The sequence below is a fragment of the Corynebacterium sp. HMSC055A01 genome (genome assembly GCF_001809405.1).
GTDB lineage: Bacteria > Actinomycetota > Actinomycetes > Mycobacteriales > Mycobacteriaceae > Corynebacterium > Corynebacterium hesseae.
This window is the reverse complement of the sequence record NZ_KV797588.1, coordinates 1,319-101,168: the sequence shown is the minus strand read 5'-3', so window position 1 is coordinate 101,168 and position 99,850 is coordinate 1,319. Positions and strand designations below refer to the sequence as shown.

The following is a 99,850-nucleotide window of genomic DNA, read 5'->3' as shown; positions in this document are numbered from 1 at the left end:
CTGTGTCTTCGTCGACCACGGCCTGCTGCGCGCGGGCGAGCGTGAGCAGGTGGAGAAGGATTTCGTGGCGTCGACTGGCGCGAAGCTCATCACCGCTGATGAGCGCGAGGCTTTCCTTTCCAAGCTGGCTGGTGTGACCGAGCCGGAGGCTAAGCGTAAGGCCATCGGTGCGGAGTTCATCCGCTCCTTTGAGCGCGTCGTCGACCAAGCCCTGGACGGCCAGGATGCCGCGTTCCTGGTGCAGGGCACGCTTTACCCGGACGTGGTGGAGTCCGGCGGCGGTGATGGTACCGCGAACATTAAGTCCCACCACAACGTGGGCGGCCTGCCTGACGACGTCGAGTTCGAGCTCGTCGAGCCGCTGCGCCTGCTCTTCAAGGACGAGGTCCGTGCGGTTGGCCGCGAACTGGGCCTGCCGGAAGAAATCGTGGCACGCCAGCCGTTCCCGGGCCCGGGCCTGGGCATCCGCATTATTGGTGAGGTCACCGAGGAGCGCCTGGAGACCCTGCGCCAGGCAGACCTCATCGCGCGTACTGAGCTGACCAACGCTGGCCTGGATGGCGAGATTTGGCAGTGCCCGGTGGTGCTGCTTGCCGACGTCCGCTCGGTCGGCGTCCAAGGCGATGGCCGCACCTACGGACACCCGATCGTCCTGCGCCCGGTATCCTCCGAAGACGCCATGACTGCGGACTGGACCCGCCTGCCGTACGACGTGTTGGAGAAGATTTCCACCCGCATCACCAACGAGGTCAAGGAAGTTAACCGAGTAGTGCTCGACGTGACGTCGAAGCCGCCGGGAACCATTGAGTGGGAGTAAAGCGAAGCAAACTCCCAGACGCTGCGTAGCGCGGCCGTGCCTTGAATTAACAGGGCGCGGCTGCGCTCCCGTTTTCGGCCCCTGGTACCAAGCCCGCGTGGCTTGTCGTTGGCACCGTCTTTGTCGCCACAAGCTCCGACCGAGGCGCGGAGTAGAGCGTTTGTGTTGCCTCGTTGCTGTACAGCTCCGCGAATCGGGCGAGAGCTCTCGCATACCTCTTTAACGCGCGCGCGAGTAGCCGCACGCCGAGCGAAAATTCTCAGCGGGCGGCTGGTGAAAGCGGCTGTTTGTTGCTAAGGCGTCGCAGGCCGGTGAGCCGGCGTCCTACGACCCATCGATCCTGTTGATCCGGCGACCGGTTGGACTTCGACCTGGGGACTCGGGCGACGATTCACGGGCTGGTTGAACTCATGAACTCGGTGGCGGGGTCCGGAGGTTCGCCGGAGTTATGCGGCGGCGCCCCAGGGCTGGAGCCGTCAGCCGGACCGGAACGCGGATCAGGCGGGCCGGATGTTGGCGGATCTGAGGATGCGCGAGCAGTGCCTGGTGCTCGCCCCGGCGCGGAACGCGGCGGGTGGGCCGGGCTTTCGATGGGAATCGGCGGGCCGGCCCACGGCGGCAGGTAGTACACGCGGCCATCGATGCGGTCGAGGTGCCCGCGGCCGGTGGGCTTTTCCGGATCATCGTCGTTGACCGCGTTGTGATACGCGCACAGCGGCACCATATTGGCCATGTTTGTCGGCCCGCCATCTTGGAAGCGGGTGAGGTGATGAATCTGCGAGTCGTCGGCAGGCGCGTTGCACCCGGGCCAGGCGCACGTCGGGTGCTCTGCAGACAGTGCGAGGCGCTGCTTGATGTTGGCGAAACGGCTCGCCATGTAGAGGTTCACGGGGCCGTGGTGGGGGTGGACGAGGGTGATGAGGCCGACGTCGGCAAGCTTTTCGCGCACGAACTCCGCACCGGTCATCGTCGCCCCATTGGTCAACTGCAGCTCAATCTCCTCACCATCGCCATCCACGATGCGGTCCAGCTCATCCAAGCGCACGATGACGTTGGACTGCAGCTTCTGGCCCGAGCCGCCCCCGCCGCGGAACACGGTATGCGCCGCGGTGAGCAAGTCCTTGTCGGTGGTCTTCAACACGGCCAGCAGCTTCGAGATGTTGAGCGAGGAATCCGTAATGCTCAGCGTGTGGTTGCGGCCCGCGCGCCGCGTCACCCGCACGCCTGGGGCGGGGTCCTTGGGCGGGTGCCACTCTTTGAGTTTTGCCTTCGCCACCATGGGGATTTTCTCCCGCGGGGTAGCGGCCAGCAGTTGGCGCAGCTCCCACGCCTTGCGGGCCTTGAGCTTGGAACAATAGCGCTCGATATCGAGGAGCGTGAACACGTCGTGGCCCGTGCGGCGCGCTTTGCGCTGCCGGGAGCGGAACATCGTGTCCCCGAAATACACCGCGTGCAGCCCCAGGAGCTTCTCCGCGAAATCCGGCCGCGCACCCATCTCAATTAGCTGCGCGCGCGTGACACCGGCGCATTGCTCGACCACGTCGAGCCCGCGCGCTAGTGCTTGAATGTAACCCCCCAGTTGCATAGCTCACAGCCTAAACCAGGTTGGGGAACCTCGCTACTTGAGCGCAGAAATCGCAGAGCAGAGCTTATCGACGTCCCCCTCCTCCGTCGACCACGCCGTACAGAACCGCACCACGCGCAGGCCTTCGTGTTCTTCGAAGAACTGGCACACGAAGTCCTGCGCGAGCTTCTCTTCCTGTTCGCGTGTCAACAGCGCGAATTGCTGGTTGGTAGGGGAGTCAAAGAGCATGTCGATGCCTGCGGCGCGGAATGCCTCGGCGATGCGCTGGGCCTGGGCGTTGGCGCGGGCGCAGATGTGTTCGTAGAGGGTGGTTGCTGCTGCGCTATGTGCCTTAGCGTCTGGGGTAGTTGCGCTAGCGTCTGCGTAGGAAGCGTTGGTTCCGGGGAGCACATCGGCGGATTCAGGAGCGGGGGCGCTGAAGAGCGCGGCGAATTGCGCGCCGAGCAACCAGCCCTTGGCCAGCAGGCCGCCGTTTTGCTTCATTGCATTGCGAAAACGCGGCGCGCCCGCAGGGAAGACGATGGCCTCGCCGAAGAGGGCGCCGCATTTGGTGCCGCCGATGGTGAAGACGTCGACAAGCGCGGCCAGGTCCGGCAGCGTGATATCTGAGGCGGAGAGGCCATAGCCGAGGCGGGCGCCGTCGACAAACAGGCCCAGCTCGTACTCATCGCAGACCTCGCGCAGGGCCACGAGTTCGGCGCGGGAGTAGGCGGTGCCGAACTCGGTGGGCTGCGTGATGTAGACCAGTGCGGGTTCTGGCATGTGTTCCTCCACCCCGGAGGCGCGGTATTCCTCCATGCAGGCGCGCACCTGCGCGGCGGTGATCTTTCCCAGCTGGTTCGGCAGCGTGATGACCTTGTGCCCGGTGTGCTCGATAGCTCCCGTCTCATGGGTGGCGATGTGCCCGCTATCCGCCGCGATAACGCCCTCCCAGGGGCGCAGGCGATGGGCGATGATCGTGGCGTTGGCCTGCGTGCCACCGACCATGAAATGCACCTCGGCGTTCGGCGCCTGGCAGGCAGTGCGGATGCGCTCAGCGGCCGTGGCACAGAGCTCGTCGGCGCCATAACCGGTATAAGCCCCGCCCGCCCCTGCGATGGCATCAAGGACGCGGGGGTGGGCGGAGCGATGGTAGTCGTTGCCGAAGTGAATCATGGGTGGCCAGTTTAGCCGGTGACGGTGACTTCGCCGATGCCAGCGTCGATGTGAATGTTCAGCAGCGCGTCAGGGTCCTGGCGTTCGGTGCAGTTGCTCTCACCCAGGCCGTCATCACAGGTCAGCGCGACGGGGATGTCCTTCGGGAGGATGACCTCGACGGCGCCGATGCCGGCGTCGACGGTGACGTCGTGCTTGGTTGTGAGGTCGTGGAGCTGGCTGAAGTCCACCGTCGATTCGCCGATTCCCAGGTCGTAATAGTCCTCGAGTTCATCTTCATGGGTGGGCGCGATGTCTTGCTCACCGACGTTGAAGCGGGCGCTGAAGCCGGACTCGTCGGCCTCGGAGACGAAGGTGACTCCAAGGAAGGCAATCGTCAGGGCGGCGCCCACGGCACCGAGAGCAATCGCGCCCTCAACCCACTGCGAGCCGCGCTTCTTTGTCGGTTCCTCCCGCGGGCCCGGCTCCGGCAGGTCCCAGGCATCGGGCACCACACCGAGCGGATCCCAGGACGGCGGGGTCGTGCGCCCTGGCGGGAAGGGGTGGCCGTCTGCCGGGGTATAAGGGTTGAGGTTGACAGGTTCCTCGCGCACCGGCTGCTCGGCAGCTAGTAGCCCGCTGGGTGGTAGCGGCTCGCGTTGGTGAAGGGCGTACCACGCCAGCGCTAACAGGCCGAAGGTCAGTGCAGCGGGCGGAAGGCCGGCGAGGAATTGTCCGCTCAAGAACAGTGGGCCGGAGCTAAACGTCAGAAGGACGCCGACAATCAGGATCCAGCCGAGCTCTTGCTCCTCCTTGACGCCATCCTTGCCCAAGGCCGCATCGAGCGGGCAGTAGGGCGATCCGTAGCGCGGCATGAGCGCCCACGCGGCGAGGTAGGCGGCGATGCCCCCGCCGAAAGCGAGTGCTGCGACCACGAAGGCCACGCGCACAATCGTAGGATCGAGCTGGTAGCGCACCGCGATGCCTTCGCAGACACCGGCGAGCTGGGCGTCGCCGCCCTGCTTCTTGGGAAGGCGGACGGGGCGGGTTGTCCACATCTGGTTGAAAGTGCTGTTCTTCGTCATACTTTTATGGTGCCGCGCGGGGCTTCGCGGCGGTATCGGTAATCGCCCTGATTTTTAGACCTCAGGGTTGTCCCCGATGTGCCGGAGGGATGGTGCGTGGGACTATGTCTAGTATGACTTCGCCCTATGTCCCCGCCGAGAACGCGGCGCCTTATCCCGTGATGTCACGCCCCCAATCTGGCCGCGTGGTGGCCGGCGTGGCAGCGGGGTTGGCACAGAATCTGGGGGTTTCGGCGCTCTCCGCGCGCATCGCCTTGACCGCGTTGACCCTGCTGGGCGGGGTGGGGGCGATGGCCTATGCCGGGCTGTGGATCTTCACGCCCGCGCTTGACGACGCCCCCTCCACCCGCCGCAGCCCCCTCTCCCTCGTGCTGGTGTTCCTGGCGCTGGCGGGTAGTGCGGTGGGTGTGTTGGGGGTTTCGGGGGCGTCGCTAAGCGTGGCGGTGCCGTTAGCGGTGGTGGCCATCGGCGCGGTGCTGGCGTGGTTGGCGTATGACCGCGGGCTGAACACGCCGGTGGGCCTGGTTGCTGTGGCGGCTGGTGCCGTCCTGGTCATCGGTGGCGTCGTGGTGGCGGCGGTGACGTGGGAGAGCGGATCCGGCTCGGCGATCCTGGCCACGGCGCTGACGCTGGTGGGCTTTGGCGCGTTGGTGGTGCCGCTGGTGCTGAAGCTCTGGCGCTCGCTGTCGCAGGAGCAGGCGGCCAAGGCGGTCTCGGAGGAGCGCGCCGAGATTGCCGCCCGCCTGCACGATTCGGTGCTGCAGACGCTGGCGCTGATTCAGAAGCGGGCGGGGGATTCGCGTGAGGTGACGCGTTTGGCGCGCGCCCAAGAACGCGAGCTGCGCGCCTGGCTTTTCGACGCCCCCTCCGCCGCCCCCACCACCTGCTTCGGCGCCCTCGAAGCGGCGTGCGGGGAGGTGGAAGACCTCTTCGACATGCGGGTATCCGCTGTGACGGTGGGTGAGGATGCGGAGCTGACGGAGGCTGCGAAGTTGCTTATTCAGGCGGCGCGCGAGGCTATGGTCAATGCCGGCAAGCACGCGGGCGTGGACGCGGTGGATGTCTACGCGGAGTTGTTGGCGGGCGAGCTGAGTATCTTTGTGCGTGATCGCGGGGTGGGTTTCGACGTGGATGCTATTCCCGCTGATAGGCACGGGATTCGTGACAGTATTCGCGCGCGCGTAGAGGGAACTGGTGGGCGCGTGCGGATTTCCTCGACCCCGGGGGAGGGCACCGAGGTAGAGCTGGCGGTAGCGTTATGAGCATGGTGAAGGTCTTTTTGGTTGATGATCATTCCGTCTTCCGCGCGGGCGTGCGCGCCGAGCTGGCGGCGGCCCCGGAGATTGAGATCGTGGGCGATGCGGGCACCGTCGCGGAGGCGTTGGAGGGCATTGCGCGTACCTCCCCGGACGTGGTGCTTCTCGATGTCCACATGCCCGACGGCGGTGGCCTCGCCGTTATTAACGCGACGGCTAACCAGCCGTCGAGACCGGTGTTTTTGGCGCTGAGCGTGTCGGATGCGGCGGAGGATGTGATTGCGCTGATTCGGGCGGGCGCGCGCGGCTACGTGACGAAGAATATTTCCGGCCCGGACCTGGCCGAGGCGGTGGTGCAGGTGCATAGCGGGGACGCATACTTTTCGCCGCGCCTGGCGGGCTTTGTCCTTGACGCTTTTGCCTCCGGATCGCCCGCACCGGAGCCGGAGGAGGGGCAAGACCCGGCGGTGGATGCGCTCACGCGCCGCGAGTTGGAGGTCTTGAGGCTGCTCGCGCGCGGCTATACGTACCGCGAGATTGGCAAGCAGCTGTTCATTTCGGTGAAGACGGTCGAGACTCACGCCTCCAATATTTTGCGCAAGACCCAGCAGTCCAACCGTCACCAGCTCACGCGCTGGGCCACCTCGCGCGACCTGGCTTAAGTCGCAGCCTAGGCAGGGGGAGCGTAGGCGAGCTTGCGGGAGCCGTCGACGTGGGGAAAGAGCAGGGAGGCCGCGCCCGCGACGAGCACCCACACCAGCGCGCTGCCCCAGGCAGGGAGCGCGAGGAGCGGGGAGAGCATAACCATCAACCACAGCACCATGAGGGGAATAAGCTGTGCGGCGTTGGGCAGCATGGTGACGTTGTGGCGCTGGGCATAATCGCGCAGGTCCGCGCGGTAGGGGTGCAGGAATACGAGCGCGCAGGCGGCGATGAGGAGAAGCAGGCTGAGCCCCATGGCGAGCCCGAAGTGGATGCGGCTGGTGCCTGCCGCCACGGCGGCACCAGCCAGCAGCGAGGCGCCGAGGCGTACCCACGGCGGAGTGGGGATTGGGGTGGTGTGCGCGCGGAGGGGATTCATGGCGCCTAACGCTACCAGCTCAATTGCGCGTGTCCGGGGAGAGGTTCATAATAGGAGCCATGAATCAAACAGGTGTTCGCGTAGCGGGCGGCTCACGGGCCGACCAGATTGCGGTTCTACGCGCCCAGATTCAACGCCTGGAAACCCCGGATGATTCGGTGCAGGTGCAGCCGGACGCGGAACTTCTTGGCGTCCCTGAAAAGTTATCTGAGCTGCTCCCGGGCGGTGGCCTGCCGCGCAAGCGGGCAACCGCCTGCGCGGAATGTGCCGCGCTCGTGGTGGAGCTGATATCTCATGTTAGCGCGGTGGGCGGACACGTCGGGGTAGTGGGCTGGCCGGATCTCTCACTCGCACAAGTGGCCGAGGATGGTGATGTCTCCCGGGTCATCACGGTGCCCGACCCGGGCGCGGAGCCCTGGGCGGTAACTAGCGTGCTGTGTGAGGGGCTGGACCTCGTCGTGCACAAGGGGGCAGGTGCGCTGAGCCCCACCCGGGCGCGCCCCGTGCTGGCGAAGGTGTGGGCAGGGCAGGCGGCCCTGCTTACCGTGGGAACTCGGCTGCCGGGCACGGCCGTGGAGATCGGCGCGGAGGTCGTCGCGGTGCATGGCTTGGGCCGGGGCAGCGGGCGGATTCGGGGGGTTGATATAGGGGTGCGGGTGGCGTCGGCAAGCATGCGCCCGCGGCGTGGAGTGCTCACGTGCGGGCAGCGACCGGACACGCGCCCGCACTTGGAGGCAGTGTGAGGGTCGCGGCGCTGTGGTTCCCGGATTGGCCCATCCAGGCGCTGCAGGATGCCGAGAGGGCGGCGTGTGTCATCGCCGCCCAGCACCGCGTGGCGGTGTGCAACGCGGCGGCGCGCCGGGCGGGAGTGCGCCGCGGGATGCGCGTGCGCCAAGCCCAAGCCGTCCTGCCGGAGCTGCGCGTGGAGGAGGCCAACCCGGACCGGGACGGGGTGGTGTTCGCGGAGATTGCCGCGGGCCTGGACGCGGTGGCTTCGTCGGTGGAGGTGCTGCGCCCTGGGCTGGTCATCGTGGACGCGGGCGCGGCCGGGCGTTTCCACGGCAGTGAGGCAAAGGCGGTGGAGATGCTTGTCGACGCCACCTCCAGATCCCACCTCGACGCCACCGTCGGCGTCGCGGACGAGATTGCTACCGCGCTGATTGCCGCCCGCCACCGCAACCTGGGCGCGGTGGTGCCGGTAGGAGGGTCGCGCGACTTTCTGGCTAAGCAGCCGGTAGGAGTATTGGCCGCGGAAGTGGCGCTGGGCTGTGCGGCGGACGTGGTTCATTCTTTAGAGCAGCTGGGTGTGCGCACCTTAGGGGAGTTGGCGGGCCTGCCGCTGCGCCAAGTCACCACCCGTTTCGGTGAGGCCGGGCGGCGGTGCCACGCGGTGGCCGCGGCTGCGCCGGATCGGCGCGTGGCACCGGAACTCGCGCGCCCTGACCTGGGCGTGGAGCAGGGCTTCGAGGAGCCCTTGGAGCGCGTGGATGCCGCGGCCTTCGCCGCGCGTCAGCTGGCGGCTCGCCTCCACGCGGCTCTCGAGGAGGCCGGCGTGGTGTGCCTGCGCCTGCGCGTTGCCGCGGAGTTTGAGGGCGGTGAGCGCCTGGAGCGGATCTGGCGTACCCAGGAAGCGCTCAGCGAGGCCGCCACGGCGGATCGTGTGCGCTGGCAGCTCGACGGCTGGCTGAGTACTGCGCGGGCTGGGAGTGCGCCGGGTGAGGGAGGGGGCATCGCCAAGCTGGCGTTGGAACCGGTGGAGGTCGCCCCGCCGGGGGACGGGCTTTTGTGGGGCGCGGGTGAATCCGCCGAGCAGGCTAAGCGTGTCATCGCGCGCGTGCAATCCCAGCTGGGGGTGGATCGCGTGCTGCAACCCCGCCCGGCGGGCGGGCGTGGGGTGGCCGAGCGCATCGAGTATGTCCCCTACGGCGAGCAGCGTGATCCGCAGCCGGAGGGCGCGTGGCCGGGGCGTATCCCGGCGCCGCTTCCGGCGAGCCTGGCGCACCCGGCTGCGCGGATTCGGCTTATCGATATCTCCTCGAAGGACATCATCGTCACCGCCGAGGCCCTCCTTTCCGGGGAGCCAGCAGGTCTGGGGTGGGGCCAGCACCGCTACCGGGTGACTGGGTGGGCCGGCCCGTGGCCTGTGGATACCGGGTGGTGGGAGGCGGGTGCGGCGCAACGCTGCGCGCGCCTGCAAGTCGTCGGGGAAAACGACAAAGGCCAGCGCGCCTGGTTGCTGGTGTGGGCAGGCGGGCGCTGGTCGGTGGAGGCAACCTATGCCTGAACGGCTTAATTCAAGATGTCGATGACCAGGCGCGTCGGCCCCCTGAGCACCTGGACCGAGTATGGGTGGCGCTCATCAAGCCCGATAACGAACTGCGAGCGAGCCTCGAAGGTACCGCCGCTGACCACCTGGGTAACTAGGCCGCCGGCGCCATTTACGGTGCCGATATTCGGGTCTTCCATGTTGAGCTGGAAGGGGTAGGCGGTGCCGTCGATGCTGACGTCGAGCGCGGTGGAGCCTTCATAAGCAATCGGGTTGCCGGATCCTTGCTGGGCCGGGGAATCGGTGTAATCGATGAACCAGCCCGGCGAACCATCCCCGACGAACTCGAAGACCACGCGGTCAAATCCTTCATGCTTGCCCACGCGGACATCGGTTACCACCAGCTCCGAGGGGGCCGGTGGGCGGAGGGTTTTCATCTCCATGTTGGCGTCGCCCAGCGGGGTCAGCCCAGCCGGTGCGGCGGGGGAGGGGGCAGTGGGAGTAACGGTAGCCGTGGAGGTGGAGGCGCCGGACAGGGTGGCGTCGAGAGTCTTCGTGGGGCCGTCGGAGCTGCCGTCCGGGGAGGAAGACGGAGCGCATCCCTGAAGCGCGAGCGCACCCGAGACAACGAGTGCGGCCACTGGAGCGGCTGTGCGCAAGAGGTTATGTTTCGGCATGACTTCGAGCGTAGTGGCACTTCGGGGAATTATATGCATCGAGCTAAGCATCGTAACCACATTGTTGTGAAGCAAGTGATGCCAGTTAAGATGGCGCCATGACCTTCTGCTCCGACGTCCAGGTCGAGCCCCTGGCTGGTACCGCTAAACAAGAATCTGTGTACGTCCTTTTTGAGTGGCCCACGGCGTGGTCTCGCGACGTGCTTGACGGACGTACCTTTGACCCCGGCTTGACTGCGAAGCTCAAGGCCAAGCTCAAAGGCGTGGCGGGCCTGCAACTCATTCGCCGCCCCGGGCGCGCCGGGCATGAACGGGGGGCGGGGCACTTCCGCTGTTTCGTCGTGTGGGCACGCGAGGGGTTGGTACAGGATTACACCCTGAACGGCCCGGAGGACATTCTTGACCTGGATCTTGAGCATCCCACCGGCACGTGTCTGCCGCTGGTGCTCGTGTGCACGCACGCCAAGCGCGATGCCTGCTGTGCAATCAAGGGCCGCCCGCTTGCCGCCTCCCTGGCGTGCGAATTTGAGGAGACCGTGTGGGAAACCTCTCACACCAAGGGGCACCGTTTCGCGCCGTCAGTGCTGCTGATGCCGTGGGGCTATTCCTTTGGCCGCCTCAACGTGGAGGCCGGCCGTGAACTCGTGGGCAAGGCGCTGCACGGCGAGTATTTCTACCCCGCCAACCGTGGTTCCGGCCTCACCACGCCCCGGGGCCAGGTAGCGGAGCTCGCGGTGGCACGCCAGCTTCTCGACGCCTCCGAGACCCTCCACTACGGCGATCTCACCGTCGACGCGACAGATACCGCAGCGGCAGGTACTGCCGCTGTGCGACACCGCGACGGCCGCGCATGGGACGTGGAGCTGGAAGAAAAAGAGGCCTCCGGTGTTGTCTCCTCCTGCGGAGACAAACCGAAGACCTCTCGAATCTACGTCGCGCGTCGCGTCCGTATCCTACGCGCCGCGTCGCAGGACGCGGCGCGCGGCTAGCGGCGCATAATCTTGGCCGAAAGCCAGTTGCCGAAGAACTGCGCTGCCTGCACCAGCACGATGATGATGAGGGTAGCCACCACGGTGACCTCCCACTCGAAGGCGCGGTAACCGTAGACGATGGCGAAGTCACCCAGACCGCCGCCGCCGACGTAGCCGGCCATCGCGGACATATCGACGATGCCGATGAACAGGAAGGTGTAGCCCAGCACCAGCGGGCCCAGTGCCTCCGGAATGATGACCGTGGTGATGATCTTCCACGGCGAAGCGCCCATCGCGCGGGCCGCCTCAATCACGCCCGGATCCAGCGCTACGAGGTTCTGCTCCACGATGCGTGCCACCGCGAAGGTAGCCGCAATGACCATGACGAACGTGGCCGGTTCACGGCCGATGGAGCTTCCCAGCACCGCCACCGTCAGCGGCTGGACAAAGGCCAGCAGGATGATGAACGGGATCGGGCGAATGAAGTTCACCAGAATGTTGATGACGAAGTGAATGGGCTTGTTCTGCAGGATGCCGCCCGGGCGCGTGGTGTAGAGCAGGATGCCCAGCACGAGGCCGATGATGCCCGCAAGCACCAGGGTCGTGGCGACCATGATGAGGGTGTCCTTGATGGCGTCGACAAGCGTACTGCCCAGTCGGTCCCAATTGGCCTGCGCGAGGTAGGTGACGTTCATCGTTGGATCTCCTCAATCTCGGTGGTGCGTTGCATGTGTGCGTAGAAGTCTTCGATGGCTGCGTCCGGGCCGTTGAGGCGGACGGTTATCTTGCCAAAGGAGTGCTTTTGCAAGGTGGTGATACCGCCGTGGACCACGGCGATGGACACGCCCTCGTCCGCGAGTTTGCCCGCGGCATCGAAGAAGCCGGACTTCTCCGTCAGGTTGATGGTGAACAGGCGGCCCTCGTGGGCCAAGAGGTCATCGGCCTCGACGACGTCCGGGGTGTTGCGCAGCGAGGTGGCCACGAATTTCTCCGCCACCTTGGTTCGGGGATTGGAGAAGACCTCATAGACGCTGCCGGACTCAATAACGTGGCCGCCTTCCATGACGGCGACCTTGTCTGCGATGGAGCGCACGACGTCCATCTCGTGGGTAATGACCACGATGGTAATGCCGAGATCGCGGTTGACCTTGCGCAGCAGGTCAAGAACCTCATGGGTGGTGGTGGGGTCGAGCGCTGAGGTGGCTTCATCCGCCAGCAGCAGGGAAGGGTTATTCGCCAGGGCGCGGGCGATACCGACACGCTGCTTCTGGCCGCCGGAGAGCTGCTCCGGGTAGTTATCGCCCTTGTCCGCCAGGCCGACGAATTCCAGCAGTTCCTGGACGCGCTGCTTACGCTCTTGCTTCTCGACGCCCTGCAGCTTCAGCGGGTACTCAATGTTGCCCGCCGCGGTGCGGGAGGACATGAGGTTGAACTGCTGGAAGATCATGCCGATGTTGCGGCGGATGCCGCGTAGCTTGGACTCGGGCAGGGGGACGACATCGGTGCCGTCGAGAAGCAGCTGCCCTGAGGTCGGCTTATCGAGGCCGTTGATCATGCGCACCAGCGTGGACTTGCCCGCGCCGGAGAAGCCGATGATGCCGATGATCTCGCCGGGCTCGACGGTCAGGGAGACATTATCGAGTGCGGTGGTGGTGGTTTTCTTGTTTTTAAAGACTTTGGTGATGTTGCGGAATTCAATCCGGGTGCCCTGGCGGGCGCCAGTGTGTTCAGTCACGTGAATGTCCTTGTGGAAGTTTGCGGGAAGGTTGGGCGAGGGGCGGAGAAACTAAACGGCCAAATCCCCCGGCCACGCAATGTCGCGTGAACGCGGGGGACAAATGGAACCAGAATAGGTTCTAGACCTGCTCCTCGAGGCGGTCCAGAATCTCCTGGAGCTCCTCCTGGGAGCGGTCCACGGCCACGGCGGTGTCGCCGGAGGACTTCAGAACGGCGTCGGTGACCTTCTGGTCCTTCCACAGCTTGGCCAGCTCGTGGAGGGTTTCGTTATCGGCGTCGTCGGCACGCACGGCCCAGACGTTGATGTAAGGCTCGGCCTCGGTGGAGTCCGGGTCATCCTGAGCGACGGCAGACTGCGGGTCAATGCCGGCGCGCTCGAGGAAGGAGTTGTTGATAACGGCAGGCTTGCCCTCGCCGTAGGCGGCCGGGGTCTGGGCAGCGTCCACCGGGGTGACCTTGACCTTGGACTTCTTCTCATCGATGTCCAGCGGGGTCGGGGTCAGCGGGCTGCCCTCCTTGAGGGTGACCAGGCCTTCCTGGACCAGCAGGCCGATGGCGCGGCCCTGGTTGGTGGAGTCGTTCGGGATGGCGACTTCCTGGCCCTCGACGTCAGCGAGGTCCTTGTGGTCCTTCCAGTAGATGGCCAGCGGGTAGATCTCGGTAGCTGCCAGCGGGACGAGGTCGGTGCCGTTGCCCTTGTTGTATTCAGCCAGGAACTTCAGGTGCTGGAACTTGTTGGTCGTCAGCTTGCCCTGGTCCAGAGCCTGGTTCGGGGTGTTGTAGTCGGCGAAGTTTTCCAGCTTGACATCGAAGCCGGCCTCCTTGGCCAGGTCCTGGAATACGGCCCACTCTTCCATGTTGGCGTCGGTGGTGCCGATGGTGATGGTGGAGTCCTTGGTAATGGCCTCACCGGAGTTCTCGGACTCGGCGGAGTCCGAGGAGCAAGCAACCAGGCCAGTTGCAGCGATGACGGCTGCCGAGGTGGCAGCAAGTACGCGACGGATGCTCATAGTGGGTTCCTAGTGTCCCTTCTTGGTTTGTGCGGCAAGTCGTATCACCGCAGGAGTATGCACTGCACGAAAAACTAGCAACGATTGAACCGCTTTGTCTATCCGAGTATTTGTTCAATGAAAACCTTGACTGGAATACATGTTCGAATATAGTGTGTGGGGCTATGAGATTCAATGGGGGTGAGGCACTGCCGTGGTCCCGGGTGGAGAGGATTCTCTCTGGCCGCCCAGGGCCCGTCCCGGTGCCGGTGGACCACCTTCCGGGGGCGGCAGAGGAGCCGAAGGCTGGGCATTCCGCCGTGCCCTTCGCGGAGCTGCATGCGGTGAGCTCATATAGCTTCCTTCATGGCGCCTCCGAGCCGGAGGAGCTCGTGGCGCGCGCCGTCGAGCTGGGCCTGCGGGGGATTGCGCTGGTAGATAGGGATGGATTCTATGGCCTCATGAAATTTGCGGAGGCTGCTGCCAAGGTGGGTCTGCCCGCCGTCTTTGGTGCGGAGCTTAGTCTCGCCCCGGCCCCGCTGACGGTCTTGGCGCGCACCCCGGAGGGCTATCGGCGCCTATCTCGGCTCATCGCCCGCGCCCACATGGAGGCGGGGGAGAAGGGGGCCGTGTCTTATCCTCCCCTGGTGGAGATTGCCGCGCAGCTACAGGATGAATGCCTGTTCTTGGTGGGCTGGGAGTGGGCGGAGCATTTCGATCTTCTGGTCGATGGAATAAAAATAGACAGCATGGTTCTGGAGTATGCCTGTACCCAGCTTCCGGAGGACGCGGACCACCACCTACTGCTGGATTCCTTGCCGGTTCCGCGCGCCATCGCTTCTACCCGCCCAGCTGCCGCCACGCGGCAACACGCGCGGCTGGCCGGCGCGAAAGAAGCCTTGTCTAGACGCCTCGCGCTTGTCGACGCCTCCCCCAACTCCCACCCCATGGGCTCGTCCTGGCTGCGCTCCGGGGAACAGATGGCGCGCTTGCTGCCTGAGCGCCCCGAGCTCATCGCGGAAACCGTCCGCGTCCTTGAGGAATGCAGCTTCACCTGGGAGGCGCTGGCCCCAAACCTGCCTGATTTCGACGTGCCGGAAGGCCATACCGAGATGTCTTGGCTAGAACACCTCACCTTCGAGCGCGCGGCAGCGCGCTATGCCACGCGCCCCGAGGAGCTTCGGGAGCGGGCGTGGGAGCAGATGCGGTATGAGCTGGGCGTCGTTAAGCAGCTAGGCTTTCCCGGTTACTTCCTCATCGTGTGTGATCTCGTGGACTTTTGTAAACGGGAGAACATCCTGTGCCAGGGGCGCGGCTCGGCGGCGAATTCGGCGGTGTGCTTCGCGCTGGGGATTACGAATGCGGAGCCGATTTCCGCGGGCCTGCTCTTTGAGCGCTTCCTCTCCCCGGACCGCGATGGCCCGCCGGATATCGACATCGATATTGAATCGGGGCGGCGCGAGGAGGTCATTCAGTACGTCTACGCCAAGCACGGCCGCGAGCGCGCCGCGCAGGTGGCGAACGTGATTACGTATCGGCGCAAAGGTGCGCTGCGGGATGCTGCCCGCGCGTTGGGCTACCCGCAGGGTTCGGCCGATGCCTGGTCGAAGGGGATCGCGCCCGCGCCTTCGGACGTCGAATCCTTGGCCGAGCAGTTTATAGGGCAGCCGCGCCACCTGGGCATTCACTCCGGCGGCATGGTGCTGTGCGACCGGCCAATTGCGGATGTCGTGCCCGTGGAATGGGCGCGCATGGAAAACCGCTCGGTGCTGCAGTGGGATAAGGATGATTGTGCCGCGGCCGGGCTGGTGAAGTTCGACCTGCTGGGCCTGGGCATGCTCGAAGCCCTGCACCACATGATGGACTTGGTGGAGGAAAGCACCGGCAGGGTGGTCAACCTGTGGGAGCTGGACCTGGCTGACCCGGAAGTCTATGACATGCTCTGCCGCGCGGATGCGGTGGGCGTGTTCCAGGTGGAATCGCGCGCGCAGCTGAGCACGCTGCCGAGGCTCAAGCCGCGGGTCTTCTTCGACCTCGTGGTGGAGGTCGCGCTCATCCGCCCGGGCCCCATTCAGGGTGGGTCGGTGCACCCCTACCTGCGTCGCCGCGATGGCAAGGAGCCGGTGACCTATGACCACCCGGTGCTGGAGAAGTCCCTGGGCAAGACGCTGGGAATTCCGCTCTTTCAGGAGCAGCTCATGCAGATTGCGGTCGATGCCGCCGGGTTCAGCGGCGCGGAGGCTGATGACTTGCGGCGTGCGATGGGCTCGAAGCGCTCGCCAGCCAAGATGGCGGCGCTCAAACAGCGCTTTTATGAGGGGTTGGAGGAAACCAACGGGATCGTCGGGGAAGTGGCGGACAAGTTGTGGGCCAAGATCGTGGCCTTCGCCGCCTACGGCTTCCCGGAGTCCCACTCGCAGTCTTTTGCCTCCTTGGTGTACTTTTCGGCGTGGTTTAAGCGCTATTGCCCGGCGCAGTTTTGCGTGGGCCTGTTGCGCGCGCAGCCGATGGGTTTCTACTCGCCGCAGTCGCTTATTCAGGATGCCCGCCGCCACGGGGTGGAGGTGCTGCCGGTTAGCGTTAACGAGTCGGGCCGCGAGGCGCGCGTGGTGGTGGGCTCGGACGGTCAAGCGCGCATCCGCCTGGGGCTTAACCTCATCAAGGGATTGGGGAACAAGGCCGCCGATCGCATTGAGGCGGCCGCGCCGTTTGGCGACGTCCCCGATCTCTCCCGCCGCGCCGACCTCACCGTCGATCACGTGGAGGCCCTCGCTGTGGCGGGGGCCTTGGATGTCTTTGGGGTGGATCGCCGCCAGGCACTGTGGCAGGCGGGCGTGGCCGCAACAGAACGGGCAGGGATGCTGCCGGGGCTGTCTGCGATTGAGGCGCCGTCTTTGCCGGGGATGAGCGCTTTTGAGCTCATGGCGGCGGACGTGGCGAGCACCGGCGTGACCCACAACCAGCAGCCGATGGAGCAGGTCCGCGGGGAGTTGCAGGCCCGCGGCATCCTATCGGCGGCGGATTTGCCGGGCGTGGAGGATGGCACCCGCGTGCGCATCGCCGGGGTGGTCACGCACCGCCAGCGTCCGCAGACTGCGGCCGGTGTGGTCTTCTTCGGCCTGGAGGATGAGACCGGGTTGATGAACGTGATGGTCTCGCCCGGCCTGTGGGCCCGGGATAAAGTCACCGCGCGGACAGCGTCCGCGCTCATCGTGCGTGGCATCGTGCAGAATGCCTCCGGGGCGGTCACGGTTGCTGCGGACCAGCTGGAGCCGCTGGCCTTCGGCGAGGCCCTTTCGCGCGGCTCGCGGGATTTCCGCTAAGAGGTTTATTCCTTTGAGATGAGCTCGTCGCGGTTCATCTTTCCCGCCAGGGAACGGGCCACCGAGAATGGCACCCACACCATGAGCAGCAGGATGATCTTGAGGTAGAGCTGGGACACGAACACGCCGTCCATGATGGGCATGGTTCGGGCACCCCAGGCGATAAGGCCAGTCACTGGCAGCAAGATGACGAGTGCTGCGAGGGAGAACTTGAGGCCGTCGTCGCGGGCTTCGACGTGCTGCTGCATTTGGTACTCATCGAGCTCCGTCGTGGGCAGGTCTGCGGCACCTATCGCTCCGCGCAGGCGGGCGGTCAGCAGCGCGGTGAGCAGCGTTCCGAGGCAGGCCACCATGAGTGAGGTAAAGGAGTCCCAGAACTGCAGGGGGAGGGACAGGATGATGAGGCAGGAGGAGAGATCGGCCAGGGTGATGTAGCGCTTGCGGGTCTTAACGGAATCGGGAATGGTGACGGCGGACATGAGCGAGTTAGTCCTTTCGGTAGATTTCGGAGGACATGGGGGTGAATTCGGTCCGGGAGAATACGGCTTCCACGGGCAAGTCAAAGACCTCGCAGATATTGAAGGCGAGATCCAGGCTGGGGGAGTGGTCGCCACGCTCGAGGGCGCCAATGGTTTGGGGGTTGACCCCGATGGCGGCGGCAAGCTGTGCGCGCGTCATGTCCCGTTCAACGCGGAGCACGCGGACCCGGTTAAATAGTGGGCGGGTTGGCTTTTTCTTTGGGGACATGCACCACAGTGTTGTATAAACCCAACGACTTGTCAAGGGTTCGTGTTAGTGTGTTGGCATGAACCCCGTATCCCCGTCACTCACGAAAGCCCGCTACATCACGAATTTGAGCTGGGACATTATCCTCGCCGTCCTGGCGGCCGCGGCGGCATATTTCTGGTGGGATTGGCTCTATTGGGTAGCCGGCGCGCTCGTTGCGTGGGCACTCTACGAACTGTGGCTCATCCCCGCGCAGGTGAAAAACCTGGGCTGGCAGGAAACCGCCGATGAATTACTGGTCACCCGCGGAAAAATCTGGCACACCTTCACCGTCGTGCCCTACGGCCGCATCCAGTTCGTCGACGTCACCGCCGGCCCCGTCGAGCGGGCGATGGGGCTGAAAAAGGTGAAGCTGCACACGGCGTCGCCCAGCAGCGACGCCACCATCCCCGGCCTCCTTGCTGCCGACGCCGACGCCCTGCGCGAGCGCCTCGCCGTCAAGGCCCGCGAGAGGATGAGTGGGCTGTGAAGGACCGCGCGCTTATCGACGCCGACGGCTACACCCGCGTCCACCGCCTCACCCCGCTGCTGCGTTTTTGGTCGCTGATTCTGGCGCTGGTGGCCGTTCTCGCGGTGAACGTCAACGCCTCCATGGTGTCGGATGTCCTGTCCTACGTGCAGGGTGGGCACTTGGGTGAGGTCGGCCGCGGCACCCTGCTGGGCATCGGTGCCTTCGTGCTGGTGTGTGCGATGATTTGGCTGGTCTCCGGAATTTGGTGGCGCAAGCTGGGCTACAAGCTCACCGAGGATGAAATCGCGCTGCGCCACGGCGTCATCTCAACGTCCTTCCGCTCCGCGCGCTACGAGCGTATCCAGGCGGTGGATGTCGTGGAATCCATCATCGCGCGCCTATTGGGCTTGGCCGCAGTCCGTGTGGAGACCGCGGGCGGCACCTCCTCCGTCATCAAAATCGAGTACCTGACCAAGGCGACAGCGGAGGAGCTGCGCGCGGAGCTGCTGCGGCGCACAAATAAGGGGCCTGCCAGTGAGCCAGCGCCGGAAACCCCCGCCGCCTTGATCCCGGAGATTCCCATCCTGCGCACGATTGCCGCTGAGGCTTTGCGCCTGCCCACGTTGGTTACCGCACTCGTCATCGGCGGCCTGCTCTTCCTCCCCGGGATGTGGACCGCGCTGCTGCCCATCATCGTGGGCTTCGTGGGGCGGGTGTGGGGGCTGGTAGATTCCTCCTGGAAATTCACCGCGCTTCACGACGCCCCCGCCAACGCCCTCAACGTCTCCTACGGTCTTGCCGACCGCCGCCGCCAAACCATCCGCATCAGTCGCATCCACGGCGTGCGGGTGAGCCAGCCTTTCCTGTGGAGGCGCTTCGGCTGGTACGAGGTGCACGTCTCGGTGGCCGGGTATGGCGCGAAGGGCGGCGGCAAGCAATCTGGTTCTACGCGCATCCTGCCGGTGGGCACCCGGGAGCAGGCGCTGGAGTTGCTAGCCCTCATCTCCGATCTAGACCGCGCGCAGATTGAGGACTATGCGCGCCCCGAAGGCCACACCCAGCCCACCTATACCTCCCCGCGCCGGGCCACCTGGGTCAGCCCCATCGACCGCAAGCAGCAGTCGGTGACGCTGGTGGAATCGCCTCAGCCGGTGACCATCGTGCATCGCGGCCGCATCAACCGCCGCGTCATGGTGATTGGCACCCCGCACATCCAGGAGCTCACTCTCAAGGTGGGGCCGTTGGGTCACCTCGCGGGCGTGCGCACCGTGCGCTTCGACCTTGTGGCGGGCCCAGTCAAGATGGCCGGCCAGGACCTCACGCCTGCCGACGCCTCCGAACTCCTTACCCGCTTGCGCTCCCGCCGCCTCCCCGCCCTAGAGTCTGCGCCTGCTCCTAGCAGCGGCGACGAAGCTTAAGCCCGGCGACGAAGCTTAAGCAGCACCGGTCCGCGGGTGCTGCTGGGGCCGGCACACGTTGAGGCCGCCGAACAAGACCCGCATCCGCCCGCGGGGCAGGAGCCGAGCGGCTCCATATCGAGCACCCCGCTGGCGGTGAGGTGGTCCAGGATGACATCGACCGTGCCGGGTTCCAGCCCGGTCTGCGCCGCGATGGCTACGCGCGAGCGCACTCCGGACTCAATGGCTTGCTGTACGGCGTGAATGGGCGAAGCGGACACTAGATAAACACCCTCAGAATCTGGAAGGCCGCCACTGCCAGCACCCACGCGGTGGCCAGCTGAATGCCGAAGCCAAAGAGCGTCCAGCGCCAGCCAATCTCGCGGCGCTGCGCGGCAATCGTGGCCACGCACGGAGTGTAGGCCAGCAGGAAGAGCATGTAGGCCCACACCGCGGCGAGGGGATGGCCACCGGAGGCGCGGTCGAAATCTTGACGCACGTGGTCACTGAGCGCGCTGTGGGATTGTTCCTCCGCGGAGGCGTCGGTGACGTCGTCGACGGCATAGGTCTGCGCCCACGTCGAAATCAGCGCCTCCTTGGCCACAAAGCCCGTCACCAGCGGGCCCGCCAGGGACCACGAGTCGAAACCAGCCGGGGCAAAGGCCGGGGCGATGGTGCGCGAGACCGCGCCATAGGCGGAATCCTCCGGCGCTGGTGGCTCGCCCAAGGTGGTCTCGTGCACCGCGGCCCCAACCGGGATGGCCATGAGCAGCCACACCACGACCACGGTAGTCACGATGATGCCGCCGGCGGTCTGCAGGAAGCCCTTCAATCGCGTCCACATCACGCTCAGCGCCAGACGCACGGTGGGCAGCTGGTACGTCGGCAAGTCAATAACCAGCGCTTCCTCAGGCACCGCGCGCCACAGCGTCTTGCGCAGCGCCAAACCCACCAGCACGAGCAGCGCGATGGAAATGACGTACATGATGAACACCACGCTGCCGGCGTGCTCTGGGAAGAACGTGGCCGAAAGCATGACGAAGACCACCAAGCGCGCCGAGCACGAGGTAAACGGGATGAGCAGCGCCGTCATAATGCGATGCCGCGGGCTTCCCAGCACGCGCGTGGCCGAGATCGCCGGCACGTTACAGCCAAAGCCCACCACGATGGGGATAAAGGCCTTGCCCGGCAAGCCTATGGCCCGCATAAGGCGGTCGGTCACCACCGCCGCGCGCGCCATGTAGCCGGAATCCTCCAGCACCGCCAAGCACAAGAACATCAGCGCCATGAGCGGGGCAAAGGTGAGGACCATGCCGACGCCGCCGATGAGGCCGTCGACAAGCAAGCCCGTAACGAGGGGATGACCTAAGCCGATGGCTTCAAGCCCCGCCCGTGCCCAATCGCTCAAGGGGCCGGAGACCAACGCCTCCAGGCCATCCTGGAGGGGAGCGGCCACCGTGGTGGTGATCTGGAAGACCAGCCACATCACGGCCAAGAACAGCAGTGGCCCCACGACCGGGTGAAGGGCTACCGCATCGAGGCGGTGGGAGAGTGGCGTGGCATGCTCGACCTCGCTCACCGAGGCCTTCGCCGCCGCATCCAGCTCCGCGAAGCGGCCCTCCAGGCCGGTGTCCTCGCGCAGCTGCACCGGGTGGTGCGCCAAAGACTCCACGACGACCTCGCGCAGCTTCTCAACGCCCTCTCGCTTACGCCCATCAACCTCCACCACCGGGATGGAGGTGGCCTCGGTGAGTGCAGCAGCGTCAACCACTTGACCCTGGTTGAGCGCCACGTCGGTCTTCGTCAGCGCGATGATGAGGCGATAGGGCTGCTCCGCCAACTGGAGGGCCACGTTGAGGCCGCGCGCGACGGCGCTGGCATCGACGACCACGACGACGGCGTCGGGGCGCTCATCATCGGGGCAATCGATGAGCATGGCGCGGGTGAGCGCCTCATCGGGGCTGAGCGGATCGAGCGAGTAGGTGCCGGGGAAGTCGATGAGATCGGCGGTGGATTCACCCAGCTTCCACGCACCGCGGCTGACCTCAACGGTGGTTCCCGGCCAATTGCCGGTCTGCGCCTTCGCGCCGGTCAGGGCATTAAAGAGTGTGGACTTGCCGGAATTCGGGGAGCCGACGAGCGCGATGATGGGTGCTCCGGCAGGGGCTAGCGCGCCGCCCGGATCGCCGTGGCAGCTGGGTTTCGTGGTGGCCATGGTTTAGACCTCGATGGCTTGCAGTGTTGCCTTGTCGATGGCGTAGCGGCAGCTGCCCACCGAGACAACGCGGGCGCCGCCGGCCACGCGCGGGCCCATGGTCAGCGTGGCGCCGGGGCGGATGCCCAGCTCGCCGAGGCGCACCGCTAAAGCGGCGTCGCAGGTGCAGGAAATGCACTCGTTTCCCAAGGTGATGGTGCATCCCATGGGGATGGCGTCGGCGGTTTGCCGTGGGCACCCAGACAACTTCACGGTGAGCTCTCTTCCTCTAAAGCATTACCGTTATAGGTTAACCTAAGTAAATATAGGTCTGTCTAGTTTTCGCCGCTTTCGGTTAGGTGATCCTCACCACGCGGCGCTCGGGGCGCCGCGTTTCCTACATGTTGCCTGAATTAGTTGGTCCAGCTGCTCACCTGGCGCAGCTTTTGGCGGTTCTTCAGCCGCGACTGGCCCAGCTTGCGGGACATGCGGTCCAGAATCTGGATGGCCTCCGTGATGTGAGGGCCTTTGTTGAGCATGACGCACTCCGCGCGCAGCGCATAGCCCGCGTCCGTGATTTCCGCGCGGGAGGGAAGCCCCGTCTTGGCCAGGGTCTCCAGCACCTGCGTGGCCATGATGACCGGGATGTGTGCCGCCTCCGCGACCTTCATGATCCGCCCCGGTACCTGGACCATCTCCTCGAATCCCAACTCCACGGCCAAGTCGCCGCGCGCAATCATGATGCCGAACTTGGCATGTCGCATGCCCTCCAGCAATACGCTTCCCAGCTGCTCATAGGCCGGCACCGTCTCAATCTTGAGCACGATGCCCAGGTCACGCACGCGCTGCGCCATCTCCTCGGACTCCTGCTCGGCGGCAATCTCCTCGAGCGTGTCATAGAGGAAGGCCACATCAGCTGGAGTGCGGATGAAGGAAACCGCTGCGATATCGCAGTGCGTGGCCACAAAACGCAGCGCTTCGATGTCTTCCTCGGTGAGGCTGGGCAGCGGGACGTCAGTATCCGGCAGGTTGATTCCCTTATAGGCGGCCAGGTTGGTGCCGGTGGGCCCGGCGTGCTCCACGGTGATGACAGCCTCGCGCTCAGCGCCGTTGTCCCGCACCTCGTGGACGCGGCCGGAGATTGCGCCATCATCGAAAATCACCCGGTGGCCCACCTCCAGCGCACCGACCACCTCCGGCAGCGTGCACCCAATGGTGGTCACCTCGCCCTCAACGATGCGCGCCGGCTCCTGCGAAGTGCTCAGCACCAACTCCTCGCCGCGGTGCAGGCGAATCTTCTGCTCCAGTGCCGGAACCCCATGCACCTGCGTGGTGTCCCCGCCGTGGCTCAACACCGTTCCCTCGGCGAGGTAGCAGTTGCGATCACCGTGCAGCACCGCCACGCCTGCTTCCGCGCTCTCCACGGTGAACACACGCGAGCGCCCGCGCGCTTCCGTGAAGCGCACCTCGCTGCCGGGGTGCAGGCGCGCCAACCACTCGCCATCCACCTCCAGCGCTACCGCCGGGCGTGCCGCGCTTGGCGACGCCTCCCCCGCCACCCCGTGGGCGCGGGTAGAGGAGGGGGCATCGTGAAGCACGAGCGTTGCCGGGCTCAGCAGCTCACCTGCCGCGGTGCGCTCGCCGCGCACGCGAATGACCTGCGGACCCGGCTCGATGCTGCCGGTGCGGACCTTGGGGCCCGCAATATCGCAGGAAATCAGGATCTCGCGCCTCACCTCCTCGGCGGCGCGGTGGACGTGTGCCACCATTTTCTGCCAGGCATCCTGGCCATCGTGGGCGCAGTTGATGCGGGCGAGTTCCATGCCCGCGCGGGCGAAACCGAGGACCAGCTCATAGTCATCTGCGGCCTCGGTGGGAAGGGTCACCATGATGCGCGCGTGGGTGTCCTCCTGAGTGGGGCCGAGGAGGGCTTCGGTGTTGGCGTCGAGGATATCGTCCGCGTCCGCATAGGCCGTGGCAATCGGCTGCACGGGGTAGGTCGGTGCGTGGCCATCGAAGGCGTCGAGCACGTTGCGCGCGGCGTGGAGGCGCTCAAGCACCGCGGGCTCTGGATGGCTAAGGCTCGTGGCGCCCAATGCCGTGAGGCCTTCCTGGATTTCGACGGCGTCCTGGGAGCGCAATTCCATGTAGCGCACGAGGTTAACCGCGCCGGGGCGGTGGACGGGATCCACGCGCGCGATCTGCGCGGCGTGCGCGGCAGACGAAGCTTCGATGCGGGTAGTGAGGGAATCAAGAAGTGGGCGCAGGCTAGGCAAGGTTTCTCCTTCGTTGTGAAAGTCCACCCACATTGTGCCGCGACTTGTTAGACCGCGCCACGGAAGCCGAGCTGGCGCCAGGCCTCGTACACGGCCGTCGACGCCGCGTTGGATAGATTCATCGAGCGCCTAGCCGGCATCATGGGGATGCGCACGCGTTCGGTGACACGCGGATGGAAGGCGTGCTCTTCCGGCAGGCCAGTGGGCTCGGTGCCGAAGAGGAGGACGTCCCCCTCCTGGTAGTCGATGTCCGTGAACCACTTATCTGTGTGGGTGGTGAAGGCGAAGACCCGCGCACCGGGCAGGGCTTCCATGCAGGCGTCGAAGTCTTTGTGGATTTTGAGATCCGCCAGGTCGTGGTAGTCCAGGCCCGCGCGCTTGAGGTGTTTGTCCTCGAAGTTGAAGCCGAGCGGCTCGATGAGGTGCAGGCTCGCGCCCGTGACGGCGGCGGTGCGGATGGCGTTGCCGGTGTTGGTGGGGATCACGGGGTTGTCGAAGACGATGTGCAAGCTGCTCATAGGCATCAGTCTAGGATGGTGGGCATGAGCGCTACCAAACTAGATGGCAACTTGTACCGCGACGAGATTTTTGAGGACCTGGCCCAGCGCGTGGCCGCCCTCAAGGAGAAGGGGATTACCCCGGGACTGGCCACGGTCCTGGTGGGCGATGATCCGGGTTCGCATTCCTACGTGAAGATGAAGCACCGCGATTGCGAGAAGCTCGGAATCAATTCGATTCGCAAGGACCTGCCTGGCGACGTTACCCAGGAAGAACTCGAGCGCGTCATCGAAGAGCTCAACAATGACGATGCCTGCACCGGCTACATCGTGCAGCTACCGCTGCCGAAGCACCTGGATGAAAACCGCGTGCTCGAGCTCATCGACCCGGCCAAGGACGCCGATGGCCTGCACCCGATCAACCTGGGCAAGCTGGTGCTCAACGAGGACGCCCCGCTGCCGTGCACGCCGAACGGTTGCATCCACCTGCTGCGCCGCTTCGGCGTGGAGCTCGATGGTGCCAAGGTCGTGGTCATCGGTCGCGGCGTGACCGTGGGCCGCCCAATTGGCCTGATGCTGACTCGCCGCAGCGAGAATTCCACGGTGACGCTGTGCCACACCGGCACCAAGGACTTGGCCGCGGAGACCCGTGAGGCCGATGTCATCATCGCGGCCGCTGGCAAGGCACACATGCTCACCGCCGACATGGTCAAGGAAGGTGCTGCGGTTCTCGACGTCGGCGTGTCCCGCGTTGACGGCAAACTCGCCGGCGACGTGGCTGAGGACGTGTGGGAGAAGGCCGGCTACGTTTCCCCGAACCCGGGCGGCGTGGGCCCGCTGACGCGCGCGTTCCTGGTGAGCAACATCGTCGAGCGCGCCGAAAAGCTCGCCGCTCAGTAGTGCGTGAAGTCGAGCGCTCGAGTAGTGAGTATGTCTGACCAACCAGCACAGCCGCGCGGGAAAACTGCGCCGCCGGTGTCTTTATCGAACCCGCACGATGCGCACCTGAAGCCCTCGGCGCTGCCGCCGGCTCTTCAGTGGTTGGCCATCGGCTTGTTCGTGGCGGCGGTTGTGGTGTCGGGCTTCTATGCCGTGTTCGAGCACTGGCGCCGCGCCACGCTGCTGCTGGGCGGGGCGCTGGTGTGGCTGACGGTGGTCCGCCTGACCTGCGATTCCTCGCGGGTCGGCGTGCTCGCGGTGCGCTCCCGGCGCTTCGACGCCTGCTTTACAGGCATCTTGGGCGCGGCGATGGTGTTCATGGCCTTTTCCATCGACGCGCTTGGATCGTAACGCGTTTGGCTCCCGGAAAGAGCCAAACGGCTTCTTAAATGTAATACTCGTCGCCCACGTACGCAGGGCCCACGTCTAAGCCATTTGGCGCCGAGAGCAGCAGGAAGTTGCGCAGGATACGGTTCATCTGCCGGGTCTCCGTCAGAAAAGCATCGTGGCCCACGGGTGAGACAATCTTGGCCATCGCCAGCAGCTGGTTGACGTTGCGGGAGATGTGCTCCTGCTGGTGATAGGGGTAGAGGATATCCGTGTCCACGCCCACCACCATCGTTGGTACCTGGGAGGCCGCCAACGCCTTGATGAGCCCGCCGCGCCCGCGGCCGACGTCATGCCGGTTCAGCGCCTCCGTGAGAACCACGTAGGAACCCGCATCGAAGCGCTCGGTGAGTTTCGCCCCCTGGTAATCCAGGTAGGAGTTCACCGCGAAACGCTGGTTCAGCTGGCGGTGCGGCCCCAAGGGATTCTCGCCTTGCTGTGCGGTAGCGCCGAAGCGCTCGTCGATTTCCTGCTCGCCGCGATACGTCAAGTGCGCGATACGGCGCGCCGCCGCCAGGCCATCCCGCGGAGTCTTGTCCGTGAGGTAGTAATTGCCGCCATGCCAAAACGGGTCGCGCTCAATGGCGGAAATCTGCGCGGATTGGATGCCAATCTGCCAGCCCGAAGCCCGGGCCGACACCGCAATCACACATACCGCCGACACGCTTTCCGGGTGCAGCAAGCTCCACTCCAGAGTCCGCGCCCCGCCCATCGAGCCGCCGAGCACCGCGTGCACGCGGGAAATGCCCAGTTGCGTCAAGCAGTCGTATTCGGCCTCCACCAAGTCCCGAATCGACAGCGCCGGGAAGCGCCCGCCCCACGGCTTTCCATCCGGGTGCAGCGACTTTGGCCCCGTCGAGCCGTTGCAGCCACCCAGCGCATTGGTCGCGATAACGCACCAGCGCGTGGTGTCCAGGGCCTTGCCCGGGCCCACCAGGTCGGACCACCAGTCCGCCACGTTGGAATCCCCGGTCAGCGCGTGCTCGACCACCAAGACATTGTTGACGCCGTCCGGGTCGCCGGCGAAAGCGCCCCAGCGTTGGTAGGCCAGGGAGGCGTCGGCAAGCACGGCGCCTGCTTCGGTGGTGAAGTCACCGATGGGGACGACGGCGAGCTCGCCTTCGGGCGCGAGCTCCGGGATGGCGCTAACCAATGGCCGCGAACCCACGCTCGAGGTCGGCGATGATGTCGTTGACGTCCTCAATACCGACGGACAGGCGCACCGTGGCCTGCGTAATGCCCGCGGCCTTGAGCGCTGCCTCGTCGGACTGGGAGTGCGTGGTGGTCGCCGGGTGCACCACCAGGGAGCGGGTATCGCCGATGTTGGCCAGGTTCGAGTGCAGCTTCAGCGCATCGATAAACACCCACGCCTCATCGCGGCCGCCGTCGATGTCGAAGGAGAGCACGGAGCCGGTGTAGTCATAGCCCAGCTTCTCCTTGGTGGCCTTGTAAGGCGAGGACTCCAGGCCGGCGTAGTTGACCTTCGTGACCTTGGCGTGGGACTCCAGGTACTCGGCCACGGCCTGGGCGTTGGCATTGTGCTTCTCGACGCGCAACTGCAACGTCTCAATGCCATTCAGCGTCAGCCAGGCGTTGAATGGGGAGATGGCGGCACCCGTATCGCGCAGCAGGCCCGCACGCGCCTTGACGGCGAAGGCCGGTGCGCCCAGGTCGGCGTACTTGAGGCCGTGGTAGGCCTCGTCCGGGGTGACGAAGTAGGGGAAGACGGGCTCGCCGTCGCGCTCGACGGTCCAGTCGAAGGAGCCACCGTCGATGATGGCACCACCGATGGCGGAGCCGTTGCCGCTGTAGAACTTGGTGGTGGAGACCACGACGATGTCTGCGCCCAGCTCCAGCGGGCGGGCGAGCGCGCCGGTGGCGATGGTGTTATCCACGATGAGCGGGACCTGGTTCTTGTGGGCTACCTCGGCGATGGCGGGGATGTCGAGGACATCGGCGACTGGGTTGCCGAAGGTCTCGCCGTAAAAAGCCTTGGTGTTGGGCTGGACGGCGTCCTGCCAGGAGGCCGGGTCGTCGGGGTTCTCGACGAGGGTGACGTCAATGCCGAGGCGCTTCAAGGTCACGGTAAAGAGGGTGGAGGTGCCACCGTAGAGGCGCGGGGAGGTGACGATGTGGTCGCCGGCGGAGGCCAGGTTCAGGATGGCAGCGGTCTCGGCGGCCTGGCCGGAGGCGAAAGCCACGGCGGCCACGCCACCTTCGAGGGAAGCGAGGCGCTCCTCCAGCGCGTCCTGCGTGGGGTTGGTCAGGCGGGTATAAATCGGGCCGGCATCCGAGAGGTTGAAGCGGTTGGCGGCGTGCTCGGCGTCGTTGAAGACATACGAGGTGGTTTGGTAAATCGGCACGTTGCGTGCGTTGGTGGAGCCGTCCAGGTTCTGGCCGGCGTGGAGGGCGCGGGTGGCAAAGGACCACTCGTTGACTTTGGAATTATCGTATTTGGTGCTCATGTCAGGAAAGGCTAGACCAAGCGGTTCAGTGCCGTTAGTGGTTTTCTAGAAACCGCAGGCAAGCCCGAGAATAAAAATAGACCGAGCGGTTGGTTCGGCTTAGATTTCGATGCTTTCACCAACCCGCAGGCGCCGATAGCCGCTCACCCCGGCGCGTTGGAGCATGCCGTCGGTGATCTGCTTGCCGGCGTCGGAAAGCACGGCGTCATGGATGGGAACCGTAAGCCGCGCACCGATGCGCATGGCGTAATCCGCGGCATCCGCCCCGCGCACCCACGGGCCGGCGATGGGGAGCAGGAGCACGTCTACCGTGAGTCCTTCCGAGACAACCCACTGGTCGCCGGGGTGCAGCACGCCGCCGAAGAAATAACCCAGGTTCTCCGGGCGCGGGATATTGGGGTGGATCTCCTCGTGGAGGCCGCCCACCGCGTGAATCTCAAGGCCCAGAACTGTAAACGTCTCTCCAGCATGCACGATGGTGCCGGAGCCGAGGGCGTCGATAGCCTCCCGCGTTCCCCACACCGGCAGGCCGCTCCCGCGCACGGCATCGACGTCGAGGTGGTCACCGTGTGCGTGCGTGAGCAGCACCGCTTTTGCGCCTTCGAGGCAGCTCAGGTCAGAGAGGGGACCGGGGTCGATAACGATGCGACCCTGGGGCGCCTCGACGGCCACGGCGGATTGTCCATGGAGAGATAGCTTCATGAACTCCACGCTAGCCAAAAGTAAAAGAATACAGCGAGAGGCCTTCGCTTATTTCCAACTCGATTGTTTCGGTGTGATTGTCAGGTTCCCGGACGAGATCCACCGTGCCGTCCTCGGTGATGTCGAAGGTGCGGACCGAACCATCGGCGCGATGCACGCGAACCGTTCCTTGCCCTGATGCCACGAGCTGTACCCAGGCGGCGCGGTAGTTCAGTCGCAGGCGCGCGTGAGGTCCGGCGGTGATGGGCTGGGCGGCCAGCGTCCACGTCCCGCCCAGCGAATATTGACCTAACGGCGGCTCGTTCATGGTGAACTGGCGCGTGCCGTCGCGGTAATCGGGGTTGGTGAAATACTGTGCGCGTGCGGTGCCGAGGTACGTCTCCGGCGAGCGCGGCGCGATGTTCGCATCGGCGGTCTCGATTGGTTCGGGTAGCTCTATGCTGGGGTCGCGCTCGAGGAGAAGCTCACGAATGAGGCGCTCGGTCTCGGCGTAGTCGCCCTCGCCATGGTGGGATTGGCGCAGCATGCCGTGCTTGTCGACGACATAGTGCGCCGGCCAGTACCGATTCCCAAAGTTCTTCCACGTGGCGAAGTCATTGTCTTGCGCCACCGGGTATTCGATTCCTTGCTCGCGGGCCGCGCGGCGCACGTTGGCTGCCTCGTGCTCGAAAGCGTATTCCGGCGCGTGGATGCCGACGATGTCGAGGCCGTAGTCCTTGTAGTGCGCATAGAGCTTGGTCAGGTGCGTGTTGTTGCGCTGGCAGTTGATGCAGGCATAGGCCCAGAAATCGATGAGGGTGACCTTGCCAGAGGTACGCGGATCGACCGGCAGATCCGTGTTGAACCAGCCGGTCAACCCCGCGAACGCGGGCACTGGGGTTCCTTCGGCTGTTCGGGCGGCCTGCTCAACTGGGGTGGCGTCGGCGTTGATGCTGGGGAGCTTCTGCTGCAGCCAGGCGGGCGCGCCGAGTGAAATCGCACCAGCCATGGCGATAACTACCACTCCCGCGGTGATGCGCACCCCGCGCTGGTGAGAGCGGAAGGCATCGACGCGTTTTTCCATCTCGTTGCCACCCAAAGCGAAAGCCAGCAGGGGGATGGCCACGCCGAGGGCGAAGGAGAGGCAGAGGGCGAGGATGTGGGCGTCGACAGTCCCAGTGGCGCCCGCCACGGAGATGGCGGCGAGTACAGGGCCGGCGCAGGGGACGAAGACAACGCCCATGGCCAAGCCGACGACGAACCCGCCTTTGCCGCGGGCCTTGGATTGCAAGCTGCCAGCTTTCGGGAGTTTCTGGAAAGGCCACTCAAGGATTTCTTGCACGCGGGGAAACACCATTCCCAGGCCCACGAGAACGAGCAGCACGATTCCCACCTTCCACAGGATGTCGGCGGGCAGTCCTAGGGAATTGAGCAGCGTTGTCGCAAACAGCGTGACGAGGCTGAAACTTGTGACGAGTCCGCCTACGACCTGCCATGGCCGCCACCGTGAGCCGCCGCTAACGGCGAGGACCAGCGGCAAGACCGGCAAGATGCAGGGCGAGATGCCCGTGATAAGGCCACCGGTAAACCCGATGAACAGCGTTGATAGCATGCTGTACTCCTTCGCTTGGTGTGCGGTGTGGGTATGCAACTAGTTCGGAGCACGAGTGAAAAACGGATTGGTTTTAAATCCATCCAATCCGCATCGCGGGGCGGCTCCGAATAGTCAGATACAGGGCCCGGAAAAGCCGAGCCCCGATTGCTTGAAGAAGGAGCACCGAAATGAAGAAGCTTGTTACTGTCGCCGCTGCACTTGCTGTTGCCGCCAGCGGGTTGGTTGCCTGCAACGACAAGAAGGAAGACATGGACATGATGCCCAGCTCGGAGATGATGGCCCCGAGCGAGGAAATGACTAAGTAAAACTGCCATGTCCACCCCGCTGCTGGAGGTAAGCTCAACACCCGTGCCTGCGATGTCCCCCAATGAACACGAGCGGCTGAACCGCCTTTTGGTTCAGACCGCTTCCGCAGACAAGCATGCCTTCAGCGCGCTTTACGACGCCCTCGCGCCCACCGTGTACAGCGTTTGCCTGAGCGTTCTGCGCAATCCCGCCTTAGCAGAGGAAGTTGCTCAAGATGTCTTCGTTGAGGTCTGGACCTCCGCTGCGAAGTTTGACCCGCAGCGAGGAAACGCGCGGTCGTGGGTGGGCAGGTTGGCGCATGGGAGGGCCGTCGATAAGCTGCGCAGCCATGTGGCCGCAGTACAGCGCGATGACCGCGACTCGAAGCTTGAGCACGCCACTTTTGCTGAGCCGATCGAAGACGAAGCCCTGAACAATGTGGAGGCTCACCTCCTGCGCCGGGCAGTCGACGAGATTGGGGAGCCGCATTCCACCGCGGTGGCGCTCGCTTTTTTCGATGGTTTGACGCATGCTGAGCTGGCAGAATCAACGGGAGTACCGCTGGGTACGGCGAAGACGCGTGTGCGCGATGGCATAAAGAAGCTAAAAGCGGTTCTCGGAAAGGAGGGAAGATGAGCAACACGCATGAGTTTTCTGATGAGACTTTCGATGACTTCCTCGATTCCCTCCCCGAGGTCGAGCCACCGGCGCGAATGAAAGATGCCGTCTTTGCGGAAATTAACGGTGGCGAAGCTGCCGAGGTCATCGAGCTTCCGCGCCGCCGTTGGCGGACCTTCGTGGCGGTGCCGGCTGCCGCGGCGGTCCTCGTAGTAGGCATGGTTGCCGTGCCGCCCTTGTTGCAGTCCGATGACTCGCAGAATCAGACGAGCGATAGCGCGCGGGTAGAAGCTGAATCGCCCGGCGAGAAGTCGATGCACGCCATCATGGGGGCAGAGGATCTCATGCAGGGCAACGCCGATGCATCGGGCGCACAGCTGGATATCGTGTCTTCGGCGTCGATGGCGAAATCCGGCGCGATGGTGGATGGCCAGCCGCAGCTCGCCGATGGCATGGGCGCCCAGGTATGGGCAGTCAGCGCCGATGGCGGCATGGCTTCGGCGGGGGTCATCGGCCAGGACCCACACGATGGGGTATGGATGCCCTTCGACGGCGCGGCAGTCAAAGTCATGGTCACCGAGGAACCCGCAGGCGGCAGCGAGCAACCGACAGGCCGCACCCTCGCCACCGTTACTTTGGCCAGCGCTAGCTAGCCTTGTATGCGATAGGGCAGCTACGCGCCAGGCCAGCTACGTGTCAGCTAGTTAAAGCCTGCTTGACCAGCTCCAGCGCGGCGGCGAGTTCGACGTCGCTCAAATGCCCAAAGCCCAAGACCACGCCTTCCTCGGCGGGCGCGCCGCCCCAATAATCGCGCAGCGGGGTCAGCGTGAGGCCCAGATCGGCCGCGCGCTGGACGACGCCCTCCTCACACAACAACACCGCGTGGAGCCCGCCGTGGATGGGCAGAAGGGTAGCTGGGGTGTCTTCCAGCGCGGCTTGGACGAGGTCGCGGCGACGCTTGTAAGCACGGCGCATCCGCCCGGTATGCCGCCGCAGCGCCCCGCTGGCCAGGTAGTTCGCCAGCGCCGCCTGGGGAATAGAGCCGACGGGCTGGCCGAAGACCTCCCGCACGCGGTCCACGCCCGCGCGCAGGTTCGGCGGCACGACCAGATAGCCACACGCAATCGACGGCGAAATCACCGAGGAAAACGTGCCCAGCAACACCGTGTGTTCCGGGGCGAGCGCGGTGAGCGCGGGCAAGGGCTGGCCGACGTAGCGCAGCTCGGAATCGAAATCATCCTCGATGATGAGCACGTCATTGCCGCGCGCCCACTCGACGAGCTCCGCGCGCCGGGCAGCCGGCAGCGAACCGCCATAGGGGTGCTGGTGGGAGGGGGTGACGATGAGAACGTCGAGGTCAACGGTGGGGACGGTGACGCCGTGGGCGTCAGTGGGGACGTCGACAAGCGTGTGCCCCAAGGCCTGGGGGATGCGGCGCAGGCTGGGGTAGCCGGGGGATTCCACGCCCACGCGCAAATGGCCGCCCAGCGCGCGCAGCAGCACCGACAGCCCGTCGCGGGCGCCGGCGGTGATGACGACATAAGCCGGGTCGACGGTCAGCCCGCGCATGTGGCGCAGGTGCGCGGCCACCTCGCGGGGGAGATCGCCGGAAGGATCCACCGCGGCCTTGCGCCACGCCGCCCTCCATTCGGGGGTGATGATTCCGGCTGTATCGGGCAAACCGGGGGTCAACTCCACGCGCGGTGGGGCAGGGGAGGGCCGTGGCGCAGGATGAGGCTGCGGGGCGCGCCCGTGGGGCAGGTGCGGGTTGATGACGGTGCCCGATCCAACCGCCGCGGTCAGGTAGCCCTCGGCGGTGAGCTGTTCATAGGCGGTGACCACACTGCCTCGGGAAACGCCCAAATCGCGGGCTAGCGATCGCGTCGACGGAACTTGCTCGCCGGGCAGCAGAATGCCCGCCGCGACTTGGGTGCGGAGGGCTTCGGCGATCTGCACCGGCAGCGCGCGCGTATCAGATGGGTCGAGACGGAAAGACACGGCCCCATCATAAGTGGTCTAATTCAACACTCGGGAAATGGCTCTTGTCTTGGACCAATTTCCTGCGCCACTATGTGAGCCATGACTGAACAGAAGAATGAACAGGGACGCGCCACGACGCGCGTCAAGCGTGGACTGGCTGACATGCTCAAGGGTGGCGTCATCATGGACGTCGTTACCCCGGAGCAGGCACGAATTGCTGAAGACGCGGGTGCTTCCGCCGTCATGGCGCTGGAGCGCGTGCCGGCCGATATCCGCGCCCAGGGCGGCGTGGCCCGCATGTCCGATCCGGACCTCATCGAGGGCATCGTCAACGCCGTGTCCATCCCGGTGATGGCGAAGGCCCGCATCGGCCACTTCGTGGAGGCGCAGATTCTCGGCGAGCTGGGCGTGGACTTCATCGACGAGTCCGAGGTGCTCAGCCCCGCCGATTACGTCAACCACATCAACAAGTGGGATTTCGACGTGCCCTTCGTCTGCGGTGCTACCAACCTGGGCGAGGCCCTGCGCCGCATCACCGAGGGCGCGGCCATGATCCGCTCCAAGGGTGAGGCCGGCACTGGCGACGTCTCCGAGGCCGTCAAGCACCTGCGCACCATCAAGGGCGAAATCGCGCGCCTCCAGAACCTCGACCGCGACGAACTCTACGTGGCGGCCAAGGAGTTGCAGGCACCGTACGACCTGGTTGCTGAGGTTGCGGAGACCGGCAAGCTGCCGGTCGTGCTGTTCGTTGCTGGTGGTGTGGCTACGCCTGCCGACGCCGCCCTCGTCCGCCAAATGGGCGCCGAAGGCGTCTTCGTCGGCTCCGGCATCTTCAAGTCCGGCGAGCCCGCGAAGCGTGCGGAGGCCATCGTGAAGGCGGCGACCCTCTACGACCAACCGGCAGAGCTGGCTAAGATCAGCCGCGGCCTGGGCGAGGCCATGGTGGGCATCAACGTCAACGACATCCCCGCCCCGCACCGCCTGGCTGAGCGCGGCTGGTAGGACCTGTGCGCGCAAAGAACATAGAGTGCGCACAGGGCACGATGACGGCGGCGGACACGACGCGACCGCTCGTTGGCGTGCTCGCGCTGCAAGGCGGAGTGGAAGAGCACATCGCTGTGCTGGAGAGCCTCGGCGCTGCAACGCGCCGGGTGCGCCTGCCGCAGGATCTCGACGGGCTGGACGGAATCATTCTGCCGGGCGGCGAGTCGAGCACCATCGATAAGCTGGCGCGCTCTTTTGGCGTCGCTGAGCCGCTGCGCCGCGCCGTCGAAAATGGGCTGCCGGTCTTGGCCACCTGCGCGGGGCTCATCTACAGCGCCCGCGAGCTGGAAAACCCCGCCCCGGGCCAGCAGACGCTGGGGCTTATCGACGTCACCGTGCGCCGCAACGCCTTCGGAAACCAGCGCTTCTCCGAGGAGCGCACCGTGCCCGTCGCGATGCAAAGCCAGTGGTCCGGTGTAGGAGCCTCAGGAGTCGGCGAGCCTCTAGCCATCGAGGCGAGCTTCATTCGCGCGCCCATCGTTACCCGCGCGGGTGAGGGCGTCGAGGTCATCGCCACCGTGCCCCTCCCTGCACCTGACATTGTTTCCGGTGGCGAGGGAAGTGGTGTCGGGGCGCGAACTCGTCCTGCCGCAGGGCGCGAGGTGATTGTGGGCGTGCGCCAAGGATGCGTCACGGCGTTGAGCTTCCATCCGGAAGAAAACGGCGACTCGCGCCTCCACGCCGCGTGGCTCGCTTCCCTCGTTCGCTAACTAATTCTGCCCGGAAGCTCTTTCCTTAAATAACTATCGCCCAATAGTGATCTGGGCTACATTGAGATGTGCTAGCTGAACACATCACGCCCAGAAAGGCACTTTGCCGTGAGCACACCCGCCCCTGAACAAGTCCGCGAAGATATCCGCTTCCTCGGCCGGGTGCTCGGCCGGGTCATCGCGCAGCAGGAAGGCGAGGACGTCTTCGAGCTCGTCGAATCGACCCGCCGCATGGCCTTCGACGTGGCGCACGGCGATGCAAAGCCCGAAGACCTCGTCGCCATCTTCCGCGATCTCGACATCACTAAGGTCAACCTCGTGGCACGCGCATTCAGCTATTTCGCGCTCATCGCCAACCTCGTAGAGGATCTGGATGACGAGTCCGTTGAAGCGCCCGTCTCCCTGCGCAAGACATTCGCCAAGCTCAAGGAAGAAGGAGTCACGCCAACCGACGCCTCCTCCGTCATCCGCGGCGCGCACGTCGCCCCCGTTCTCACCGCGCACCCCACCGAAACCCGCCGCCGCACCGTCTTTGATACGCAAACCCGCATCAAGACTCTCCTCAAAGAATCACACCGCGGCGGCGACATGGCGGCAATCGAGAAGGAAATGTATCTGCGCATGACGCTGCTCTGGCAGACCGCGCTGATTCGCATCGCCCGCCCCACCCTCGAAGACGAGATTGACGTCGGCCTGCGCTACTACAAGCTGTCGCTGCTCGACCAGGTCCCTGCCCTCAACCGCGCCATTCGCCACGCCATGCGTGAGACCTTTGGCCAGCAGCTTCCCGATTCCCCCGTTGTCCGCCCCGGCTCCTGGATTGGCGGCGACCATGACGGCAACCCGTACGTCGACGAGCACACCCTGACCTATGCCACCCGCAAGGCCGCGGCGACGGTGCTGCAGTACTACGCCGACGAGCTCGGCGAGCTGGAGCGCGAGCTCTCCCTATCAGACCGCTATTCCTCCAGCTCCAAAGAGCTGGGCGCGCTTGCCGACGCCTCCCACAACGACGAAAAATCCCGCGTCGACGAACCCTACCGCCGGGCCATCTTCGGCATCCGGAAGAAGGTGCTGGCGAGGTTGGAAGGGGAGGCGTCGCCAAGCGCCTATGCGTCGCCGGAGGAACTCAAACGTGACCTGGACGTGATCGACCGCTCGCTGCGCCAGTTCAATGACGACATCATCGCCGATGACCGCTTGGCTCGATTGCGCTCGGCGGTAACCACGTTTGGATTCCATCTTTCGACGCTGGACATGCGCCAGAATTCGGAGTCCTTCGAGAACGTCCTCACCGAGATTTTCGCCGCGGCTACCATCACCCCGGACTACCGCGCGCTGGGGGAGGAGGAGAAGGTCGCGCTGCTCGTGCGCGAGCTGCAGACCAATCGGCCGCTGCTTTTCCCCGGTGCTGAGAAGGAATTCACCGAGGATACCGCGAAGGAGCTGGGCATCTTCCGTGCGGCGGCGCGCGCTGTGCGGGACTTTGGGCCGGAGTCGGTGTCGCATTGCATCATCTCCATGACGGGAACGGTCTCCGACATTCTGGAGCCGATGGTGCTACTCAAGGAGGTGGGACTGAGCGAGGTCGATGTGGTGCCGCTGTTTGAAACCATCGAGGATCTGAAGGCCGGCGCCGGCATCCTGGAGAAGCTGTGGCAGGTGCCCGTGTACCGCGAGCATCTGCGCTCGCGCGGGGATGTCCAAGAGGTGATGTTGGGGTATTCGGATTCCAACAAGGACGGCGGTTATTTGCAGGCGAACTGGGCGCTGTACGACGCCGAACTGGCCCTCGTTGAGCTCTGCGCGCGCCACGGCGTGGAGTTGCGGCTGGCGCATGGTCGCGGCGGGGCGGTGGGCCGCGGTGGTGGCCCGACGTATGACGCGATTTTGGCGCAGCCGAAGGGCGCGGTGTCGGGTTCGGTGCGTATCACCGAGCAGGGAGAGGTGATTTCTGCGAAGTATGGTGCGCCGGAGACTGCGCGCCGCCACTTGGAGGCGTTTGTTTCCGGAGCGCTGGAGGCATCGTTGTTGGATACCGAGCCCATTACGGATCCGGAGCGCGCCTACGAGATCATGCGCGAGCTGGCGGCGTTGAGTGGCGTGGCCTACCGCCAGCTTGTCGACGACCCCGGGTTCATCACCTACTTCACCCAGTCCACCCCGCTGCACGAGATTGGCGAGCTCAACCTGGGCTCGCGCCCGACCTCGCGCAAGCAGACCACCGCGATTACGGATTTGCGTGCGATTCCCTGGGTGCTGTCGTGGTCACAATCCCGCACCAACATTCCGGGCTGGTTCGGCGTGGGCAGCGCGGTGACGGCGTGGGTTCAGCAACCTTCTGGAGGATCGACAGCCTCCGGAGGTGCAGCAAGAGCGGTAGATGCCACAGCGGATGTAGCAGCGACCGAGAAGGCTGGAGCAGATACCGGAGCTGGAGAAGAGAAGCGCTGGGAGGAGCTGCGCGAGCTGTACCGTACGTGGCCCTTCTTCCGCTCCGTGTTTGCCAACATGGCGCAGGTCATGGCCAAGGCGGAGATGCAGCTGGCGCGCCTGTACGCCAACTTGGTCGACGACAAGGGCACCGCAGACCGTATCTTTGGCCTGATATCCGAGGAATTTGAGCGCACCCGCGAGGTCTACCTTAAGGTCACCGGCAACGCAGAGTTGGTCAGTGAGAACCAGCGCCAAGCACGTTCACTCAAGCGGCGCTATCCTTACCTGCTTCCGCTCAACGCCGTCCAGTTGGAGTTGCTGCGCCGCTACCGCCGCGGCGATGACCAGTTCCTAGTGTCCAAGACCATCCAGGTCACGATGAACGGGCTAGCCACCGCGCTGCGCAACGCCGGCTAAACCGCCCGCCCGCCCGGCCAACCGGCACGGCCAAAATTCCTGCAGGACAGGCTTGAGCGGATGATCAGTTCCATGAGGTAAGCCGGCACACCGAATGCCCCGCGAGGAGGTGATTTCCTGCGGGGTTCGGTTCAATCATGCACCTTGCCCGGCTTTACGCTGCCAAGATGAGTGCTGCCAAGCTGGGCGCTGCCAAGGTGGGCGTGGTGGCTAGTTGAAGGCGCTGGTGAAGACTGGCGAGGCGTCGTATGGCGGGATCCATGCCACCCGCCCGCCGATGCGATCCATGCGGCCGCGTGAGGGCGGGGCATCGGGATCATCGTCGTTGACCCCGTTGTGGTACGGACACAGCGGCACCAGGTTGAGGATGTTGGTGGGCCCGCCGCGGGCCCAAGCCTTGATGTGGTGAATCTGGCACTTCTCAAAGGGAACCTTGCAGCCCTCCCAGGCGCAGCAGGGATTCTCCGCGGCCAAGGCGAGACGCTGCTTGGCGGTGGCGAAGCGCTGGAAGCGGAAGACATCGAGCGGACCGTGTTCGCGGCTGACTGCCACGATAACCCCCTTGTCCAGCAAAGCGCGCTCCACCAGCTGCGAGCCGGTCATCGTCGCGCCACTGGTGGTGCGGACGATGAACTCCTCGCCGTCCTTGTCGGTATTGCCCTTGAGCAGCTCGGCGTAGTCATCGAGCTGCAGGACCGCTATGGTGGCAACCTCAGTCTTGACGACGCCGCCCTCCAGATTTTCTAGGAAGCTCTCGCCGGGGCGTTCCTGGTCGATACCCTCAAATACGCCCGTCAGCTGGAGCGAGTCCGCCGTCACCGTGAGCGTGGCCAGGCCGTTGCCATGCTGGGTGAGCTTGGCGCGCTCGGCATACGTGCGGGGCTTGCGCATTTGACGCAGGCGCTTGCGCGCTACCTTTTCCACCAGCTCCGCGCTGGTCTGGCACAGTTCCACGCGCAAATCCCATGCTTTGTTGTGGTCCCGAACTTTGGCCACGAAGTGCTCGATAAGCTGCAAGGTCACCAGCCCGTGTCCCCGCCGGCGCGCGGCTTCGACCGCCGTGCGCTGCTTCTTCGTCGATGAGGTGTGCCCGAAGTAGGTGTGGTGGAGGGAGAGGAACACGGTGGCGTCGGCAGGCGCGGCGCCGAGGGCGACTAGGTCAGCTTCAGACAGACCCGCGCACTCGGCCACCAAGTCAATGGCGCGGCCGAGGGCGGCGAAGAAGGTCTGCAATCTCATACCCCGCAGCCTAAAAGCACCCCATCCCGCCGCCAAGCCCCGAACTAGCCATCCGACGAAATCTGTGGATAACTAGTCGGCACTAGGCCCCGGCGAGACCGCGGCGCTTGAGCAGCGGCGCGACGTCCTTGTCGCGGCCGCGGAACTCGCGGTAAGCCTCCGTGAAGTCGCGGGACGCGCCCTTCGACAGAATGACATCGCGGAACTTCTGACCGGCCTCGCGGAGGTCGGTTTGCTCCTTGAACCACTCGAAACCATCGGCGTCGAGCGCCTCGGCCCAGAGATAGGAGTAGTAGCCCGCCGAGTAGCCGCCGGCAAAGATGTGGTTGAAGTACGTCGAGCGATAGCGCGGCGCGATGAGCTCGTTGTCCAGCCCGGCCGCGCGCAGGGCCTCGGCCTCAAACTCGGCGACGGCCTCCGGGGTGGCCTCCAACTTGGCAGCCTCGGCAGCACTCAGGGAATGCCATGCGAGGTCGATGATCGATGCCCCCAGATACTCCGAGGTGGCGAATCCCTGGCCGAATTCGGAGGCGGCGGAGATGGCAGCGAGAAGCTCGTCCGGAATAGGTTCGCCGGTCTCCACGTGGCGGGCGTATTCCTTGACCAGTCTCTCATCGAGCGCCCAGTTCTCGTTGATCTGCGAGGGGAACTCCACCCAGTCGCGCGGGACGTTGGTGCCGGCGAAGGTGGGGTAGCGGACGTCGGAAAGCAGGCCGTGCAGGGCGTGGCCGAATTCGTGGAAGACGGTGCGGACCTCGTCCATGTTTAGCAGCGGCTGCGAGCCGTCGGCGGGCTTGGTGATGCCCATGACGTTGACGATGACCGGCTTGCGCTCCAGCAGCCGGGATTGGCCCACGAACTCGCTCATCCACGCGCCGCCGCGCTTGGTGGGGCGCCCGAAGTAGTCAGTAAGAAGAAGGCCGATCCCCTTACTCTCGTGATTGACGTCTCTGTCAATCACCTCCCAGACGCGAACCCCCTCCGCGTAGCCCTCGAGGTCATCGCGTGGGGTGACGGTGATGCCGTAGAGGCGCTCGGCGGCGGCGAAGACACCCTTCTCCAGGACCTGGTCCAGCGGGAAGTACTTGCGCAGTTCTTCCTCATCGAGGGAGAAGTCGCGGGCGCGGACCTTGGATTCCCAATAAGGCCAGTCCGCGGCGCTAAAACCTTGACCGTTAAGCGTTGCTTCCTCCGCGAGGAGTTTCTGCTCGCCTTCGGCGTTGGCCGCGGCGGCGGGGGCGAGGTCGAAGAGCATGGTGCGGGCGGCGTCGGCAGTCGCGGCGGTTTCCTCGGCGATGACGTAGTCGGCATGCGTGGCAAAGCCCAGCAGCTCGGCGCGCTCGGCGCGCAGCTGGACGGCCTCGATGAGACCCGGGATGTTGTTCTCGGAGCCTCTGCTTGCCGACGCCCCATACAACCTCCCCCTCGCATCCTCCCGCGCCAGACGGCTCAGCTCGGACTGCACGGTCGGCAGCTCCAGCGGGATGACATAGCCCTCGCGGCCTATCGCCTCGGCGTCGGCCTTGGCGGAGGCGATGCGCTCGGCGGGCAGGCCCTCGAGTTCTTCCTCGGTGAAGGAGACCGCGCGCTCGCGGGTAGACGCCATGAGGTTGCGGCCGAATTCTTCAGAGAGCGCGGAGAGGCGCTGGTTGATCTCGGACAGGCGGGCCTTGCCAGCCGCGTCGAGGTCGGCGCCCTTGCGGGCAAAGGTGCGCAGGAGGTGGTCGTGGAGGCGCTGGCCTTCGGCGTCGTCGGCAGGCGGCGTGGCCTCCTTGATGCGCGCGTAGAGCACCTCGTTCTGGTAGATCGCGTCATAGTGCGCGGACAAGCGCGGGTAGATGTCGGCGGCGATCTCCTCCATCTCCTCGGTGACGTCCGTGCCGGAGAGGTTGCCAAAGACCGCCATAACGCGGTCGAGGTCCTGCCCGGAGCGCTCGAGCGCCTCCACCGTGTTTTCCCACGTGGGGGCGGCGGGGTTGTCGGTGATGGAGGCGATCTCGGCGTCGTGAAGCGAGAGTGCCTCGTCGAAGGCGGGGCGGTAGTGCTCGACCTTGATCTTCGCAAACGGCGGGAGCTGGTAGGGCAGCGTGGAGGGAGTCAGCAGTGGGTTAGTCATAAGAAACTACCGTACCTAATAAGCTCCGCCCTATGTGATCGCTTTCACTAAACTATCCGACCGGGACCGGCGTGCGTTCCTTGCGCTGGGTTGTGGCACGGTTCACCAGAATGACATCGAGAACCAGGAAAGCTGCCAAGGTGATTCCTAAGAGCGGCAGGAAGACTCCGGCGGTGGCGGCGAATAGCGCGCCCAACCCTGTGGCGGCCCAGGAAAAGTGGGCAGTCGGGAGGAAGCGTGGGCGGCGTTTCCACCACATGTAGTAGCCCAGCACCACCAGCGCGGCGGTGGCCAGCCCCAGTGCGAGCAGTGCAATCTGCAGTGGCAGCCCGAACATGATGCCCATGTGCAGGTAGATGCCCCAGCTGCTGAGCTTGCTAAACAGCGGCAGGCTGGAGAAAGGCTGCCGGTCGATGACCTCTCCGGTGGCGCCATCCACCGAGAGCGCATCGGAGGTGGTGCGCCATTCCACCCACCGTTCGCTGACCTGCCAGGCGGAGTGGGCATCCTCCGGCGGGTACAGGCGCAGCGGTCCGGTCAGCCCCTCGGCGCGGCCGGTGGCGAGGACGCGCTCGGCGTCGGCAGCCACGCTCGCGCTTGACGACGCTCCATGCCCTTCATGGCCTTCATGCCCGGTGTGCTCATGCGTTTCAGTGGTGGTGCCGTGCAGGGCGGTGTTGATGGGAGTGGCTTTCCAGTGCATGCGCTCGACGAGGGAATCGACGTTCCCGCCGGCCAGACCGGACCAGGTGATGCCGGTGGCAGAGAGGCCAAGCAGACCGATGAAGATCCACGCGCCAACAGTGGAGTGCAGGCGAGTGGCCTTCCAGCGGGCAGAGTGCTTAGGCTGCTGCTGTGCGGCGTTCGCGGTTGCTTTGTTCTTCGGGCGGCGGCGAATCCACCACATGTAGAGGCCTCCACAGGCCATGACCCACAACCACGAAGCGGCTAGCTCCGAGTAGAGCTCACCGACCTTGCCCAGGTGGAAGCTTTCGTGCAGGGAGGAAATCCAACGGCGCAGCGGCATCTCGCCTAGGCCCGAGTAGGTGGGGTAGTCCCCGATGACCTTGGCGGTTGCGGGGTTGATGAAGACGGTGCGCTGCAGGCTCTCGTCGATGCTTTCATCGGAGACCAGCACGCGCGTGGAATCCGTCGGTGTCGTGGCCGGCCAGACCTGAGTGACCGGCATGTCAGGGTGCTCGTGCTGTGCGGCCTGGATTTGTTCCTCCAGGCTCAGCGGATTCTCCACGGTAGGCACCGTCAATACGTCGTGGTAGACCACTTTCTCCAGGGAGGGCGCCACGGCATAAAGACAGCCGGTCAATGCCGCGATGAGGATGAAGGGGCCGACGAACATGCCGCCATAAAAGTGGATGCGTTGAATGAAGGATCGCAGAGCCGTCCGACTCATAAGTAGTGCTCTTTCGGGGTCTATTGATTAGGGCCTCTGCTGAACGTTCGCGGGGCGTTCAGGAGGGGCGATGGACAGGTGCTGATATCAACTGCACTAGTAGTCGGAGGCGAGGGTTTCTCGGTTCCCAGGTATTGAAAAACTTTTTAACTAACTGGGGTCCTCGGTGCTCAAAGGATGAAAATCCCGCGAGATAAGGCGCGAGAAGCAAGAAACAGTCAAGAAAAAATCTTCGCAGCTCAACGGGTAAAAATAGCGTCGCGGAGTGCTGTTTTAGGCCTGTTTGTGGTTAATGAAGCAAGAAAGCGATCCCTATTCGCTCCAGAACGGAACATAGCGCAACGAACGCGGACCGGCGTTGGGATCGTAGGCATGGATGAGTCCTTCCTCGACGGTGGCGGCAAGCAGGCGTGTGGCCTGAGCGGCTTGTGAATTCTTCAGCCCGAAGCGCTGACGGATTGAGGAATTGTTAACGGGGAGGTTCTCGAGGAAGCGAAGGCAAGCGTGTTGATAGACGGCTTGGGTCTTTTCTTCCATAGTCATCAGCGCAAAGGGGCGGTAGGCGCTGAGGGAGACGGTGGTACTTCCGTTGGCGCGAATGAGAGCAGGTGGGAAGTGCTCGGCTTCGAGTGAAGAGACGATTTTATCCCAGCCACTTCCGCGTTGCTCGACAAAATGCGCCAGACGTAAAGCTTCACCGAGATGGGTATTGCGTGTGGTGGACGCCGAGTCAATGAACCGTTGGGGGTCGATAAGCGGGGTGCCTGGGTTGGTTACTTCGACCCGATCGCTGAAAATCTCCACGGTTAAGAACCGGCCACGCTGTTCAAGATCCTGGTGCATGAGCGCATTTGCTAGCACCTCGCGGAAGGCTACCGTTGGCAACAACGGAGTCACTACGCGCTTACCACTGGAATCAATATGTTCGCCACCTGGACGAATGGTGTTGAAGAGCGTGACTATGTGGGTGAAGGAAGACGCATAGCCTTCGGTGAATTCCCATTCTCGTTCCACCTCCGTGCGTGAAGGACCGTTGAAATGTAGGACGCGGGGAGCGCGCCCGCGCAGCTCCGGAAAGTCCTGAAGAGAGCGCGCATACATGAGCGCGGACCAAGCCGGAATATGCCAGCCTTGCTCGTGTGAGTAGGAGATGGCTTTGGCGCTCCTCAACGTGTCGATGAGGGCGGCGCCTGTCGTATGTGGGAGTTCCGGTCTATTAAGGAAGAAAGCCTCAGGATCAAGCAGGTCGGTAATCGATTCGGGCTCAAGGCCCTCGGCCACTACTGTGTTCTCAAATTCGAACTGGTTGAGTTTTTGCCAGAGCTGACGTTCCTCATTGGGAAAGTCCATGAGGTTTTTCATGTAGCTGCCCTTGCGGAAATACCGCTTCCCTTCGAAGGAATACGGGGCGGACAATGCGGCGGGGATGCGCAGAAGCACAACGAGATGTCCATCAACCGTGATCTCGTCGAAGGTCAGTTCAGGGGCTGGGCTAATGACGCGGTTGAGCCAAGGAAGGAGATCCTCGTTTCCCTTCCCTTTGGTGAGCTGCCAATTAAAGGTCGTCCCGACGATGGTTCGGTCGTCGTTGACACCCCACACGAGATATCCCGCAGGCTCATCATGCAGGCGCGCCGAATTTCCCAAGGCGCAAGCATATTTCGCAATCTCCGCGCCGGAGGATAGCTTGTTTACCTTGAACTCGAGCCACGGTAGCTCAGCCGGAAGCGTTGTAAACCGTTTCACGCGGGCTACAAGTTGTTCCTCAGGCGCAGTATTGATGGGAGTCATGAGTAAAAGTATGCGCGAGAAGCAAGAAACAGTCAAGAAAAAGTCTTCGCAGCTCAACGGGTAAAAATAGCGTCGCGGAGTGCTGTTTTAGGCCTGTTTGTGGTTAATGAAGCAAGAAAAGACCGCCTCGAACTCCGGGGAGGAGACGAAGCGGTCTTTTGTTAAGCGCCTAGCGCAGAATTACTTCTTCAGGCCGTCAATGATTTCGTTGAAGGCAGCGACCGGGCGCATGGTCTGGTTGAGCTTCTCCTCGTTCGGGGCGTAGTAGCCGCCGAGGTCGACGGGGGAGCCCTGGACGTCGAGAAGCGCCTGCTCAATCTCGCCAGCCTTGGCCTCGAGGGCCTCAGCAACCGGCTTGAAGGCCTCGGCCAGCTCGGCGTCGTCAGTCTGCGCAGCCAGCTCCTTGGCCCAGTTGAGGGTCAGGAAGAAGTGGGAGCCGCGGTTGTCGTTCTCGCCTACCTTGCGGGACGGGGACTTGCCCTCATCCAGCAGGGTCTCGGTGGCCTTGTCCAACGCTGCGGCCAGCACGCCAGCCTTGGCGTTGCCGTTGGTGTTGTGCTCGTGGCGGAAGGACTCAGCCAGGGCCAGGAACTCACCGAGGGAGTCCCAGCGCAGGTGGTTCTCCTCCTGAACCTGCTGGACGTGCTTCGGAGCGGAGCCGCCGGCACCGGTCTCGAACAGGCCGCCGCCAGCCATGAGCGGAACCACGGACAGCATCTTCGCGGAGGTGCCCAGCTCCAGGATAGGGAAGAGGTCGGTGTTGTAGTCACGCAGGACGTTACCGGTCACGGAGATGGTGTCCTCGCCCTTGCGGATGCGCTCCACGGAAATCTTGGTTGCGGTGACCGGATCCTCGATGGAGATGTCCAGGCCCTCGGTGTCGTGATCCTGCAGGTACTTCTTGACCAGCTCGATGAGGTTGGCGTCGTGGCCGCGCTCCGGGTCGAGCCAGAAGATGGCCTTCATGCCGGACAGGCGGGCACGGTTGACAGCCAGCTTGACCCAGTCCTGGATCGGGGCGTCCTTGGTCTGGCAGGCGCGCCAGATATCGCCAGCTTCCACGTCGTGGGAGATAAGAGCCTCACCCTTGGAGTTGCGAACCTCAACGGTGCCCGCAGCCGGCACCTTGAAGGTCTTGTTGTGGGAGCCGTACTCCTCAGCCTTCTGTGCCATGAGGCCGACGTTCGGGACGGTACCCATGGTGGTCGGGTCGTAAGCGCCGTTGGCCTTGCAATCCTCGATCACGGCCTGGTAGACGCCGGCGTAGGAGGAATCCGGGATGACGGCGAGGGTGTCCTGCTCCTCGTCGTTCTTGTTCCACATGTGGCCGGAGGTGCGGATCATGGCCGGCATGGAGGCGTCAATAATGACGTCGGACGGAACGTGCAGGTTGGTAATGCCCTTGTGGGAGTTGACCATGGCGAGGTCAGGGCCGTCGACAAGCGCGGCGTCGAAGGCGGCCTTGATCTCAGCACCGTTCTCCAGCTTGTCCAGACCCTCGTAGATAGCGCCCAGGCCGTTCTCGCCATTGAGGCCAGCTGCCTCGAGCTCCTCGCCGTACTTCTCAAAGACGTCAGCGAAGAAAGCGCGCACGACGTGGCCGAAGATGATGGGGTCAGAGACCTTCATCATGGTGGCCTTGAGGTGAGCGGAGAAGAGAACGCCCTCTTCCTTGGCGCGGGCAACCTGTGCCTTGAGGAACTCATCGAGTGCCTTGGCGGACATGAAAGTGCCGTCGATAACCTCGCCCTTGAGGACCGGCAGCTTCTCCAGCAGGGTCTGCTCGCCCTCGGCGGTCTTCAGAACGATGGAGAGGGTGTCCTCCTCCGGCATGATGACGGACTTCTCGTTGTGGCGGAAGTCGTTAGCGTCCATGGTGGCCACGTTGGTCTTGGAATCAGCGGACCAAGCGCCCATCTTGTGCGGGTTCTTCTTAGCGAAGTTCTTGACCGCAATCGGAGCGCGGCGGTCGGAGTTGCCCTCACGCAGAACCGGGTTGACGGCGGAGCCCTTGACGGCGTCGTACTTCTCCTGAGCCTCTTCGTACTCCGGGAGATCAAAACCGGCTGCCTGCAGCTCAGCAATAGCCTTCTTCAGCTGCACCAGGGAAGCGGAGATGTTCGGCAGCTTAATGATGTTGGCTTCCGGGGTCTTAGCCAGCTGGCCAAGCTCAGCCAGGGCATCGGAGACCTTCTTGTCACCAAGGCGCTCAGGGAACTGGGCCAGGATGCGGCCGGCCAGGGAAATGTCGCGGGTTTCTACCTCGATGCCCGCGGTGGAAGCGAAGGCCTCCACGACCGGCTTGAAGGAGTAGGTCGCCAGCAGCGGCGCCTCGTCGGTACGGGTCCAGATAATCTTTGCCATGGTTCTCCTAAAGAAGTTGAAAACTGTTCAACCTCACAGGATACCTGTCTTATTTTCTCGCGGTGCCGGTCCCCCTGTGACTCGCGCCACCAGCGGGGCGGGGCTGTGTGATTGCTAGGGCCTTCTCGTCTGCGCGCGGGAAAGGGACTAAGGTACGCGCACGTGAATCTCCCGCACTCCGCTCCCCGCATCCAACGCCGTCCCGTCCCGCGCCAAACGGAAATCTCCTCAACCCGCCGCACCATCGTCATGATCGCCATGGCGCTGGGCGCCTTCGCCATCGGCACCACGGAGTTCACCTCGATGGGCCTGCTGCCGCTCATCGCGGATGATTTCGGGATTACGGAAGACACGGCGTCGGTAGTCATCTCCGTCTACGCGCTCGGCGTCGTCGTGGGTGCGCCGGTCATCGCAGCACTCACGGGCAAGCTCCCACGCCGCCGCCTCATTATCCTGCTTATTGGCTTCTTGCTCGTGGGCAACCTGCTCACGGCCGTGGCCCCGAACTACGGAGTTCTGCTGGTGGCGCGCTTCATCGCTGGCCTGCCGCACGGCGCGTACTTCTCCGTAGCTAACCTGGCGGCGGTATCGATGGCGCCGCCGGGCCGCCAAGGTTTTGCCATGTCGATGGTGGGCATGGGCCTGTCCATCGCCACCGTGATCGGAGTGCCCGCGGCCCAGGCCCTAGGCCAAGGATTGGGCTGGCATGCGGCGTACTTTTTGGTCGTGGCCATTGCGGGGCTGACGATGATCCTGCTCTTTTTCCTCTTCCCGCACATGACGCGTATGCCGCAAACGGATATGTTTACTGAGCTTGGCGCGCTGAAAAACAGCCAGGTTCTGCTCACCGTCTTCCTTGGCACCGTTGGCTTCGGCGGCATGTTCGCCGTTTATACCTACATCACGTGGACCATGACGGACGTCGCCGGCATGGACCCGAGCCACACGTGGATTGTGCTCATGGCCTATGGCATCGGCATGACCACAGGCAACGTCGCCGGTGGCTGGTTGGCGGACCGTAACCTGGAATTCGGCATCATTTTTGCCCTTATCTGCATGGTTAGCGTGTCGGTGACCTTCTACTTCGTGGCTCACAGCGCGTGGGCGGGCACGATTGTCTTTGGCGTCTTGGCCTTCTTCGGCTCCATCCTTGTGCCGTCGTTGCAGCTGCGCTTGGTCAACGTGGCGGGGGATGCACAGACCCTCGCGGCGGCGTTGAACCAGTCCGCCCTCAACATCGCCAATGCGGCGGGCGCGGCCATCGGCGGCGCAGTCGTGGGCGCGGGCTACTCCTATAACTCCACCGCGCTGGCCGGTGCGGGCCTGGCGGTGGCAGGCTGTCTCACCTGGGTTGTCACAATGTGGGACAAGCGCCGTCTAGCCCCTTCCGTGAAGATTATTGAACAGAGTTAGACTGTCCGGCATGAGTTTCACCATCGCCTCCGTCAACGTCAACGGCATCCGCGCGGCTTGCAAACAGCGCAATGAGAACAACCCAGGCATGAACGCGTGGCTGGAGACCACACCGGCCGACGTCGTCCTCATGCAGGAGGTGCGCGCCAACCCCGAGCAGACCCAGAAGGCCTTGGCCCCGGCTCTGGAGGCCGGATGGAACCTGGTACAGGCCGAATCTGCCGCCAAGGGCCGCGCGGGCGTGGGTATCCTATCGAAGCATGCGCTTGGCGACGTCTCCGTAGGCTTCGGCTCCTTCGCCGAATCCGGCCGCTTCATCGCCGCCACCGTGGAAGGCGTGCGGGTGGCTTCCCTGTATTTGCCTTCCGGTGATACCGATTCCCCGAAGCAGGATGAGAAATACCTCTTCCTGGATGAATTCTCTGACGTTCTGGATGAGATGGCCGTGACCTACCCGGAGGCCGTCATCGGCGGTGACTGGAACATCTGCCACCGCGCCCAGGACCTGAAGAACAATAAGGCCAACGAGAAAAAGTCCGGCCACCTGCCGGAGGAGCGCGCCTTCATGGACCGCGTCTTCGGTTCTTTCCCGGATGAGCAGCCGCAGGACAAGAAGGGGCTGGGGGACTGGCTCGGCGTGGTGGGCTACGAAACCAAGACCGCTTGGGAGGCGGCCAAGGATCCGCAGTGGTTTGACGTCGCCAGGCGCCTGTACCCGGCGGCGGATGGCCCCTACACGTGGTGGACCTACCGTGGCCAGGCTTTCAACAACGATGCCGGATGGCGCATTGACTACCAGGCGGCCACGAAGGCCATGCTGGAGCGCGCGCAGCGCACCTGGGTGGAGAAGGCGCCGACGGTGGAGGAGCGCTGGTCTGATCACTCTCCGCTTCTGGTCGAGTACAAGTAGCCCACTCCAAGTAGTGGTACGATAATCCCGTCTTAACGTCCTTTTCTATTTCGCAGGAGATGCTCATGACCCGCGCAATCATCTACTTTGTCCTCGGCGCTATTCTGCTTGCCCTGGGTATCTGGTGGTGGACCATCGTCGGACCGTCCTTTGCCTTCCTTGGCCCGATCGTCCTCCAGGGCGTTGGCGGCGCGTTCATGGTGGCCGGTTTCGCCGTCATGATGGACGTTATTAGCCCGACCTCCCGCAAGATTTAACCGACGCAGCGCCGCCCCAGCGGAGGCGGCAGAGTAGAGTGGTCAACCATGACTGACTCCACTTCTGCATCGAACTCCGCTTCCCGAGTCCTCTCTGGCATTCAGCCCACGGCGGACTCTTACCACCTGGGTAACTACCTCGGAGCGCTCAAGCAGTGGATTGACCTGCAAGACTCGCACGAGGCTTTCTACTTCATCCCGGACCTGCACGCCATCACGGTGGAGCAGAACCCGGAGGAGCTGCGCCACCGCACTGTGGCGGGTGCTGCGCAGCTGATCGCGTTGGGCATCGACCCGGCGAAATCTACCCTCTTCGTCCAATCCCACGTCCCCGCGCACGCGGAGCTGACGTGGGTTTTGCAGTGCCTGACCGGCTTCGGTGAGGCCTCCCGCATGACCCAGTTCAAGGACAAGTCTCAAAAGCAGGGCCAGGACCGCACCTCGGTGGGCTTGTTTACCTACCCCGTTTTGATGGCCGCGGATATCCTTCTCTATTCCCCGCACTACGTGCCGGTGGGGGAGGACCAGCGCCAGCACCTCGAGCTCACCCGCAACCTGGCGGAGCGTTTCAACAACAAGTACGGTGAGGTCTTCCGCGTGCCGGAGGCCTTCATTCCGGAAGGCTCGGCCAAGATTTATGACCTGCAAGAGCCGACGTCCAAGATGTCGAAGTCGGGGGCCAACCCGAAGGGCATCGTGAACCTGCTCGATGCTCCCAAGACCTCCGCCAAGCGCATCAAGTCCGCGGTGACCGATGACCTCGGCGTGGTGGCCTTTGACCGTGAGAAGCAGCCGGGCGTGTCCAACCTACTGGCCATCCAGTCCGCGCTGACGGGGGAGAGCATCCCGGATCTCGTGGACAAGTATGCCGGTCAGGGCTATGGCCACCTCAAGGTCGATACGGCCGAGGCGCTCGAGGCCTTCACCACTCCGCTCAAGGCTCGCTACGACGAGCTCATGGAAGACCGCGGCGAGCTCGAGCGCATCTTGGCCCAGGGCGCCGAGCGCGCTACGGAGATCGCCACCCCCCTCGTGGACAAGGTCTACGAGGCGGTGGGGTTCCTCCCCGCGCGTCGCGGCTGAGTTGGCTAGCATGATGAAGACTGTGTAGAGGTTTCTGTAATTAACTTTTAAGGGGAACGCCAGTGGCGCCAACGACTCGACCTGATGAGAAGAAGACCGATGACTACGGCATTGAGCGAGCTCACGCCGATGAACCGGGCGCGGTAGACAAAGTCCGTGAGAAGTCCGGCTTCATCGACCACATTATGAAGATGCTGGACCGCTACGGTAGCCAAGGCGGCAACCAGTTCGCGGCCGGAATTACGTATTTCTCGGTTCTAGCTCTCTTTCCCATCTTCATGCTCACCGTGGCCGCCGCCGCGACCGTGCTGGCGAACCGCCCCGACCTCATGCAGCAGCTGGAGGAGCAGATCACCAACGCCGTATCGGGCGATCTGGGTAATTCGATTACGGAGCTTCTCCACACCGCGATTAAGCAGCGCGGCGCGATGTACGGCATCGGTGGCCTGACCACCCTGTGGTCCGGGCTCGGCTGGATGAATAATCTGCGCATCGGCATTTCTGCCATGTGGAACCAGGACCCCACCGACGCACCGGGCAATTTCGTGACCCATAAGCTCAGCGACCTGCTGGGCCTCATCGGCCTGCTCGTGGCCATGATCATCGCCTTCGGCGTGACGGCAGCGGGTTCGTCCGGGCTGACCCAGAAGATCTTCGAGTGGGTCGGCATCGAGTCCTTCCCTGGCATGGGAGCGGTGCTTGTTATCGCCGGAATCGTGATTGGTCTTATCGCTAACTTCCTGGTCTTTTGGTGGATGGTGGCCTTCCTGCCGCGCACGAAGGTGCCCACCAAGTCGGGCTTGATGGGCGCGGCCATTGGCGCGGTGCTTTTTGAAGCCATCAAGCAGCTGTCCACCGTCATCATGTCCTCCGCGGCGGGCAACCCAGCCGGTGCCGTGTTCGGCCCTGTGATTGTCCTCATGGTGGTCATGTACCTGGTCTGGCGCGTCGTGCTCTACGTTTCCGCGTGGACGGCCACCACCGAGGAATCCCTTGAGCTGATGGTCCCGCCGGTTCCGGATCAGGCGGTTATCCGCGTCCGCAATGAGATCCGCCGGGGCCCGAACCCGGGCGTGGCCTTGGGTGCCGGTGCCGCACTCGGCGCGGCGGCCGCAGGCGCATGGGCCTTGCTGCGCCGAAAGTAGGCCGATGCTTCCAGTATCTTTCGCTCCGAACCTGTATGAACACTTCACCCTGGATTCGCGCGCGACCTCACGCGAACTCGGCGTGCAGCTGGCGGCTGCCGACGCCCGCCTCGAAGGCCTCGGCTACCTCCCCGAGGATGCGGAGCGCGAGGAGCTCGCCGTTGCCGCCCGCATCCTCTGCGAGCCTTCTACCCGGGCAAGCTATGACCAAAAGGTAGAATCAGGCGCCCGGCTTACTTGGGCGCAACTGGAGGACTACGCGAATACCGGCCGCTGGGACGAAAGCCACCACGCTCCCGCGCCCGCGCACGACGCCCCGCGTGCAACCCCCGGCACCCGCGTGCTTTTGGCCGTCATCGACTACGTCATTGCGGCGATCGGTGTGTCCCTCCTCGTAAGTCTCGGGGTGTACAACTCCGCTTTCAATGAGGTCTGGCTCACCAGCATCTCGGGCATCATCACGGTGGCCTATTACATCTGCTTCGAGGTCCTCGTAGGAGCAACGCCGGCGAAGCTGATAGCTGGATACACGGTGCGCGATGTCACCACCCGCGAGAAGCTCACCTGGCAGCAGAGCATTAAGCGCAACTGGTGGCGCGTGGCCTCCCTCGTGCCGCTTGTCGGCCCGCTCATTGCCTTCTTCGGAGCCCTCTACGTGGTGACCACGATTGGCCCGAAGAACGCGCTTCGCGGCCAGCACGACATCATGGCTAACGCCGAAGTAGTGAAAAAGTAGCCACCGCCACCACGAGGAGGGTGACGAGGCCCGCCACCAGCCACCCGATCCAGCCCTGCGAGTCCGCGAAGGACGACGCCGTCGCCGGGGCCTCAGCGGTGGCGGTGGCAGAAGGCGTGGTGGGCGCTGTGCTGGGCTCCTGCGACTCCGAAGGCTCATGCCTCCCAGCCGCGAAATCATCGAGCTGCCCCACGCCGTCGCCGGGCTGGACGTCGGAGGCTTCGTCGAGAAGCATCTGCGCCTGCTCCCACGCGCGGAAACCATGCTCAACGGTCGTATCGAGGAGAACCGCCTGGAGGCGGCGCCCATCGCGGTTGATCGCACCGACGAAAGTGTGGTGCGCGTCCTCGGTATAGCCGGTCTTGCCGCCGATACCATCCGGATCATTGAGGAAGAGCCCGTTATCGTTCCACAGCTCATAACCGGGCATGTCACCCCAGCCGGGAAACTCCACGTGCTCAGTATCGACGATGCGCGCGAAGGTGTCGTTGGCAAAAGCCGCGCGGTAAATCAGCGAGATATCCGCCGCGGACGTCGACATACCCGCCGCGTCCAGCCCGGAGTAGCTGGCCGCCACCGTCGAGCGCGTGCCAATCTCCTTCGCCTTCGCGTTGACCTTCTCCAGCGCCTCCTCATCCCCGCCTATGGCCTGCGCGAGAGCGTGTGCGGCATCGTTGCCGGAAGCCATGAGCAAACCCTGGAGAAGCTGCTCCACGGTATAGACCCCATCCGGGCCGAGGCCGACGGCGGAGCCTTCGACGGAGGCGTCGTCAAGCGTGGCGGTGATGCGTTGGTCCAAGGGAAGCTCCTCGATGACCACGAGCGCTAACAGTGCTTTGATGATGGAGGCCGGGCGGTAGCGCCCGTTGGGGTCCTTCATGGCGATGATCTCGCCCGTGTCCACGTCACTGACCATCCACGCCGAGGCCACGACGTCCTTATTGACCCGAAAACCCGACGGCGCGGTGACACCGCACGCAGCGCCCTCAACCGCGGGCAGGGGAGTGGGCGCTGCCTGGCCGGGAGCCAACCGCTCCGAGGTGGTCGTCGGCTCCTCAGGCACGAGGGAATGCGGGCACAAGTCAGTATCCGGCGCAGTGGTGCGCGTGGGCGATGATGACTCTTCCTCTTCTGCAAACGCCGGCGGCGTGGCGGCCAGAGCGATGACGGTGAGGAGCGCGGGGACATGTTTCATAGCGTGCTTAATCCTAGACCCCGTCCTAGGATGAACCTCATGCATGACGCACCTCTGATTAGCCCCGAAAACAAAGATTCCGGCGCCGAGATTTTCGCTCGTCTGCCCAAAGTGACGCTGTTGGCGCCGCTGCCCACGGTTGCATCCACCCCGGACGAGCTCCGCGCGGCCACGCACGCTGCTGTGCAGGCGCTTGCCGACGACCACGTGGTCTACGCCGAGCTCCGCCTGCGCCCCAGTGCTTTCCCCTTCGGCGCCGCCGAGGCGCTGGCTGCGGCGCAAGAGGGTCTTGATGTTCCCGGTATTGATGCGCGGATCATCGTGGAGGGCGCGGCCGACAATGTGGATGCCGGCGAGGCTGTTGCCGGTGCAGCGCTGACTGAGCTGTCCGCAGCGGAGAAGCTGCGTGAAAATTTCATTCCCTGGGAGCGGGACGTGGCTTCGTACGAGGATGCCGTGGCAGCCGTGCACGCCGGTGCGACGCGTTTGGTCCACGCAACGGATCTCATCGATGATTTCGGTGCCGACCTTGACGGCGTTCGCCCGGGCAAGGCCTCTGCGTGGGTGCGGGATCGCCGCATCGCGCTGACCTTCGCGCCGCTAGAGGAATTGCCCGCAGAGGAGCTGGTCGATCACCCTCTGCCGCTGCTGCAGCAGCTCGGCTTTACCTGCACGGTGGCGGGCGAGAAGCTCAGCGATGTCTTCCTCGCCCTGAGCGAGACCTTCGGCTATGGCCTCGAGGAGTTCTTCGACCTCACCATCAAGGCCATTGAGAATTCCTTTGCTAGCGAAGAAGACCGCCAGCGCCTCATCGAGCAGGAGATCCTGCCCGCCTATGAGGAACTGGCGGATCCGGAATTCGCGGAAGACGCTTCAGAAATGAGCGATTCCGATGCGGAAGAAGACAGCGAGTCTTCCAAGTAGAAGCTAGAAGCGGGAGAAACGCTTCGTCAGCATTTCCTCCAGGCCCTTCCAGGACTCCGCGTGCTCGGTGTAGGGCTTGGAGGGGACGTAGCCCGCGTGCTCGGTGGAGCCGAGCATGTAGCCCAGGTAGTCCTGGAAGCGCGGGTTCTGCAGCATATAAGAGTTGATGGAGTCATCCCCGGCCCAGTCGGCAGCGTCGGCACAGACCTCGTAGCAGCGGCTCATCTGATCCGTATCGACTGCCTCCGGACCCTTTTCAATGTCGCGCACGATGCCATTGAAGGTGTACTGGTTATCCGGGTGGACGGTGACCTCGAGCTCGCCCGCGTTCGCCGCGGCAACGACCTCCTCCCAGGTGGAAACCTTTGCTAGGTCATGGTCGTCGTTCTCCATGATCCAGCGCACGAGCACCTTGGAGCTGGGGAAGGTAAAGATCTCGCCCCACTTGCCCAGGAACACCGGCTTGCCGTTGAGGTAGGTGCGCAGGGTGTAGACCGTCCGCTGGTTGGCGGTGATCTTAATCGGGTCGATGCCTGCGGCTGCCCACGGGGAATTGTCGTAGGGATCGGCGGATTTCGCTGCCGCCTCGCGCTCTTCTTCGGCCTTCTTGCGTGCTTCTTCCGCGGCTTCGCTGGCGGCAGAGATGCGGGTAGCGGCATCCGCGGTTGCCTCCTGGCTGAAATCGGAGGAAGGGATGACCTTGACTACCTTGTCGAGGTCCTCGATGACCTCACGCCAGTTGCTATGAATAACGCGGCCTACGCCGGACCATTCGCCCATGCCTTGGTCACCGGCATAGTGATCGGCTCCGCGGGCGGGGTTGCGCAAAATGGAATGCGAAGCGAAGAAAATCACGGTGTGCTCCGCGGCCCCGACCTCTGCCAGCGCGTGTGCAATTTCTAGGCAGCGTGCGACGGTGGACACGTTCTCGTGGCTGGGGCGGCCAGCCAAGTGCTTTGGCATGCCGATGAGGTCGTATACGTGCTTCTTCTCCGGAACGACGCGGTCCGCCGCCTGGGAATTGAAGGCCTCCCACTTTGGGTGATCGAGCAGGTCGTGCTTCGAGCCGGATTCGAGGAAGCACAGCATCTCGGCTTCGGTGTTAAAGAGCAAGACGGACTCGTCATCACCGAGGAAGGCCTGCCACTCGGAACCATTCTGGCGCCACTTCGGCGCCCAGAGGGTATAAAAATCACCCTCAGAAAGGGAGAGCTGGATGGGTACAATCGCGCGGGTGTTCATGGGCAAACAGTCTACCCTGTAGGCCTCCAGAACCCTTTGAAAGCCATCCCCATGTTGTTAGTACGCAGCGGATTGGTTTGCACAGGGCTGCCCGCTTCCACCATTTGTCCGCCGCCGGAGTACATGGCCACGTGACCATCCCACACGATGAGGTCACCGGGCTGCAGTTCGTCTGCGCTTACCTGACGGCCCACGGTCTGGCTTTCTGCGGTGCGCGGCAGCTCCACCCCCGCTTGGCGCCAAGCCCATTGCGTCAACCCAGAGCAATCAAAGCTGCCATTGCCGGTACCGCCCCACCCATAGGGAGTCCCCACCTGGGACAAGGCGGCCTGTGTCGCTGCCTGCCCTTGCGTGGTTCCTTCGCTTGCGGTGGAGGACGCGGTGAGTGCGTGGCGCACCACGCCTTCCTCCTGCGGGCCGCGCACCGAGGGGCGAACAGCACGCTGGCCAATGGGGATGAGGGGAGCTGCTGCTTGCAGGAGCTCCCCAGCCAGCTGCTTGACGCGAAGCATCGCTTTGCCAACGTATTCCATGGCCAGGGCTTGCAATGCTGAACGCGCCGCAGCCTGTGTTGCAGGATTTGGGATAAGCAACCCGAGAGCGATAGGTAGTCCGCGCTGGAGAAGCTCGAAGCCCAGACCGATGAGGTCCCTGACTGTCGCCGCGATGAGCCCGCGGGCAGTATCCAGAGCTGAGCGGGCGGTGGAGAGATCCTCAGTGGCTTGGCGTGCAGTGTCTAACAACGCCCGTGGATCCCCATGCGCAATTTCCGCTAGCGGCCCTGCAGCAGTGAGATCGGGCACAGTGGGCAGGGAGACGTCGGGAAGCTGCGCCGGCTGAATCCGGGCAATGTGGGCGAGTGCTGACTCCAACATCACAGACCCCCGCACGCGTTCGCGAGAGCACCATCGGCGTCTTCCGCTTCGCGGGCCATGCGGAAGCTGGAGTCCGCCACGGCACCGGCATCCGCCCTGACCTGGGTAAGGCGGGCAGCAAGGTTCTCCATGGCGGTGTTAAAGGTTCCAGTGAAACCGCCCAGAACGGTATCGACCGGTAGCTCAGGAGGGGGAGTGGAGGAGGCCTGGGAGATGGCGGCAAGCTCATGCGCCAGCCTACGGGTGTGTTCGGTGTCGATATTAAACGTGTGGAAGCTAGTCATGGCTTATTAGACTGTGCTGCCCGCTGATCGGTTCCCGGCCGATTCTTATACAGTGAAGGGCATGGATATCCACGTAGTAGACCACCCCCTCGCCGCCTCCCGGCTCACACTCATGCGCGATGCCCGCAGCGATAATGCCGCCTTCCGTGCAGCTCTGCGGGATCTTGGCACCATGCTTGTCTATGAGGCAGCGCGCGACCTGCCCGTCGAGCATTTTGATTGCGTTACTCCCGTTGCCACGGCGGAGGGCACCCGCCTGCAGGACCCGCCAATTATCGTGCCCATCATCCGTGCTGGACTGGGCATGATTGACCCGGCGCTGTCGATGATCCCTGATGCCCAAGTTGGCTTCATTGGCATGGCGCGCGATGAAGAAACCCATGAGCCGGTGCCTTACCTGGAGGCCCTGCCGGAGGATCTCAGCGGGCGTAGCGTCTTTGTCGTCGATCCGATGCTCGCCACGGGCGGTTCCCTCCTGCATTCCCTGAAACTCCTCGCGGACCGCGGCGCCACCGATATCACCGCGATCTGCATGGTGTCCGCGCAGCCGGGCGTCGATGCGCTGGCCAACTCGGGGCTGCCGGTTCGCTTGGTTACCGCGGCGATTGATCCGGCCCTCAACGAGGACGCCTACATCGTGCCGGGGCTTGGCGACGCCGGCGACCGCCTCTACGGTCCCCGCAATATCGACCTGTAGCGAAGGTAGACCGCTTAGTATATCCGGCGTGTGACCTGCCCGGCTAACTGAACCGCATGGTCTAGTTGTAGACTCTTCCCAACAGGACACCACGGAGGAGGAAGCAGTGATCTCGGACTACGTCAGTGAGTGGTTCAGCAACCACCGCGCGGAGGTCATCGCGTGGCGCCGCCATATTCACCGCCACCCGGAGACCTCCAATAAGGAAGTGGAAACCACGCGCTTCCTGTCTCGCACCCTGCGTGAGTACGGTCTGGAGCCGCAGCTTTTCCCCGAAACCGGCCTCATGGTGGACATCGGGCCCGATACGGAACTTGGGCGCCTGGCCTTCCGCGCCGACATCGACGCGCTCCCGGTCACGGAGGTCACGGGCCTTGAGTACACCTCCGAGGTCCCCGGCGTCATGCATGCCTGCGGGCATGACATGCACACCACCATTGCACTAGCCACGGCCTGTGCCTTGGCGGATCTCAACCGTGAGCACCCGCTGGACTTCGGCGTTCGCGTCATCTTCCAACCTGCCGAAGAGGTTTGGGTAGGCGGCGCCACCGACGTCATCGAGTGGGGTGCGCTCGAAGGCGTGAACTCCATCTTTGCCGTCCACGTCGAGCCGAAGCTGCGCGTCGGGCGCATTGGCGTCCGCGCCGGGGCGATCACCTCCGCGACTGACGTCGTGGAAATCAACGTCTCCGGCCCGGGTGGGCACACGTCGCGCCCGCACTTGTCGGCGGACGTCGTCTATGCGTTGGGCAAGCTGCTGACGGACCTGCCGGGTTTGCTCTCGCGCCGCGTCGATCCACGCACCGGCACCGTCTTGGTCTTTGGTCAGGTGAATTCCGGCTATGCACCGAACGCGATTCCCGAGACCGGCTCGGTGTCTGGCACCATGCGCACGGCGGATATCGGGATCTGGCGCGAGATGCAAACGCTGTTCTCTGAGCTTGTGGAGCAGGTCCTGGCGCCCCTGGGCGTGGAACATGAGCTGGTCTATCACCGTGGGGTTCCGCCGGTGCTGAACGACGACGTCTCCACCGCCCTCCTCGCCAGCGCTGCCCAGGCCATCGACCCGCAAGCCGTGGTCCAAGCGCCGCAGTCCTCGGGCGGCGAGGACTTCTCCTGGTACTTGGAGAAGGTCCCCGGTTCCATGGCCCGCCTGGGTTGTTGGTCCGGCGAAGGCGAGCAGCACGATCTGCATATGGGTGATTTGGCCCCCGATGAGAGGGCTATCGGCGTGGGCGTCAAACTCTTCGGCTCCGTGGCGGAACAGTTTGCCAACGTGGAGGATTAGTTTTCTAACTACTACACTGTGACAAGGATTTCCCAGAGTTCTTATAGGCAGATTTTTAAAAAAGGAGCGACAGTGTCACAGGAAGCCCCCCGCATCGTAATTATCGGCGGCGGCCCCGCAGGCTACGAGGCTGCGACTGCCGGCGCCAAGTACGGCGCGCACATTACGTTGGTTGAGGAACAGGGCCCCGGTGGCTCCTCCGTTCTTTTGGACTGCGTCCCGTCGAAGTCCTTTATTGCCGGCGCCAACATTCGCACCGACTTCCGCCGCGCGGATGATATGGGCCTGAACCACCAGCTCGGCTCGCTGAAGCTGAGCCTGGAGGCGCTTAACGGCCGCGTGCAGGCGCTGGCCGGCAACCAGTCCCGCGACGTGCGCGCGGGCCTGGAGAAGATCGGCGTCAAGGTCATCGATGGCCGCGCCGCATTCTCCGAGGACCAGCACGGCGTGAAGGGTGCCGCGCACAAGGTTGATGTCACCCACACTGATGGCACCACCGAGACCCTCGACGCGGACCTGGTCCTCGTTGCCACCGGTGCCACCCCGCGCATCTTGCCGGGCGCTCAGCCGGACGGCGAGCGCATCCTGACCTGGCAGCAGGTTTATGACCTCAAGGAGGAGCCGGAGCACCTCATCGTCGTCGGCTCCGGCGTGACCGGTGCCGAGTTCGTTTCCGCCTTCGCGGAGATGGGTGTGCGCGTGACCATGGTGGCTTCTCGCGACCGCATTCTGCCGCATGATGACGCCGATGCTGCCGACGTCCTCGAGACCGTCCTGGCTGAGCGCGGCGTGGAGCTGGAAAAGAACTGCCGCGTCGAAACGGTCTCCCGCACCGAGGACGGAAACGTCGTGGTGAAGACCCAGGACGGCCGCGAGATCCACGGCTCCCACGTCATCATGTCCATCGGTTCCATCCCGAATACGAAGAACCTGGGCCTCGAGCACGTTGGCGTGGCTACCACGAAGTCCGGTCACATCGAGGTTGACCGCGTTTCCCGCACCAACGTTGCCGGCATCTACGCCGCGGGTGACTGCTCCGACCTCTTCCCACTGGCCTCCGTTGCCGCGATGCAGGGGCGTATCGCCATGTACCACTCCCTGGGTGAGGGTGTATCCCCGCTGCGCTTGAAGACGGTCGCCACCGCCGTGTTTACCCGCCCGGAGATCGCTGCCGTGGGCTTTACCCAGGCGGAGATTGAGGCGGGCGAGGTCGCCGCGCGCACCATCACGATGCCGCTGAACACCAACCCGCGCGCCAAGATGCGCTCTCTCCAGCACGGTTTTGTCAAGCTCTTCTGCCGCGCGACCTCCGGCCGCGTAATCGGCGGCGTCATCGTCGCCCCGACCGCTTCCGAGCTCATCCTGCCCATCGCCGTGGCGGTAACCAACCAGCTCACCGTGAACCAGCTGGCGGATTCCTTCGCGGTCTACCCGTCGCTGTCCGGCACCATCACCGAGGCAGCCCGCCGCCTCGTTGCCCACGACGACCTCGAGTAGGCAGGCTCCAGCTCCGCTTTAGCTTCGGCTCGGTTTTATAAGCCCAGTGTGCTCACCGCATGCTGGGCTTCTTCCATGGTGAACCGCTCGCCGTAGTCGCTGGTGAGCTGCATAGGGGTTGGACATGAGAGAACTTCCTGCGTAGGTGAGAGACGAGAGCTCGGCGTGGTGCCGAACGAGTCCTATCTTGGCAAGCGGCCTGGACATTGCCGCAGGAAATTCGAGAACGTGGGCGAATTGTAGAAAACTACGAGGTCGCGTAAGCCGAAACCGGAGTGGCATTGAGGTCGAGGCTGACGGAGCGCCCCGCCTGTGGGAAGGCGCGCTGCGGACAGGCCGGGCGTGGGCAGGCGGCGCAACCGGGGCCGATGGGGGTTGCCTCGGAAGGGGAGAGGTTGAGCGCATCGGCGTAAACCACGCGATCCGCCTGCGCGATATCGCAGCCCAGCCCCACGACGAATTCCTTGCGCGGCGTACCCCAGGCCTGGGCTTGGCCTTGGACGAAGCGCGCGATCCACAGATAGGTGTGGTCATCGGGCATCGAGGCCACCTGGCGCGTGATGCGGTTTGGCGTTTCAAAAGCGCGGTGGACCACCCACAACGGGCACGAGCCGCCGCTGCGCGCAAAGTGGAAGGCAGTGGAGGACTGGCGCTTGGAAATGTTGCCTGCGCGGTCGGTCCGGATGAAGGAGAAAGGGACACCTTGGTGGTGGGGCCGCTGAAGCGTCGACAAGCGCTGCGCGGTGGTCTCGAAACCAGTGCCAAAGGATGCCGCGATCACATCAATGTCGTAGCGCGTCTCCTCCGCGGTGGTGAGGAGCTGCGTATAGGGCATGGTGACGGCCGCCGCGAAGTATTGGGCCAGACCATAGGTGCCGATGGAGCGGGCTTCGGCGCTGGGTAGCTCGGCCACGAGTTCCGCGCAGTGCTCTGGATAGGCCAGAAGACAGTACTGGAGTGCCATCTCGAAGACGAGCTGGGCTTCAGTGAGTCCTGCGCGCAGGTGTAGCTCGCGGTCGTGGAAGGTCCGTCGGCGCGGTGAGGCCGAGGAGAATCGTGTCGTAACGCCGAACTCGTCCTGCAGGACTGAGGCCAAGCGCCCACGGCGCAGGACGCGGTCACCGAGGGAATCGGACAGTTCCTCGGCGGCGACGTCCAGGCTGTGAATGTAGTTGTGGGCGTCGTAGAAGAAGTCGCGGACCGCTTCGAAAGGGCCGGTTTCCGCGGGGGTGTGTGCGGCGGCGGCGACAAGCCTGGGGAGTAGCTCGGGGAAGCGTCCGCTTAAGTCAGTGAGTGTGGTGTCGGAGGCCTCGGGGAAGAGCTGGCGCAGCTCGGCGAGCGCGCGCAGGTCGCGATCCCCCGCGAAGTAGGTGGCGTCAACGCCAAAGCGTTGCGTCAGCTGCATGAGGACGGTGACGGTGAGGGGGCGCTGGTCATTCTCCAACTGGTTGAGGTAGCTGGTGGACATCCCCAGTTGTTGTGCCATGGCCGCTTGGGTGAGTTTGCGTTCTTTACGTAGTGCGTGGATTCTTGCCCCCGCGTAGTGCTTGCTCATTGTGTACGTCCTCCCAAAAAGCCGCCCCAACAGGTAATTACACAAGGTTTGCAAACAACGCAAAACCCTGCAACAGATAAACACAGTTTACACATGTGGCAGGCCACACGGGCGGGGGATAGTGTGATGGCTATCGCAGCCGTTGTTGTCTAGGAGGAAAACCCCGTTGATTAACCACGAAGTACGTACCCACAAGTCCGCTGAGAACTTCCCCATCGAAGAGCACCTGGCGTACAAGATTGCCAAGGTCGCAGCAGATCCCGTTGAGGTTCCGGCCGAGACCACCGAGATGATCATCAATCGCATCATCGATAACGCCTCCGTGGCCGTGGCCTCTGCCACCCGCCGCCCGGTGACCTCCGCCCGAGTCATCGCTCAGGCCCACCCGGCTCAAAAAGGCGGAGCCACCATCTTTGGTGTTGACGGCACCTACTCCGCCGAGTGGGCAGCCCTGGCCAATGGCACTGCCGTGCGCGAGCTGGACTACCACGACACCTTCCTCGCCGCCGAATACTCCCACCCGGGCGATAACATCCCGCCAATCCTGGCCGTGGCACAGCACAAGGGGCTGACCGGCAAGGAGCTCATCCGCGGTATCGCCACCGGCTACGAAATCCAGGTCAACCTGGTCAAGGGCATTTGCCTTCACGAGTGGAAGATCGACCACGTGGCGCACCTCGGCCCCTCCGTCGCCGCGGGCATCGGCACCATGCTCGGCCTCGACGTCGACACCATCTACCAGGCCATCGGCCAGGCGCTACACACCACCACCGCCACCCGCCAGTCCCGCAAGGGCCTCATCTCCTCCTGGAAGGCCTATGCACCGGCGTTTGCCGGCAAGATGGGCATCGAAGCAGTAGACCGCTCCATGCGCGGCGAGGGTGCCCCGGCCCCGATTTGGGAAGGCGAGGACGGCTTCATCGCCTGGATGCTCCACTCTCCGGAGCGCACCTACACCGTCCCTCTCCCGGCTGAGGGCGAGGAAAAGCGCGCCATCCTGGACACCTACACCAAGGAGCACTCCGCGGAGTACCAGGCACAGGCCCCGATTGACATGGCCTTTGCCCTCAAGAAGACCTTGGCTGAGAAGGGCCTGAAGGTGGAGGACATCGAGTCCATCGTCCTGCACACCTCGCACCACACCCACTACGTCATCGGCACCGGCGCCAACGACCCGCAGAAGATGGACCCGAACGCCTCCCGTGAGACTCTGGATCACTCCATCATGTACATCTTCGCCGTGGCCCTGCAGGACGGCGAGTGGGACTACGAGACCTCCTACTCCGACGAGCGCAAGCACCGCCAGGACACCATCGACCTGTGGCACAAGATTTCCACCGTCGAGGACCCCGAGTGGACCCGCCGCTACCACTCCAACGACCTGGAGGAGAAGGCCTTCGGCGGCAAGGCTGTCATTACCTTCAAGGACGGCACCGTGATTGAGGATGAGCGCGCGGTGGCCGACGCCCACCCGCTCGGCGCCCGCCCCTTCGGCCGCGAGGAGTACATCAACAAGTTCAAGAAGCTCGCCGCCGGCAAGGTATCGGAGGAGGAACAGGAGCGCTTCCTCGCTGCCGCCCAGAACCTGGAAAACCTCACCGACCTGAGCGAGCTCAACGTTCGCCTCACCGACGAGGCTATCGCCACCGCACCCGAGACCCCGAAGGGACTGTTCTAAATGGCTGGCCTATTTGGCTCTACTACCAGCAATGCAGACAAGCGCAAGAGCTTCCGCGAGGCGCTGAACGCACCGGGAATTACCACGCTGCCGGGCGCCTTCAACCCGTTGACCGCGCGGCTCATCCAGGACATCGGCGGCTTCGGCGGCGTCTATGTCTCCGGCGCGGTGCTGGCTAATGATTTGGGTCTGCCGGACATTGGTCTCACCACCCTCACTGAGGTGGCGCAGCGCGCCGGGCACATTGCCCGCGCCACGGACCTGCCTGTGCTTGTCGACGCCGACACGGGCTTCGGCGAGCCCATGTCCGCCGCCCGTACGGTTGCCGCGCTGGAGGACGCCGGCCTGGCCGGCTGCCACCTGGAAGACCAGGTCAACCCGAAGCGCTGCGGTCACCTCGATGGCAAGGAAGTGGTGCCGACGGACCTTATGGTTCGCCGCATCACCGCCGCGGTCAACGAGCGCCGCGATGAGAACTTCATCATTTGTGCGCGCACCGATGCCGCCGGCATCCACGGCATCGATGAGGCCATCGAGCGCGCCAAGGCCTACGCCGACGCCGGCGCGGACCTCATCTTCACTGAGGCCCTGTACTCGCCGGAGGACTTTGAAAAGTTCCGCGCCGCCGTGGACACCCCGCTGCTGGCCAACATGACGGAGTTCGGCAAGACCGAGCTGCTGTCCGCCAAGCGCATCGAGGAGCTGGGCTATAACGCCGTCATCTGGCCGGTATCCACCCTGCGCGTGGCCATGGGCGCTACCGAAGAATTCCTCCGCGACATGCAGGAAACCGGCCTGCAATCCGAGGAATGGCTCGACCGCATGCAGCACCGCTCCCGCCTGTATGAGCTGGTGCGCTACGACGAGTACAACGCCTTCGACCAGAGCGTGTTCACCTACTCCAAGGACAGCTACAAGCCCACCTTCGACTAGGGCACACGGCCTGAAACTCACACTAGAACCCAATAAAAAGGAGAAAACACCATGTCTGAAACCCCAGAAATCCGCAAGGGCCTGTACGGCGTCGTCGTCGATGAGACCGCCGTGTCCAAGGTTGTCCCGGAGACCAACTCCCTGACCTACCGCGGCTACCCGGTCCAGGAGCTGGCACGCTACTGCTCCTTCGAGGAGGTTGCTTACCTGCTGTGGAACGGCGAGCTGCCGTCCCAGGATGAACTGGTCCGTTTCTCCGCTCGTGAGAAGGCGCTGCGCCACCTGGACCGCCACCTCATTGACCTGATCACCTCCATGCCGAAGTCTTGCCACCCGATGGACGTTCTGCGCACCGCAGTCTCCTTCATTGGTTCCCAGGATCCGGAGGAGTACACCAAGGATTCCGAGCACATCCGCCGCACCGCGCTGGAGCTCATGGCGAAGCTGCCGACCATCGTCGCCCTCGATATCCGCCGTCGCCGCGGTGAGGGCTACATCGAGCCTTCCCGCAAGAAGGGCTTTGCGGAGAACTTCCTGTGGATGGTCTTCGGTGAGGAGGAGGGCTCGCCGGCCCTGTCGCGCTCCGATATTGAGGCCTTTGATAAGTCCCTCATCCTCTACGCTGAGCACTCCTTCAACGCCTCCACCTTCGCTGCCCGCGTGGTGACCTCCACGATGTCGGATACCTACTCCGCCGTCACCGCCGCCATCGGCGCCCTCAAGGGCCCGCTACACGGTGGTGCTAACGAGGCCGTGATGAAGAACTTCCTGGAGGTCGGTGACCCGGCCAAGGCAGAGGAGTGGACGCTCAACAAGCTCAAGAACAAGGAGCTCGTCATGGGCTTCGGTCACCGCGTGTACAAGAACGGTGACTCCCGTGTTCCGACCATGGAGGCTGCCTTCCGCGAGCTGGCCAAGGACCACGGCCAGGAGCAGTGGGTGGAGATGTACGAGAAGATGGCCAAGACCATGTACGAGAACACCTCCATCAAGATCCAGCCGAACCTGGACTTCCCGGCTGGCCCCGCGTACCACATCCTTGGTTTCGACATTGAGTTCTTCACCCCGATCTTCGTGATGGCCCGCATCACCGGCTGGACCGCACACATCGTGGAGCAGAACGAGAACAACTCCCTCATCCGCCCGCTGTCTGCCTACAACGGCAAGGAGCAGCGCTCCGTTCCGCCGAAGCAGATCTAGAAAAGCAAAGTTCGCTAATGCAGCATTAGCTAACGGAGAACATAAAACCAGCGCACGAACGATTCTCTTCGTGCGCTGGTTTTAATTCTTTGTCCGAGTCCCCTGCGGCGCGTGAATTTCTGTTGTTTGGTATACCGATTTCCGCCCGCATTGTCGCCTCGGACACTATCCTTAAGTTCGTATTGTGCTTATCTGAAAGGATCACTCCCAGTGTCTGATACTGCTCACAAGTCCTTCTCTAAGATCTTGGTGGCCAACCGCGGTGAGATTGCCGTGCGCGCCTTCCGCGCTGCCTTTGAGGTCGGCTCCAAGACCGTTGCAATTTATCCAAAGGAAGACCGCAACTCCTTCCACCGCGCTTTTGCCAATGAGGCAGTGCGCATCGGTACCGAGGGCCAGCCGGTCAAGGCATACCTCGACATCGATGAGGTCATTCGCGCCGCCAAGAAGTCCGGCGCAGATGCCATTTACCCTGGTTACGGCTTCCTATCGGAGCGTGCCGATTTGGCGCGTGCCTGCCGTGACAACGGCATTAAGTTCATTGGTCCGACCCCGGAGACCTTGGACCTGACCGGTGATAAGGCCGCCGCGGTAGCCGCTGCCCAGGAGGCGGGGCTGCCGACTCTGAAGGACTCGAAGCCCTCGACGGACGTCGACAAGCTGGCGGAATACGCCAAGGACTTTAATTTCCCCGTCTTCGTGAAGGCAGTGGCCGGCGGTGGCGGCCGCGGTATGCGCTTCATCGAGAACGAGGCGGAGCTCAAGACCAAGTGTGCTGAGGCCTCCCGCGAAGCTGAGGCAGCCTTCGGCGATGGCAACGTTTACCTCGAGACCGCGGTGATTCGTCCGCAGCACATCGAGGTGCAGATTCTGGCTGACTCCCACGGCAACGTCTTGCACCTGTTTGAGCGTGACTGCTCCGTGCAGCGCCGTCACCAGAAGGTCGTCGAGATCGCCCCGGCACCCACGCTGGACCCAGAGCTGCGTGACCGCATCTGTGCGGACGCCGTGAAGTTCTGCGAGCACATCAACTACGAAGGCGCCGGCACCGTCGAGTTCCTCGTCGATGAGAAGGGTAACCACGTCTTCATCGAGATGAACCCCCGCGTGCAGGTGGAACACACCGTGACCGAGGAGGTCACTGGCGTGGACATCGTGAAGTCCCAGATGCAGATTGCGGCGGGCTTCTCCCTCGAGGAGTTGGGCCTCAAGCAGGAGGACATCCACATCACCGGCGCGGCGCTCCAGTGCCGCATCACCACCGAGGATCCCTCCAATGGCTTCCGCCCGGATACCGGCACGCTGACCCAGTACCGCTCGCCGGGCGGCGCAGGCGTGCGTCTCGACGGCGCAACGGCCGTCGGCGCTGAGGTCTCCCCGAACTTCGACTCCCTGCTGGTGAAGATGACCTGCCGTGGAGTCAACTTTGAGCAGGCCGTGGCACGTGCGCAGCGCGCGCTCAACGAGTTCACGGTGGCCGGCGTGGCCACCAACATCGGCTTCCTGCGCGCACTGCTGCGCGAGCCGGACTTCGTCAACACCCGCGTGGACACCAGCTTCATTCCGGAGCACCCGGACCTGCTCAAGGCCCCACCGGCCGTGGATGAGTCTGGCCGCATCATCGACTACATCGCTGATGTGACCGTCAACAAGCCGAACGGCGAGCGCCCGACCACCCTGCGCCCCTTCGACAAGCTGCCGGATCTGGACTTTAACTCTGAGCTGCCGCGCGGTTCCCGCGATGAACTGTTGGAGCTGGGCCCGAAAAAGTGGGCGGAGAAGATCCGCAAGCAGGACGCTCTTGCCGTCACTGATACCACCTTCCGTGACGCCCACCAGTCCCTGCTGGCCACCCGCGTGCGCGGTACCGCGTTGGTCACCGCCGCTGAAGCCGTCGCCCGCATGACCCCGGAGCTGTACTCGGTGGAGGCATGGGGCGGTGCGACCTACGACGTCGCCATGCGCTTCCTCAAGGAAGACCCGTGGGTGCGCCTGGATCTGCTGCGTGAGGCCATGCCGAACCAGAACATCCAGATGCTGCTGCGCGGCCGCAACACCGTGGGCTACTCGCCGTACTCCAACGATGTGTGCACCGGTTTCGTGCAGGAGGCCGCCAAGTCTGGTGTGGATGTCTTCCGCATCTTCGACGCGCTGAACGACGTCACCCAGATGCGCCCGGCTATCGACGCCGTCCTGGAGACCAACACCACCGTGGCTGAGGTCGCTATGGCCTACTCTGGCGACATGTGCTCCCCGGATGAGAAGCTCTACACGCTGGACTACTACCTCAAGCTGGCCGAGGAGATTGTCAACACCGGCGCTCACGTCCTGGCTATCAAGGACATGGCGGGCCTGCTGCGTCCGGAGTCCGCATCGAAGCTGGTTATGGCTCTGCGCAAGGAGTTCGACCTGCCGGTTCACGTGCACACGCACGACACCGCTGGCGGTCAGTTGGCCACCTACTACGCGGCAGCGCTTTCTGGTGCCGACATCGTCGACGGTGCTTCCGCGCCGCTGGCGGGCACTACCTCCCAGCCTTCGCTGTCCGCCATCATCGCGGCATTCTCGAACTCCTCTCGTGATACCGGCATCTCCCTCAAGGCCGTCTCCGACCTTGAGCCGTACTGGGAGGCCGTCCGCCAGCTCTACCAGCCCTTCGAGAAGGGTATTCCTGGACCGACCGGCCGCGTCTACCGCCACGAGATTCCAGGTGGCCAGCTGTCCAACCTTCGCGCGCAGGCTACCGCTCTGGGCTTGGAGGATCGCTTCGAGATCATCGAGGACACCTACGCTGCGGTGAATGAGATGCTCGGCCGCCCGACCAAGGTGACCCCGTCCTCCAAGGTGGTCGGTGACCTCGCCCTGCACCTTGTGGGCGCTGGCGTAGACCCGGTTGACTTTGAGGCGAACCCCACCAAGTACGACATCCCGGATTCCGTCATCGCCTTCCTGCGCGGTGAGCTCGGTACGCCTCCGGGTGGTTGGCCGCCGCTGCGCGATAAGGTCCTGGAGGGCCGCGCGCCTGGCGACGTCACCGTCAAGCCCGTGCCGGAGGATGAGAAGAAGCACCTGGCTTCGGATGATTCCACCGAGCGCCGCGCTTCCCTCAACCGCCTGCTCTTCCCGAAGCAGTTCGAGGAGTTCAACGAGTTCCGCCGCACCTACGGCAACACCGAGGCGCTGACGGACACGGTCTTCTTCTACGGTCTGGAAGAAGGTAAGGACTACATTGTTCACCACTTCCCGGAGGGCTCCAACGACCGCGCGGACCTCAAGCCCGTCACCTTGCGTCTTGACGCAATGGGTGAGCCGGACGAGAAGGGCATCCGCAACGTCGTGCTCAACGTCAACGGCCAGATCCGCCCGCTCAAGGTGCGCGACAACAACGTCGAGTCCACCGTCGCCACCGTGGAGAAGGCCGATCCGTCCAACGAGGGCCACGTGGCCGCACCGTTCGCCGGCGTGGTGAACCCGACCGCCAAGCCTGGCGACGAGGTCAAGGCCGGCGACCAGATCGCCGTCATCGAGGCCATGAAGATGGAAGCCTCTATTTCCGCCACCAAGGATGGCACCATCGAGCGCGTCGCCATTGGCGCCGCCACCAAGGTGGAGGGCGGCGACCTCATCGCCGTTATCAACTAAAAGTCGACTTAGGTCATGGATGGGTGAGCAGCGTCATTCTTGGCGCTGCTCACCGGTGGTTTTCGGCGGTGGGGTGGGATTTTTCCGCACTGCATTGGCCTAAGTCAGGAGGGCGTGCCTCGTAAAAGGCATCTGGCAGAAGGCATCTTTGGGTCCAAGAACGCCATCTGCAATGAGTAAAAGGCGTTTTTAGCCGTGAAAACGCCTTTTGGCAGATGTCTCCAGCATGTCGATGGAGGCATGCAGATGCTGTGCGTTGCGAGGGGTGCGAAGAAGGTAATCCGTTTCGCGAAGATACGTGCAGCGTTCTACGGAAACGGTCGTTGTCACCCGACTTGGGTCATGGGTGGGTGAGCAACGTCGCTCTTGGCGCTGTCGTCGGCGCGCCGCCGAAGGCGTCGAGTATAGTCGACACTTTTACAAGAAACCGAGGAAGTGTCGAGTATAGTCGACACCTTTTGTCGGTTTGCGTACTAGAAGCGCTTGAGCATCACGTGAGCATCCGGGCGGCCGGGCACGTCGATGTCGACGAAGCCTTCGGATTCATACAGCTTGCGGGCGCCGGTATTCTCCGGCTCAATCCACAGCGATACGGCGGGAGCCTGCTGCGCCTCGGCGAGGTCGCAGGCGTTGCGCAGGAGGCGTCGCCCAGCGCCTAAGCCCCTGTAGCGGGACTCCACAGCAATGAAGAGCTCGGGGATCTCCTCCGGGTCGAGGTCGGTGGCCCACTGGGACTCATCAAAAGGATCGGCCTCGGGGTTGCCGGCGTAGGCGGCACCCTTCGCTTCAGTGGTGTAGTAGCGCAGCCACGCACCACCGACGGGGACGCGGTGGCTGGAGACTGCGATGACGCCGCCGTCGACATGGGGCGACCATTCGTCAACGTACAGTCCTACGTCAGGGGTGTGGAAATCCCCGATATGGGCGTCCTCGTCACCGAGGACATCGGCGAGGAAAAGGAGACGGGAGAGGTAGGTACGGTCGTGCTCCTTGGCCAACCGTACACCGAACTCAGAATCGTTAACGCTCATGCCTTTCGAGGCTACTTGATCTCTGAATCTAGCTACTCACTGAGTGGTTCGAGTGGAGTTGGTGGCGCTATCCTGATGCGCCACTGTTGCATCCCCTCAGAGCGACAAGTCAGCACCCCGGTAAGTTGTACTCAGCGAGTCAGTGACCCGGAGCAGAGCTCCACCGGGGTATCACGTACAAAGAGTATGTAACGTTGCTGACTGAAGCAAGGTTATTGCAGTGCTCCCAGGCCGTAAGGAAGCATCGGCAAATTACTTGATCTCCAGAATCGGCTCGCCCTTGTTGATCTGCGTGCCGGTGGACACCTTGAGGTCGGTCACGGTGCCGGATTTGTGGGCCTTGACAGGGTTTTCCATCTTCATGGCCTCGAGGACGACGACGACCTCGCCCTCTTCGACTTCCTGACCTTCTTCGACGGCGACCTTGATGACGCTGCCCTGCATCGGTGCGGTCACGGCGTCACCGGACACGTTGGCTGCTGCGCCTTTACCGCGGCGCTTCTTCGACTTCTTGCGCTTGTTGCCGCCACCCAAGAGCAAGTTGCCCGGCAGGGCAACCTCGATGCGGCGGCCGCCAACCTCGACGACGAACTTCTGGGGTGCTTCCTGGTCCTCATCCTCAGGTGCTTCGGCGGTGTCGGTGTATTCGGGCAGCTCGTTGACCCACTCTTCCTCGATCCACTTGGTGTAGACCGTGAAGTTGCCGTCCTCGGCGGTGAAGGCAGGATCGGTGAGGATTGCCTGGTGGAAGGGGATAACCGTGGGCAGGCCTTCGATGCGGTACTCGGACAGCGCGCGGCGTGCGCACGCGATGGCGGTCTCGCGGTCCGGGCCCCAGACGATGAGCTTGGCCAGCATGGAATCGAACTGTCCGCCGATGACGGAACCTTCGCGCACGCCGGAATCCATACGCACGCCCGGGCCGGAAGGCTCGGAGTAGGAGACGATGGTTCCAGGAGCCGGCATGAAGCCCGCAGCGGCGTCCTCGCCGTTGATGCGGAACTCGAAGGCGTGGCCGTGCGGGGTCGGGTCCTCGGCGATGGAAAGCTCGCGGCCCTCGGCGATGCGGAACTGCTCGCGAACGAGGTCGTAGCCGGTGGTTTCTTCGGTAACGGGGTGCTCCACCTGGAGGCGCGTGTTGACCTCGAGGAAGGAGATGAGTCCATCCGCACCTACGAGGTACTCCACCGTACCAGCGCCGTAGTATCCGGCCTCGCGGCAGATGCGCTTGGCGGATTCATGGATGGAGGCGCGCTGCTCATCGGTGAGGAAGGGGGCAGGGGCCTCTTCGACGAGCTTCTGGAAGCGGCGCTGTAAGGAGCAGTCGCGGGTGCCCATGACGACGACGTTGCCGTGCTGGTCAGCCAGGACCTGCGCCTCGACGTGGCGGGCCTTATCCAGGTAGCGCTCAACGAAGCACTCGCCGCGGCCGAAGGCTGCGGTGGCCTCGCGGGTGGCGGACTCGTAGAGGTCCTTGATCTCCTCGCGGGTGTGAGCGACCTTCATGCCGCGGCCACCGCCGCCGAAGGCAGCCTTGATGGCAACGGGCAGGCCGTGCTCGTCGGCGAAGGCCTCGACCTCTTCGGCGCTGGCGACGGGATCCTTGGTACCCGGTGCCATGGGCGCGTCGGCACGCTCGGCAATGTGGCGGGCGGTGACCTTGTCACCCAAGTCCGCAATCGATTGCGGCGAGGGGCCGATCCAGATCAGGCCGGCGTCGATGACGGCCTGGGCAAAGTCGGCGTTCTCGGAGAGGAAGCCATAGCCGGGGTGGATAGCGTCGGCGCCGGATTTGGAGGCGGCGTCGAGAATCTTGTTGATATCGAGGTAAGACTCAGCGGAGTTTTGGCCGCCGAGTGCGAAGGCTTCGTCGGCAAGCGTGACGAATGGGGCGTCAGCATCGGGCTCGGCATAAACCGCTACGGATGCGATGCCGGCATCGCGAGCCGCACGGATGACGCGGACCGCAATCTCACCGCGGTTGGCCACGAGGACCTTGGTGATGTTCTTGGTTTCAACTGCCACGGCAGGAACCCTCCTCCAATTTTTCTGATAGGACTGCGTACTATTCTTGCACACCAAAACATGAGGATACCGTCACGTCTTGGTTTCGTGTCAAAAAATAAACCCGCACCAGCGAGGATGCGGGCTTATTTCGGCGTGTTGCTAGCGCTCAACGGGCATGCGAACCATGTTGCCCCACTCTGCCCACGAGCCATCGTAGACGCGCGGGGTGTCGAAGCCGAGCAGGTACTTCAGCACAAACCAGGTGTGCGCGGCCTGAGCGCCGACATGCGAGTAAAGGACGGTTTCCGTTGCGGGCTCTAGCTCACCATAGTTGACCTTGAGCTCGCTGAGTGTACGGAAGCAGCCGTTGGGGTAGACCGCGCGATCCCATTCCAAGTTGATGGCCCCGGGAATATGGCCGTGCGTCAAGGTGGTGCCGTAGGCAGACTCGCCGGTTCCGTTCTTGAAGGCGGCTTCGCCGCAGAACTCGTCTGGGCTGCGGGTGTCGACAACGGTGGCGGTGGATCCGCGCAGCTCATCGACGAAGATGCGAGAGGATTCTTCGCGGGAAACCTCCGGATAAGAGGAAACGGATGGTTCGGGAACCATGAAGGAAGTATCGCGTTCTTCGGACATCCAGGCGTCCCTGCCGCCGTCGAGAAGCCGCACGTCTTCGTGGCCGTACAGTTCAAAGATCCACAGGGCGAACGCGGCCCACCAGTTGGACTTGTCTCCGTACAGGATGACGGTGTCATCGCGCTCGACGCCCTTCGAGCGAAGGAGGGCGGTGAAGTCTTCGGCGCTGATGATGTCCCTCGTTGTGCTATCGAGCAGTTCCGTCTGGACGTTGATACGGATAGCGGTGGGGATGTGGCCGATATCGTAGAGGAGTGAATCCTCATCGACCTCGATCACGTGGAGGCCGTTAATGCCCAGTCGCGCGGATAGCCACGGTGCGGACACGAGACGCTCGGGGTGCGCGTATTCCTGGAAAGGGGGATTCGGGTCGAATTCGGCCACGGTCCACCTGCCTTTCTCGTTAAGGGGGAACGTTCGCTTCAACTCTAGCGTGCTTGGCCGAAAAGTGGTCACGGGGGAGAGCCTTTTGTGGTGTTGGATACATTTCTTGGGCGGGTTGTGCCGCTTCGCACTTACTGGTTATAACAAGTATGCAGGTCAGGGGCTGAAAAGTGCGCTAATCTCGCTTTTTAACCTTCTGTTGGGCCGATTTTGTAGGGGAGCGCGCGGGCCAAACCTGGGTTATTTTAAGTAGTGACACTCATCAACCCCCTAGCGAAAGGGAATTACTGTGCACAAGGCAATCGTCGTCTTCGAGGTTGAGGGCGGATCAGACAAGCAGATCAACGGACACCGTAAGGACACCATGCCAATCGTCGACTGCATCAAGGATGCAGGCTGGCATGCAGAGGTCGTGTTCTACCGCCCTGAGTGGTCCGAGAAGCTCTTCGAGTATGTATCCGAGAATTTTGATGCCTACATCTCCCGCGTGAACCCGGGCAACATCCCGGGCGGTGAAAAGGGCTACTTTGACCTGCTCTCCAAGCTGTCCGACGCTGGTTTGGTCGGCATGTCCACCCCGTACGAGATGATGGCCTACGGCGCTAAGGATGCCCTGGTCAAGCTCAACGACACCGACCTGGTCCCGTCCGATACCGCCGCCTACTACGACGTCGAGTCCTTCCACAACACCTTCCCGACCTCCCTGTCCTACGGCGAGCGCGTGCTTAAGCAGAACCGTGGCTCCACCGGCTCCGGCATCTGGCGCGTGCGCCTTGCCGACGAGAAGCTGGCCGAGTCCGTCGAGCCGGGCACGGCTCTGTCGCTCGACACCAAGATCAAGTGCACCGAGGCTGTGGACAACCACTCCGAGGAGCGCGAGCTGGGCGAGTTCATGGACTTCTGCGATCAGTACATCGTGGGTGACAACGGCATGCTCGTGGACATGCGCTTCATGCCGCGCATCGTTGAGGGTGAGATTCGTATTCTTCTCGTGGGCCCGGACCCGGTCTTCGTGGTGCACAAGAAGCCGGCCGAGGGCGGCGATGCCTTCTCCGCCACCCTGTTCTCCGGCGCCAAGTACACCTACCAAAAGCCGGAGGAGTGGCAGGAGCTCGTCGATATGTTCGCTGACGTTCGCCCGGTCATCGCAGAGAAGCTCGGCGGTGACAACATCCCGCTGATCTGGACCGCGGACTTCATGCTGGCTGACGGCGAAAACGGCGAAGATACTTACGTCCTTGGTGAGATCAACTGCTCCTGCGTGGGCTTCACCTCTGAGCTGGACATGGGCATTCAGGAGAAGGTGGCTGCTGAGGCCATCAAGCGCGTGGAGGCCAAGCACGCTTAAGCGATTTATTTCGCACTAATCCTGTTGAGTTTCCCCTGCCGTGGCGGGGGGAACTGTCGTTTTCTGGGGTGCATTTGCCTAACTCGCGCTGCCGGTGAGCAAGATCTCAGGTACGTTCGGTGGGGTAAAAAATTTATGACAGTATCGTGCTGTAGCGCACTGCGAAAATCAATGATTCTCCGAAAGGTCTAAAAACTATGACGAACCCCAACCAGTTTGGTGAGAACGGCGACAAGAACGATAACAACGCTGGCGACTACAACGCTCACGGTTCCCACGGCGACAACGCTGGGAACAACAGCTTCGGTAGCTTTGGCGGCTACGGTAGCTCTCAGTCCGGCAGCGATAATTCTGCTTCTGGGTGGAACAGCCAGGGACAGAACTCCAACTTCGGCTGGGGCGGCCAGGCCGGCTACGGCGATTACTCCGAGAGCTCCGCTGAGACCTCCTCGTTCGGAAGTGCGTCTTCCCAGAATTCGCAGCCGGAGTCTGAAGGTGAGGCCAAGGACAGCACTTTTGGCTCCAGCTTTGCTGCGTCTGAGTCCGCCTCTGGTTCTGCCAACACGGAGTCATCTGACAACAAGTCTGAAAGCCATGACACCCGCGCTAACCATGACTCTTTTGGCGCCTCCTACGCTTCCTACAACTCCGATAGCAGTGCTGGCGCCGAGCACTCCGCTGAGGCGACGAACTCGAATCAGGGCTACGGCAACCACGGTTACGGCAACAGCGGCTTTGGCAGCGAAGGCTTTGGCGGCAGTGCGCAGGCAGAATCCAACCAGAGCCAGGGTTTTGGGCAGCAGTCTGGTGATGGCTTCGGCGCCCAGGCTTCTCACTCCAACTCCACGTCCGGTTTTGGTAGCTACCAGCAGCAGAACCAGGGCTTTGGTGGACAGGAGCAGCAAGGGTTCGGCTCCCAAAGCCAGCAGGGCTTTGGTACGCAGGAACAGCAGGGCTTCGGTCAGCAGAACTCGCCCTTTGCTGCCTCTCCACAGAACAATCAGTACCCGCAGCAGGCCGCACAGAACGGTGGTTCTTCTAAGAGCACGGGCTTCTTCAAGGCGCTGTTTGACTTCTCCTTCAGCAGCTTTGTCACCCTGAAGTTCTCCTCCTTCATCTACATTCTGCTCGTCATTTTGGCAGGACTCTCCTGGGCAGGATTGATCCTCTTCTCTTTCGTGGCTTTTGCTGACAGCTTTGTCAGCGGAATCTTGGCGTTCCTGGGCGCTGTCATTTTTGGCGGAATCGCGTTCTTTTTCTATGTCATCCAGTTCCGCTTGATCTTGGAGTTCTTCGTGGCAAACATCCGCACCGCGCAGAACACCGGTGATCTTGTTGCTAAGGCAGACGGCGACAAGGCTTAATCGCATACCAATCCCTGCGCTGCTTTAGGGCAGACAGACTAATCCCGCCGGCCTCATTATTTGAGGTCCGCGGGATTTTTGTATTTAAAGCCCTATGCCCGTCGGAGAGGCCCGTTAGCCGCCACGGATGGTTCCAGTCATATGGTTCGGGTCAGAAGGTTCGTGTGCCCCTAAACAAACCATCTGTGGGCACCTAGATGGTTCACCTGCCCCCAGCTAAACCTTTTGAGTAGAACCAGTTGACTAGAACCATGTGGCGGACCGGGGTAGGCGGGATAGCGCGCAACGGCGCTACTGGCTGCTTAGTCCAGCAGCGTGGCGACGGACTCGGGGTCGGCGTCGGAAAGCATTTGACGGATGCGGTCATACTCCGCGTCCTCACCGATGGCCTTTGCAGCATGGCCCAGTGCGGCAATCGCGCGCAGCACGCCTTGGTTAGGCTCATGGGAGAAGGGGACAGGGCCCCAGCCCTTCCATCCATTGCCGCGCAGGCGGTCGAGGCTGCGGTGGTAGCCGGTACGCGCATAAGCGTAGGCGGTGATGAAAGCGGTGGGTTCAGCGCCCTTGTGCTTGTCTAGTTCCTGCTCCGCCAGCAGTGCCCACAGCAGCGGGGAATCCGGGTGGGCGACAATTCCTGCGGTGAGATCGGAGGTGCTGTCAGCACCCGGATCGGCCGGCAGCTTGATGGGCGGGGGAGCGAGCATATCTTTCATTTCCATGCCGTCCCACTCTAGCCATGTGGCAGCGAGGGGGCGAACCTAGAAAGGTTCGCCCGCAGCTGGATGGATTCACCCGCAACTAGAAGGGCTCGCCCCGAATTAGGGCTGGGCCCAGAAGTCGGAAACGTTGAGTCCAAAGGAATACAGAGCGCGGCGCAGCACCGGCAGCGAAAGGCCGATGACGGAGGAAGGATCGCCCTCAATGCGGTCGATGAACCAACCGCCGAGGGCCTCCAGGGTAAAGGCGCCGGCGCATTCCAGCGGCTCGCCGGTGCGAGCATAGGCCTCGATATCGGCGGCAGTAGCTTCCGCAAAGTGCACCGTCGTGCGCGAGGCCTCCACGAAGCGCTCCTCGCCGCGCAGCACGCAGTGGCCGGTGATGAGCTCCGCGGCGCGGCCGGCCTGCGCGTGCCAGCGCTCCACGGTGGCCTCGGGGGTGTGGGGTTTGCCTTGGAGGGAGCCGTCGAGAAGCAGCATGGAATCCCCGCCCACCACGACGTCCTCGGGATAGTCCGGGGCAATGGCCTCTGCCTTGGCCGTGGCGAGTGCGCAGACGATCTCGGCGGGCTCAGCACCCGCCAGGCGCTCCTCGATGGCCCGCTCATCCACGTGGGCCGGGGCAATGACGGGTTCCACGCCCGCACCCCGCAGGATGGACAGGCGGGACGGGGACTGAGAAGCCAGAACCAGGCGCATGTGCTTAGTAGTAGCGGACGTTGCGGAAGGCGGACGGGTTAAACACGTCGCCCGGCTGGCCCCACAGGTCGCGCTCGGAGCGGGTATCGGCGGCCTTGGCACGCGCCTCGGAGTCGAGCTGGCTGAGCACCGTGGTCAGGGCCGCCACCTCAGCGTCGGTGGGGTTGCCGTTGAGAACGGTAAACAGGGAAGCGGTCATGGGGAAACCTCTACAAAACGATATTGCCGTGTTTCTTCGGCAGGGTCGGAATAATCTTGCGATCCAGCAGGCGCAGTCCCTCAATGAGGGAACCGCGCGTGGCTGCCGGGGTAATAACGGAATCGACGAGACCGCGCTCAGCGGCTTGGTACGGGGTGAGGTAGGCTGCGGCCTCGTCCTCACTCAGCTCCAGCTCAGCGGCCAGTTCAGGGGCATCGGCCACGGCGATCTCGGCCGTCGGCCACGCATAGGACAGGTCCGCACCGAGCTCCTTGGAACCGAAAGCGATGTAGCCGGTGCCGTGCGCGCGGCGCACGATCACGCTGATCTTGCCCACGCTCGCCGCAGCATAAGCATGCACGAGCTTGGCCAACGCTGCCTTCTCCACATCCAGAGCCGGGGAGTCGACGAACTCGACGATGGGGGTGTTGAAGGCATCGCACAGGCGAATGAAACGCGCGGCCTTGGCGGCGGCTGCGGCATCGAGAGAGTCGCGGTTGGCGATGATGCCCACCGTGCGTCCCTCCACGCGGCCGAAGCCGGTGAAGACCCCGCGCACCCAGGCGCCGAGCTCGAAAACATCCTCACAGGTAGCGGTGACCACGTCGGCGAGATCCACGGCGCCGTCATCGCCCACGAGGGTATCGAGCGCGTGGTCGGCCTCGCTGATGTTGTCTTCCACCGAACCCGCAACGATGGTGGCCTCGGTGCGGGGCGCGGCGGCACGGTTATTGGAGGGCAGATAGGAGAGCACGCGCTTGGCGACGCTCACCTCGTGCTCCCCGTCCGCCTGCACGTCGCCGTCGGGGGCGATGACGACATCGGACAGCGCGGCCACGAGCGAGGCCTCCTTGGACTCCGCGTAAACCGCCGTGATCTGCGGGATGAGGCCGGAGGCGGTGGTGGCGCGGGCGAGGATGCGGGCCTGCATGGCGGAGGAGACGATGCCCTCCTGGGCGCGGGGCTTATCGCTGGCAACGAGCGCGACGATGGGCACGCCGGTCTTAATGGCCAGGTCATAGAGCTTGGTGACCTTTTCGCCATAGACCTCGCCCATGGTGCCGTCGAACAACGAGGCGTCCTGCGCATAGGCGCAGACCTTGCGGCCATCGACGGTGCCGAAGCCGGTGACGACACCATCGGTGTAGGGGCGGATGTGCTCGCGGCCGAACTCGGTGGAGCGGTGGCGAGCAAGGGCGTCGGTCTCCACGAAGGAGCCGGCGTCAAAGAGCGCCTCGATGGCGCTGCGGGCTGCCGGGACTTCTCCCTGCGGCGCCCGGGACTCGGTGAGCTTGGCGCTCAGGTCCTCGATCTTGCCAGCGGTCGTCTTCAAGTCAGTCATGGAACACTAGTGTAATACAGTGCTTCTGCTGCACTGATTTGTGCTGAAACGAGCGCGGCCTAGAGCGGGATGTTTCCGTGCTTGCGCGATGGGCGCGCGACATTCTTGTCCGTGAAGAAGCGCAGGTTTTTAGCGATTGCACTGCGGGTTTCGGAGGGGAGAATGACGGCGTCGATAAGCCCGCGCTCTGCTGCCTTATACGGGTTGAGCATGTGATCTTCGTATTCGCGCTCGAAGGATTTGGTCAGTTCCGTCACGTCGAGGCCTTTCTCATGGGCTGCCTTGATCTCTTTGCGATAGATAAAACCGACGGCACCTGCTGCACCCATGACCGCGATCTGGGCGGTGGGCCATGCCAGGTTGATGTCCGCGCCCAGCCCCTTGGAGCCCATCACGCAGTAGGCGCCGCCGTATGCCTTGCGCAGGGTGACGGTGATCTTGGGAACGGTGGCTTCGGCGTAGGCGTAGAGCAGCTTGGCGCCGCGGCGCAGGATGCCGTCGTGTTCTTGGTCGGCGCCGGGGAGGAAGCCGGGGACGTCGACAAGCATGATGATAGGGATGTTGAAGGCATCGCAGGTGCGCACGAAGCGGGCGGCCTTCTCGGAAGAATCGATGTCGAGGCAGCCGGCGAAGACCTGGGGCTGGTTAGCAACGAAACCAACAGTGCGGCCTTCGATGCGTCCGAAGGCGGTGACCACGTTATCGGCGCGGTCGGCCTGGATCTCCAGGAAGTCACCGTCATCGGTGAGGGCCTCGATGACCTCCTTGACGTCATAGGGCTGGTTTGGGGAATCCGGGATGATCTCATCCAGCATGAGGTCGTCGGCGGTTTCTTCGCCCAGGTCTTCGTAGGGCTCAACCGGGGTCAGCTGGCGGTTATTGGAGGGAAGGTAGGTCAGCAAGTCGTGGACCCAATCCAGGGCTTCCTCGTCGCTGGCGGCGGTGTAGTGCGAGGTTCCTGCTTTGTGCATGTGGACGCCCGCGCCGCCGAGTTCTTCTTGACTGACTTCTTCGCCGGTGACGGTCTTGATGACGTCTGGTCCGGTGACGAACATCTTGGACTTCTTGTCCACCATCACCACGAAATCAGTCAGGGCAGGGGAGTAGGCGTTGCCGCCGGCGCACGCGCCCATGATGACGGAGATCTGCGGGACGATGCCGGAAGCCTTGACGTTCTGGTAGAAGGTCTTGGCAATCCAGTCCAGGGACACGGCGCCGTCCTGGATGCGGGCGCCGGCACCCTCGTATAGGCCGATGAGCGGGCGGCCGGTGGTGATGGAAAGCTCCATGATCTTGATCATCTTCTCGCCGTAGACCTCACCGAGTGCGCCACCAAAGACGGTTCCGTCCTGGGAGAAAATGCAGACCTCGCGGCCGTCGATGGTGCCCCAGCCGGTGACGATGCCATCGGTCAGTGGGCGCTTCTTGCCCATGCCGAAGTCCGTGGTGCGGTGCACGGCGAGCATATCGGTCTCGACGAAGGAGCCCTCGTCGAGGAGATAGTCCAAGCGCTCACGTGCGGTGAGGCGGCCTTGGGCGTGGACCTTTTCGTGGGCTTTCTCGCCCATGGGCTGCGCCGCTGCTTCGCGACGCCTCTTCAGTTCAGCGATCTTGCCTGCGGTGGTGTCGGCGCTCAGGGAGTCAAGCTCCGACAAATGTGAGGAAATAGTCATGTTTGGCAGTGTAGAGAAGTTTTGTATGGGAATGTATAGCGGCGCACGGGTGATTTCGCTCACATTTTACGTTCGGGCAGGTGAGGGGCGGTGGAAAAGATGAGGGAATCCTCGCAAACGGCGTGTTGGGTGCATGGCTGACAGTGTAGTGGGCGCGAAATGCGCCGTTTGAAGGGTGGTCGCATGAGAAAACCCCGCCCATGGGGACGGGGTTTGGTGAAGGATTTTATGCAAGCCATCCGAAGCTGTCGAGGAAAAGTTCTACCTCGGCAAGGTCGCCTTCCCGGGGGAAGTCGCCCGTGAGGGCGGCGAAGCTTTCCTCGATGTCGGTATGGGTTGCCGGAATGAGATCGTGCTTGAGTAGATCTTCTGCCACCTGTGCTGCAATGGGTGCAGCGGTAATGGTGTCAAGACCGGTGCCGGTGGCGGTCTTGAATGTGTTAGCAATGGTGGAAATAAAGCCGGAAATAGTATTCATTCTTGCTCGCCCCTTTTTTGCCTCTCGTAGTAAAGGTACGGGGTACCGTACCGTTGGGATTCACCAACTATATCGCGTAAACGCCCAAAACGCTACATAGATTTCAAGTTAAGTTAACTTTTTGTTTACCTTGGCTGATGTGTGACCAGGGACACTCATGAGCTTCCCACCGCGGGGGAGAATTAATAAAGACAAAAAGACAGCCCCGCCGTGTAGGGCGACGGGGCTGTCGGTGCTGTCGGTGGGAGGGGTGTTAGGGGCTTAGTGTCCGCCAGCGATTCCGGCAAAAGGCTCCCAGCCGAAGTAGTGGGCGATGGAGTCCTTTGCAATCCATGTGATAGCGATAAGGATGACGAAGCCAAGAACGGCGTATACCGTCCAGCCAAGCATCTTCATTTGGGGTGAGGCTGCGGTGTCATCAACGACGACGCCTTCGGCGTTGCGGATGGGGTCGCCGGTCATACAGCGCATGCCCAAAGCGAAGAGGAGCGGGATGCCCGCGCCGAAGGCGAGAGCTAGTGCAGCCACACGGATGAGGGCGGTGACGATTTCCATTGCGGTCATGATTGGAATCCTTAGTTGTCCTTGTTGGCGGTGTGGGACTTGACCACATCATTGACGGCGTCTGCGGCGCCGGGGGCGTTGCCGGTCGAAACGCCTGCGGCGACCTTTTCGCGGTGAGACATCGAGGAGTCGACGGACTCGGAGTCCTCGTCCCAGTCGTCGTTGACGTTATTAGCGTCAACCGGGTTGCGGCGAGCGCGCAGGAGGATGAGGGCGACCATTCCCAGCAGGATGATCAGGTCAACGATGGCACCCACCATGGTGTTGGTGGCTGCGCCAACGCCGTTGGCAATCCACCATGTAACGAAGCCGACGAAGGCGGCGCACGGAAGGGTGATGAGCCACGCGGCCACCATGCGCATGGCGACGCCCCAGCGAACCTTCGCCCCCTTGCGGCCCAGGCCGGTACCCAGGATGGAACCGGTGGACACGTGGGTGGTGGACAGCGCCATACCGCCGGTGGCGGAGGTTAGGATGATGGCGGCGGAGGTGGCCTCAGCGGCCATGCCCTGCGGGGACTCAATCTCAACCAGCCCCTTGCCCAGGGTGCGGATGACGCGCCAGCCGCCCGACATGGTGCCGGCGGCAATCGCGACGGCACAGGCCACGATGACCCAGGTCGGGATGCGGGAATCGGAGTTGGCCTCGCCAGCGGCAACGAGGGCAAGGAAGATAACGCCCATCGTCTTCTGTGCGTCACCGGTGCCGTGGGCCAGGGATACGAGGCAGGCGGTCACGATCTGGCCGTGGCGGAAGTGCTCGTTTTTGACCTTGCTCGGGATGGTGTTGGTCACCCAGTACACCAGGGCGGTACCGCAGGCGGAAACCAGAGCGGCGATGAGTGGGGAGGCAATAGCCGGGATGATGATCTTGCCGACAATGGAGGACCACGCCACGCCGCCGGTGCCCAGGGCTGCGAAGGCAGCGCCGATGAGGCCACCAAAGAGGGCGTGGGAGGATGAAGACGGCATACCAAGGAGCCAGGTAAATAGGTTCCAGGTGATGCCGCCGATGAGGCCGGTGAAGACGACCATGAGCAGGGCGTCGCCGTCGGCGGGGACGGAGACATCGTACTGGTCAAGGTTGACGATTCCCTTGGCCACGGTGGCGGCCACATTGACGGAGAGGAATGCGCCGATGAGGTTGAGGACGGCGGAAATGGCAACGGCGGTGAACGGCTTCAGTGCGCCGGTGGCAATCGACGTCGCCATAGCGTTGGCTGTGTCGTGGAAACCGTTGGTGAAGTCGAAGGCCAGTGCCGTGATGACCACGATGGCCAAGATGATAAGAGTCGCTGACACGAGCGTGATCCCTTTCAGGACTAGGGCAATAATCTGCAAAGAGGGGTCAGCGTGTCGGGGCCAAAGGGGTGGCGCGACGACTGCGAGCTAACCGCGGTTGACGATAGTCCCGAAAGGTAATGGTGCCAATTGTGCGCTAAAGGCCGGTGACCTCGGCAAACAGGCATTATGTATCTTTAATTGGTCATAAAACGCTAAAAAACCTCAAAAGTTACAGCACAATACATCGACTGTTCATGTTCTGTTTACCGTTTTCGTTAAAAGACCGTTAAGCCTCCACCGGAAGCCAGGCATAACCGAAGGGTCCCAGTTCGACTGGTCCTAAGTCTACGGCTTCTTCGGTGAAGTTGTGCAAGCACAATAATTCACCGCGCTGGAATCCCAGCACGCCCGCGTGGCCGGTCTCCACCGCCTCGAAAGGCGCGGTGCCGAGTTCCGGATGCGCCTTGCGTTGCTGGATGAGGCTGCGAATGCGGTGGAGGATCGAGGAGTCGTCGGCAAGCTGCTCCTCCACCGAAATACCAATCCCGCCAACGATGGGGCGGCGCGTCTGAGCGGATGTACTGAAACCTGCGCCCTCGCCCGGCTCCCACTGCATAGGGGTGCGGACAGCATCGCGGTCGGGCAGCTCGGGGGCGTCGTTCATGCCAATCTCATCGCCGTAATACAAGAAAGGCGCGCCCGGTAGCGTCATGAGGAGGGAATAGAAGAGCTCAATCTTGCGGTAGTCGTTGCCCAACAGCGGGGCGAGCCGCCGCGCGATACCCACGTGAGCGCGCATCTGATCATCCGGCAGAAAGTGCTCGTACATGATGGCGCGCTGGTCCTCGTTGACCATCTCCAGCGTTAGCTCGTCGTGATTGCGCAGGAAGGTGCCCCACTGGCATCCCTGGGGCAGCTCCGGAAGCTCCGCCATGATCTCGTAGACCGGTGTGGCGTCACCCAGTGCAAGGGCCTGGTAGAGCCGCGGCATGACGGGGAAGTTGAACACCATGTGGAAGCGATTGCCCGTGCCGTAGAACTCCATGGTGTCTTGCGGCGGCTGGTTGGCCTCCGCGATCATGATGGCCTCGGGATAGTTCTCGTCGATGAAAGCGCGGATTCTTTCCACAAACTCGACTGTTTCCGGCAGGGACTCGCCACCCAGACCATCGCGCTCGTAGAGGTATGCAATGGCATCGAGGCGGAAGCCGTCCACGCCCTTGTCCAGCCAGAAGGAGAGGATCTTGAACACTTCCTCGCGGACCTTCGGGTTGTCATAGTTCAAGTCCGGCTGGTGCGAGTAGAAGCGGTGGAAGTAGTACTGCTTGCGCTCCGGATCCCACGCCCAATTCGAGGTTTCCGTATCGGTGAAGATGATGCGGATCTCTGGGTAGCGCAGGGGATCATCGCCCCACACGTAGTAGTCACCGTACGGCCCTTCCGGATCGGTGCGCGAGGCCTGGAACCACGGGTGATCGGTGGAGGTGTGGTTGAACGCCAGGTCCGTCATCAGCCGCATGCCACGCGCGTGGAGCTCGGTGACGAGCTCCTCGAAGTCCTCCATCGTGCCGTAATCAGGGTGGATGGAGTAGTAATCGGCAATGTCATAGCCATCATCGCGCAGCGGGGAGGCATAGAACGGGGAGAGCCACAGGCAGTCCACGCCGAGCCACTTGAGGTAATCCAACTTCTCAATAACGCCGCGCAGCGTGCCGACGCCTTCGCCGCGGGTGTCCTTGTACGAGCCCACGAGGGCCTGGTAGAAAATGGCGTTGTCGTGCCAGGTCATCGGAGATCCTTCCGTTTAGCCCGCCACAGCAGAAACTCCGCCAGGCACAGCGCGCCCGCGAGGAGCCCCGGCCAGATAGCGGGGGAGGGGTGAAAAAGGTTGAGGACTGCCTGCACCAGCGCCAGGAACGCAAAGAAACCAACGAAACCCAGCGCGGTGTCCCACAGCAGAGCGCGGCGCATTAGGCCTTAACACCGCCGGCGGTGAGGCCGGCAACGATGCGGTGCTGGAAGATGAGCACCATGATGATCAGCGGAATCGTCACCAGTGCGCCCGCGGCCATGGTGGCGGCGTAGGGGTACTCGAAGGCCGAGGGGCCCGAGAAACGCGCGATAGCCACGGTCACCGGCTCAGTGGCGGTGGTGGATAGCTGCTTGGCCAGCATGAACTCGTTCCACGTTGTGATGAAAGCGATGATGGCGGTGGTAAACAGCGCGGGCGCGGCCAAGGGCAGGAGCACGAGGCGGAAGGCCTGACCGCGGGAAGCGCCGTCCACGCGGGCAGCCTCCTCCAGCTCCCAGGGAAGCTGGCGGAAGAAGCTCAGCAGCGTATAGACCGTCAGCGGTAGCGCGAAGGAGATGTTCGGGATGATCATCGCGCGGTAGGTGCCGATCCATTCGAGGTTTCCAAAGAGCTGGAACAGCGGGGTCACCAACGCGATGGCCGGGAACATCGAGGCAGCCAGAATGATGCCGGTGACAATACCTTTGCCTGGGAAGTCGTAGCGTGCCAAGGCGTAGGCGGTAAACACGCCGATAAGGACCGCCACCGCGGTCGTGACCAAGGAAATGATCAAAGAGTTCCCCAGCGCATTGAGGAAGTCATTGCCCTTGTCCGTGGCTAGGGCGTCCCGGAAGTTATCCAGGGTTACGTGCGTGGGCCACGGGGTGGTGTCGAAAGTATGGGACTTGTGCCGCAGGGCGGTGACGACCATCCAGTAGAAGGGCGCGAGCCCCCAGAACATGATGAAGAGGATGCCAAGGTAGTGTCCGAGCTTTTTCATGACTTCTTCTCCTTCTTCTGGCGAGCAGTACCGGACACATCAGCGCCGAGGAAGCGAACGAGAATGAACGCGACGGTGAAGATGAGCAGGAAGATGAGGGTGGATAGCGCGGAGGCAGAGTTGAAGTGGCCCTGGCGCATGTCCTCCACCACCAACTGGGAAATGGTGGCCGTCGGGGAGTTGGAGGAGGCGGAGATCATGATGACCGGCAGGTCGTACATGCGCAGCGCGTCCAGCGTGCGGAAGAGGATGGCCACCATGAGCGCCGGGCGCACCAGCGGCAGGGTAATGGTGAAGAAGGTTTGGATGCGCGATGCGCCATCGACGCGGGCGGCGTCATAGACATCGCGCGGAATCATCTGCAGACCGGCCAGGATGAGCAGCGCCATGAACGGGGCGGTCTTCCACACATCGGCGATGATGACCGCGAGGCGGGCATAAAACGGGTCCGTGGTCCACGCGATGTTCGAGCCGATGAGCGCGTTGATGATGCCGTCCGGCGCGAACATGAACTGCCACAGCTTCGCAGTAACCGCGGTGGGAATGGCCCAGGGAACCAGCACAGCCGCGCGCACGAGGCCGCGCCCGCGGTACTCGCCGTTCATCACCAGCGCCATGAACATGCCCAAGATCGTCTCCAGTGCCACCGTGACCACGGTGAAGAAGAGCGTGATTTTGAGCGCCGGCCAGAAATCGGTGGCGATGACGCCGTCCGGGCATGTGGTGGCCTGGCCGGTGGCAGACATGCATTTATTGGTGAGCCAGTACAGGTAGTTTTCGAGGCCTGCGAATGAGCCTTCCTCGAATACACCCGTAGTCGGGTTAAGCCGCTTGTTGCCCTGGAAGGACAACATCACAGCGCGCACGATGGGATAGCCGATGACCACGGCCAGCGCTATCAGCGCCGGTGCGATGAGCGCAGCGACGCGCAGATACTGTCTGCGGGGCTGCGCGGTAGCCGGTGCTCCAGCCATGCGGTGCCTGCCTTTCTGATTAATAGGGGGAGGGGTTTATCGGGGGTTGGGGAAAATCATAGCGGGTGGCCGAGACATCCTCTGTGCACGAGACCCAGATCAAAGAAAGAGGCGCGGGCAAGTCTCGTGGACTTACTCGCGCCCCATTCACGCTGGGAAGATTAACCCTGCGCGGCTGCCTCGATGGCTGCCTTCATGTCCTTCGTTGCGTCGTCGACGGACTTGCCCGCGGTCAATGCCGCGTAAGCGTTATCCTGCACGGCCTTGGAGATGGCGGTGTAGAACGGGGAAACCGGACGCGGTGCGGCGTTCTCCAGGGATTCCTTCAGGGCCGGAAGGTACGGGAACTCCTCCACCAGGGACTCATCGTCGTAGATGGAAGCCAGTACCGGCGGGAAGGAAGCCTCAGCGAAGGACTTCTGGTTCTCCTCGTTGATGATGAACTTCATGAAGTCCAGGGCCGTAGCCTTGTGCTCGGAATTGATGTTGATGCCGTTGTTGTAGCCACCCAGAGTGGAAACACCGACGCCGTCCTTGCCCACCAGCGGCTGGACCTCGAACTTGACGCCCTTTTCCTCAGCGTTGGTGTACATGTACGGCCAGTTGATGGCGAATGCGGTCTTGCCCTCGGTGAAAGCCAAGTTGGTCTCCTCCTCCGTCGTGGCGGTGGAGTCCTTGGAGATGGTGCCGTCCTCGTAGGCGTCGACAAGCGCTTGCAGGCCTTCCTTGGACTTGTCCGAGTCAACGGTCACGTTGCCCTCGTCATCCAAGATGGAGCCGCCCCAGCCCTCGATGAAGCCGGCGGTGTTGACGGTGAGGCCTTCGTACTGCTTGAGCTGGGTGGTCAGGCAGGACGCATCGTCCTTGATGGCCTCGCAGGCAGACGCGATGTCCTCGAACTTCTCCGGAGCCTTGTCCGCCAACTCGGTGTTGCGGAAGAGTAGCTGGCCGTTGGTGTTCTGCGGCAGCGCGTAGAGGGTGTCGTTATAAGTCGCGGATTCCACGGTGGGCTCCAGCAGGCCAGAGGTGTCAACCTCCAGGTCACCGGTCAGCGGTGCCAGCCACTGGTTAGCGGCGAAGTCCGCGGTCCAGACCACGTCGAGCGCCATGACGTCGTAGTCGGAGTTGCCCGCTTGCAGGGACTGCACGAGGGTTTCGCGCTGCGCGTCGGCCTCGCCGGCGAGCTCCTTGAGCTCGACCTTCTCGTCCGGGTGCTCGGCGTTCCATGCCTCGATGATGGGGGTGATCTTGTCGGTGTCGTTCTTGCCCATGGCAAAGGTGATGGGCCCGCGGCCGCCACCATCGGTGGAGGAGGCATCGGAGCCAGCGCTTGACGACGACCCCTCGTCACCCGACGAGCAACCTGCCAAGGTCAACGCGAGTGCAGCGGTGGTGACGACTACGCCGCGGCGGACAGAACGCAGCGAGCTAGGGAGAAACGGCTTCTTCATGGAGTATTCACCTTTCGGAAAACTTCTGATGACTTCAAAATAGGGGATCATCCCCACAAGGCACGTGGTTTTGGCTTTTAATTCACTTCAAACGGGGGTGAAGCTACCCCTGTTAACGCTACTGCCTAAGCCTCGATGCGCTGGCCGGTTTCCGGATCGAAGTGGTGGGCCTCGCGGGGGTTGAAGGTGAGGACGACGGTGTCGCCGCGCTGCGGAACGTTGTCGCTCGCGCGGGCAACGAAGCGCTGCTCGCCCACCATGGCGTAGACGAAGGATTCCGAGCCCAGCTCTTCCACGAACTCCACCGTTCCCTGGAAGCCCACCGGCCCCTTATTAATGAATAGTTTTTCTGGGCGAACGCCGACGCGGCCGCCGTTGTAGTCAAAGATATTCATCGCGGGGGAGCCGATGAAGCCGGCGACGAACTCGTTAGCGGGGGCGTCGTAAAGCTCGCGCGGTGGGGCGACCTGCTGCAGTTCCCCGTCTTTGAGCACGGCGACGCGGTCTCCCATGGTCATGGCCTCCACCTGGTCGTGGGTGACGTAGACGGTGGTGGTGCCGAGGCGCTGCTGGAGGCTGGCCAGCTCCGCGCGGGTTTGTACGCGCAGCTTGGCATCGAGGTTGGACAGGGGTTCATCCATGAGGAAGGCCTTCGGCTCGCGCACGATGGCGCGGCCCATGGCCACGCGCTGGCGCTGACCACCGGACAGGTCCTTGGGCTTGCGCTGCAGGTACTCCGTGAGCCCGAGGGTCTTGGCGGCTTCCTCGACCTTGGCTTTGATTTCGGCCTTAGGCATCTTGGCCAGCTTGAGGGAAAATCCCATGTTCTGGGCCACGGTGAGGTGCGGGTAAAGCGCATAATTCTGGAAGACCATGGCGATATCGCGCTCGCCGGGCTCCAGCCCCGTGACGTCTTTGCCGTCGATGAGGATGCGGCCGCTGGAGACCGGCTCGAGTCCCGCGAGGGCGCGCAGGGTGGTGGACTTACCGCAGCCGGATGGTCCGACGAGGACCAGGAATTCGCCATCCGCAATCTCGAGATTGAGGTCTTTGACCGTGGGGTTCTCGGCGCGGGGATAGGTGATGCCGACGTTCTCAAAAGTGACCTTTGCCATGGACACACACTAGCACCCAGCGGCACGTGGATTAGGCTGGAATTCGCTATGAAGAAGTTCGCCCCGCTCCTCACAGTGCTCTTGGTTGGTTGCTCTAGTACGGAATCTGCAGAGACTTTCACGCCGCTAACAACTGTTTCCACTGGTACCGCTGACGCGTCTTCGACGCAGTCCACTTCGCCTTCCGCGGCTCAGCGCGATACCGTGTTCCGCGCTATTTTCGCCGACACCGTGGACTCATCTAAGGTCCGCTCACAACTGGTGGACAACGGCAAGGTTGATCGTGACACCATGCGCGCCAGCATGAAGCGGATGGGGCTGGACCTCTCGGATTCGGAAGCGCAAGAATACGGCGAGTGGGTATGTAAGTGGGTCGCCCCGGAGATCCGCTACGTGCTGGTGACTGAAGGCAAACCAGATAGCCTCGGCACGAAAGAACGCGCGGACTACGACAAGCTGGTTGAGGACACCGTGTCCTTCCTAGCGGATTCTCGGCAGATCTCCGTTACGCCTGAACAGGTACCCCATGCTTTGCCGCAAGCGGTCTTGACCACCTGTCTCGACGAGGCCACCGCACACACAATTCTGGCCAATCCGGATTACTTTTAGTTACGTCTAGAAGGCCACTGCCCGGCGGGTAACCTAGGGTGCATGACTGCACTTGATATGGACCGCATCCGCGAGGCGCTACGTGAAGACTTCGCTGTCATCGATTTCACCGAGTCCACTGGCTCCACCAATACTGATCTCATGCAGGCGGAGAAGGTGGCTGATAGCACCGTACTGCTTGCCGACGAACAGGTGGCCGGCAAAGGCCGCTTGGGCCGCCAGTGGGTGAGCCCGGCGGGGGCGCAGCTTATCTTTTCCGCACTGATCCTCCCGGAGTCGCTAGAGCACCTTGGCACCTTGCCCCTGGCTGCCGGTTTGGCCGTGACCGACTCGGTCGAGGGAGCGGTGCTCAAGTGGCCCAATGACGTGCACATCGATGGCAAGAAGCTGTGTGGCATCCTCGCTGAAGCCGGCCCGGTGGGGGAGGCCTTCAAATCTGCTCCGAAGACTGAAGTCTCGAAGGCAGAGGTCAACAAGACTGAAGTTAACAAAGCCGAGATTAACAAGGCTGAAGTTAATAAGGCCGAGATCAACAAAGCGGAAATCAACAAGGCCGAGGTCGCGCCCAAGACTCAAGCCGCTAACCCGCCTTCAGCACGCGTGGTCGTGGGCATGGGCATCAATGTCACCCTGACCCGCGAGGAACTGCCCATCGAGGCCGCGACTTCGCTAGCGCTCGAGGGGCTTGATACCGACCGCACTGAGCTGGCCATCACCGTTCTGAAGAACCTGCGCCGGCGCATCACCCAGTGGGAACAGCAGGACCCACAGCTTATGGCTGATTACCGCAAGGTTTGTTCTTCCATTGGCCAAGAGGTTCGCCTCGAAGCCCCGACCGGCGACGTCATCGGCACCGTCGAGGGCGTGGCTGACGACGGACGCATCAACATCGGCGGCGAGTACTACTCCGCCGGTGATGTCATCCACCTGCGCCCGGCTGATAAATAAGTCGGCGCGCGTCTTTTCCACGGCTCCTCCTAGCGGAGCCAAGTGGCGAGGTACTCAACCAGGGCACAACTAGGGCACTCATCCAGGGCACTCAGTTACGGTGCTTTCCACATGGCGTCTGTCAAAAGGCATCTATCAAATGGCATTAGTCAAAAGGCGTCTTTGCCCCTGAAAACGCCATCTACAGACCCGCAAAAGGTGTCTTTGGCCCCAAAGACGCCTTTTGACTAATGCCTTCTGTGAGATGCCATTTGCGGTGTTCTTTGCCAAAATAACCCAGAGCCAGCCGTGAACAGGGGAGGAATGGAGTGTACGTGGACGGGAGGTACCATGTGCCCCATGAACCTCATGCAGATGGGCCGCGGCGAGGTTGTTCGCGCGGACATGACCGCCCCGTTTCGCACGCTGCTCTTTCCTTTTCTAGAGCTCGTCGTGATTACTGGGGTGTGCTGGATCGCCATCGGCTGGTGTGACTACAACGGCATTGACCTAGCGCTTCGCAATGGCTTAGTAGCTATATGGGCCTTGCTTGCCGTCTGGCGCTTTGTCCTTCCCCTCATCAAAGCCCGCCGCAAGCGCTTCATCGTGACCAACCTGCGCGTCATCGCCCGCGAAGGCAAACGCGTTGATTCGATCCCACTCACCGATATCCGCGGTGCGCGCCGCCGCCGCGGTGGGATCTCGCTGGCACTTCATGGCTATGACAAGCCGATGTATTTCCCCTCCATCCCCAAGGCCAAACGAGTCGAGGACATCCTCAACGAGCAACCGGTCTGGGGTTAGTCCTTAATCTCCGTCGTATGCAGCTGCTGGTCTAGGTCCTCCGGCGCCAAGTTGGCGGAGCGGAACTCGTGGGTCAGCGGCAAGCGCAGATCGAGGTCCGTGCCGGGGCAGAGCTCAATCGTGGCCTCATCCACCGTGTAGTCCAGCACATGCCCGCCGGAGGTGCGCGCAGCGTCGATGAAGTGCACGTGGCATCCGGGAACGGAGATTCCCTTCTCAAAGACCGGCGTGCGGAAACCGCCGATGACGCCCTCGACGTCGTCAAAGCGCAGCTCCTTGTCACCGCCCACCGCCTGCGCCATCGGCGGGTAGGGCTTGCTCTGCTTGACCACCGTGCGGGTCACCACGTTGCTGAACCGCCCAGAGATGCGCACCGCGTACATGAAGTTAGCGGAAGGCTCCACCTCATCGATGAATGCCGAAAGCTCCTCGCGCCTCAGACCCTTGGGTGCGGCCACCTTAATACGGGGGACGAAGTTCGTCGCCACCGCAAACGGCGTGCCCTGGTCCAAGTCAGCCACCGTCGCGGTGCCATCGCCGCGCAGCTGGTAGCACACCCCGTCGAGGATGATCATCTCTCCGTCCAGCGCATCGAAGGTTCCAATACCGAAATTGCCCTTGCCCAAGAGCTCACCGATGGTCATTTCGCTGTCGTAAATGCCATCCAACAGGGCGGTCATGAGGGAGTTCTGAAAGATGGTATGCCGGACGATCATGGCCCCAAGGCTAGTATTGGAAGAGTGAGTGAACAACACAAACCCCTCGTTACTGTTTATGGAGACGGCCAGCTTGCACGCATGATGCAGCCAGCCGCCGCCGAGCTCGACATCCACCTGCGCGTGCTAGCCTCCGCGCCGGATAAGTCCGCCGCCCAGGTGATTCCGGACGTCGTTCTCGGTGACTATCACGATCTCGACGTGCTCACCGTCGCCGCAGACGGCGCGGATGCAATCACCTTTGAGCACGAGCACGTTCCCACCGAGCACGTGCAGGCGCTCATCGCCGACGGCCTCAACGTCCAGCCCCAGCCTTCCGCCCTCCTCTACGCGCAGGACAAGCTGCTCATGCGCCAGAAACTGGCCGAGCTGGGCGCCCCAGTGCCGCGCTTTGCCGCCATCGAGTCGGTGGAGGATGCACGGAATTTCGCCGCGCTTGTCGACGGTTCCGTGTGCCTCAAAGCCCGCCGCGGCGGCTACGACGGCCATGGCGTGTGGTTCCCGTCCACGGAGGAGCTGGAGCCGCTCGTCGCCAAGCTGCTTGCGGCCAATACCCCGCTCATGGCCGAAGAAAAGGTCAACCTCACCCGCGAGCTGTCCGTGCTCGTCGCCCGCCGCCCCTCCGGCGAGGTGAAGGTCTGGCCGGTCACCGAGTCCGTGCAGCGGGACGGCATCTGTGCCGAGGCTTTTGCCCCCGCCCCGAACCTTTCGCCGGAGTTGACCGAGCGCGCCATGCAGGTGGGCATCAAGGTGGCCACCGAACTTGGCGTTACCGGCGTGCTGGCGGTGGAGCTCTTTGCCTTCGCCACGCAGCAAGACGCCGGCTCCATCATTGCTTCCGCCTCCGGCGCGCCGGGCGCGGTTGTTGAGGAGGATATCGCCGTCAACGAGCTGGCCATGCGCCCGCACAATACCGGCCACTGGACTCAGGATGGCTGCGTGACTTCGCAGTTCGAGCAGCACCTGCGTGCCGTACTGGACTTGCCGCTGGGCTCTACCGCAGCCCTGGCCCCGGTCACAGTGATGGCCAATGTGCTGGGGGCCGAAGAAGATCCACAGATGCCCATACCCCAGCGCGTTCGCGAAGTGATGGAGCGCTACCCAGAGGCGAAGGTCCACCTCTATGGAAAGGACCACAAGCCGGGCCGCAAGATTGGCCACGTCAACGTTGTCGGTGAGGACGTGGCGGAAACCCGCCGCATCGCCCACGATGCCGCCCACTTCCTCGTCCACGCGCAGTGGGCTTAAGCCCGCAGCGAGCTTGAAACCTATTTACTAAGGAGAGTTTTATGGAACCACTCGTCGGCCTGATCATGGGCTCTGATTCCGATTGGCCCACCGTCAAGCCCGCCGCAGAGGTGCTCGCTGAGTTCGGCGTGCCCTTCGAGGTAGGCGTTGTCAGCGCGCACCGCACCCCGGAAAAGATGCTGGCTTATGCCAAGTCCGCGCACGAGCGCGGCCTCAAGGCCATCATCGCCTGCGCCGGTGGCGCGGCTCACCTGCCGGGCATGGTCGCCGCGGCCACGCCGCTTCCGGTGATCGGCATACCGCGCGCGTTGAAGGATCTTGATGGGCTCGATTCGCTGCTCTCCATCGTGCAGATGCCGGGCGGCGTGCCGGTGGCCACCGTCTCCATCGGCGGAGCGAAGAATGCCGGCTTGCTTGCCGTGCGCATTCTCTCCGCGGGTGACCCGGCACTGGTGGACAAGATGGTGGCCTACCAAGAGAACATGGCCGCCGAGGTGGAGAAGAAGGACGAGAACCTGCGCTCCCAGCTCCTCGGGGAGTAATTAGCTGGGAAGCTTGCTTTTGAGATCGGGGTAGGAGGCCTGCGCGCCTTCTCCGGTGACGGCGTAAGCCCCAACTCGAGCGGCAAAGGTGGCGGCCTCCACGAGGTCGTCGCCGTGGAGTAGTCTCGCGCACAGCGCGCCGGCGAAGGCGTCACCCGCGCCGGTCGTGTCGACGGCGGTGACCTGCGGGGAGGGAACGTCGACAAGCTCAGCCCCTTCGGCCACGAGCGCTCCCCGCGCGCCCAGTGTGAGGACCACCGAGACAAAGCCGGCCTCCGTGAGGCGCCGCGCCAGCTCCTCCGGCGCGCCCTCGCCGCTAAGGCCCAGCTGCTCCAGGATGAGCCCGGCCTCGTGCTCGTTGGCTAGCAGCGGATCGGCACGCAGGAGCGCTTCCTTTTCAACCTCGATGACCGGTGCGAGGTTAACCACGACCCGCCCTGTTGCCAGCTCGATGGCCTTGGCACAACCCTCCGCCGGAACCTCGCCTTGGAGCAGAATGAGTTCCGATTCGGTGATGGGGGAGGAGTGGGCGGTGACGAAGGGAGCGTCGACAAGCGCATTGGCCCCCGGCACCACGATGATGGTGTTTTCTCCCTGCTTATCCACGGTGATGACCGCCAAGCCCGTCACTTCCTCGCTGGCTTCGACGTGCGTGAGGTCCACGCCGCTGGCCTGCAAGTAGTGCATCGCAGGCTTGGCGTAGGCATCGCTGCCCACCGCGCCGACGAAGCTGACCTGAGCACCCAGGCGGGCGGCAGCGACCGCCTGGTTCGCTCCTTTACCGCCCGCGGTGATGGTGCCGCCGCTGCCCAGCAGGGTTTCACCCGGCTGCGGGTGCCGCGCGGTGTGGACCACGAGGTCAGCGTTGATGGAACCGACTACGCACATGCTCATGCTGACTAGTATGCACGCTAAGCTAGCGGGCATGCAGTTTCCGCTTCTGGTGTTGGGCGCGCGCGTGGAGGGCGGCGAGCCCGGTTCGCTCCTGCGCAGCCGCTTGGACCGCGCGGTGGTGCTGGCGCGCGTGCTGCCGGAGGAGCCGATCATCGTGTCCGGTTTCGGGGAGGCGGAGCCGATGGCGCGCTACCTCATCGAGCGGGGCGTGGACCCAGAGCGGATCCGTGTGGAGCCGCTGGCTACCAGCACTAACGAAAACCTTGAGCGCGCCCACGCGCTGTGCCCGGACTATGACTATTTCCGCGTCGTGACCAATGACTTCCACGTGCTGCGCACCCGCCTGTGGGCCTGGCACCTGGGGATTCGGGTTCGCATGCATGGTGTTGGCACCCCGCGGAAAGACCGCCCATGGAATTACCTGCGCGAGGTGGTGGCGACTCCTCATTCGCTGCTGCGCATTGTGTGGCGGCGGGTGGTTGCGCGGTGGCGGACTGTGGCTTAGGCACCGAAGAACATGAGCACGATGGCGATGAGCCAAATGACAAACCAGTGGCGCTTTTGCGGCGTGGTTGGGTTGGCCTTCTGCTGTAGTGACTTGATGAAATACCAGGCGCCGGGCAAGGCGAAGCCGATGCCCATTGCCACATCGCCGTCAGTAATTCCGGTGAAGCCTACGAGGAGCGAAAACAGACTCAACAGCCCCTTGAAAAGGGAGAAGCTGTGGATCGTGCCTTCCATTGGCTGCTGGGCAGGGGCATGGTCAGGCAGCGGAGCTGGGGCGTAGGCGCGCTCCGGCTCGGCAAAGGGCTCTGCGATAGGTTCAGCAAAGGGCTCCACACTCGGCGCCTCATACGAGTCAACGAAAGGGTTCGCCGAAGACTTCGCGTCTGACTCGCGCGCGGGTTCCGCGAAAGGATTCGACCCACGGCCGGGGAGAGGCTTGTCCGGCTCCTCAAAAGGGTTGGAGTCAAAGGGATTGCTCATATGGCTTAGCCTATGTCACCAGTGAACCAAAGCCCGAATTAGAGCTTGGCCAACGCCTTCGTGATTCCTTCCTTGAGCGTTGCCTGCGATTGCTTCATCGGATGCGCAATCGCCCGCAGGCCCATGTACGCAATCTGATCCGCAGCCCGGTTCAGCGGGTCGCCCGCATGCCCCAACACGCGGCGGATGGTCACCTCGCAGACTCCTTCCACGTCATGCCACGCCTGCTGGAAGCGCGAGCGCGAGCCCGAGGACAGCCCGCGCCACACCCCGCGCGAGCGCATCGCCTTCGAGCCCTTCTTCCGAATCTGCTCCACCGCTTCCAGAGCAGCTACTGAGTCCGACTCGATGATCGCCTTGGTTGCACCGACCTTGAGCAGGTATTTCAGCGCCAAGGTGAGGGATTCGAGCTCGAGCTCATCGGTGCTGGCCGTCGTCTTGCGCGTGCGCAACCGGTAGTCGCCGTTGCTGGCCACGAAGCACATGGAGCCCTTGAAAACCGTGTCCGAGGAGGCGTCCGTGGCGATGCGCACGGTGGCCCCCTCGGGCCAGGAGGAGGCCGTCGAGAAGTTCGGCCACCAGTGCGCCTTCGGTGTGTCCACCTTTACTACTTGCTTCTTGCGCGGGGCCTCGCCTTCCTTCTTGGCGCGGCGCGCGGTGATTCCGGCCTGCTTGCGCCGCACGGAGCTGGCGCTTTTCGACGCCCTATTCTCCTCCGCAAAACTCCCCGTCACGGCATAGCCACGCTTTTCCAGCGCGACCCGCAACCCCGCCTGCCGGCGCCCGGTGACGATCCACCTGCGTCCTCGGAGCCCCTTGGTGGCCTTTTCGAATTCGCGGACGGCCACCTCAACGATGTCGCCCTTTTTAATCTGGCCCTTGCGCACGAAGCGCGTCTTCTTGGTGTTGACGGCGATGACCCAGCCGTCGACAGTTCCGTTTTCGGCGGAATCCCAGCGCTCATCCCACAGCGCAATAGCCACATGCACGGGTGCTGAGATCATGTCTTTGGTGATCTTGCGCGTGCCGTAGGTGCGCGATTGCGTGCCCGTCAGGGCGGAGAGCTCGAGTGGTTCCATCCCCTTTAGTAAACCATTTCATTGCTGTGCTGTAACGCTCGGGCGTCTAGTGCAACATACTCAGTGAGCCCATTAGCATTCTGGAGTTTTATTAGTGTCTGTCCTTACCTTGCCTGGTTCGCGTAAGCGGGAGTTTTCCCGCCTGTTTCGCGAGCATTACCCGGCGGTGCTGGCGTATCTGCGCCGCCGCGTCCCACCGAGCCACGCCGAAGAGCTGGCTGCCGACGTCTTCGAGCGGGCCTGGTCCGGGTTCGACTCCTTGCGCGGCACGCCGCTGCCGTGGCTTTATGGCATCGCCCGCAACGTGATGCGCGAGTTCTACCGCACCCGCCGGGAGACGGAGAACCTCGATGATCATGAGCTGGAATCCTATGCCGGCTATGACGCCGTCGATGCCAACCTCGACATCACTCGCGCGCTGATGCAGCTTCCGCACGCGGAGCGCGAGATTCTCACGCTCCACGCCTGGGAGGGACTCGACCACCCCGATATCGCCGAGGTCCTCGGCATTTCCCGCAATAACGTGCGCGTTCGCCTGCACCGCGCGCGTACCCACCTTTCCGAACTCACAGGAGAAACCGATGCCTAGCTCTCTCGATATGCTCCGCGCCGCCAACCCCGTTCCTGACACAGCGCTTGACGACGCCTCCCTCGCCCGCTCCGAAGAGACCCTCGCAAAGATAACGAAGGGCCGGCCCACGTGGACAATAGCGGCGGCTTCCGTCGCGGGGCTTGCGCTCATCGGGGGTGCCTTCCCGCTGCTCAATAATTCGGAACCCGTGGCCTCGGCCGCGGAGATTCTGACCCAGGCCGGCGAGGCAGCCGCAACCCAGCCCGATGCCGTGGATAAGGGCGTGACCGCGAAGGAATACATGAAGCGCGTCGATACGCTCGGCGATGCCACGGCAATCACCGAGTACGCGGTGGATGCCGGGGGAGCCGTGGAGGTCTCCTCGCAGGGCGAAGTGCCGGGTTTTGACCCGCAGCCTTCCATTAACCCGGAGGACCTCGTCATCGCGTCCGACCGCGCCGGGCTGGAGAAGCTGGCGGATTCCTTCCCGAACCGCGCGCTGGGCGCGCTGGAGCTGCTGCTCCAGCCGGGCTTGAGCAGCGAGCAGCAAAAGATTGCCTATGACATGCTGGCGGAAGCCGACGGCAACGAGGTCGGCACCGTCGAGGGCGAAGGCGAGGACCAGCTGGTGACCGTGATTCGCGATTCCGACCGCGTCTCCTTCTCCGTCCTGCCCGCCACCGGCCAGCTGGTGCGCGTAGTCGGCCTGGTAGGCCCGGACGTGGAAACCACGATCGATGCCACCGCCATCTTGGACTGCGTGTCCGTGACGGGTCTGGAGGGCCCGGACCGCATCTCACTAGCGTGCGCGGATAATAACTACCTGGTCAACGAGTTGGACTGGCAGCGCTGGGGAGACGATTCCGCGGAGGCAGACGGCGTGGCCGTCGAGAATGACTGTGACCCCAATTGCGCGGAGGGCACGTTCAATGAGGATCGGGTGAAGGTGGTCGTCGACAAGCGCGTGGCGTGCGGCTACCACGCCGAGGTCTACTCCCGCGTGCGCGTGCAGTACCCGGATGGACGTGAGGAAGAGCAGCAGATTGGCTGCGCGCCCTAGGTGAGTTCTTAGGTAAGTTGGCGCAGGGCGAACTGGCCGTACATATCACCCAAAGCCTCGGCGGTGTAGTCACCGTCGGGGCTGAACCATTGGGCGACGCCGATGCCCATATCAATGAGCGCCCAGCAGGCGATTTTGAGGTTTTCGGCGTGGAAGTCGCCCTCGTTGACCACGGCCATCCAGCGGGCGACATAATCGCGGCGCAGTTGCAGGACGACGGATTTGTGGGGCTCTTCGAGGTTGGTGAGCTCGTTGTTGACCACGCGGACGCGCCGGGCGTGGGTGGCGTGGTAAATGACGTGGGCTTTCATGGTGGCGACGAGCTTGTCGCGGGGGTCTTTCAGCCCGGCGAGGCAAGCGGCGTTGGCGCGAAGGAGGTCCTCCATGGCGGTGATGGTGACTTCGGCGAGGAGCTCCTGTTTGGAGGAGAAGTGGTTGTACAGGCTGGAGGCGCGCATGCCGACGGCTTTGGCGATGTCCTCCATGCCGGTGGCGTGGTAGCCGCGCTGGTCAAAGAGGTCGAGTGCGGCGGCGGCGATTTGGTCGCGGCGTCTCTGGTTGGCCATGGTGGGTGTCCTCCTCATTGAGCTAATGGCGGTTAGTATACCTGCGGGGGCAGTGTTCAGAAGACTGAAATGGTAGCGGTGTGGTGAGTATCTGGTAGCGCCTGAGTGAGTATCCGGTAGCGGTGTCTTACTCAGGCGTTGTTGGTGGTTATGTGTTGGTGGTGAGGCGCATGTTTGGTCCTTCGAGTGTGATGATCTCGGCGCCGGAGACGAGTCG

At 63.4% G+C, this 99,850-nt stretch carries 94 protein-coding genes; 41 read left to right on the top strand and 53 right to left on the bottom strand.

Going from position 1 to position 99,850, the window contains the following annotated elements; all coding sequences use genetic code 11:
• Nucleotides 1-817 (top strand): glutamine-hydrolyzing GMP synthase (guaA, locus tag HMPREF2604_RS08820; RefSeq protein ID WP_141746455.1); only part of this gene is annotated, 817 nt, incomplete at its 5' end.
• A gap of 391 nt (nucleotides 818-1,208) precedes the next feature.
• Here the strand turns inward: guaA and HMPREF2604_RS08815 are convergent.
• The 3 genes from HMPREF2604_RS08815 to HMPREF2604_RS08805 are packed head-to-tail and all read right to left on the bottom strand — an operon-like array spanning nucleotide 1,209 to nucleotide 4,621.
• Complete coding sequence (locus tag HMPREF2604_RS08815; RefSeq protein WP_070521513.1) at nucleotides 1,209-2,402, bottom strand: HNH endonuclease signature motif containing protein; 1,194 nt, start codon at nucleotides 2,400-2,402, stop codon at nucleotides 1,209-1,211.
• 33 nt (nucleotides 2,403-2,435) lie between these two features.
• Nucleotides 2,436-3,557, bottom strand: coding sequence for a threonine aldolase family protein (locus tag HMPREF2604_RS08810; protein ID WP_070521511.1), 1,122 nt, complete (start codon nucleotides 3,555-3,557; stop codon nucleotides 2,436-2,438).
• A gap of 11 nt (nucleotides 3,558-3,568) precedes the next feature.
• The gene (locus HMPREF2604_RS08805) at nucleotides 3,569-4,621 is read right to left on the bottom strand and encodes a PspC domain-containing protein (RefSeq protein WP_070564975.1); all 1,053 of its coding nucleotides are present in this window, start codon (nucleotides 4,619-4,621) and stop codon (nucleotides 3,569-3,571) included.
• Nucleotides 4,622-4,734: 113 nt separating this feature from the next.
• On the opposite strand from HMPREF2604_RS08805, the gene HMPREF2604_RS08800 reads away from it, so the two are divergent.
• Together HMPREF2604_RS08800 and HMPREF2604_RS08795 are read left to right on the top strand one after the other, a co-directional pair.
• On the top strand, nucleotides 4,735-5,883 hold the full coding sequence (locus HMPREF2604_RS08800; RefSeq protein WP_210384678.1) for an ATP-binding protein: 1,149 nt from the start codon (nucleotides 4,735-4,737) through the stop codon (nucleotides 5,881-5,883).
• Nucleotides 5,884-5,885: 2 nt separating this feature from the next.
• A complete protein-coding gene (locus HMPREF2604_RS08795; RefSeq protein ID WP_070564970.1) occupies nucleotides 5,886-6,539 on the top strand; it encodes a response regulator in 654 nt (217 codons plus the stop codon).
• 8 nt (nucleotides 6,540-6,547) lie between these two features.
• On the opposite strand, the gene HMPREF2604_RS08790 is transcribed toward HMPREF2604_RS08795, so the two are convergent.
• Nucleotides 6,548-6,958, bottom strand: coding sequence for a hypothetical protein (locus HMPREF2604_RS08790; RefSeq protein ID WP_070564967.1), 411 nt, complete (start codon nucleotides 6,956-6,958; stop codon nucleotides 6,548-6,550).
• Nucleotides 6,959-7,017: 59 nt separating this feature from the next.
• On the opposite strand from HMPREF2604_RS08790, the gene HMPREF2604_RS08785 reads away from it, so the two are divergent.
• Entirely contained in the window at nucleotides 7,018-7,701 is a 684-nt protein-coding gene (locus tag HMPREF2604_RS08785) for a hypothetical protein (protein WP_070564964.1), read from the top strand.
• On the top strand, nucleotides 7,698-9,242 hold the full coding sequence (locus tag HMPREF2604_RS08780) for a Y-family DNA polymerase (protein ID WP_070564961.1): 1,545 nt from the start codon (nucleotides 7,698-7,700) through the stop codon (nucleotides 9,240-9,242). The genes HMPREF2604_RS08785 and HMPREF2604_RS08780 overlap by 4 nt, the downstream gene beginning before the upstream one ends.
• A gap of 5 nt (nucleotides 9,243-9,247) precedes the next feature.
• Here the strand turns inward: HMPREF2604_RS08780 and HMPREF2604_RS08775 are convergent, their stop codons facing one another.
• A complete protein-coding gene (locus HMPREF2604_RS08775; protein WP_070564958.1) occupies nucleotides 9,248-9,901 on the bottom strand; it encodes an AMIN-like domain-containing (lipo)protein in 654 nt (217 codons plus the stop codon).
• Between the two features lie 98 nt (nucleotides 9,902-9,999).
• Between HMPREF2604_RS08775 and HMPREF2604_RS08770 the strand changes: the two genes are divergently transcribed.
• Complete coding sequence (locus HMPREF2604_RS08770; RefSeq protein ID WP_070564955.1) at nucleotides 10,000-10,890, top strand: sucrase ferredoxin; 891 nt, start codon at nucleotides 10,000-10,002, stop codon at nucleotides 10,888-10,890.
• Here HMPREF2604_RS08770 and HMPREF2604_RS08765 read toward each other — a convergent pair.
• From HMPREF2604_RS08765 to HMPREF2604_RS08755, 3 genes are all read right to left on the bottom strand, one after another.
• Nucleotides 10,887-11,567 carry a methionine ABC transporter permease gene (locus tag HMPREF2604_RS08765; RefSeq protein WP_070521487.1) on the bottom strand — a complete coding sequence of 227 codons (681 nt, stop codon included), beginning with the start codon at nucleotides 11,565-11,567 and terminating at the stop codon, nucleotides 10,887-10,889. The two genes, HMPREF2604_RS08770 and HMPREF2604_RS08765, sit on opposite strands and share 4 nt — an antisense overlap.
• The gene (locus HMPREF2604_RS08760) at nucleotides 11,564-12,607 is read right to left on the bottom strand and encodes a methionine ABC transporter ATP-binding protein (protein ID WP_070564952.1); all 1,044 of its coding nucleotides are present in this window, start codon (nucleotides 12,605-12,607) and stop codon (nucleotides 11,564-11,566) included. The genes HMPREF2604_RS08765 and HMPREF2604_RS08760 overlap by 4 nt, the downstream gene beginning before the upstream one ends.
• Nucleotides 12,608-12,728: 121 nt before the next feature.
• A complete protein-coding gene (locus HMPREF2604_RS08755; RefSeq protein WP_070521478.1) occupies nucleotides 12,729-13,619 on the bottom strand; it encodes a MetQ/NlpA family ABC transporter substrate-binding protein in 891 nt (296 codons plus the stop codon).
• Between the two features lie 164 nt (nucleotides 13,620-13,783).
• Here HMPREF2604_RS08755 and HMPREF2604_RS08750 point away from each other — a divergent pair, with 164 nt between their 5' ends.
• Complete coding sequence (locus HMPREF2604_RS08750) at nucleotides 13,784-16,921, top strand: error-prone DNA polymerase (protein ID WP_070521476.1); 3,138 nt, start codon at nucleotides 13,784-13,786, stop codon at nucleotides 16,919-16,921.
• A 5-nt stretch (nucleotides 16,922-16,926) separates the two neighbouring features.
• Here the strand turns inward: HMPREF2604_RS08750 and HMPREF2604_RS08745 are convergent, their stop codons facing one another.
• Together HMPREF2604_RS08745 and HMPREF2604_RS08740 are read right to left on the bottom strand one after the other, a co-directional pair.
• Entirely contained in the window at nucleotides 16,927-17,400 is a 474-nt protein-coding gene (locus tag HMPREF2604_RS08745) for a hypothetical protein (protein WP_070521473.1), read from the bottom strand.
• A 7-nt stretch (nucleotides 17,401-17,407) separates the two neighbouring features.
• Nucleotides 17,408-17,668 (bottom strand): helix-turn-helix transcriptional regulator, encoded by a 261-nt coding sequence (locus HMPREF2604_RS08740; RefSeq protein ID WP_070521471.1) that lies wholly within the window; start codon nucleotides 17,666-17,668, stop codon nucleotides 17,408-17,410.
• 58 nt (nucleotides 17,669-17,726) lie between these two features.
• On the opposite strand from HMPREF2604_RS08740, the gene HMPREF2604_RS08735 reads away from it, so the two are divergent.
• Nucleotides 17,727-18,176 (top strand): PH domain-containing protein, encoded by a 450-nt coding sequence (locus tag HMPREF2604_RS08735; RefSeq protein WP_070521467.1) that lies wholly within the window; start codon nucleotides 17,727-17,729, stop codon nucleotides 18,174-18,176.
• Nucleotides 18,173-19,576 carry a PH domain-containing protein gene (locus HMPREF2604_RS08730; protein WP_070521463.1) on the top strand — a complete coding sequence of 468 codons (1,404 nt, stop codon included), beginning with the start codon at nucleotides 18,173-18,175 and terminating at the stop codon, nucleotides 19,574-19,576. The genes HMPREF2604_RS08735 and HMPREF2604_RS08730 overlap by 4 nt, the downstream gene beginning before the upstream one ends.
• On the opposite strand, the gene HMPREF2604_RS08725 is transcribed toward HMPREF2604_RS08730, so the two are convergent.
• The 5 genes from HMPREF2604_RS08725 to HMPREF2604_RS08705 form a co-directional block, all read right to left on the bottom strand.
• The gene (locus HMPREF2604_RS08725; protein ID WP_070521461.1) at nucleotides 19,573-19,836 is read right to left on the bottom strand and encodes a FeoC-like transcriptional regulator; all 264 of its coding nucleotides are present in this window, start codon (nucleotides 19,834-19,836) and stop codon (nucleotides 19,573-19,575) included. The two genes, HMPREF2604_RS08730 and HMPREF2604_RS08725, sit on opposite strands and share 4 nt — an antisense overlap.
• Nucleotides 19,836-21,770, bottom strand: a complete 1,935-nt coding sequence (feoB, locus tag HMPREF2604_RS08720; RefSeq protein WP_070521457.1) for a ferrous iron transport protein B — start codon at nucleotides 21,768-21,770, stop codon at nucleotides 19,836-19,838. Before feoB ends, HMPREF2604_RS08725 begins: the two co-directional genes overlap by 1 nt.
• Nucleotides 21,771-21,773: 3 nt before the next feature.
• On the bottom strand, nucleotides 21,774-22,022 hold the full coding sequence (locus HMPREF2604_RS08715) for a FeoA family protein (protein WP_070521454.1): 249 nt from the start codon (nucleotides 22,020-22,022) through the stop codon (nucleotides 21,774-21,776).
• Between the two features lie 140 nt (nucleotides 22,023-22,162).
• The gene (locus HMPREF2604_RS08710) at nucleotides 22,163-24,058 is read right to left on the bottom strand and encodes a pyruvate kinase (protein WP_070521452.1); all 1,896 of its coding nucleotides are present in this window, start codon (nucleotides 24,056-24,058) and stop codon (nucleotides 22,163-22,165) included.
• Between the two features lie 14 nt (nucleotides 24,059-24,072).
• The gene (locus HMPREF2604_RS08705) at nucleotides 24,073-24,543 is read right to left on the bottom strand and encodes a tRNA (cytidine(34)-2'-O)-methyltransferase (RefSeq protein ID WP_070521448.1); all 471 of its coding nucleotides are present in this window, start codon (nucleotides 24,541-24,543) and stop codon (nucleotides 24,073-24,075) included.
• 24 nt (nucleotides 24,544-24,567) lie between these two features.
• Between HMPREF2604_RS08705 and HMPREF2604_RS08700 the strand changes: the two genes are divergently transcribed.
• Together HMPREF2604_RS08700 and HMPREF2604_RS08695 are read left to right on the top strand one after the other, a co-directional pair.
• Nucleotides 24,568-25,422, top strand: a complete 855-nt coding sequence (locus HMPREF2604_RS08700) for a bifunctional methylenetetrahydrofolate dehydrogenase/methenyltetrahydrofolate cyclohydrolase (protein ID WP_070521445.1) — start codon at nucleotides 24,568-24,570, stop codon at nucleotides 25,420-25,422.
• Nucleotides 25,423-25,497: 75 nt separating this feature from the next.
• Complete coding sequence (locus HMPREF2604_RS08695; protein ID WP_046648384.1) at nucleotides 25,498-25,812, top strand: DUF3017 domain-containing protein; 315 nt, start codon at nucleotides 25,498-25,500, stop codon at nucleotides 25,810-25,812.
• 34 nt (nucleotides 25,813-25,846) lie between these two features.
• On the opposite strand, the gene HMPREF2604_RS08690 is transcribed toward HMPREF2604_RS08695, so the two are convergent.
• The 4 genes from HMPREF2604_RS08690 to HMPREF2604_RS08675 form a co-directional block, all read right to left on the bottom strand.
• Nucleotides 25,847-27,001 carry a homoserine O-acetyltransferase MetX gene (locus tag HMPREF2604_RS08690; protein ID WP_246818403.1) on the bottom strand — a complete coding sequence of 385 codons (1,155 nt, stop codon included), beginning with the start codon at nucleotides 26,999-27,001 and terminating at the stop codon, nucleotides 25,847-25,849.
• Nucleotides 26,994-28,313 carry an O-acetylhomoserine/O-acetylserine sulfhydrylase gene (locus HMPREF2604_RS08685; protein WP_070521440.1) on the bottom strand — a complete coding sequence of 440 codons (1,320 nt, stop codon included), beginning with the start codon at nucleotides 28,311-28,313 and terminating at the stop codon, nucleotides 26,994-26,996. The genes HMPREF2604_RS08690 and HMPREF2604_RS08685 overlap by 8 nt, the downstream gene beginning before the upstream one ends.
• 99 nt (nucleotides 28,314-28,412) lie before the next feature.
• Nucleotides 28,413-29,015, bottom strand: coding sequence for an MBL fold metallo-hydrolase (locus HMPREF2604_RS08680; protein WP_070565085.1), 603 nt, complete (start codon nucleotides 29,013-29,015; stop codon nucleotides 28,413-28,415).
• 10 nt (nucleotides 29,016-29,025) lie between these two features.
• Nucleotides 29,026-30,606, bottom strand: coding sequence for a cytochrome c biogenesis protein CcdA (locus HMPREF2604_RS08675; protein ID WP_070564949.1), 1,581 nt, complete (start codon nucleotides 30,604-30,606; stop codon nucleotides 29,026-29,028).
• A 170-nt stretch (nucleotides 30,607-30,776) separates the two neighbouring features.
• On the opposite strand from HMPREF2604_RS08675, the gene HMPREF2604_RS14120 reads away from it, so the two are divergent.
• The 3 genes from HMPREF2604_RS14120 to HMPREF2604_RS08665 are packed head-to-tail and all read left to right on the top strand — an operon-like array spanning nucleotide 30,777 to nucleotide 32,165.
• Nucleotides 30,777-30,914, top strand: a complete 138-nt coding sequence (locus tag HMPREF2604_RS14120; RefSeq protein ID WP_167595548.1) for a hypothetical protein — start codon at nucleotides 30,777-30,779, stop codon at nucleotides 30,912-30,914.
• 7 nt (nucleotides 30,915-30,921) lie between these two features.
• Entirely contained in the window at nucleotides 30,922-31,530 is a 609-nt protein-coding gene (locus HMPREF2604_RS08670) for a sigma-70 family RNA polymerase sigma factor (RefSeq protein ID WP_070564946.1), read from the top strand.
• Nucleotides 31,527-32,165 (top strand): anti-sigma factor, encoded by a 639-nt coding sequence (locus HMPREF2604_RS08665; RefSeq protein ID WP_070564944.1) that lies wholly within the window; start codon nucleotides 31,527-31,529, stop codon nucleotides 32,163-32,165. Before HMPREF2604_RS08670 ends, HMPREF2604_RS08665 begins: the two co-directional genes overlap by 4 nt.
• 43 nt (nucleotides 32,166-32,208) lie before the next feature.
• On the opposite strand, the gene HMPREF2604_RS08660 is transcribed toward HMPREF2604_RS08665, so the two are convergent.
• The gene (locus HMPREF2604_RS08660) at nucleotides 32,209-33,510 is read right to left on the bottom strand and encodes a MocR-like pyridoxine biosynthesis transcription factor PdxR (protein ID WP_070564940.1); all 1,302 of its coding nucleotides are present in this window, start codon (nucleotides 33,508-33,510) and stop codon (nucleotides 32,209-32,211) included.
• Nucleotides 33,511-33,591: 81 nt separating this feature from the next.
• Here HMPREF2604_RS08660 and pdxS point away from each other — a divergent pair, with 81 nt between their 5' ends.
• The 3 genes from pdxS (at nucleotide 33,592) to ppc (ending at nucleotide 38,099) form a co-directional block, all read left to right on the top strand.
• Nucleotides 33,592-34,494 (top strand): pyridoxal 5'-phosphate synthase lyase subunit PdxS, encoded by a 903-nt coding sequence (gene pdxS, locus HMPREF2604_RS08655; RefSeq protein ID WP_070521426.1) that lies wholly within the window; start codon nucleotides 33,592-33,594, stop codon nucleotides 34,492-34,494.
• Between the two features lie 41 nt (nucleotides 34,495-34,535).
• Nucleotides 34,536-35,246, top strand: a complete 711-nt coding sequence (gene pdxT, locus HMPREF2604_RS08650; protein WP_070564937.1) for a pyridoxal 5'-phosphate synthase glutaminase subunit PdxT — start codon at nucleotides 34,536-34,538, stop codon at nucleotides 35,244-35,246.
• 108 nt (nucleotides 35,247-35,354) lie between these two features.
• On the top strand, nucleotides 35,355-38,099 hold the full coding sequence (ppc, locus tag HMPREF2604_RS08645; protein ID WP_070564934.1) for a phosphoenolpyruvate carboxylase: 2,745 nt from the start codon (nucleotides 35,355-35,357) through the stop codon (nucleotides 38,097-38,099).
• A gap of 210 nt (nucleotides 38,100-38,309) precedes the next feature.
• Here ppc and HMPREF2604_RS08640 read toward each other — a convergent pair whose 3' ends face one another.
• The 5 genes from HMPREF2604_RS08640 to HMPREF2604_RS08620 form a co-directional block, all read right to left on the bottom strand.
• Nucleotides 38,310-39,338, bottom strand: coding sequence for an HNH endonuclease signature motif containing protein (locus HMPREF2604_RS08640; RefSeq protein ID WP_083299225.1), 1,029 nt, complete (start codon nucleotides 39,336-39,338; stop codon nucleotides 38,310-38,312).
• Nucleotides 39,339-39,420: 82 nt separating this feature from the next.
• Nucleotides 39,421-41,454, bottom strand: a complete 2,034-nt coding sequence (locus HMPREF2604_RS08635) for a M3 family metallopeptidase (RefSeq protein WP_070564931.1) — start codon at nucleotides 41,452-41,454, stop codon at nucleotides 39,421-39,423.
• Nucleotides 41,455-41,506: 52 nt separating this feature from the next.
• Nucleotides 41,507-42,865 carry a PepSY-associated TM helix domain-containing protein gene (locus HMPREF2604_RS08630; RefSeq protein ID WP_070564928.1) on the bottom strand — a complete coding sequence of 453 codons (1,359 nt, stop codon included), beginning with the start codon at nucleotides 42,863-42,865 and terminating at the stop codon, nucleotides 41,507-41,509.
• Nucleotides 42,866-43,177: 312 nt separating this feature from the next.
• Nucleotides 43,178-44,713, bottom strand: a complete 1,536-nt coding sequence (locus tag HMPREF2604_RS08625) for an RNA-binding domain-containing protein (RefSeq protein ID WP_141746454.1) — start codon at nucleotides 44,711-44,713, stop codon at nucleotides 43,178-43,180.
• A 123-nt stretch (nucleotides 44,714-44,836) separates the two neighbouring features.
• On the bottom strand, nucleotides 44,837-47,020 hold the full coding sequence (locus HMPREF2604_RS08620) for an NADP-dependent isocitrate dehydrogenase (protein ID WP_070564925.1): 2,184 nt from the start codon (nucleotides 47,018-47,020) through the stop codon (nucleotides 44,837-44,839).
• 162 nt (nucleotides 47,021-47,182) lie between these two features.
• On the opposite strand from HMPREF2604_RS08620, the gene HMPREF2604_RS08615 reads away from it, so the two are divergent.
• From HMPREF2604_RS08615 to HMPREF2604_RS08590, 6 genes are all read left to right on the top strand, one after another.
• Nucleotides 47,183-48,433, top strand: a complete 1,251-nt coding sequence (locus HMPREF2604_RS08615; protein ID WP_070564922.1) for an MFS transporter — start codon at nucleotides 47,183-47,185, stop codon at nucleotides 48,431-48,433.
• Nucleotides 48,434-48,443: 10 nt separating this feature from the next.
• Complete coding sequence (locus tag HMPREF2604_RS08610; RefSeq protein ID WP_070564919.1) at nucleotides 48,444-49,343, top strand: exodeoxyribonuclease III; 900 nt, start codon at nucleotides 48,444-48,446, stop codon at nucleotides 49,341-49,343.
• Between the two features lie 65 nt (nucleotides 49,344-49,408).
• Nucleotides 49,409-49,600 carry a hypothetical protein gene (locus HMPREF2604_RS08605; protein WP_049157254.1) on the top strand — a complete coding sequence of 64 codons (192 nt, stop codon included), beginning with the start codon at nucleotides 49,409-49,411 and terminating at the stop codon, nucleotides 49,598-49,600.
• 48 nt (nucleotides 49,601-49,648) lie between these two features.
• Nucleotides 49,649-50,683: a tryptophan--tRNA ligase gene (gene trpS / locus HMPREF2604_RS08600; protein ID WP_070530655.1), complete on the top strand. Its 1,035-nt coding sequence runs from the start codon at nucleotides 49,649-49,651 to the stop codon at nucleotides 50,681-50,683.
• A gap of 62 nt (nucleotides 50,684-50,745) precedes the next feature.
• Nucleotides 50,746-51,828 carry a YhjD/YihY/BrkB family envelope integrity protein gene (locus HMPREF2604_RS08595; protein WP_070563871.1) on the top strand — a complete coding sequence of 361 codons (1,083 nt, stop codon included), beginning with the start codon at nucleotides 50,746-50,748 and terminating at the stop codon, nucleotides 51,826-51,828.
• Nucleotides 51,829-51,832: 4 nt separating this feature from the next.
• Entirely contained in the window at nucleotides 51,833-52,564 is a 732-nt protein-coding gene (locus HMPREF2604_RS08590) for an RDD family protein (protein ID WP_070563874.1), read from the top strand.
• Here HMPREF2604_RS08590 and HMPREF2604_RS08585 read toward each other — a convergent pair.
• Nucleotides 52,539-53,759: a D-alanyl-D-alanine carboxypeptidase family protein gene (locus tag HMPREF2604_RS08585; RefSeq protein ID WP_070563877.1), complete on the bottom strand. Its 1,221-nt coding sequence runs from the start codon at nucleotides 53,757-53,759 to the stop codon at nucleotides 52,539-52,541. The two genes, HMPREF2604_RS08590 and HMPREF2604_RS08585, sit on opposite strands and share 26 nt — an antisense overlap.
• Before the next feature lie 39 nt (nucleotides 53,760-53,798).
• On the opposite strand from HMPREF2604_RS08585, the gene HMPREF2604_RS08580 reads away from it, so the two are divergent.
• Complete coding sequence (locus HMPREF2604_RS08580; protein WP_083299224.1) at nucleotides 53,799-54,683, top strand: amidohydrolase family protein; 885 nt, start codon at nucleotides 53,799-53,801, stop codon at nucleotides 54,681-54,683.
• Nucleotides 54,684-54,686: 3 nt separating this feature from the next.
• On the opposite strand, the gene HMPREF2604_RS08575 is transcribed toward HMPREF2604_RS08580, so the two are convergent.
• The 3 genes from HMPREF2604_RS08575 to HMPREF2604_RS08565 are packed head-to-tail and all read right to left on the bottom strand — an operon-like array spanning nucleotide 54,687 to nucleotide 57,084.
• Complete coding sequence (locus HMPREF2604_RS08575; protein WP_070530645.1) at nucleotides 54,687-55,925, bottom strand: hypothetical protein; 1,239 nt, start codon at nucleotides 55,923-55,925, stop codon at nucleotides 54,687-54,689.
• Nucleotides 55,926-55,936: 11 nt separating this feature from the next.
• Nucleotides 55,937-56,800 carry a C40 family peptidase gene (locus HMPREF2604_RS08570; protein ID WP_070563883.1) on the bottom strand — a complete coding sequence of 288 codons (864 nt, stop codon included), beginning with the start codon at nucleotides 56,798-56,800 and terminating at the stop codon, nucleotides 55,937-55,939.
• On the bottom strand, nucleotides 56,800-57,084 hold the full coding sequence (locus tag HMPREF2604_RS08565; protein WP_070563886.1) for a hypothetical protein: 285 nt from the start codon (nucleotides 57,082-57,084) through the stop codon (nucleotides 56,800-56,802). The genes HMPREF2604_RS08570 and HMPREF2604_RS08565 overlap by 1 nt, the downstream gene beginning before the upstream one ends.
• A gap of 61 nt (nucleotides 57,085-57,145) precedes the next feature.
• On the opposite strand from HMPREF2604_RS08565, the gene upp reads away from it, so the two are divergent.
• The 3 genes from upp (at nucleotide 57,146) to HMPREF2604_RS08550 (ending at nucleotide 60,566) form a co-directional block, all read left to right on the top strand.
• On the top strand, nucleotides 57,146-57,781 hold the full coding sequence (gene upp / locus HMPREF2604_RS08560) for a uracil phosphoribosyltransferase (RefSeq protein WP_070530640.1): 636 nt from the start codon (nucleotides 57,146-57,148) through the stop codon (nucleotides 57,779-57,781).
• A gap of 106 nt (nucleotides 57,782-57,887) precedes the next feature.
• Nucleotides 57,888-59,069 carry a M20 family metallopeptidase gene (locus HMPREF2604_RS08555; protein ID WP_070563889.1) on the top strand — a complete coding sequence of 394 codons (1,182 nt, stop codon included), beginning with the start codon at nucleotides 57,888-57,890 and terminating at the stop codon, nucleotides 59,067-59,069.
• A gap of 72 nt (nucleotides 59,070-59,141) precedes the next feature.
• A complete protein-coding gene (locus HMPREF2604_RS08550; RefSeq protein ID WP_070530636.1) occupies nucleotides 59,142-60,566 on the top strand; it encodes an NAD(P)H-quinone dehydrogenase in 1,425 nt (474 codons plus the stop codon).
• Nucleotides 60,567-60,601: 35 nt separating this feature from the next.
• On the opposite strand, the gene HMPREF2604_RS13690 is transcribed toward HMPREF2604_RS08550, so the two are convergent.
• The gene (locus HMPREF2604_RS13690) at nucleotides 60,602-60,679 is read right to left on the bottom strand and encodes an Ltp family lipoprotein (RefSeq protein WP_083299228.1); all 78 of its coding nucleotides are present in this window, start codon (nucleotides 60,677-60,679) and stop codon (nucleotides 60,602-60,604) included.
• 134 nt (nucleotides 60,680-60,813) lie between these two features.
• Nucleotides 60,814-62,121: a short-chain fatty acyl-CoA regulator family protein gene (locus HMPREF2604_RS08545; protein WP_070530634.1), complete on the bottom strand. Its 1,308-nt coding sequence runs from the start codon at nucleotides 62,119-62,121 to the stop codon at nucleotides 60,814-60,816.
• Between the two features lie 166 nt (nucleotides 62,122-62,287).
• Between HMPREF2604_RS08545 and prpD the strand changes: the two genes are divergently transcribed.
• The 4 genes from prpD (at nucleotide 62,288) to HMPREF2604_RS08525 (ending at nucleotide 69,574) form a co-directional block, all read left to right on the top strand.
• Nucleotides 62,288-63,799 (top strand): 2-methylcitrate dehydratase PrpD, encoded by a 1,512-nt coding sequence (gene prpD / locus HMPREF2604_RS08540; RefSeq protein ID WP_070563892.1) that lies wholly within the window; start codon nucleotides 62,288-62,290, stop codon nucleotides 63,797-63,799.
• Nucleotides 63,800-64,732: a methylisocitrate lyase gene (prpB, locus tag HMPREF2604_RS08535; protein ID WP_070563895.1), complete on the top strand. Its 933-nt coding sequence runs from the start codon at nucleotides 63,800-63,802 to the stop codon at nucleotides 64,730-64,732.
• A 51-nt stretch (nucleotides 64,733-64,783) separates the two neighbouring features.
• Nucleotides 64,784-65,932 carry a bifunctional 2-methylcitrate synthase/citrate synthase gene (locus tag HMPREF2604_RS08530; RefSeq protein WP_070530628.1) on the top strand — a complete coding sequence of 383 codons (1,149 nt, stop codon included), beginning with the start codon at nucleotides 64,784-64,786 and terminating at the stop codon, nucleotides 65,930-65,932.
• Between the two features lie 210 nt (nucleotides 65,933-66,142).
• Nucleotides 66,143-69,574: a pyruvate carboxylase gene (locus HMPREF2604_RS08525; RefSeq protein ID WP_070563898.1), complete on the top strand. Its 3,432-nt coding sequence runs from the start codon at nucleotides 66,143-66,145 to the stop codon at nucleotides 69,572-69,574.
• A gap of 473 nt (nucleotides 69,575-70,047) precedes the next feature.
• Here the strand turns inward: HMPREF2604_RS08525 and HMPREF2604_RS08520 are convergent, their stop codons facing one another.
• The 3 genes from HMPREF2604_RS08520 to HMPREF2604_RS08510 all read right to left on the bottom strand — a co-directional run bounded on the left by HMPREF2604_RS08520 (nucleotide 70,048) and on the right by HMPREF2604_RS08510 (nucleotide 73,632).
• Nucleotides 70,048-70,605, bottom strand: a complete 558-nt coding sequence (locus HMPREF2604_RS08520; RefSeq protein ID WP_070563901.1) for a GNAT family N-acetyltransferase — start codon at nucleotides 70,603-70,605, stop codon at nucleotides 70,048-70,050.
• 252 nt (nucleotides 70,606-70,857) lie between these two features.
• On the bottom strand, nucleotides 70,858-72,630 hold the full coding sequence (locus HMPREF2604_RS08515; protein WP_070564914.1) for an ATP-binding protein: 1,773 nt from the start codon (nucleotides 72,628-72,630) through the stop codon (nucleotides 70,858-70,860).
• 141 nt (nucleotides 72,631-72,771) lie between these two features.
• Complete coding sequence (locus tag HMPREF2604_RS08510) at nucleotides 72,772-73,632, bottom strand: sulfurtransferase (protein ID WP_070564911.1); 861 nt, start codon at nucleotides 73,630-73,632, stop codon at nucleotides 72,772-72,774.
• A gap of 289 nt (nucleotides 73,633-73,921) precedes the next feature.
• Between HMPREF2604_RS08510 and HMPREF2604_RS08505 the strand changes: the two genes are divergently transcribed.
• Together HMPREF2604_RS08505 and HMPREF2604_RS08500 are read left to right on the top strand one after the other, a co-directional pair.
• A complete protein-coding gene (locus HMPREF2604_RS08505) occupies nucleotides 73,922-74,980 on the top strand; it encodes a Cj0069 family protein (RefSeq protein WP_070564907.1) in 1,059 nt (352 codons plus the stop codon).
• A 197-nt stretch (nucleotides 74,981-75,177) separates the two neighbouring features.
• Nucleotides 75,178-76,344 carry a DUF4282 domain-containing protein gene (locus HMPREF2604_RS08500; RefSeq protein ID WP_070564904.1) on the top strand — a complete coding sequence of 389 codons (1,167 nt, stop codon included), beginning with the start codon at nucleotides 75,178-75,180 and terminating at the stop codon, nucleotides 76,342-76,344.
• A 302-nt stretch (nucleotides 76,345-76,646) separates the two neighbouring features.
• Here HMPREF2604_RS08500 and HMPREF2604_RS08495 read toward each other — a convergent pair whose 3' ends face one another.
• The 14 genes from HMPREF2604_RS08495 to HMPREF2604_RS08430 all read right to left on the bottom strand — a co-directional run bounded on the left by HMPREF2604_RS08495 (nucleotide 76,647) and on the right by HMPREF2604_RS08430 (nucleotide 89,630).
• A complete protein-coding gene (locus HMPREF2604_RS08495) occupies nucleotides 76,647-77,063 on the bottom strand; it encodes a DUF3151 domain-containing protein (protein ID WP_012714873.1) in 417 nt (138 codons plus the stop codon).
• Between the two features lie 99 nt (nucleotides 77,064-77,162).
• On the bottom strand, nucleotides 77,163-77,759 hold the full coding sequence (locus tag HMPREF2604_RS08490; RefSeq protein ID WP_070564901.1) for a Maf family protein: 597 nt from the start codon (nucleotides 77,757-77,759) through the stop codon (nucleotides 77,163-77,165).
• A gap of 4 nt (nucleotides 77,760-77,763) precedes the next feature.
• On the bottom strand, nucleotides 77,764-77,958 hold the full coding sequence (locus HMPREF2604_RS08485; RefSeq protein ID WP_070528100.1) for an acyl-CoA carboxylase subunit epsilon: 195 nt from the start codon (nucleotides 77,956-77,958) through the stop codon (nucleotides 77,764-77,766).
• Between the two features lie 10 nt (nucleotides 77,959-77,968).
• Nucleotides 77,969-79,300 carry a carboxyl transferase domain-containing protein gene (locus tag HMPREF2604_RS08480; RefSeq protein WP_070564898.1) on the bottom strand — a complete coding sequence of 444 codons (1,332 nt, stop codon included), beginning with the start codon at nucleotides 79,298-79,300 and terminating at the stop codon, nucleotides 77,969-77,971.
• A 59-nt stretch (nucleotides 79,301-79,359) separates the two neighbouring features.
• The gene (locus tag HMPREF2604_RS08475) at nucleotides 79,360-80,973 is read right to left on the bottom strand and encodes an acyl-CoA carboxylase subunit beta (protein WP_070531065.1); all 1,614 of its coding nucleotides are present in this window, start codon (nucleotides 80,971-80,973) and stop codon (nucleotides 79,360-79,362) included.
• 226 nt (nucleotides 80,974-81,199) lie between these two features.
• Entirely contained in the window at nucleotides 81,200-81,451 is a 252-nt protein-coding gene (locus HMPREF2604_RS08470) for a hypothetical protein (RefSeq protein WP_070564895.1), read from the bottom strand.
• Between the two features lie 261 nt (nucleotides 81,452-81,712).
• Entirely contained in the window at nucleotides 81,713-82,015 is a 303-nt protein-coding gene (locus HMPREF2604_RS08465; protein WP_070564892.1) for a hypothetical protein, read from the bottom strand.
• 11 nt (nucleotides 82,016-82,026) lie between these two features.
• Nucleotides 82,027-83,316 carry an inorganic phosphate transporter gene (locus HMPREF2604_RS08460; RefSeq protein WP_070564889.1) on the bottom strand — a complete coding sequence of 430 codons (1,290 nt, stop codon included), beginning with the start codon at nucleotides 83,314-83,316 and terminating at the stop codon, nucleotides 82,027-82,029.
• Nucleotides 83,317-83,584: 268 nt separating this feature from the next.
• Nucleotides 83,585-85,087 (bottom strand): maltose alpha-D-glucosyltransferase, encoded by a 1,503-nt coding sequence (gene treS, locus HMPREF2604_RS08455; RefSeq protein WP_070564887.1) that lies wholly within the window; start codon nucleotides 85,085-85,087, stop codon nucleotides 83,585-83,587.
• A complete protein-coding gene (locus HMPREF2604_RS08450; protein ID WP_070564885.1) occupies nucleotides 85,084-85,269 on the bottom strand; it encodes a hypothetical protein in 186 nt (61 codons plus the stop codon). The genes treS and HMPREF2604_RS08450 overlap by 4 nt, the downstream gene beginning before the upstream one ends.
• Complete coding sequence (locus tag HMPREF2604_RS08445; RefSeq protein ID WP_070564882.1) at nucleotides 85,269-86,090, bottom strand: carbohydrate ABC transporter permease; 822 nt, start codon at nucleotides 86,088-86,090, stop codon at nucleotides 85,269-85,271. Before HMPREF2604_RS08445 ends, HMPREF2604_RS08450 begins: the two co-directional genes overlap by 1 nt.
• Nucleotides 86,087-87,064, bottom strand: a complete 978-nt coding sequence (locus tag HMPREF2604_RS08440) for a carbohydrate ABC transporter permease (protein WP_070531051.1) — start codon at nucleotides 87,062-87,064, stop codon at nucleotides 86,087-86,089. Before HMPREF2604_RS08440 ends, HMPREF2604_RS08445 begins: the two co-directional genes overlap by 4 nt.
• 161 nt (nucleotides 87,065-87,225) lie before the next feature.
• On the bottom strand, nucleotides 87,226-88,515 hold the full coding sequence (locus tag HMPREF2604_RS08435; protein WP_070521341.1) for an ABC transporter substrate-binding protein: 1,290 nt from the start codon (nucleotides 88,513-88,515) through the stop codon (nucleotides 87,226-87,228).
• Between the two features lie 125 nt (nucleotides 88,516-88,640).
• Entirely contained in the window at nucleotides 88,641-89,630 is a 990-nt protein-coding gene (locus tag HMPREF2604_RS08430; protein WP_070564879.1) for an ABC transporter ATP-binding protein, read from the bottom strand.
• A gap of 48 nt (nucleotides 89,631-89,678) precedes the next feature.
• Between HMPREF2604_RS08430 and HMPREF2604_RS08425 the strand changes: the two genes are divergently transcribed.
• From HMPREF2604_RS08425 to HMPREF2604_RS08415, 3 genes are all read left to right on the top strand, one after another.
• A complete protein-coding gene (locus HMPREF2604_RS08425; RefSeq protein WP_070564876.1) occupies nucleotides 89,679-90,239 on the top strand; it encodes a hypothetical protein in 561 nt (186 codons plus the stop codon).
• Between the two features lie 42 nt (nucleotides 90,240-90,281).
• On the top strand, nucleotides 90,282-91,187 hold the full coding sequence (locus tag HMPREF2604_RS08420) for a biotin--[acetyl-CoA-carboxylase] ligase (RefSeq protein ID WP_070564873.1): 906 nt from the start codon (nucleotides 90,282-90,284) through the stop codon (nucleotides 91,185-91,187).
• A gap of 339 nt (nucleotides 91,188-91,526) precedes the next feature.
• Nucleotides 91,527-91,970 carry a hypothetical protein gene (locus tag HMPREF2604_RS08415; RefSeq protein ID WP_070521601.1) on the top strand — a complete coding sequence of 148 codons (444 nt, stop codon included), beginning with the start codon at nucleotides 91,527-91,529 and terminating at the stop codon, nucleotides 91,968-91,970.
• Here HMPREF2604_RS08415 and budA read toward each other — a convergent pair.
• The gene (gene budA / locus HMPREF2604_RS08410; RefSeq protein WP_070564871.1) at nucleotides 91,967-92,686 is read right to left on the bottom strand and encodes an acetolactate decarboxylase; all 720 of its coding nucleotides are present in this window, start codon (nucleotides 92,684-92,686) and stop codon (nucleotides 91,967-91,969) included. The two genes, HMPREF2604_RS08415 and budA, sit on opposite strands and share 4 nt — an antisense overlap.
• Between budA and HMPREF2604_RS08405 the strand changes: the two genes are divergently transcribed.
• Nucleotides 92,672-93,934, top strand: a complete 1,263-nt coding sequence (locus HMPREF2604_RS08405; protein ID WP_070564869.1) for a 5-(carboxyamino)imidazole ribonucleotide synthase — start codon at nucleotides 92,672-92,674, stop codon at nucleotides 93,932-93,934. The genes budA and HMPREF2604_RS08405 overlap by 15 nt on opposite strands.
• Nucleotides 93,935-93,975: 41 nt before the next feature.
• On the top strand, nucleotides 93,976-94,476 hold the full coding sequence (purE, locus tag HMPREF2604_RS08400; protein WP_070531038.1) for a 5-(carboxyamino)imidazole ribonucleotide mutase: 501 nt from the start codon (nucleotides 93,976-93,978) through the stop codon (nucleotides 94,474-94,476).
• Here purE and HMPREF2604_RS08395 read toward each other — a convergent pair whose 3' ends face one another.
• Complete coding sequence (locus HMPREF2604_RS08395) at nucleotides 94,477-95,370, bottom strand: ribokinase (RefSeq protein WP_070564867.1); 894 nt, start codon at nucleotides 95,368-95,370, stop codon at nucleotides 94,477-94,479. It abuts the gene before it with no gap.
• Nucleotides 95,371-95,401: 31 nt separating this feature from the next.
• Here HMPREF2604_RS08395 and HMPREF2604_RS08390 point away from each other — a divergent pair, with 31 nt between their 5' ends.
• Nucleotides 95,402-95,875, top strand: coding sequence for a YdcF family protein (locus tag HMPREF2604_RS08390; protein ID WP_070565080.1), 474 nt, complete (start codon nucleotides 95,402-95,404; stop codon nucleotides 95,873-95,875).
• On the opposite strand, the gene HMPREF2604_RS08385 is transcribed toward HMPREF2604_RS08390, so the two are convergent.
• Together HMPREF2604_RS08385 and HMPREF2604_RS08380 are read right to left on the bottom strand one after the other, a co-directional pair.
• Complete coding sequence (locus HMPREF2604_RS08385) at nucleotides 95,872-96,357, bottom strand: hypothetical protein (protein WP_070564864.1); 486 nt, start codon at nucleotides 96,355-96,357, stop codon at nucleotides 95,872-95,874. The genes HMPREF2604_RS08390 and HMPREF2604_RS08385 overlap by 4 nt on opposite strands.
• A 38-nt stretch (nucleotides 96,358-96,395) precedes the next feature.
• Nucleotides 96,396-97,436 carry a ribonuclease HI gene (locus HMPREF2604_RS08380; RefSeq protein WP_070521316.1) on the bottom strand — a complete coding sequence of 347 codons (1,041 nt, stop codon included), beginning with the start codon at nucleotides 97,434-97,436 and terminating at the stop codon, nucleotides 96,396-96,398.
• Between the two features lie 94 nt (nucleotides 97,437-97,530).
• Between HMPREF2604_RS08380 and HMPREF2604_RS08375 the strand changes: the two genes are divergently transcribed.
• On the top strand, nucleotides 97,531-98,025 hold the full coding sequence (locus HMPREF2604_RS08375) for an RNA polymerase sigma factor (RefSeq protein WP_070521314.1): 495 nt from the start codon (nucleotides 97,531-97,533) through the stop codon (nucleotides 98,023-98,025).
• Nucleotides 98,018-99,067 carry a hypothetical protein gene (locus tag HMPREF2604_RS08370; RefSeq protein WP_070564859.1) on the top strand — a complete coding sequence of 350 codons (1,050 nt, stop codon included), beginning with the start codon at nucleotides 98,018-98,020 and terminating at the stop codon, nucleotides 99,065-99,067. The genes HMPREF2604_RS08375 and HMPREF2604_RS08370 overlap by 8 nt, the downstream gene beginning before the upstream one ends.
• A gap of 8 nt (nucleotides 99,068-99,075) precedes the next feature.
• Here HMPREF2604_RS08370 and HMPREF2604_RS08365 read toward each other — a convergent pair whose 3' ends face one another.
• On the bottom strand, nucleotides 99,076-99,633 hold the full coding sequence (locus tag HMPREF2604_RS08365; RefSeq protein ID WP_070521308.1) for a TetR/AcrR family transcriptional regulator: 558 nt from the start codon (nucleotides 99,631-99,633) through the stop codon (nucleotides 99,076-99,078).
• Nucleotides 99,634-99,850 lie beyond the last annotated feature (217 nt).

Coding starts and splice junctions, on each gene's coding strand:
- trpS (WP_070530655.1), top strand. CDS start 49,649: ATGACTGACTCCACTTCTGCATCGAACTCCGCTTCCCGAGTCCTCTCT.
- HMPREF2604_RS08425 (WP_070564876.1), top strand. CDS start 89,679: ATGAAGAAGTTCGCCCCGCTCCTCACAGTGCTCTTGGTTGGTTGCTCT.
- HMPREF2604_RS08785 (WP_070564964.1), top strand. CDS start 7,018: ATGAATCAAACAGGTGTTCGCGTAGCGGGCGGCTCACGGGCCGACCAG.
- treS (WP_070564887.1), bottom strand. CDS start 85,087: ATGACCTGGCACGACAACGCCATTTTCTACCAGGCCCTCGTGGGCTCG.
- HMPREF2604_RS08815 (WP_070521513.1), bottom strand. CDS start 2,402: ATGCAACTGGGGGGTTACATTCAAGCACTAGCGCGCGGGCTCGACGTG.
- purE (WP_070531038.1), top strand. CDS start 93,976: ATGGAACCACTCGTCGGCCTGATCATGGGCTCTGATTCCGATTGGCCC.
- feoB (WP_070521457.1), bottom strand. CDS start 21,770: ATGGCCACCACGAAACCCAGCTGCCACGGCGATCCGGGCGGCGCGCTA.
- HMPREF2604_RS08405 (WP_070564869.1), top strand. CDS start 92,672: ATGCCGGACGATCATGGCCCCAAGGCTAGTATTGGAAGAGTGAGTGAA.
- HMPREF2604_RS08395 (WP_070564867.1), bottom strand. CDS start 95,370: ATGAGCATGTGCGTAGTCGGTTCCATCAACGCTGACCTCGTGGTCCAC.
- HMPREF2604_RS08380 (WP_070521316.1), bottom strand. CDS start 97,436: ATGGAACCACTCGAGCTCTCCGCCCTGACGGGCACGCAATCGCGCACC.
- HMPREF2604_RS08670 (WP_070564946.1), top strand. CDS start 30,922: ATGTCCACCCCGCTGCTGGAGGTAAGCTCAACACCCGTGCCTGCGATG.
- pdxS (WP_070521426.1), top strand. CDS start 33,592: ATGACTGAACAGAAGAATGAACAGGGACGCGCCACGACGCGCGTCAAG.
- HMPREF2604_RS08440 (WP_070531051.1), bottom strand. CDS start 87,064: ATGGCTGGAGCACCGGCTACCGCGCAGCCCCGCAGACAGTATCTGCGC.
- HMPREF2604_RS08430 (WP_070564879.1), bottom strand. CDS start 89,630: ATGGCAAAGGTCACTTTTGAGAACGTCGGCATCACCTATCCCCGCGCC.
- HMPREF2604_RS08740 (WP_070521471.1), bottom strand. CDS start 17,668: ATGTCCCCAAAGAAAAAGCCAACCCGCCCACTATTTAACCGGGTCCGC.
- HMPREF2604_RS08640 (WP_083299225.1), bottom strand. CDS start 39,338: ATGAGATTGCAGACCTTCTTCGCCGCCCTCGGCCGCGCCATTGACTTG.
- HMPREF2604_RS08480 (WP_070564898.1), bottom strand. CDS start 79,300: ATGACTGACTTGAAGACGACCGCTGGCAAGATCGAGGACCTGAGCGCC.
- HMPREF2604_RS08770 (WP_070564955.1), top strand. CDS start 10,000: ATGACCTTCTGCTCCGACGTCCAGGTCGAGCCCCTGGCTGGTACCGCT.
- HMPREF2604_RS08370 (WP_070564859.1), top strand. CDS start 98,018: ATGCCTAGCTCTCTCGATATGCTCCGCGCCGCCAACCCCGTTCCTGAC.
- HMPREF2604_RS08585 (WP_070563877.1), bottom strand. CDS start 53,759: ATGAAACATGTCCCCGCGCTCCTCACCGTCATCGCTCTGGCCGCCACG.
- HMPREF2604_RS08485 (WP_070528100.1), bottom strand. CDS start 77,958: ATGACCGCTTCCCTGTTTACCGTTCTCAACGGCAACCCCACCGACGCT.
- budA (WP_070564871.1), bottom strand. CDS start 92,686: ATGATCGTCCGGCATACCATCTTTCAGAACTCCCTCATGACCGCCCTG.
- HMPREF2604_RS08735 (WP_070521467.1), top strand. CDS start 17,727: ATGAACCCCGTATCCCCGTCACTCACGAAAGCCCGCTACATCACGAAT.
- HMPREF2604_RS08390 (WP_070565080.1), top strand. CDS start 95,402: ATGCAGTTTCCGCTTCTGGTGTTGGGCGCGCGCGTGGAGGGCGGCGAG.
- HMPREF2604_RS08745 (WP_070521473.1), bottom strand. CDS start 17,400: ATGTCCGCCGTCACCATTCCCGATTCCGTTAAGACCCGCAAGCGCTAC.
- HMPREF2604_RS08570 (WP_070563883.1), bottom strand. CDS start 56,800: ATGTTGGAGTCAGCACTCGCCCACATTGCCCGGATTCAGCCGGCGCAG.
- HMPREF2604_RS08665 (WP_070564944.1), top strand. CDS start 31,527: ATGAGCAACACGCATGAGTTTTCTGATGAGACTTTCGATGACTTCCTC.
- HMPREF2604_RS08620 (WP_070564925.1), bottom strand. CDS start 47,020: ATGGCAAAGATTATCTGGACCCGTACCGACGAGGCGCCGCTGCTGGCG.
- upp (WP_070530640.1), top strand. CDS start 57,146: ATGGATATCCACGTAGTAGACCACCCCCTCGCCGCCTCCCGGCTCACA.
- HMPREF2604_RS08680 (WP_070565085.1), bottom strand. CDS start 29,015: ATGAAGCTATCTCTCCATGGACAATCCGCCGTGGCCGTCGAGGCGCCC.
- HMPREF2604_RS08630 (WP_070564928.1), bottom strand. CDS start 42,865: ATGAGTCGGACGGCTCTGCGATCCTTCATTCAACGCATCCACTTTTAT.
- pdxT (WP_070564937.1), top strand. CDS start 34,536: ATGACGGCGGCGGACACGACGCGACCGCTCGTTGGCGTGCTCGCGCTG.
- HMPREF2604_RS08795 (WP_070564970.1), top strand. CDS start 5,886: ATGGTGAAGGTCTTTTTGGTTGATGATCATTCCGTCTTCCGCGCGGGC.
- HMPREF2604_RS08470 (WP_070564895.1), bottom strand. CDS start 81,451: ATGAATACTATTTCCGGCTTTATTTCCACCATTGCTAACACATTCAAG.
- HMPREF2604_RS08465 (WP_070564892.1), bottom strand. CDS start 82,015: ATGACCGCAATGGAAATCGTCACCGCCCTCATCCGTGTGGCTGCACTA.
- HMPREF2604_RS08565 (WP_070563886.1), bottom strand. CDS start 57,084: ATGACTAGCTTCCACACGTTTAATATCGACACCGAACACACCCGTAGG.
- HMPREF2604_RS08490 (WP_070564901.1), bottom strand. CDS start 77,759: ATGCGCCTGGTTCTGGCTTCTCAGTCCCCGTCCCGCCTGTCCATCCTG.
- HMPREF2604_RS08500 (WP_070564904.1), top strand. CDS start 75,178: ATGACGAACCCCAACCAGTTTGGTGAGAACGGCGACAAGAACGATAAC.
- HMPREF2604_RS08420 (WP_070564873.1), top strand. CDS start 90,282: ATGACTGCACTTGATATGGACCGCATCCGCGAGGCGCTACGTGAAGAC.
- HMPREF2604_RS08415 (WP_070521601.1), top strand. CDS start 91,527: ATGAACCTCATGCAGATGGGCCGCGGCGAGGTTGTTCGCGCGGACATG.
- HMPREF2604_RS08590 (WP_070563874.1), top strand. CDS start 51,833: ATGCTTCCAGTATCTTTCGCTCCGAACCTGTATGAACACTTCACCCTG.
- HMPREF2604_RS08435 (WP_070521341.1), bottom strand. CDS start 88,515: ATGAAGAAGCCGTTTCTCCCTAGCTCGCTGCGTTCTGTCCGCCGCGGC.
- HMPREF2604_RS08800 (WP_210384678.1), top strand. CDS start 4,735: ATGACTTCGCCCTATGTCCCCGCCGAGAACGCGGCGCCTTATCCCGTG.
- HMPREF2604_RS08805 (WP_070564975.1), bottom strand. CDS start 4,621: ATGACGAAGAACAGCACTTTCAACCAGATGTGGACAACCCGCCCCGTC.
- HMPREF2604_RS08810 (WP_070521511.1), bottom strand. CDS start 3,557: ATGATTCACTTCGGCAACGACTACCATCGCTCCGCCCACCCCCGCGTC.
- HMPREF2604_RS08365 (WP_070521308.1), bottom strand. CDS start 99,633: ATGGCCAACCAGAGACGCCGCGACCAAATCGCCGCCGCCGCACTCGAC.
- HMPREF2604_RS08545 (WP_070530634.1), bottom strand. CDS start 62,121: ATGAGCAAGCACTACGCGGGGGCAAGAATCCACGCACTACGTAAAGAA.
- HMPREF2604_RS08520 (WP_070563901.1), bottom strand. CDS start 70,605: ATGAGCGTTAACGATTCTGAGTTCGGTGTACGGTTGGCCAAGGAGCAC.
- prpB (WP_070563895.1), top strand. CDS start 63,800: ATGGCTGGCCTATTTGGCTCTACTACCAGCAATGCAGACAAGCGCAAG.
- HMPREF2604_RS08495 (WP_012714873.1), bottom strand. CDS start 77,063: ATGGAAATGAAAGATATGCTCGCTCCCCCGCCCATCAAGCTGCCGGCC.
- HMPREF2604_RS08450 (WP_070564885.1), bottom strand. CDS start 85,269: ATGCGCCGCGCTCTGCTGTGGGACACCGCGCTGGGTTTCGTTGGTTTC.
- HMPREF2604_RS08710 (WP_070521452.1), bottom strand. CDS start 24,058: ATGTGGGTGGACTTTCACAACGAAGGAGAAACCTTGCCTAGCCTGCGC.
- HMPREF2604_RS08755 (WP_070521478.1), bottom strand. CDS start 13,619: ATGAGCATCCGTCGCGTACTTGCTGCCACCTCGGCAGCCGTCATCGCT.
- HMPREF2604_RS08775 (WP_070564958.1), bottom strand. CDS start 9,901: ATGCCGAAACATAACCTCTTGCGCACAGCCGCTCCAGTGGCCGCACTC.
- HMPREF2604_RS08475 (WP_070531065.1), bottom strand. CDS start 80,973: ATGACTATTTCCTCACATTTGTCGGAGCTTGACTCCCTGAGCGCCGAC.
- HMPREF2604_RS14120 (WP_167595548.1), top strand. CDS start 30,777: ATGAAGAAGCTTGTTACTGTCGCCGCTGCACTTGCTGTTGCCGCCAGC.
- HMPREF2604_RS08580 (WP_083299224.1), top strand. CDS start 53,799: ATGCATGACGCACCTCTGATTAGCCCCGAAAACAAAGATTCCGGCGCC.
- HMPREF2604_RS08685 (WP_070521440.1), bottom strand. CDS start 28,313: ATGAGCACCAAATACGATAATTCCAAAGTCAACGAGTGGTCCTTTGCC.
- HMPREF2604_RS08530 (WP_070530628.1), top strand. CDS start 64,784: ATGTCTGAAACCCCAGAAATCCGCAAGGGCCTGTACGGCGTCGTCGTC.
- HMPREF2604_RS08765 (WP_070521487.1), bottom strand. CDS start 11,567: ATGAACGTCACCTACCTCGCGCAGGCCAATTGGGACCGACTGGGCAGT.
- HMPREF2604_RS08610 (WP_070564919.1), top strand. CDS start 48,444: ATGAGTTTCACCATCGCCTCCGTCAACGTCAACGGCATCCGCGCGGCT.
- HMPREF2604_RS08445 (WP_070564882.1), bottom strand. CDS start 86,090: ATGAAAAAGCTCGGACACTACCTTGGCATCCTCTTCATCATGTTCTGG.
- HMPREF2604_RS08700 (WP_070521445.1), top strand. CDS start 24,568: ATGAGCGCTACCAAACTAGATGGCAACTTGTACCGCGACGAGATTTTT.
- HMPREF2604_RS08575 (WP_070530645.1), bottom strand. CDS start 55,925: ATGAACACCCGCGCGATTGTACCCATCCAGCTCTCCCTTTCTGAGGGT.
- HMPREF2604_RS08790 (WP_070564967.1), bottom strand. CDS start 6,958: ATGAATCCCCTCCGCGCGCACACCACCCCAATCCCCACTCCGCCGTGG.
- HMPREF2604_RS13690 (WP_083299228.1), bottom strand. CDS start 60,679: ATGCAGCTCACCAGCGACTACGGCGAGCGGTTCACCATGGAAGAAGCC.
- HMPREF2604_RS08385 (WP_070564864.1), bottom strand. CDS start 96,357: ATGAGCAATCCCTTTGACTCCAACCCTTTTGAGGAGCCGGACAAGCCT.
- HMPREF2604_RS08750 (WP_070521476.1), top strand. CDS start 13,784: ATGAGATTCAATGGGGGTGAGGCACTGCCGTGGTCCCGGGTGGAGAGG.
- HMPREF2604_RS08605 (WP_049157254.1), top strand. CDS start 49,409: ATGACCCGCGCAATCATCTACTTTGTCCTCGGCGCTATTCTGCTTGCC.
- HMPREF2604_RS08635 (WP_070564931.1), bottom strand. CDS start 41,454: ATGACTAACCCACTGCTGACTCCCTCCACGCTGCCCTACCAGCTCCCG.
- HMPREF2604_RS08675 (WP_070564949.1), bottom strand. CDS start 30,606: ATGCTATCAACGCTGTTCATCGGGTTTACCGGTGGCCTTATCACGGGC.
- HMPREF2604_RS08705 (WP_070521448.1), bottom strand. CDS start 24,543: ATGAGCAGCTTGCACATCGTCTTCGACAACCCCGTGATCCCCACCAAC.